A 113080-nucleotide genomic window follows, 5' to 3' on the forward strand; every position below is an offset into this window, starting at 1 on the left:
GAAACCCTAGAGCGAGTTCGTTGGCCGCCAGAAGCGCCGCCGCTCTCGTTCGATGAGCGGGTTATAAGCCCACCAATCCCACAACGTCAACAGCGGGGAACAAGAAAAATCAAAAAACAAACAACCAACTGAAATCAAACAACTTTCTTATTCAACATCCCGACACACTTCCCCAAAACATCCAACAAAGAACCAAAACCAAGACCCAAATCTTGTCCGGACGATAGAAACCCGCCGTGGGACGGGGCAATTCGGCCCGGCATCCCAGAACGGCCCGGTGCATAAGGCGAACATCGGGGAAAGATGGCGGTTTTCGCTTGACTTTGCGCCAAACAAAAAGGGCGCCGGCGGATATCCGCCGCGCCCCTCCCCTACCGGTAATCGGCCGGTGATCAGCTCTTCAGCTTGCCCATGATCTGTTCGAGGAAACCGAGCAGCAAAGCCGAGACCACGAAGGCAAGGTGCATAATGGTCAGCCACATCAGCTGGCCATCGGTATATTGCTGCACGTTGAGGAAGACCTGCAGCAGGTGGATCGACGAGATCGCGACGATCGACGAGGCGACCTTGATCTTCAGGCTGCCGGAATCGAGCTTGCCAAGGAAGGACACGTCATCCCCTGCCTCGTCGAAACGGCTGACGAAGTTTTCATAACCCGCGATCATCACCATAAGAATGAGGCTGGCGACCAGGGCCGCGTCGATCAAAGCAAGCATGGCGAGGATCATCTCCGCATCGTCGAAGACGAAGACGTTCATAGCCACCTTGGCAAACTTGTAGGCGAACGAGACGGCATAGACCGCAAGGGCCGCGACAAGGCCGAGATAGAAGACCACCAGGATCCAGCGGCTAGACAGGATGATGCGTTCGACCAGCAGTTCGAGGGACTTCATCGATCAGGCTCCAGGGATTCGAAATAGTGAACGCTGATTAACCAATACCCTTAAAGCCCGCAAGACCAGCTTCATCTCGCAAAAGGGCGGCGTTCGCAAACGCCGCCCCTCTGGAGAAGCTCCGTCCTCACGCCCTGCGGAACAGGCCTGCAATCAGCGACAGGACCAGAAGGGCCAGGAAGACGAAGAAGAGGATCTGCGCGATACCGGCGGATGCACCGGCAATACCACCGAAGCCAAGAAGGCCGGCGACAAGCGCGATCACGAGAAAGACAACAGCATAATAGAGCATTTTCGAACTCCTTCTTTGTACCGAAAGAGAAACGACGGTCTTTGGGAAAGGTTCCCGGAGCCTCGGAAGGACCGTCCGCTTTTGTGATAGGCCCTTGCCCTACGAAACGATGTCGCCGCGGCCTTTCGGCCGCGACGACATAAGCGGTAATCGAGTTGGTCAGCGACCATCACTCCTGCGCACAATTCTTTTCTCAAATCGATTCCGATCTAAGAGATCGTGTGCCTAGTGATGGCGCGCCCAATCATCGATCTGCCGCTCCGCCTCCTCCTTGGCGAGACCGTAATGCTGCTGGATCTTGCCCGAAAGCTCGACGCGGCGACCCTTGATGACATCGAGATCGTCATCCGTGAGCTTCCCCCACTGTGCCTGGGCCTTGCCCTTGTATTCAGTCCACTTGCCTTCGATAATATCCCAGTTCATGTCACTGTCCTTTCTGTTCATTGAACGCGATGGCGTTGACCTCTGGAAAACCTGTCAGCGTCGGAAAAGTTCCTGACGATGTTCAGTGCAGCCTTGCCGGGGCTTCTGCGCGATAGGTGTTTTCGGCGACGATCATGCCATCCGTGGGCGGGCTGACCTGCCGGACTTCGACCTCAAGGCCACTCTCACGGCTCATGCTCCAGCTGATCTCGACATCTTCCTCGATCCAGGCGGGATCGATCGCCGCGCAGCGCGCATGCACGATGCGCTTGCCGACACCCGCGCCGCCCAATGCGGTCGGCAATGCACTCTGACACTCTTCCATGGTTTCGAACGCCACCTGGGGCGCTGGCAATTCTTCACAGGAAAGGCTGCCATGGCTGCAGCCGACCAGAAGCATGATCGCGGCTATGTGTTCCATTCCACTCTCCATCCCTGTGTCAGGCCCCGTGTCGGGTTGGGCGGGAAACGGCATGGCGCGAAAAAAGTTCCGGAGTGCCCGCCGGAGTGCCCGGATGACGCGGTTGTCACATTGTCGGGAACAAAATCCACCACGGCCCGTTATTGGCGCATCGCTCGATAGCGAGCCGGACGTGAAAGGAAGCGTAGATGAGCACCATTCTCCTCGTGATTTTGATCCTGCTTCTGATCGGCGCCTTGCCGAACTGGGGATATAGCCGCGGCTGGGGTTATGGCCCGTCTGGCGGCCTGGGCCTGATCGTTGTCATCCTTCTCATTCTCGTCCTCATGGGACGCATTTGATCCCGAAACCCATTCCTGGAGCCGGAACCATGAAGAAGACTTTTATCGCTCTTGCCCTTATCGCCTCCACGGTCACGCTTAGCGCGTGCAGCCAGACCGAACGCGGCACGGCGATCGGCGCGGCCTCCGGCGCCATCATCGGCGGGGCTGTCACCGGCCGTGCCGGCGGCGCGCTTGCGGGTGCTGCCATCGGCGGCGCAGCGGGTTATCTGATCGCCCGCTCCGACCGTAACGGCTACTGCGTCTACCGCGACCGCCACGGTCGCCGCTACGAGGCCCGTTGCCGCTAAGCGGACCGCACACCCGAAACAAGAAACGGGCCTCATGGCCCGTTTCTTGACGTCTGGAACTGGGAAGAACGGATGTTTTCAGGAACCGCCCTTGGCCCGGCTCTCGGCCTCGTCAAGCTTTTCCAGAAGATCGAGCAGACGGCTCGGCACCGGCTCGGTCTCTATGACGTCGTAGAAGGATTTCAGCTTGCGGCCAATCGGACCGTTGGGGTCAAAGGCAGCCTTGGCGGGGGCGTTGCCGCTGCCGCGTCTCTTATCTTTACTGGGCTCGATCATGGTCTTGTTTCCATCGCCTGCCGCCCGCTATCTTCCTTTTGCCCAAGATTCCAAATAGCAAGTCAGACTTAGCATGCTACCAATAGGTTTCCGCATAATGAACTCTAGCGGAAACGGTTCCGATGCGGAACATATTCAGGGAGAACTAAATGTCACTTTCCACCCGTATTGCACCGCATCTCGCCTATCTGCGGCGGTTTTCCCGTGCCGTCACGGGTTCCCAGACATCCGGTGATGCCTATGTCGCCGCCATGCTGGAAGCGCTCGTCTCCGATATCTCGATCTACCCCGAGGATCGTAACGACCGGATTGCGCTTTTCCGGCTCTATTGCACGCTGTTCGAGAACCTCGATGTGACGCTGCCGGATAACACCTCGCCCTTCGGCTGGGAGCGGCAGGCAGCCGCCAACCTCGCCAACCTGCCGCCGGCAGCGCGCAAGGCTTTTCTGCTGGTCGCCGTCGAAGGCTTCGACATGAGTGAAGCAGCCGACATTCTCGACGTTTCGGAAGAACGCTTCGCCATCCTGCTCGACGAGGCATCGCGCGACATCTCCAGCCAGGTCGCGACCGACATCATGATCATCGAGGACGAGCCGCTGATCGCCATGGACATCGAGGACATGGTGAGAGGCCTCGGCCACAACGTGACCGGCATCGCACGCACCCATTCGGAAGCGGTCGAGCTCTATCACCGAACCTCGCCGCGCATGGTGCTGGCGGATATCCAGCTGGCCGACGGCTCGTCGGGCATCGATGCCGTCAACGACATCCTGAAGAACAGCACGATCCCGGTGATCTTCATCACCGCCTTCCCGGAAAGGCTTTTGACCGGCGAAAAGCCGGAACCAGCTTTCCTCGTCACGAAGCCGTTCAACCCGGACATGGTGAAGGCGCTGATCAGCCAGGCGCTGTTCTTCGATGAACAGGCGCGGCTCGCAAAGTCCGCATAACAAAAAGGCCCGCGAAAGCGGGCCTTTTCATTTCTGCTGTCAGCTTGCGCTTAGAGTGCGGCGACGACGATGACTTCGACCAGGTATTCCGGCGTGGCGAGCTTGGATTCGCCGGTCGCGCGGGCGGGCGTGTGGCCCTGCGGCGCCCAGGTATCCCAGACAGCGTTCATCTTCGGAAAATCGACCATGTCGGCAAGCCAGATCTGGGCGGACAGGATGCGGGTCTTGTCCGTACCGGCGAGCGCCAGCAGGCGGTCGACTTCGGCCAGGGCCTGCTTGGTCTGCTCGGTGACATCAGAACCGGCTTCGCCGACCTGGCCGGCCAGGTAGACGGTTCCGTTGTGCACGACAGCCTGGCTCATGCGCGGGCCGGTTTCAAAGCGTTTGATGTCCATGTCTCGTTCCTGTCACGTCTCGGAATTTTTCGGAAGCCGCCGGCGCGCAATGGCCAGCAGGCCCGCCGTCTATAGGGCTGTCAGCGAAAAGATGCCAGTGCCCGCGGCAAATTCCGAGGCTAGCTGAGCGCTTTCAGCCCGACGAGCGCTGCCGCGACGATCTGTTCGATCGACGCGTCGATATCGACGGTCACGACGCCCGGTTCTTGCGATGGATCTTCCAGCGTCGCGAGCTGGCTGTCGAGCAGGCTGGCGGGCATGAAGTGACCGCGGCGCGCCGCCATGCGGGCCATCAGCAGCGCGCGGCTGCCCTTGAGGAAGACGAAGGCGAGTGCACCGCCGGCGGCTTGCCGCAGGCGATCACGGTAGACCGCCTTGAGGGCGGAGCAGGAAACGACGACGCTCTTGCCGTCGTGCAGTGTGTCCGCCATCGCGCGGCCGATCGTGTCGAGCCAGGGCCAGCGATCGTCATCCGTGAGCGGGATGCCCTTGGACATCTTTTCGACATTGGCGGCGGGATGCAGGCTGTCGCCTTCGATGAAGGCGGCGGAAAGGGCTGCGGCAAGGCCCTCGGCGACCGAGGTCTTGCCGCAACCGGAAACGCCCATGATGACGATCGCGCGGGCGTTCGTCATCGCGTCACGTCCTCAGGCGACGCGCTTGCGCCGTTCGATGCGGGCGCGGATAGCGTCCACGTCGACGCGGGGCGTCGCGGCGAAGAGGGTTTTTGTGTAGCTGTGCTGCGGATCGTCAAAAACCTGGTCGCGGCTGCCATATTCCACCGCTTCACCGTAATACATCACCATCACGTCGTTCGCGATGTGGCGCACGACCGACAGATCGTGGCTGATGAAGACGTAGGTCAGGTGGAACTCGTCCTGCAGGTCGGCGAGCAGGTTCAGCACCTGGGCCTGGACCGAGAGGTCAAGGGCCGAAACCGGCTCGTCGAGAACCAGAAGCCGCGGGTTGAGCATCAGCGCGCGGGCGATCGCCACGCGCTGGCGCTGGCCGCCGGAGAACATGTGCGGGTAGCGCCCGTAATGTTTCTCCTCCAGCCCGACTTTCTTCAGGATGGCCATGGCGCGATCGCGCCGCTCGTCCGCCGGGATCTTGGTGTTGATGATCAGCGGTTCCGTCAGGATATCGCCGATCTTCTTGCGCGGATTGAGCGAACCATAGGGGTTCTGGAAGACAATCTGCACCTTGCTGCGCATTTCCGACGTCAGCGGCTCGCTGGCGATATCGACCTTGCGGCCATCGATCAGCATGTCGCCTTCGGTGATCGGATCGATCATCGTGACCATGCGGGCAAGGGTGGACTTGCCGCAGCCGCTTTCGCCGACGATGGCGAGCGTCTTGCCTTCCTCGACTTTGAAGCTCACGCCCTTGACGGCGTGAACTGTCTTGCCCGGTTTGAACATGCTGCCGGGGATCTGGTAGTCGCGCTTGAGATTGCGCGCTTCGAGAACTGGGGTCATCGCATGGCTCCCGCAAAAATCTCGGCATCGGTCAGCTTTTCCGTGATCGTCGGCAGGCGTCCGCCCACCGCATTTTCCGGAAGCGCCGACAGCAAGGCCTTGGTGTAAACGCTCTTCGGGTTTTCGAAGAGCGACAGCACATCGGCCGATTCAATCTGACGGCCCTTGTACTGCACGATCACGCGATCTGCCGTTTCGGCCACGACGCCCATGTCATGGGTGATGATGATGAGGCCCATGCCGTATTCGGCCTGGAGCTTCATCAGCAGGTCAAGGATCTGCTTCTGGATCGTCACGTCGAGAGCGGTGGTCGGCTCGTCGGCGATCAGCAGCTTCGGATTGCAGGCAAGGGCCGTCGCGATCATCACACGCTGGCACTGGCCGCCCGACAGCTGGTGCGGAAAATGGCCGAGGCGCTCTTCCGGGTTTGGAATACCGACCGACTGGAACAGTTCGATTGCCCGGTCACGGCGTGCCTTGCGGTTCAGATCCGTATGGATGCGCAGCACTTCCTCGATCTGGAAGCCGACCGTGAAGCAGGGATTGAGGCTGGCGACCGGCTCCTGGAAGATCATGGCAATGTCCTTGCCGATGATCTTGCGCCGTTCGCGGTCCGACATGGCCTGCATGTCGCGACCGTTGAAGGTGAGCACGTCGGCCGTCACCTTCGCCGTCCAGGGCAGAAGCCCCATCGCGGCGAGCATGGAGACCGACTTGCCCGAACCGGATTCGCCGACGATGGCGAGCACGTCGCCCTCGTCGACCTTGAGCGAAACGCCGTCCACGGCGCGGAAGGGACCGGTGGCCGTCTGGAATTCGACGGTGAGGTTTTTGATTTCGAGAAGCGACATCACGACCTCTTCAGCTTGGGATCGAGGGCGTCGCGCAGGCCGTCACCCATCAGGTTGATGGCCAGCACGGTGATGAGGATGGCAAGGCCCGGGAACGTCACGACCCACCAGGCGCGCTGGATGAATTCGCGCGCTTCGGCGAGCATCGTGCCCCATTCAGGCGTCGGCGGCTGGGCGCCCATGCCGAGGAAGCCGAGGGCTGCCGCGTCGAGGATCGCCGCCGAGAAGGCGAGCGTCGCCTGCACGATGAGCGGCGCCAGGCAATTCGGCAGGATCGTCAGGAACATCAGGCGGAGCGTACCCGCGCCGGCGACCTTCGAGCCGATGACATAGTCCTTGGTCTTTTCCGTCATCACGGCCGCGCGCGTCAGGCGCACGAAGTGCGGCTGGTTGACGAGCGAGATGGCGATCATGGCATTAAGCAGGCCCGGCCCCAGAACCGCCACCAGCACGAGGGCGAGCAGCAGCGAGGGGAACGCCAGGATGATATCCATGACGCGCATGATGACGGTATCGACCTTGCCGCGGAAATAACCGGCGACGAGACCGATCAGCACGCCCGAGACCACCGACAGCGTCACGACGACGAGGCCGATGAACAGCGAGAAGCGCGCGCCGTAGATGAGGCGCGAGAGGATATCGCGGCCGACGGCGTCGGTGCCGAGAATATGTGCCCACATGCCGCCTTCCTGGAAGACCGGCGGCAGAAGAAGGAGTTCGCGGTTCTGGACGCTCGGGCTGTGCGGCGCGACGATGGGCGCGAAGACCGCCACGAACAGGATCACCGCGAAGAACGCGAGGCCGATGACGGCGCCCTTGTTACGCGAGAAGTAGAACCAGAATTCGGAGAGGCCGGAGGGCGGCGTGCCGCCCGTCTTGACCTCGGTCGTATTTTGAACTGCACTCATGAGATCGCCTCCTAGTGCCGGATACGCGGATTGGCCCAGCCGTAAAGCAGGTCCACCACGAGGTTGACGATCATGATGACGGCAGCGATCAACATCAGGCCACCCTGCACCACGGCATAGTCGCGCTTGAAGACGCTATCGACCATCCACTTGCCGATGCCCGGCCAGGAGAAGATCGTCTCGGTAAGGATGGCGCCCGCCAAGAGCACGCCGACCTGCAGGCCGATCGTGGTGATGACGGGAATCATCGCATTGCGCAGCGCATGCACGCCGACGACCCGGAACGGCGAAAGCCCCTTGGCGCGGGCGGTGCGGACATAGTCCTCACCGAGCACTTCGAGCATGGCCGAACGGGTCTGGCGGGCGATGACCGCGAGCGGGATCGTCGCAAGCACGACGGTCGGCAGGATCAGGTAACTCACCGCCGATTTGAAGGCGCCGGGCTGCCCCGAAATCAGGCTGTCGATCAGCATGAAACCGGTGACCTGCGGGAAGAAGTACATCAGCGAGATGCGTCCCGAGACCGGTGTCCAGCCGAGATAGCCGGAAAACACGATGATGAGCAGCAGGCCCCACCAGAAGATCGGCATCGAATAGCCTATGAGCGCGACGCCCATCAGAGACTGGTCGAGCCAGGTCCCCCGTTTCACCGCGGCGAAGACGCCGGCCGGAATGCCGAGAAGGACCGCGACGATGATGGCGCAGAGCGAGAGTTCCAGCGTCGCCGGGAACAGGTTCATGAAATCATCAAGAACCGGCCGCTTGGTGACGATCGACGAGCCGAAGTCACCGGTCAGGAGACCACCGAGATAGTCGAAATACTGGATGTACATCGGCCGGTCGAGGCCGAGCTGGTTCATCAGCTCGGTATGTCGTTCCGGAGACATGACGCGTTCGCCCGACATCAGCATCACCGGATCGCCCGGCAGAAGTCGAATGAAGGAGAACGCGATCAGCGATACCCCGAGGAACGTGGGTATCAGGACGGAGAGCCGTCCGAAGATGAAGCGCAACATGGGAGCCAATCCCTTCTTTCTTTAGAAAAACCGGCGGCCCGAATGTCTTCGAGCCGCCGGCCATTACACGCTCTTTGCGGCGTGCCTTTTTTCGTAGCCGATATTACTCGGCGATGTCCACGCCTTCGAAGACGAAGTCACCAAGCGGAGACTGGACGAAGCCAGAAACCTTCTTGCTCATCGGAACGACGGCGAGCGAATGGTCGAGCGTGTTCCACGGCGCTTCGCGCTTGAAGATGACCTGGGCCTCTTCATAGAACTTCGTGCGCTGTGCAATGTCGGCGGTTTCCTTCGCCTTCGTCATCAGGTCGTCGAATTCCTTGTTGCACCACTGTGCACGGTTGTTGCCGCCGACAGCGTCGCAGCCGAGCAGGGTGTCAAGGAAGTTGTCCGGATCGCCGTTGTCACCGGTCCAGCCGAGGATGGCCGCGCCGTCGCGGTCCTTGGCAGACGAGAGCTTCAGGTATTCGGCCCATTCGTAGGAGACGATCTCGACTTCGACGCCGACCTTGGCAAGGTCAGCCTGCATCAGTTCTGCTGCACGGCGGGCGTTCAGCATGTACGGACGCGCGACGGGCATGGCCCAGATCTTCATCTTGAGACCCGATACACCGGCATCCTCAAGCATCTTCTTGGCGGCTTCCGGATCGAACTTGTCGTCCACGACGGCGTCGTTATACGACCACATGGTCGGCGGGATCGGGTTCTTGGCAACGGTTGCAGCACCCTGGAAGACCGCGTCGACGATGGCCTGGCGGTTGATCGCCATGTTGATGGCCTTGCGGACCTCGACCTTGTCGAAGGGGGCTACGAGCGTGTTGTAGGCGAGGTAGGCGACGTTGAGGCCGGCCTGCTCGGAGATGTGCAGGTTCGGATCGGCCTTCAGCTCGGCAACGTCGGCAGCGTTCGGATAGGACATCAGGTGGCATTCGCCGGCCTTCAGCTTCTGTGCGCGAACGGCAGCATCCGTGGTGATCGCGAAGACGAGATCGTCGATCTTCTGCTTGCCACCCCAGTAATCCGGGTTTGCCTTGTAGCGGATGGCGGCATCCGGCTGGTAGGCGACGAAGGTGAACGGACCTGTGCCGAGCGGCTGCTGGTTCATCAGCTCCATCTTGCCGTCAGCCTGCAGCTTGTCGGCATATTCCTTCGATACGATCGAGATGAAGGGCATGCCGAGGTTTGCGAGCAGCGGCGCTTCCGGGCGCTTCAGCGTGATCTTGACCGTCAGGTCATCGACCTTCTCGACCTTGTCGAGCACATCCGGCAGGCCCATGCCGGAGAAGTATTCCCAGGACGCGCCCGGTACGTACTTGTTCCACGGATTGTCAGCCTTGTACTGGCGCTCGAACGAGAAGATCACGTCGTCGGCGTTCAGCTCACGCGTCGGCGTGAAATACTCGGTCGTCTGGAACTTCACGCCCTTGCGGAGCTTGAAGGTGTATTCCTTGCCATCGGCAGAAATGTCCCAGCTTTCGGCCAGCGCAGGCTCGATTTCAGTCGTGCCGCGCTTGAATTCCACCAGCCGGTTATAAACAGTGTGCGCAGCCGCATCGAAGGTCTGGCCGCCCGTGTAGAGGCCGGGGTCAAAACCTTCCGGCGACGCTTCCGAGCAATATACGAAGGTCTTCGACCAGGCGGCAGACGCCATCAGCGAGGCAAGCGCCGTCGCAGCGATAAGAGTAGTCAGCTTTTTCATAGTGAGCTTCCCAGATTTGCTTTTTTGTTCTCTTGTTACGGGCTCGGGTGCATTTCCAGCCCCGGCTTGCGCGGATGGAACGACATTTGCCGCAGGATTGCAATAAGTCTGCGAACAAATTTGTCCATTCGGAAAAAACCATAGAACACTATTCTCCACAGCATTAGGAACCGTGAAAAAGCGATGCGAATCGACCGCGGAAACCCCTGTCAATCCCCACCTGCCCTGATAGCGACGCTCAGGCCGCCGTGTCATAAGCCGGCAACGAGGTAAGAGGGGCTGTCCTTCGTCGTCTCGCACCGTGGCGGCGGAGCGAGACGGCAAAAAGGAGGACAGCCCCTCTTTTTTATTTCCCCTTTCCTATCAGCGAGTTATCGCGCAATCGGCCGGAAAATGCCGAGCCGTCGCGAAATTGTCCCGCAAAACCCTTTGCCGCCAGAGATTGCGGCGCTAGATTGCATTACGTGGAATCTTGGGGGGTGGGAGGCCACGTGGCCGTACTGAACCGACATTATAGAAGATACGATTTTGAAGACGATCTGGAGAAGGCGCTCAATCGCGTCGATTTCTTTCGCATCTTCCATACGATGGCACTGCGCTACGGCTTCGAGCACTTCGGTGTGCTCCAGCTGATGAATGAGCACGAGACCAGCGCGCTTGCCACCCGCCTCGTGTTGCACGATCTTCCGGCCGGGCTTGCCGAAACCTATGACAAGCGCCACCGGCTCAACGATTCCGCTCTCTTCAGAAGCTTCTACAAATCGACGATTTCGACCGTCTGGCAAGCCTCCGACCATGCGCATAACGGCTCGTCCGCCGAGGGCGCCGACTTCATCGATCAGATCGGCTTCGACATGGCGCTCTCCATTCCGGTGCACTCCGTCGCCGGCACGCGTTATATCGTGCTGTTTCTGGGCGACGGGGGCGACATCGGCCGCACCGAGCATTTGGAGATCTGCTACGAGGCGAACTGCGCATTCGACTATTTCCACCGGCAGGTCCTCGCCAACAAGGCGGGCATGGGGCTAACGCCGCGCGAAACGGAAATCCTGCGCTGGATTTCCTACGGCAAGACGGCGAGCGAAATCGCCCTCATCGTCTCGGTCTCCGAGCACACCGTGAATTCGCATACCGCGACCATTCTCAAGAAACTCGACGTGGTGAACCGCACGCAGATGGTCGCCAAGGCGATCCGCGAGCAGATCATCCAATAGCGCGCTCAGGACCACCACACTGCATAGCGGCGCCATGGAACAATTCCTTGCGATAGCAAAGTTAGGGACTTGTTAATGAACGTGGCGTGGATGACAGTAAACGCGGCTTGTCCGGTCTCCGGCTGCCGCTTCGACGCAATCAGGTTCAGCTACCGCCATGCCAGCACAAGTGCATATCCTGCTCGTCGATGACGATCCTGCTGAAAACCTCATCCTCAGCGCCATGATGCGCAAGGTGACGAGCTATGCGATCAAGCTGCACTATGTGGAGACGGTAGAGGACGCGCTCGGCTTCATCCGTTCGTCCGACGCAGCACTGGATATGATCCTGATGGACAACCGGCTCCAGCCGCAGGCGGATTTCCGGGAAACCGTACCGGAACTGCGGCGCAACGGCTATATCGGCCCGGTCGGGGTGATCTCGTCTTCGATCAGCGACGCCTACTTCCAGAAGATCGACGACTACGGCGTCGATTTCCGCATCGACAAAGCCGAACTCGATCCGACGGCCGTCGAATTCATTCTGCAGGAATATGTGAAGCGGGACGTCAGCGCCGGGCAATAATAACCGGCGCTACGCGTTCTCAGGCCGCCGGCTGCTGGGTGATCGGCGCGATTTCCAGGCCGAGCAGGAAACTGATCTGCGGGCGCGCCTTGACGAGATCATCGATCGTATACTGCTGGAGCACTTCGAAGAAGGCGTTCAGCGCCTTGCGCAGCGCTGCATTGAGACCACAGCTGTCAACCAGCGGGCATTCGACCTCACCCGCCTCGAAACATTCCGCCATGGCGAAGGAATCTTCCGTCACCCGAACCACGTCGAACAGCGTGATTTCGCTGGCGTGTCGCGGCAGGCGCACGCCGCCGTTGCGGCCGCGCACCGTCTGGATGATACCGGCCCTGGTGAGCGGCTGGAGAATCTTGAACAGAAAAAGCTCCGAGACGCCATAAGCCCGGGCGATTTCCGGAATGCGGCTGAGCTTGTCACCGTTCGCCGCGCAGTACATCAACATGCGCACGGCATAGTTGGTTTGTTTCGTCAGGCGCATCGGGAACTCCGAATCCGGTTTTAAGTCCGAACACATATAGGACGGATCGCCGTTTAGAACAATTCCAAAAAGCGGAAAATCACATTCATGTTATGTCAGTGGTCGCATGGTTGACTGCGAGGGGCAAGCCGTTAAACACGACTTTAGCAGTCAGGAATAAACGCACTAGGAGGACCCCATGCAACTGCTCAAGACGTCCCTCGCCGCCCTTGCTCTCTCGACCGCTGGTCTGGCCCTTGCCGTACCGGCTCACGCAGACGGCGAAGTCAACATCTACTCCTATCGCCAGCCGGACCTGATCAAGCCGCTGCTCGAAGAATTCACCAAGGAAACCGGCATCACCACCAATGTGCTCTTCCTCGACAAGGGGCTCGTGGAACGCATCCAGGCGGAAGGCGCGAACTCGCCGGCCGACGTTATCCTGACGGTCGATATCGCGCGCCTCACCGAGGCCAAGGACGGTGGCGTCACGCAGCCGGTCCAGAACGACACCATCAACAAGGACATCCCGGCGCAGTACCGCGATCCGGATGGCAGCTGGTTCGGCCTTACCACGCGCTCGCGTGTCGTCTACGCCTCGAAGGACCGCGTCGCGCAGAACGAGATCACCTACGAGGAGCTTGCCGACCCCAAGTGGAAGGGCAAGATCTGCACCCGTGACGGCCAGCACTCCTACAATATCGGCCTCACCGCCTCGATGATCGCCCATCACGGCGAAGCCGAAGCGGAAAAGTGGCTGACGGGCCTGAAGAACAACCTCGCCAAGAAGCCAGACGGCGGCGACCGCGACCAGGCCAAGGCGATCCTCGCCGGCGAATGCGACCTGGCGCTCGGCAACTCCTATTATGTCGGTCTCATGCTGACCAACGAGAAGGAGCCGGAGCAGAAGGACTGGGCGGCTGCCATCAAGGTGCTCTTCCCGAATGCCGGCGACCGCGGCAGCCACGTCAACGTGTCCGGCATGGCGCTCGCCAAGAACGCGCCGAACAAGGACAATGCCGTGAAGCTCATGGAATTCCTGTCGGCCGGCAACGCACAGAAAATCTATGCCGAGCAGGTCTACGAATATCCGGTCCTGCCGGGTGCCGAGCCTTCGGAGATCGTCAAGTCCTTCGGCACGCTGAAGGCGGATGCCCTGCCGCTCGTCGACATCGCGGCTAACCGCAAGAAGGCCTCCGAACTCGTCGACAAGGTCGGCTACAACGACGGCCCGTCGCAGTAATACCAGCATCCCAAGGCAAACACGGAAACGGCGGCTCTCGGGCCGCCGTTTTCATTTACTGAAGGTCCGGATCCGACTGGCCGGAAATGATCCGGGCATAGTCGGTAATTTCCTTCTTGCGCTGCGGCGTGCCCGGATGGGTGGAAAGGATATTGGTATCCGACTTGTCGCCGAGCTTTTCCTCCAGCAGCGTGAAGAAGCGGGCGATTGCCGTCGGGTCGTAGCCGGCTTTCGCCATCAGTTCGACGGACCGGCGATCGGCTTCGGCTTCGGCACTGCGGGAATAGGAGAGTGCCAACAGGCCGCCGCCCTGCACCAGCACGTCCTCGACGGCCGAGCCGACATCGCCGGCGATCAGCATGATCAGGCCGGTCATGCCGGCGGCGCGGTAGAACTGCCGGAGACTATGCTCCAGCTCGACATGGCCGATCTCGTGCGCCAGCACGCCGATGACCATTTCCGTATCGCCCCCCGCCAGGGTGACGAGCTGGTCGGTGATGACGAGCGTGCCATCCGGCAACGCAAAAGCATTCGGCCCGATCAGCCCGCCGTCGCGGAAATTGAGACTGTAGGCGCCAGCACCACGCGGTGACTGCCCGGCGATGCGCGCGAAACCGTCGGCGATTTCCTTGCGACGACCATCGGACAGCTTGGTCGGCGAGAAGGTCGTCTGGTCGAGCGCTTCGAGCGTGCCCTTCGCCATGAGCTGCGGCACGATCGGCGGCGTCGTGGCGATCGCCACTTCGACGAGCGCCGGCACGCCCCAGCGATAGACCGCTCCGCCCAGCACGAAGGCCAGCAGCACGATCACGATGAGGCGCAGGCGGAACTGCTCCAGCCAGTGCACGATGCCGGCACCGCCCTTGCCCCGTGCCGCGAGGTAACGGTCGATGCCGTCATTGTCCCAGGTCTCGAAGATCGAGCCGTCCGGGAACGTTACCCGGCGGGGGATGGAACCGACGCGGCCGGAAATCTCCACCCAGGAGAGGCCCGCACCAGCGAGTGGCTTTTCGCCTCCCACCGGTACGACGGCAATCTCCCCGGCCCGCTCGATGAGGCGTGCCTCGACCGAGCGGCTTGAGCCGGCGGGGTGCCATTCCCCACCGGCGATTGCGGCATTGTCAGAAGCCAAAATCAAACCCTTCAAAGTCCATGAATTCCGAGCCGACGGCCGAACCCTGTGCCTCGATCCGATTGAACAGCTCGCCGACATCGCCCGTGAAGGTGACGCCGGTATGTTCCCAGGTATAGCGCGCCATGCGCACCGCTGCCCAGGGCCGCATGAGGCCGAAGGTAAGAAGCGTAACGATGACGTTGGAAATGGCGATCCAGGTGTAGCGGGTGCGCGACACGTCGCTCATCAGCTGGTGCTGGCCATCAAAGGTCGTGGCCGACCAGGTGACGTTGCGTACACCCGCCTTGTAGAACAGGCCGGCAATGCCGAAGGTGGCAAAAAGCACGATGTAGCCGAGAACCGCGCTGAAGATGAGCGGGATCTGCTGTTCAGGCGTCAGTGACCCGGGTGTCTCGATCATCGGCAGGATGAGCGAAAGGTTCATGAGGACGAGGAGGCCGATGATGCCGAGGCCGAGGAGCGCGATCAGGAATGACAGAAGCCAGGACTTGTAGAGCGCCCCTAGCTTGGGGTCGGTCTCGAAGGCCTTGCCGCCATAGCGCAGGTTTGAGCCGACATAACGGGCGATCCAACGGCTGGCGAGCGGCGTCAGGATGCCGATGGTGATGACGGCGAGCAGGCCACCCAGGATGAAGGCCTTGAACGCACCGCCCGCACCGCCGACGAAATCGAAACGCACATTGCGGTAGCTGGTGACGCGGGCGCTGAAGCGCAGGCCCTTGGCGACGAGCCACGGCAGCGCGATCAGCACGACAAGGGTCGGAAGCAGCACGAGGATCGGAACGAGTGCGGCGATCACGTTCAACACCACGAAGCCGCCGAGCACGATCAGGCGGCCGATGAGGATCTGCAGCCCTTTTGCGTGATATTCAAAAGACCGGCCGAGCAGCACGGTATTGCCGTAGAAATAACGGTTGCGGCGGACTTTTGCCCAGGCAGAATAGATGCCGAGCGTGATGATCGTCAAAAGCACATTGACGATCCAGATGCCGAAATATTCGGATGCCTTGCCGGTAAACGCAATCCGGTGGAAGCCGCCCGCCTGTCCTGCGGGCCGCGCCGATTCTGCAAATGACATAGTTTGCCCCTTCCAAATGCATAGAACACGAGGGGTAAACGGGCCGGGCTTCGCCCCTATTCTTCGCAAAGCACAAAAAAGGGGCAATGCAAAAAGGGCTCCCGATGGGAGCCCTTTCAATATTCAATCCAGAAGGATCACTTCATCGTCGGCATGACGAACTCGGCGCCGTCCTTGATGCCGGACGGCCAGCGGCTGGTGATCGTCTTGGTGCGCGTCCAGAACTTGATCGAGTCCGTGCCGTGCTGGTTGAGGTCGCCGAAGGACGAGGACTTCCAGCCACCGAAGGAGTGGTAGGCCAGCGGAACCGGGATCGGAACGTTGACGCCGACCATGCCGATGTTGATGCGGCTGGCGAAATCGCGGGCAGCGTCGCCGTCACGGGTGTAGATCGCGACGCCGTTGCCGTATTCGTGCTTCATCGGCAGGTCGAGGGCTTCTTCATAGTTCTTGGCGCGAACGACGGAGAGGACCGGGCCGAAGATTTCGGTCTTGTAGATTTCCATGTCCGGCGTGACGTTGTCGAACAGGCAGCCACCGACGAAGTAGCCGTCTTCATAACCCTGGAGCTTGAAGCCGCGGCCATCGACGACGAGATTGGCGCCTTCCTCGATGCCCTTGTCGATGAGGCTGAGGATGCGGGCCTGGGCTTCCTTGGTGACAACCGGGCCCATGTCGGCCTTGTCATCGGTATACGGACCGATGCGCAGGCTTTCGATCATCGGCGTCAGCTTTTCGATCAGGCGGTTGGCGGTTTCCTCGCCGACCGGAACGGCAACCGAGATCGCCATGCAGCGCTCGCCGGCCGAGCCGTAGCCCGCGCCCATCAGGGCGTTGGCGGCCTGGTCGAGATCGGCGTCGGGCATGATGATCATGTGGTTCTTCGCGCCACCGAAGCACTGGGCGCGCTTGCCGTTGGAAGCAGCCGTACCATAGACGTAGCGGGCGATCGGCGTGGAGCCGACGAAGGACACGGCAGCGATATCCGGATGCGCCAGAATGCCGTCGACCGCACCCTTGTCGCCGTTGACGACGTTGAGGATGCCGGCAGGAAGGCCTGCTTCGATCATCAGTTCGGCAAGACGGATCGGCAGGGACGGGTCGCGCTCGGAGGGCTTCAGGATGAAGGCGTTGCCGCAGGCGATGGCCGGTGCAAACATCCACATCGGGATCATGCCCGGGAAGTTGAACGGCGTGATACCCGCGCCGATGCCGACCGGCTGGCGGATCGAGTACATGTCGATGTTCGGGCCGGCGCCTTCGGTGAACTCGCTCTTCATGAGATGCGGGATACCGATGACGAATTCGCAGACTTCGAGGCCGCGGATGACGTCACCCTTGGAGTCTTCGACCGTCTTGCCGTGCTCGCGGGACACCAGGACGGCCAGTTCGTCCATGTTCTGGTTCAGAAGCTCGACGAACTTCATGAAGACGCGGGCGCGGCGCTGCGGGTTGGTGGCGGCCCACTTCGGCTGCGCGGAAAGCGCGCTGTCGATCGCGGCCTGCAGGTCGGCGTCGTTGGCAAGTGCAACCGTCGCCTGAACTTCGCCCGTCGCCGGGTTGAAGACGTTCGCGGTGCGGCCGCTGATGCCGGCGACCTTCTTGCCGTGGATGAAATGGCCGATCTCGTACATGGGGAGCTCCTCCGTTGTTATGAGGGGATCATCGCACTTCAATTTGCACAACTCAATCACCTCGGATAAGGAACCGTTGTGCAAAAATTAAAGTCGGAGGCGGAAATGAACTGGGATGACGCACGCATGTTCCTGGCCGTTGCCCGCACCGGCCAGATCCTCGCCGCCTCGCGCCGCCTCGGCGTCAACCATGCGACGCTGAGCCGTCGCGTAAGCGCTCTGGAAGAGGCCTTGAAGACGCGGCTTCTCATCCGCCGCACCAATGGCTGCGACCTCACGGCAGAGGGCGAGGTGTTTCTGCGTGCCGCCGAGCGCATGGAGACGGAGATGCTGGCGGCCCAGGCGAGCATCGGCCGCATCGACACGGCCGTCGCCGGCACCGTGCGCGTCGGCGCACCGGACGGTTTTGGCGTGTCCTTTCTTGCTCCCCGCCTCGGGCGGCTGACGGCGCGGCATCCGGAGCTGAAAATCCAGCTCGTGCCGGTGCCGCGGTCCTTCTCGCTGTCGCAGCGCGAGGCGGATATTGCGATCACCCTGGAACGGCCGGAACAGGGCCGCCTCGTCTCGTCCAAGCTGACCGACTACACGCTCGGCCTCTACGCTTCGCGCGATTATCTCAAGGAAAACGGCACGCCGGAAAGCGTCGAGGACCTCAAGGGCCATCGACGCGTCGGCTACGTGGAAGACCTGATCTTCACCGCCTCGCTCAATTTCACCGGCGAGATCATGCGCAGCTGGGATGCCGGTTTCGAAATTTCCAGCGCCACGGGCCAGACGGAGGCCGTGCGCTCCGGCGCCGGCATCGGCATCCTGCATGACTATATCGCCCGGCAATATGGCGAACTGGTGCGGCTTCTGCCGGCCACTTCGATCCGCCGCGCCTACTGGACGACCTGGCATGAAAGCGCACGCGACCTCGCCCGCGTGCGCACCGTAGCGGAATTCGTGCAGGAAATCGTGCGGCAGGAGCACGACATCTTTCTTTGAGCCTCAGTCGGCTTCGGTCAGCGACGTCGTTTCGGGCATCGGCACCAGCGCGCTTTTCACGCGTGTCCCCGCCTTGTCCCCGGACGTTTCAGCCGGCTTCTCGGTCACCGCGACCTTTACCTTCTCCTCCACAGTCTCGCCCGGTAGCGGGACGCGAACGGCATTGCGGATGACGGCCGGTTCTTCCCTGCGCTTTTCCTCCACGACGCGACGCTTGGGCGTGCGGCGCGGCTCCACCTCGACGCTGTCGTCAAGGATCACGGCCGGCTCGGCACGCGCCAGCACCGGCTGGCTTCGCATGGAGCCACTACCGCCGGCATAGCTCAGCATGTCGAACGTTTCGCGCGTCACCGGTTTCAGCCGCATGCCATCCATCAGCATGGCGAGGCGCTCCTGCGGCAGGGTCGGATGGCAGAAGCGCAGACGCACCTGCGCAGAATAGCTGCCTGCGCCGAGCCGGCCCATAGCACTCCCGCGCACTGGCGAAACACGCTTGGCGAACTGCCAAGCGTAGACACAGCTTCCAGCCTTGCCGAGCGGGCCGGTGGCATAGCCGTAGACGCCGTGCAGGTTCTGCCCGGGCGCCGCATTGATTGCCATCGCAACGCCCGGCAGCGCCTGCCGCATCTCGGCAAGAATTGCGCTGCGTGTCGGCGCCCGCAGGAAGACCATACCCTCCGAGGGCGTACCGACGCGCACGGTCAGCAGGTTTTCGCCGGCGGATGCCGTGGCGTTGGTGTAGACGATCTTCTGCTCGAAGAAATCGGCGCGCGACGTCTGGCGCACGCTTTCGATGCGACCCGCGATCGACGGCAGATAGGCCGCCGCAAAGTCCGGGGAGACCTCCGTGGAGAGCGGCGGCGCATCCGGCCGGATAGCACCGGTTTCGAGGAACGGGTCTGGTACGGCGGTGCAGCCGGCGATGAGAAACGGGATTGTGGCGACAAGCAGCCAGCGCATGGGGATCCTATCGGGTCGAAACGGCGGAGGAGACGGCAAGACCGCGCGCGGCCGCGGGATCGTAGAGGTGCATGTTCAGCCGGGTGAAGACGGCCTGTGCCTGGCTGCGGTTGCCGAGATGGTAATAGGCCCAGCCGCGCAACTGGCTGAGATCGGCCGGCTCGGCGACGAGGCTGGCGCGCGCGTTCAGGGCATCGAGCACACGCTGGTACTGCTTGTGATCGAAAGCCGAGCGCGCCCGCTGCCAGTAGATTTCGGCGCGCACTTCCCGCTCGCGCTTTTCCGACAGCGGATACATCGCGATCATCGCCTCCGCATCGTCCGTCAGGCGGCCGCGCAGCAGGGTGAGGGCTGCACCGTAAGCTGCATCCTGCTGGGTGCGGCTGTTGCCGAGCGCGGCCTCGAAGGCGTTGCGGGCGTCCGCGATGCGGTTCAGCTCAAGATGACACCAGCCCTTGATGAGCATGGCGTCGGCCGAGACAGCCCCGCGCGATTCCAGATTGGCGATATCCTTGATGCAGGCGCTGAAGCGCTTCGCCTTGAAATGCGCGAAATAGCCGTTGCCACCGCCAACGCTGCCTTTTGCCGATGTCGACACCACAACCGGCGTCTCGACGGCCACGCTGCGACGGGCCTTCGGCGGTGTCGCGATTTTGATCTCCGCCCAGATATCCGGATAGATGTCGCGATACTCCGCCTCCAGCGCCGCGTAATCGGTTTTCTCACCAAGGCGCATGAGGCTGAGCGCGAGGCCCTTGACGCGGACCGGCGTGCTTTCCCAATCCAGCGATTTCAGGAACCAGGCTTTCGATGCTTCGTACTGGCGGGAATTGTAGGCGTACCAGGCGAGGATTTCCGCGTGGTCGGCATTCGATGTCGCAAGGATGGCATTGCTGTAGGCCGTCACGGTTTTCACGTCCGCATCCGGCTGGTCCGGCTTGGAAAAGCGCAGCGACAGCGCGTTCATCAAGAATTCGGGATTGTCGGCAAACTCCGAGATATAGTCCTCCGCGATCGCATAGGCCTCGTCCTGCTTGTTCTGGGCGGCCAGCGAGAGATAGAGGCCCTTGGCATTCTCTTCGTCGCGACGATTTGCAAGTGCTGCCTTGAACCAGCGCTCGGAGTTTTGCGGGGCCTTCAGCTTCAGGTCGTACCAGCCGAGCAGCGACAGGTCTTCGAGGCGCTCGCCCTTGTCCGCCACCGCGCGCAGCTTGCCGACTTCTTCTTCGGCGACCGGCGTCTGGCGTTTTTCATCCGCATTGAAGTCCGCGACGTCCTTGCGCGTCAGGTCGAGTTCGACTGGCTGGAGACCGGCTTGCAGCATCGGCGACACGGCCAGCACGCCCATCGCCTTGCGCACGTCCTCGGAGGAAAAATCCCGCGTGGATTTTTGCAATGTGGTCAGGATCTGCTGGTCCGGCAGGCGTTTGTCACCCTCCCGGAAGAGCAGGCCACGATAGACCTTGGTAAGTGCATCCTTCGCACCGGTCTCGGCATAGGCGTCGAGCAGCATCCAGACGAGATCGATTTCCTGCTCGCTCGCCGGATCAAGTGCCTTGGCGGCCTCTATGACACCCATCCAATCCTTGCGGGCGGTGGCGGCCATCATCTCGACGCGTTGCTTGCGGCGGGCGAGCTTGCCGGAAAAATCCTCGCTCGGCAGCCACTCGGGGTTTTCAGAGCGGCGGCGGCCGATCTCCGCTTCGATGCCGATGAAGTCGTTCTTCTCGTAGAGCGTCCAGAGTGCGCTTTCGTCCATCTGCCGTGCTGCTGGCGAGTAGACATCGGCCGGCACGACGAAATCCGGATATTTCTGGCGCAGCCGGTTCGTCTCGGCTTCGAGCCGGTCCTGCTGCTGCTGTTCGGCATAATAGTAGAGCGCCGCCAGTTCGACGTCGCCGGGACCGGCCTTGGTATCGGCGGCCAGGACCAGCGGGGCAAGCGCCGTGGAGCCGGCAAGCAGGGTGGAAAGAAACAGCGTTCTCATTTATCGGACCTCACGCCCTTGCGCGGCACGACCAGCCCCAGCCAGGCGGCGAAGGCGCCGAGGCTGGCGAGCACGAGCAGCACGTAAATCTGGAAATTATCGGAGAACCAAGCGGCCGCGATCCGGCGCAGGTTGCCGGGGCTGCGGTCGGTCAGGCCGGCGACGTAACGCTCCGCCGCCGGCAGGCTGACAAGCGACAGGCCCGCGGTCTCGATCGTTGCCGTGCCGCCCTCCAGATCGCGCCAGACCGTGGGGTCGACGAGACGCTGCACGCCGGCGTCGAGGTCGCGTGGAGAATTTGCCTTGATCACCGTCCAGGTCGCATTGCCATCGGGTGCGTGCATCTGCGACAGCGTCACCAGGGACCCCTCGCCGTGGGGCGCGACGCGGGGGCCTTCGTCCCCCTGATAGTTCAGCCAGCGGCCAAAATTCGTCGACGCGGCGGAAAGCCAGCGCTGCGTACGTGCGCTGAAAGACAGGTCGTCCTCCTGCTGTGCGGTGGAATTGTGGAAGGCCTGGAGAAGGTCCGCCGTGTCGTCACCCGTGCCGCGAGCACCATCGGAAACCGAGGCGGTGACGACCGGGTCTGGTCTGAGGAGGTCAGCGACGGAGGCATTGATATCCGTGGCATTCGGGAAGGCCGCCTTGTCGGCAGAACCGAGGTCGGCAAAATCGTTCTGGGACGACACGACAAGCGCGTCACGGTCCGTGCCTTCGGAAGGCATGCCGATGGCGATCTTCGCGTTCAGCGGCGCACGGGCGGATAGCGCAAGGCGCGAGAGAAGGGTTAGACCCGCGCCGACGGACTGGTCGTCCGCACGGTCGATGACGAGGTCAAACGGCTTTCCGCCGCCATAGGGATAGGCCTTGCCCGCAAGGGCCGCCAGATCCGGCAGGCGGCCGAGGCGGGCGAGCGCCGGCACCTCGATTGCGGTCGTGTCGAGCAGGATGAAGCGCGGCTTGCCGTCGTCGCGCTCTTCCGGCCGGCAGCTCGCATCCGCCGCCATCGGCAGCTCTGCCAGAAGCTCGACACGGTTGACGCCCGGCCGGAAGGCACGCAGCGGCAGCTCGATGCGCTTGCCGTCGAACTGCTCGCCCTCGCGGTTGCGGAAGGGATAGCTTTTGACGACCCTGTCGTTGACGCGCACGAGGAGCTGCGCGGTCTGCTCCAGCCCCGGCGAGGTTGCAGCGTGGAGGCGAAGGTCGAGCGTCGCATATTCGGCGGGATAGAAGTCCGCCGGCATTTCCACGGCAAAATCCGTGCGCGACAGGCGACCGGAGAAGACACGGGTCTCATAGCCCGCCTCCCTCAGCGTGCGCCGCTCGCCGGCATCGACGGACAGCACGCCCCTGCCCTTCTCGAAGATACCGGTCTTCAGTCCATCGGCCATCGGTCCCTTCACGGCCGCAAGAACGGTCGCGTTGACGTCGCCGAGATTGGCCGCGCGCAGGATGACGGCTGCCCGATCGGCGGATGCGCCGGCCTGCACGGAAAGTCCGCGTGCGGCCGGTGCGAAGCCAAGCTTGGCGAGCGTCGCGCCACCGTTCCGGTCCATCGCCATGACGAGATCGATGCCTGGACCCGTGCCCGGCTTGTCGGCGACGGAGACCGTCACGTCATCACGATCGAGAAAGAGGATGAGGGATTGCAGCACCGGAGCGACCTCGTTCAGCGCTTCGGCACTCAGCGCACCGGGAACGACGACGCGGATATCCGTGCGGTGTTCTGCATTGCGCCGTACGGCGAGCAGGCTGTCAAAATCGGCGAAGGCCGACGACGCGCCTGATGCGAAGCCGCTCAGTGCCGGATCGAGCTTCGTCCAGAGCTCGTAAGTGGCATCCAGCGAGCAATCGACGCGATGGTGCTGCCGGGCGCGGACGCGCACGACATTGCGGCCGGCCTTGAGAAACTCGGATGCAACGGCGATCTTTTCCGTCAGCGTCCGGTTCGGCGAGGCGATGGCAAAACCGCCGAGGTCGCGGCCGTTTACCTCCACATCCATCATCGCGGTATCCGGCAGTACGGAGACGGCATTGATATAGGCGAGGTTCAGCGTGCCGCCGGCGGAAACCTGCGGGCCATCGAGCGCGAAGGTGAAGGTGGCGACGTCATCCTCGCCAGACAGCGTGAAGGCATCCGACGCCTGCTCGAAGGGCACGAGCATGCCCGCCACGCCTTCAGCCGGCTCGATCTTTTTTGTGGCCACGGGTTGCGGCAGCAGGCCGCCGCTGAGCGCGGTGCCCTCAAGCAGCGGCTTGACGGCGTCTGCCACAAGCCCTTCCGCCCGGCCGCTGCCGGCCAAAGCGATGAGGAGAGCGAGCGTCAGCGTTGTAAAAAAAGTGGGCTTAGCCATAGGCCTGGGTTCCTGTGAGGACCGGCGGCAGCTCCGTGGCGCGGCCGGGGATCTGCGCATTGTTTTCCTTCACCACGATGGGGGCGTCGGCGAAGGATTTGACGGCGTTTTCGCGCATGAGGCCGGCCGAATAGCGGAGCGCGCGGAGCGTCTCGCGGATGCTCCAGAGAGCGAAGCGCGAGGTGCCCCAGAAGAAGCTGTGGCGCACCTGGCGGCGCACCAGCCGCTCCTGCAGGACCGCCTGGTCCGAATACATGAGCTCGGCGATCGCCATGAAGGTTTCGGGCGTGCGTTCCTTGTAGGCAAAGCCGTAGACGGTGCCTTCGCCTGCACCGCGGCTGGAGCGGCAGATCACGTCGAAGGCGATGATCTGGCCGGCACGGCGCAACTGGATCGTCGCTTCGAGCGGGGTGTCGAGGTCGATCTCCGGCGCCTGCTCGACAAACTCCACCGAGATGCCGCCAGAGGACGCATCCTGGATGATGATGTTCTTGAGCTTGCCATCCACCTTCATCAGCGCGTGGCGCTTGACGGGAAGGCGCTGGTTGCGGCGCAACTCCCGCCGCTCGGCCACGACGCCGAGCGCTGCGCCGGCAAGGCCGAGATTGATGAGGTTCCAGCCGGCGACGATGGTCAGGAGTTCGGTGGCGACCGGTTCCGTCAGGAAGCGGTAACCGGAATAGAGAGCGGCGGCCAGCAGCACGAAGAAGATGATGAAATACGGCCGGGCGAGCGGCGACAGCATGCTGCGATCCAGCGTCTGGCCCTTGGCCGTGACGTTGAAGGTGGGCTTTCGCGGGTTGCGGATGACGCTGACGATCGAGCCGAACAGCAGCACCGACTGGACATATTCATAAAGCTCGGAGACCCAGGGCCAGCGCACGCGACCGTAGAGGTAGCTCTGCATGGCGAAGGAGCCGATGAGGTAGGTCACCGCATAGGAGGCGAATTCGAGGATGTTCGCCTGGTAGATTTCCAGCGAGAAGAAAATGTAGAGCAGCGGCGAAAAGACGAAGGCGAGCCGCGACAGCGGAAACAGCCAGAACAGGTTGATGCCGGCATAGCAGATACGCTGGGCCAAGGTCAGGCCCTTGGCCAGGAACGGCCGGTTCAGGATGAGGATCTGCAACATGCCCTGGCACCAGCGCGCGCGCTGGCCGATGAAGGAGACGAAGGTCTCCGGCTGGAGGCCGGCGATCAACGGCTTGTCGACATAAAGACTGTGCCAGCCCTTTGAATGCAGCGCCAAGGCCGTTTCGCAATCCTCGGTGATCGACTGGCCGGAGAAGCCGTTGGCCGCCGAGAGTGCCGCACGGCGCAGCACAGCCGCCGAACCGCAGAAGAACGACGCGTTCCATTTATCGAGCCCCCGCTGCAGGATCGAATAGAACATCTCGTTTTCCGACGGCATGCGCGCGAAGGTCTGAAGGTTCTTTTCCAGCGGATCCGGGTTCAGGAAATAGTGCGGCGTCTGGACGAGGAAGAGCTTCTTGTCCTTGGCGAAGAAGCCCACGGTCTCGCGCAGGAATTCGCGCACCGGCGCATGGTCGGCATCGAAGACGACGACCAGTTCGCCGCTCGAGACCTTCAGGCCCTCGTTGAGATTGCCGGCCTTGGCGTGGTCGTTCTGCTTGCGGGCGTGATAGTGCACGCCGAGCGAGGCGCAGAGCGCCTTCAGTTGCTCGTGGCGGCGGATCGCGGCGATCGAGATGCGCGGGTCCTTGTGGTTGCGCTTGGCCTCGGTGCCGCCGTCATCCAGCAGATAGACGTTCAGCTTGTCCTTCGGATAGTGCAGCGATTTGGCGGCGGCGAGCGTGCCGGCCAGCAGTTCCGGCTCCTCGTTGTAGGACGGGATGAAGACGTCGACCGTCGGCAGGTCCGCCGCATCGCCGAGGTCCGGCGCGTTGCGCTTCAACGGGTCGGCCAGCATGAAGAAACTGATCGCCAGCATGGCAAGGCAGTACATCTCCGCGAGATACAGGATCAGGCCGGGGATGAAGTTCAGCGGTTCATGGATGCTCGGCAGCGTTTCCGTCGTGCGCCAGAATGCGTAGCGCATGGCGAGGATGCCGGCAAAGGTGAAGGTGACGAGCCGGAGGGTGGTGTTCTTCGGGCGCGTCATCGCCAGGAACATCACGCCGAGCACGGCGAAACTGAGAACAAGCTGGGCCTGGAGGCTGAGTGGCAGCCAGAGAAGGAACAGCCCGAACATGCCGGCGGGAATCGCCAGCCATTTGACGCACGTCATGTGCATTTGAAGAACCCCATTTGCATCGCGGCAGCGCGTCATGCGGACCGGTCCCACACAGGAACAGGTGAGACCCTAGGGATTCATTGGTCAACGGATTGCTAATGCAGTGCCAAATCGGGACTGCCACCGCTGGCGTGGTAAAGGAAGGGTTTACAACGCTTTAGGGATGGACCGGCGCCTGCGCCTTCGCGACGATGAGAATGCCGAAAAGTGAAACGACCAGCCCCACCGCCATCGCCCAGGATAGCGGCTCGCCGAACATCAGCCAGGCCCAGATCATCGTCACCGGCGGGCTGAGATACAGGATCGCGGTCACCCGGGCGGGCGAGGATTTTCTGAGTGCGAGGTAATAGAGGCTCCAGGCCGCGAAGGTTGCGACGAAGACCAGCCAGAGAATACCGCCGATGAAGCCGGCGTCGAGCACGGGCAGCACGGTGCCTTCGTGCCAGGCCAGCACGGAAAAGATCGCAGCAGCCGAGAGGCACTGGATGCACAGGCTCTGATAGACCGGCATCGCATTGACCCTACTGCGCTTTTGCAACAGCGTCGCCAGCGCCAGCGCGAGTGTTCCGAGCACGGGAAGACCATAAGCCCACAGCGGCACGTCGCCCAGTTGCAGCGACCAGCCGGAGGCGATGAGCACGCCGGCAAGGCCGATGAAGGAGCCGATCCACTGCCGCACAGTCAAGGCCTGCCCCAGAATGGGCCAGGACAGGAACGCGACGGCGAGCGGCAGCATGTCCGTGATCAACGCCACGAGACCGGTCGGCACGCCGTAGGAGATCGCCAGCGCAAAACCCGAGAGGTAACCGGCCATGGCGAGCGCGCCGAGCAGCATCTGCAAGGCGATATCCGCCCCCCGGATCTTCGGCCCCATCATGAGCGCAAAGGGCAGCAGAACCAGTCCCGAGATGAGGCTGCGCCAGAGCAGGATGAGAAAGATCGGCGCGTGATCATGTGCGAATCGAACGCCAATGAAGCCGGCGCTCCACGTCACCACCAGCGCCGCTTCGAGGAGAACGAGGACGACAAGCGCCCAAAGCCGACTGGGCCGGCGAGCGGGCAGTGCCGCAAGATCCGTGGTTGTCATAGCCGGTCCACGATCGAGATCGCAAGCTTGCGCGCCGCCTTCAGCCGTCCATCATGGCCATCCAGCCCCGCCCGCGCCATCGCCCCTTCCAGCACGAAGGAAAGATGCTCCGCCGTCTCGTCGATCGCAGCCCCACCGCCCGGCTTCATTTCGCTCAGATACTGCCTGAAGAGTTGCTCGACCTCGTCCTTCTGCACCGCAACGGTCGCACGGCCGGCATCGCCGACGGGAAGCTCGGCCGCCGCGTTGAGAAGCCCGCAGCCGCGAAAACCCCAGCCATAGGCGAGTTCCGCATGGTCGACATAAGAATCGAAGACGGCCAGAAGCCGATCCCGCGGCGTTTCGGCGTTCGCGAGGCGCTCGCGGTAGAGCACGTGCCACTCTTCAAGGCGCGCATCGAGATAGGCCTTCACCAGATCCGACTTGGAGGCGAAGTTGTTGTAGAGGCTCATTTTCGCGACGCCCGCATGGGCCGTGATCGTGTCGATCCCCGTCGCCCCGACCCCATCGCGATAAAACAGTTCCGCAGCCGATTTCAGCAAGCGTTCCCGCGCCGGCACCCGTTCACCCATCACGCACCTCAATTAATTATGTAGACCGATCTACCTAATTTCCTGGTTTTGTCAAGAGATGCGTGTCAAGCGGCGCGCACGACTGAAGCGGAAGGCGGAAGAGTGCCGAGGCTTGGAGAGGTTCGACGGGGCCGTCCGGCGATATCGCCAACCGCAACGTGAGTCGGCTCAGTTTTTACCGATGGCATGTAATGGGAGGAGAATATCCCTCTCTCCCGATAAGTCCTTGTAGTACTTAGACTTATCGGGAGAGAGGAATGGTACGGTTGGGTGGTCTCGAACCACCGACCTCAGGAACCACAAACCTGCGCTCTAACCAACTGAGCTACAACCGCACACGGCGCGTCTGGCGCGCTTGATGCGTCACATACGGGCAGCCGCGCCATTTTTCAAGCGTTTTTTTACAAGGCCGCATATGAAAATGGCCGGACGATTGCCCGGCCATTCTATTACAGGGCCGAAGCCCGCGCTACGTGGCGCTTCAGACAGCCTTGAAGGACTTCATGGCCTTTTCAGCAGCCGACTTGCCCGGAGCCGAAACCTTTTCGGCAACCTTCTTGGAGGTTTCCTGCAGGGACTTGGCCTGTTCGACGGCGACTTCGGCCTGCTTGCGCAGGAAGGCGGTCTGCAGTTCGAAAAGTTCGGAAACCGACTTCACGCCGAGCAGGGCTTCCAGGTGCGAAAGCGAATTTTCGGCATTGGTGCGAAGCGCGTCGATGGCCTTGAGGCCGAGTTCGACGGAGCCGGCCTGCGCGCTCTCAAGCGTCGCTTCGACGGTCTTGGTCGCGTCTTCGGCGGCTTCCTTCATCTTGGAATAGGCTTCCTTGGACTGTGCGGCGCCCTTTTCGGCGAAATCGCGGAAGCTTTCGGAAAGCTTGCTCGGGTCGATGGAAGCGATGGAGAATACGTCGTCGATCTTCTTGGTAGCCATTATCTGCGCTCCTTGGTTTGGCCCTCTCTTGAGGCACCGTGTTCTTCGATGAACCCTCTATAGCCGATCTTATTTCGCATTGCAACAAAATTGTGCGCTGCACAATAAATCGTGGCGCCGTTAACCCTTTCGCCTGAAAGCCCGGGGCTCCCCGGCCTCGCCGCTGGACCCTCCGCCTATGCACGGCTATTAATAAAGCGTTAATCGAAAACCGGGGCGCCGGAGTCAGACACAGGCCTGAATATGTCCGCAAAGCAGTATCCCTTCATCGACGTCGCCGTCCACGAGCGGGTGCGCCTGCCGTTTTCCCGCGGCGAGGCCGTCGTGCTGTTTTCCAGGGACATGGCCCGGGTGCTCTGGTCGAACGGACGGGGTGCGACCCTGTTCGGCCAGGACAATATCTACGATTTCCTCGATATCGGCCCGGATCGCGCAGACGTCGCCTACCGTCAGCTCGCAGCGACGGCCCGGCAGGTGCAGGCGCCGGGCGAGCGACGCGGCTTCGTCATGCGCATCGGCAGCGGCTTTCGCAGCGTGCCGGTGAATGCTGTCGTCGAGGGTGTAACCATTCGCCCCGGCGAAGAGGCGATCCTGTTCAGCGCGCCCGTCGCCCTCGGCCGCCAGAGCCAGGAAGATGCCGCGGCCGCCATGCTCACCGGCTTCGACGACCCGGATACGCATATGGCCGTGCTCGATGGCGAAGGCACTGTTATCGCCGCGTCGGAGGGGTTTGACCGCATTGCCGTCAGCCCGGAGACGCGCCGCGCCCTCGTCGAGGCCGCCGGACGCAGCGCCGAGCACCTGGTCAAGCGCCCCATCGCCACCGGCCGCGGCCACCTGCCTGCCGCCATCGGCCGCATTTCCAGCGATCCTGCATTGCACCTGCTCTTCGCCGTCGAAACCATTCTCGGCCACCTTGATCCCGCTGAGGACGAGGCGGAGCCTGTTGCCACAGTCGAGGCTGTCGCAAAGGCGGAGCCGGTCGATGCCACCGTCTCCTCCCCGGAGAGTGAGCCGCAGGGTCTGGAAGAACAGACTGATCCGGTCGAACTCCTTTCCGACGACCCGATAACGGAACCTACCGAAGAGCCTGCGGCAGAGGAATCCGCCGCCGAGGCGCCTCCGGTCGATGCTACCGAGCCTCTCTCGGAGGAGGTTGCGGAGCCGATCCTGGGCGTGCAGCCGGAAAGCGAAGAGCCGACCGCAGAGACATCACAAGCGGTGCAGGAAGCCCCCATCGCAGAATCTGGGGAAGAGGCGAACACCGTCGTCGTGGAAGACCCTGCCGCGGCTGACAACGCCAACGAAGCTGTCGAGGCTGTCGAGGCTGTCGAGGCTGTCGAGGCTGTCGAGGCTGTCGAGGCTGTCGAGGCTGTCGAGGCTGTCGAGGCAAAATCCGGTTTTACCTTCAATCCGCAAGGCCGGCCCATCCGTTTTGTCTGGAAGATCGATGCCGAAGGCCGGTTCAGCGAGATTTCGGAAGAATTCGCCGCCGCTGTAGGTCCGAAGGCCGCGACCATCTCAGGCGAACGCTTCAATGATGTCGCCGCCCGCTTCGATCTCGACCCGGACGGCAAGATCGGCGACCTCCTGCGCCGCCGCGACACCTGGTCGGGCAAGACGATCCGTTGGCCCGTCGAGGGCACCAGTCTTGTCGTGCCGGTGGATCTCGCCGCCCTGCCGACCTATTCGCGCAATCGGGAATTTGACGGCTTCCGCGGTTTCGGCATCGTGCGCATCGCCGACGCGGTTGAGGATTCTCACGCGCGCGGGCTGACGCTAGAGCAGTCCGTCGCCTTCGCCGAGGCAGAGGTCGAAGAAACGCTCGCCGAAGAAGCCGGCACTCTGCTGGAAAGCGCTGCGGACGAACTGGGTGAAACGGCCGATGATGCGGTGATCACCGCAGACGATGTTTCCGCACTGCCGGACGAACCGGTTGTCGAAGCCGATGAAGGCCACCCGTCGGAAGGGGCAGCGGAGACGGAAAACGTCTCTCCGGCCGCTGATTTAGACGATACAGCGGCCGAGAGCGACGAACTGGACGCTTTTCGCGGCGAGCGCCCGGCGCTGCGCCTTGTCGAAACCCCGACCCGCCGCCAGTCGGACAAGGTCGTGCAGCTCGAAACCCGGCGCAATCGCGGCGGCCTTTTCGATGGCCTTTCGACCGGGGAACAAGCGGCATTTCGCGAAATCGCTCGCCAGCTTGGTGAGACCTTCGGCAAGCGCAAGGCGGAGGACCACCCACCCGGCGATATGCCGGAGACACCTGCCGACGACCAGACGGACGCTGTGACGGACAGCGCCGAAGAGCCAAGCCGGGACGCTGAAGAGCCGGTCGCCGCACTCACGTCTGGCGATTCCGAGACGGAAATGCCGGGCCTCGAAGTCGGTCCGCATGCCGACGACCTTCTGCCTGACGACCATGCTGTCGAGCGCACGGGATTTGCACCATCGCGCCGGCAGATGGACTATGGTCTCACCGCCGCCGTGGTCGATGTACTGCCGGTCGCGTTGCTCGTGCATGTCGGCGACCGGCTCATCCATGCCAATCCGGAGTTCCTCCGCCTGACGGGCTACAGGAATATCGAGGACCTCGAAGCCTCTGGCGGCCTCGACATCCTTCTGGCCGGCCCGGACGCAGAAGACGGCGACGGCATGATGGCGCTGCGCCACGCCGACGGCGAGAGCACGAGCGCGGTGCGCGCCCGCCTCCAGTCGATCCGCTGGGAGGATGGCACGGCGCTGATGCTGGCACTGACGCCGGCGCATGAAAAACCTGCCCTTTCCCTCGTCGAGACGACGCCTGTACCGGCTCAAAGCGACGAGCGCTCGGCCGATCAGGCGGCGGCCTCCGCGCTTCGCGTCGAGGTCAGCGAATTGCGCTCCATCCTCGAGACTGCAACGGACGGCGTCGTGGTCGTCGGCCACGACGGCGACATCCGTTCGATGAACCGCTCGGCGAGCGCCCTCTTCAACTATGACGAAGACGAGACGCGTGGCCGGCCGTTTGCCATGCTGTTTGCCCACGAGAGCCAGAAGGCGGTGCTCGATTATCTTGCCGGCCTCGCCGGCCACGGCGTTGCAAGCGTGCTGAATGACGGGCGTGAGGTCATCGGCCGCGAGGCCGCCGGCGGCTTCATCCCGCTCTTCATGACCATGGGCAGCCTCTCCTCCTCCTCCGGCTATTGCGCGGTCATCCGTGATATTACCCAGTGGAAGCGCACCGAAGAGGAATTGCGCAACGCCAAGCGGGCCGCCGAGACGGCAAACGCCCACAAGAGCGATTTTCTTGCGCGCGTCAGCCACGAAATCCGCACGCCGCTCAATGCCATCATCGGGTTTTCCGACATGATGGCGACGGAGCGCTTCGGGCCGATCGGCCATCCGCGCTACATCGAATATGCCAATGACATCGGCCGCTCCGGCCGCCATGTTCTCGATATCGTCAACGACCTGCTCGACATTTCCAAGATCGAGGCGGGCGAGATGGATCTGGAGTTCACAGCCGTCGGCCTGAACGAGACGATTGCGGAAGCCGTCTCGCTGGTCCAGCCGCAGGCGAACGGGCAGCGCGTCATCATCCGCACCTCGCTGTCGAACAACGTGCCGCAGATCGTTGCCGACCTGCGCTCGATCAAGCAGATCGCGCTCAATATCCTGTCGAATGCCATTCGCTTCACGCCGGCCGGCGGGCAGATCGTGGTGTCCACCGCCTATGAGGCAAACGGCAGCGTCGTGCTGCGCATCCGCGATACCGGCGTCGGCATGACGCGCAGCGAGCTGGATCAGGCGATGAAGCCCTTCCGGCAGGTTACGACGGGTTCGCGCAAGCGTGGCGACGGCACCGGCCTCGGCCTGCCGCTCACCAAGGCAATGGTCGATGCCAATCGGGCAAATTTCGCAATCAGCTCGACGCCAAACGAGGGCACGCTGGTGGAAGTGATTTTCCCCTCACCGCGCGTGTTGGCAGATTGAGCCGATTGGTCTAGAGCATTCTGGCCTTTCTCCGAAACGCGAGAATGCTTCACCTGTTCGTTTTAGCGCAATTCGCGGCACGCAAAACCGCTTCGCACTTTTGCTGAAATTGCTCTAAACCGGCTGAAACGCCTTACGGCGCTCCCGCCTTGCGTGGGAATGCCGCACCGCCGAGGTAGTGCCTTGCAGGTCCCGTCCGAAAGCGCGCCGGCGCGCGCCCAGCGCCGTTTTGGCGCAGCCCGCCATCCGCTCCTGTCTGCCGCCGCCGTGCTGGCGGCTGTCATCGTGCTGATGCCGGCAATCGCCATCGTCGTGATCGCGGCGACGGGAGGCACCGATACCTGGCCTCATCTCCTCAGCAACGTCATACCGCGCGCCACGCTGCGCACACTCATTCTACTGGCCGGCGTCGGCACGATCACGGCGATCGTCGGCGTCGTGACGGCCTGGCTGGTGGCGAGCTGCGACTTTCCAGGCCGCCGGCTGCTCTCCGGCCTGCTCGTGCTGCCACTCGCCATTCCCGCCTATCTCGGCGCCTATGCCTTTGCGGAATTCTTCTCCTTCACCGGGCCGGTGCAGACGGCCTACCGCGCGCTTTTCGGTTTCCAGACGAGCCGCGACTACTGGTTTCCGGAGGTGCGCACCACCGGCGGCGCCATGCTGGTCCTGTCCAGCGTGCTCTATCCCTATATCTACCTCGCCGCCCGCTCGATGTTCCTGATGCAGGGCCGGACGGCGGCGGATGTGGCGCGCACGCTGGGTGCCGGGCCGCTGAAAGTCTTCGCAAGAATCCAGATCCCCATGGCGCGGCCGGCGATCATGGTGGGATTGACGCTCGTCGCCATGGAAACGCTGAACGATATCGGCGCGGTCGAATATCTCGGCGTGCAGACGCTCACCTTCTCGATTTTCGATACCTGGCTCAACCGCGGCAGTCTGGCCGGCGCGGCGCAGATCGCCTGCGTCATGCTGCTTTTCGTCATCTGCCTGATGATGGTCGAGCGCGCCGCCCGCCGCCGGCAGCGTTTCACCAGCCAGAAGACGACGGCGGCGGTGCACGATTCCATACGCCTCAGACTTCACGGTTGGAAGAAATGGGCCGCAAGTGGCGCCTGCCTGCTGCCGCCCGTCATCGGCTTTGCCATTCCTGTCTTCGTGCTCGGCGGCTATGCGGTGCGCCGGCTGGACCAGTTCGCCTCGACGCGGCTGCTTTCCGCGCTCTGGCAAAGCCTGCTCGTCTCGGGCTCGACGGCCCTCGCCGCGGTGCTGCTCGCCTTCCTGCTTGCCTATGCCGCCCGCTCGACGCGCTCCCGGCTGATCGCTGCCGCCGGGCGCTTCGCATCCTTCGGCTACGGCGTTCCGGGCACGGTGCTGGCCATGGGGGTGCTCATTCCCCTCGCCACGTTCGACAATGCGTTCGATGGCTTTTTGCGCGCACATGTCGGCATCTCGACTGGCCTGCTGCTTTCCGGCACAGGCTTCGCCATCATCTATGCCTGCACGGTCCGTTTCCTGACGATGGCGGAGGGCACGATCGATGCGGGCTTCCACAAGCTCTCGCCCCATCTCGACATGGCCGCCCGCACCCTTGGGCGCACCAGCGGACAAACGCTCTGGAGCGTGCTGCTGCCGATGATGCGGCCGGCGACGCTGACGGCCGCTCTCCTCGTCTTCATCGAGACGATGAAGGAACTGTCGGCGACGATCATGCTGCGGCCGTTCAATTTCAATACGCTCGCCACCCTCGTCTACGAGGACGCTTCGCGGGCGAAAGTGGAGGATGCGGGCGTGCCCGCCATCATCATCGTGGCGGTCGGGCTCATTCCCGTCTTCCTCGTCTCGCGCTCCCTCGAGCGGAAAAACGGTTAAAAAAAGAGGGCGGCAAAAGCCGCCCCGATAGGTTAATGCTGCCCAACGAAAGCGAAGGTGAACGGCTTCATGCCATCGGGGTCGGGTGCGACCAGAACACCCTCCATCGGGCGCGCTCAAGTTGACACGACTTTGCGTCGTTCCGGCTTAACAAATCCTTACCCGACCGGTTTCGGCACAAACCTTTTGTTCACAACTTCGCGAGCCTGGTTAATGCAGTCGGTTAGGGAGACGTTAACGCCGGTGGCGTTCACGATTTCAGAGCCTCCAGATCGGCGAAGAAGTCCAGCGCCTCGGGATTGGCGAGCGCCTCCTTGTTCTTTACCGGTCGGCCGTGCACGACCTCGCGCACCGCAAGCTCGACGATCTTTCCGGATTTGGTACGGGGTATATCCGCGACCTGAATGATCTTTGCCGGCACATGACGCGGCGAGGCACCCGTGCGGATTTTGGTCTTGATCGTCTTTTCCAGCGCCGCGTCCAGCACCGTGCCGGGCGCGAGGCGCACGAAGAGCACGACGCGCACGTCGTCGTCCCAGTCCTGGCCGATGCAGAGGGCCTCGAGGACCTCGTCCAGTTGTTCGACCTGGTTGTAGATTTCCGCGGTGCCGATGCGCACGCCGCCGGGGTTCAGCGTTGCATCCGAGCGGCCATGGATGATGATGCCGTCATGGCTCGTCCATTCGGCGAAATCGCCATGGCACCAGGTATTGTCGAAGCGCTCGAAATAGGCGGCGCGATATTTTTCGCCCTCCGGGTCGTTCCAGAACATGACCGGCATGGAAGGGAAGGCCCTGGTGCAGACGAGTTCCCCCTTTTCGCCACGCACCGGGTGACCGTCCTCGTTCCAGACATCCATGGCCAGGCCGAGGCCAGGCCCCTGGATCTCGCCGCGCCAGACCGGCCGGAGCGGAATGCCAAGCACGAAGCAGGAGACGATGTCCGTGCCGCCGGAGATGGAAGCGAGCTGCACGTCCGGCTTGATGCCCTCGTAGACGAAGGTGAAGCCCTCAGGCGAAAGCGGCGAACCTGTCGAGGTGAGCAGGCGCAGGCTGGAGAGGTCGTGCGTCGTGTGCGGCGTGAAGCCGCCCTTGCGCACGGCGTCGATATATTTGGCCGACGTGCCGAAGACCGCGAACTTTTCGGCCTGCGCATAGTCGAACAGCACATTGCCGTCGGGATGGAACGGAGACCCATCGAACAGGCAGAGCGTGGCGCCGACCGCGAGACCGGAGACCAGCCAGTTCCACATCATCCAGCCGCAGGTCGTGAAATAGAACAGCCGGTCGCCCTCGACGAGCCCGCAATGCAGGCGATGCTCCTTCAGGTGCTGCAGCAGCGTGCCGCCGGCCGAATGCACGATGCATTTTGGCACGCCGGTCGTGCCGGAGGAGAACAGGATATAGAGCGGATGACGGAAAGGGAGCTGCGCGAAGGTCAGTGGCTTCGCCTCGTACGGCGCCGTCAACGCTTCGAGCGAGCGGCCATCGGCAAGCGACGCGGCAAGCGCTTCGGCATCGCCGGCATAATGCACCACGAGGACCGGCACGCCGAGCTTGCCGGCCACCGCCTGCACCTTGGCGGACACATCCTGGAGCTTGCCGGCATACCAGTAGGCATCGCACGTGATAAAGAGTTTGGGTTCGATCTGGCCGAAGCGATCAAGGACGCCCTGCTCGCCGAAATCGGGCGAACAGGAGGACCAGATAGCCCCCAGCGAGGCGGCAGCGAGCATGCAGGCAATCGTTTCCGGCATGTTCGGCATCATCGCGGCAACACGATCGCCCTCACCTATGCCGAGTGCTGCGAAGGCCTGCTGCAGCTTCGAGACGCGAGCGCTGAGCTCATCCCAGGACCAGCGATAGGAGACCTTGTCTTCACCGCGGAAGACGATCGCATCGCCAGAACCGGTTGTTTTCAGGAGGTTTTCTGCAAAATTCAGCTGACCCTCGGGGAAGAAGCGCGCTTCCAGCATGCCTTCACCGTTTTCGAGCGCCACGTTCCCCTTCGCGCCGATGACGCCACACTCGTCCCAGACGGCAGTCCAGAAGGCAGCGCGATCTTCCACCGACCAGGCGTGAAGATCATCAAAGGTTCTGAAGTCGCGTCCCGCGGCCTGGCCGGCGGTCTTCATGAATCGGGCCATCGGGCTTTTTGTCAGGATTTCGGCCGAAGGTTCCCACAGGGGCTTTTCTGACGTCATGCTGTCCTCCACTCCATCGCACTTCGTATAGCATGTTGCGCCGCAGTATAAAGCGGCGAACGCCGGTTCGCGCCGTTGCCGAACGCAATTCCGCCATGGCGCCATTTGATTTCTTGGCCCCAAGCGCCTATCCCCGTTCGCCTGTATAAATGTGACTGCTGCCGGCCAAGGACCTGCATCCGAATGATCCTTTCCCGTTTTTTCCAATCGCGGCATCTGGTGCTGGGTTTCCTTGCGATCGTGGCCCTCTTTGTGGCGGTACGCGTCGGTTTTCCGTTCCTCGTCCAGACGGATACGGTCCGCCGGGAAATCGGGGAAACGCTGGAGGCCTGGACGGGTGCTGACGTCAAGATCGGGCGTGAGGCGGAGTTTTCCTTCTGGCCCTATCCACGCGTGACGATCGGCAGCGTGCACATCGTCGATCCGCAGGCGCAAGCAGGCAACAGGGAGCTCGCCTCCATCGAGAGCCTTTCGGCAAGCTTCGACCTCTTCGGCGCGGTGCGCGGCAAGCCGCTCTTCAGCGATTTCGATCTTGTGCGGCCGACGATCCACATTGGCTGGAACGCCGACGGCACGTTCAACTGGCGCCACAGCGGATGGCTGATACAGGCGATCGATGCCACCGCCTCCGCGGCTGAGGGGCAGGCGACACCCGAGCTGCCCGCTGAACGCATCGGCGCGATCAACGTGGTCGACGGGACCATTGAAGTGAAGCGCGAGAACGGCGGCGCGCCGTTCCGGATCTCCGACATCAACGGCGATATCGGCTGGGCATCCCTCCGGCGGCCGCTCGACCTGACACTGTCCGGCATCGTCAATGGCGAGATGACGCGCTGGACCTTCTATTGCGACCAGCCGCTGGCGCTTCTCGCCGGGCGCAATGCCACGGTGCGCACAAATCTGTCCGCCGATCCGACAACATTGAATTTCGAAGGCCTCGCCAACCTTTCCAGGAACGCCTTCGTCTCCGGCAACCTGTTGCTCTCCACGCCATCGCTGGGTCACCTGCTGGCCTGGCAGGGCAAGGAGATCCCCTCGGTCGGCAATATGGGCCAGGTGACGGTGGAGGCGAAGGTGGCGACGGCCGGTTATTCGGCAAAGCTCGAACAGCTCAAGCTGACGCTCGCCAATGCACAAGCGACCGGCGTGCTGGACGTCAACATGCCGCCGGACGGCGTGCCGCAAATGGGCGGCACGCTCGCCTTCGATCACATCGACCTGCGTGCCTTCCTGACCGCCTTCGCACCAGGCGCCGAGCAGAGTACAGCAAACATCGATACCGCCTTCGTTCACCAATTCGGCATGGACCTCAGGCTATCGGCCAAGACGGCGGATTTTGCGCCCTTCTCCCTGCAGGACCTTGCAGCCGGCATGCGCATCGAGAACGGCCGCGCCTCCTTCGACGTCGGCGACAGCACGTTGCTGGGCGGGCGGGCGACCGGGCGGATCTCGCTTTCCGAACAGGGCTTCCGCGGCGGCGGCCGCTTGCAGATGTCGCTCAGCGACGTGGATATCGGCGCGATCGTCAGCACACTTGCCTTGCCGGGGCCGTTGCCGTCAGGACGCGGTTCTGCGGATTTCGAGCTTTCGACGGAGCGGCCGCTCTGGGCAACGACGCCGTCGGATGTGTCTGGCCAGTTCCGCCTGCGCATGGGGCCGGGGACGCTCACCCATTTCAACCGGCAGGCCTTCGAGGAACGCGCCGCGCAAAATGCCTTCTTCAACTTCTCCGAAGCAGCGGACGGATCGTTCGATTTCGTGCGGGCCGATGTGGAAGCCAAGCTCGACCGCGGTCTTGCGGAACTGACCAAAGCGGAAATCGAGGGCAACGAGAAGCTCTTGACGCTTTCGGGCATGATTCCCTACCGCAGCGGCAGCGTGGCGCTCGCCGGCTCGCTCGCCGATCGGCCACAGGCGGATGCGTCCGCCGTCGTCAATCCGTCGGTCAGCTTCTTCGTCGGCGGCTCCTGGCCGGAACCGGTGATCTCGCCGATTTCCATCCTGACGGGGCAGCAGCCCCGCCAGTAGTTCTCTGACAGATATCAGCGACCGGCGAAGGCCGCCTGCTCATCCCTGACGCGCTGCACCTCGCGCCGCTTCGTCATGATCGAAGCAATGATGACACCGATGGCGACGAAGCCGATGAGCAGCGTGCAGGCCGCGTTGATCTCCGGCGTCACGCCGAGGCGCACCTGGCTGTAGATCTTCATGGGCAGCGTCGTTGCACCGGGGCCGGAGGTGAAGCTCGAGATGACGAGGTCGTCGAGCGACAGCGTCAACGCCAGCATCCAGCCCGACAGCACGGCCGGCGCGATGATCGGCAGCGTCACCTCGAGGAAGGTTTTCACCGGGGTAGCGCCGAGATCCATCGCCGCCTCCTCGACCGAGCGATCGAAGGACAGCAGGCGCGACTGAACCACCACCGTCACAAAGCACATGCTGAAGGTGATATGCGCGAGCGTCACCGTCACGAAGCCACGATCGAAGCCGATGGCGACGAAGAGCAGCAACAGTGACAGGCCGGTGATGACTTCCGGCATGACGAGCGGCGCATAGACCATGCCGGAGAACAGCAGACGACCGCGAAAGCGCGTGTAGCGGGTGAGCGCCAGCGCCGCCATGGTGCCAAGGGCCGTCGCGATGGTGGCGGAGAGCAGCGCCACGCGCACCGTCACCCAGGCCGCATCCATGAGGCCCTGGTTGTTGAACAGCGAGACATACCACTTCGTCGAGAAACCGCCCCAGACCGTCACGAGCTTCGACTCGTTGAACGAGAAGACGACCAGCAGCACGATCGGCAGGTAGAGAAAGGCGAAACCGAGAACGACGGAAACGATGTTGAAACGGGACCAGCTGTTCATGGTTCTACCTCCCCTGCTCTTCGGCCTTGGCCTGCGCATTCTGGAAGAACACGATGGGCACGACCAGAATGAGAAGCAGGATGGTGGCGACGGCGGCCGAGACCGGCCAGTCGCGGTTTGCGTTGAATTCGTTCCACAGCGTCTTGCCGATCATCAGCGTCTGCGATCCACCGAGCAGGTCGGGGATGACGAACTCGCCGACGGCCGGGATGAAGACGAGCATGCAGCCCGCAACGACACCGGGAATGGAGAGCGGGAAGGTTATCTTCCAGAACGCCGAGATCTGCGGGCAGCCGAGATCCTGCGCGGCCTCGATCAGCGTGTTGTCCATCTTTTCCAGCGCGGAATAGAGCGGCAACACCATGAAGGGCAGGTAGGAATAGACGATGCCGATATAGATCGCCCAGTTGGTCCCGAGAATGATCAGCGGCTGGTCGATGACGCCGATGCTCAGCAGGAACTGGTTGAGCAGGCCTTCCGGTTTCAGGATCGCAATCCAGGCATAGACGCGGATCAGGAAGCTCGTCCAGAACGGCAGGATGACGAGCATGAGGAGCGTCGGGCGCAAGGTGCGCGGCGCCTGTGCCATGCCATAGGCGATGGGGTAGCCGATGAGCAGCGTTATGAGGGTCGAAACACCCGCGATCCACAGGCTCGACAGATAGGCGTTCATATAGAGCGCATCTTCGGTCAGCCAGACGTAGTTTGCGAAACTGAACTGCCCGATGTTCGCGAAGAAGCCGGAAAGACCGTCCGCCAGCGCGAAGACCGGCTCATAGGGCGGCTGGGCGATGGCGGTGGTCGAGAGAGAGATGCGGAAGACGATGAAGAAGGGAATGAGGAAGAAGAACAGCAGCCACGCATAGGGAAGGATAATGACAAGGCGGCTGAAGATGGCGGAGCCGAGCTTGTTCATCGGTCAATCCTTCAAGACGACGCCGGCGGTTTCGCCGAAGGAGACCCAGACCTTCTCGTCATAGGCGATCGGATCCTCGACCTCACGCTGGGCATTCAGCATGGAGGCCTTCACCACCTTGCCGCTGCCGAGCTTGACGTAGAAGACCGTCATGTCGCCGAGATAGCCGATGTCCCAGATCTCACCCTGGGCCGCGTTGACGGAAGCGTCGGTCGGGGCTGCCCGCGTGACCCTCATCTTTTCCGGCCGGATGGCGAAGCCTGCGGCACTGCCCGTCGTCGGACCGTTCGCCGTTGCGGTGCGAACGGTAAAGCCCTCGTTGACGGCAAGCTCGATCTTGCCGTTGCCGTTGGCCGAAACCTTGCCGTCGAGGATGTTCACGTCGCCGATGAAGTCCGCCACGAACCGGGAGTTCGGCGCCTCGTAGATTTCCGCCGGCGTCGCCACCTGAACGACCTTGCCGTGGCTCATCACCGCGATGCGGTCCGCCATGGTCATCGCCTCCTCCTGGTCGTGCGTCACGACGACGAAGGTGAGGCCGAGTTCCTGCTGCAGGTCCATCAGCTCGAACTGGGTTTCCTCGCGCAGCTTCTTGTCGAGTGCGCCGAGCGGTTCGTCGAGCAGCAGCACTTTCGGGCGCTTGGCGAGCGAGCGGGCCAGCGCCACGCGCTGGCGCTGGCCCCCGGAGAGCTGGTGCGGCTTGCGCTTGGCGAACTGTTCGAGTTTCACGAGCTTCAGCATCTGCGTGACGCGCTCGGCGATCTCGTTCTTCGGCATGCCGTCCTGACGCAGGCCGAAGCCGATATTGCTCTCCACCGTCATGTGCGGGAAGAGCGCATAGGACTGGAACATCATGTTGACCGGCCGCTTGTAGGGCGGGATGCCGGCAATGTCCTGGCCGTCGAGGATGATTTCGCCGGAGGTCGGCCGCTCGAAGCCGGCGAGCATGCGCAAAAGCGTGGACTTCCCGCAGCCGGAGGCACCGAGGAGCGCAAAGAACTCGCGGTGATAGATGTTGAGGGTGAGATCATCGACGGCAGTGAAATCGCCGAACTTCTTCGTGACATTGCGGAACGTGATGTATGGTTTTGCGTCCGGATCCGTCCACGGCGCGAAGGAACGACGGATATTGCCGAGAGATTTCATTGCCTGTCCCCATCTCTTTTATTGGCAGTCAAAATGAAATTGCCCGGAAGCATCTTCCGGGCAATTCATCCTAGACCGGTTATTGGCCGGTCACGATTTTGGTCCACGCCCGTGTGAACAGGCGCTGCGTTTTGGCGTCCAGCGTGGTGTTGGTGAAGAGTTTCGCCATTGTCGCTTCATCCGGATAGATCGTCGTGTCCTTGATGATCTCTTCCGGCATGACCGCCTGCGCGGCCTTGTTGCCATTGGCATAGTGGATGTAGGTCGATGCCTTGGCGATAACTTCCGGGCGCATCATGTAGTCGAGGAAGGCGTGGGCTTCCTCGACATGCGGTGCATCGGACGGGATCGCCATCTGGTCGAACCACATCTGCGTGCCTTCCTTCGGAATCACGTAACCGACTTCGACGCCGTTCTTGGCTTCTTCGGCACGGTCGCGGCCCTGGAAGATATCACCCGACCAGCCGACGGCGATGCAGATGTCGCCGTTCGCGAGGCCGTTGATGAACTCCGACGAATGGAACTTGCGCACGAAGGGGCGGATCTTCTGGAGCGCTTCCTCGGCCTTGGCGAGATCGGCCGGGTCATGGCTGTCCGGGTTGACTCCCAGATAGGCGAGCGTCACCGGAATGATGTCGGTGGGCGAATCGAGCAGGTTGATGCCGCAATCCTTGAGCTTTTCAGCGTTTGCCGGATCGAAGATCACGTTCCAGCTGTCGATCGTATCCGTGCCGAGGGCTTCCTTGATCTTGGCCTTGTTATAGCCGATGCCGATCGTGCCCCACATGTAGTTGATCGAGTATTCGTTGCCCGGGTCGAACGGCTGCATACGGGTTGCAACCATGTCCCACATGTTCTTGAGGTTCGGCAGCTTCGACTTGTCGAGCTTCTGGTAGACGCCGGCCGAAATCTGGCGCTGCAGGAACGTGTTGGTCGGCACGACGACATCGTAGCCCGTACCGCCGGCGAGAAGCTTCGTCTCAAGGATCTCGTTCGAATCATAGACGTCGTAGACGACCTTGATGCCGGTTTCCTTGGTGAAATCGTCAATAATCGAGGAGTCGATATAATCCGACCAGTTGTAGACGTTAACGACTTTTTCCTGCGCCAGCGCACCGCCGGCACCAAATAGTGCCACAGCAGCGGCAGTCGCTAAAAGAGTACGCCTTACCATTGATTTATCTCCCAGTTTTTTCGCGGGCCTATAAGTTCGTATGAAGAACAGTCGCCGATTATGGTTGTTTTTCGAGAGGCGACAAGCTGCATTCTACTCAAACAAAGGCTGAATTTTGATATCACATTGTTCCCATTCCTATCATATTTGAAGCCCTATCGGCGAAGGAAAGCAAGTAGAAATTTACTGGAAGTCGAAAAGGCTCAAGCCCGCGACCATTTCATCAAGCCCCACCGGCCGCGTGACGGGTGGTTCGGCGCGAGCAAGACAGCCCTGGCGCTCGCACAGCCGACAGGCCGTGCCGACCGCGACGGCACCGTCCCGCCGCACCGCTTCGGCATAGACCGTCTCCTCCGCATGAGCCGCGTCGCAGCCGAGAAGAAGTGCGGTACGGCGCACCCGCTCGGCAAAGGCGCCCTGCGGCCCTTCCAGCGTCCGCGACACCGTCAGGAAGGCGCCGCCGTCCGGCATCTCGACACGATCGACGAGGATCTGCCCCGGCTGGGAAAAGGCGGAATGCACGCCGAGCTTCGGACAGCCGCCGCCGAAGCGGGCCTGCGGAAACCCTTGCGCGCCTGCGCGGCGAAAACGATGGCCGGCATTGTCGATTTCCAACATGAAAAAGGGTACGCCCACCTTGCCGGGCCGCTGCAGCATGGTGAGCCGGTTCGCCGCCTGCTCATAGGAGACGCCGAAGCGCGACCGCAGCACGTCGACATCATAACGGGCACGCTGCGCCGCCGTATGAAAGGCCTCGTAGGGCATCATCAGAGCATGCGCGGCGTAGCGCGCCAGCTCGAAGCGGGCGATGCGCTTGGCCTCCGCCGTCGAGAAGGCGAGCAGGTTCAGCTCGGCGAAAATCTCGTCCTGCAGGGCGAGCTGCACGGTCTCCATGGCGATCTCGCGCATCTGGTCGAAGGGCGACAGGCGCTCGGACAGGAAGAGGCGCATCGAGTGCCGGTCGAAGCGGCGGCGCAGGTTCGGCATGGTGTGGACGGGAAGCAGGCGCACCACGACGCCGTGCTCCTTGCGCAGCCACCCCTTCAGCGCCGATGCGAGGTCGTCGCCCGGCGCAAGGGCTGCATGAAACCGCTCGGCCGCCTCGTCGATCGCGCCGAAATAGTTGGGGCGCCCCTCCAGCTTGTCACGCACCTCGTCCATCGGCAGCAACGTGCCGGACAGCGTCGTCGCATGGCCTTCGCGGGCAAGCAGGTCGGCGAGGTCGGTGAGGCGCGCGGCCTGCTCGCGATAGGCGCGGTAGAGTTTTAAAATGCCGCTCGCGACATTCGGCGCGGCATCGGCGATTTCCACCAGCTCATGATCACCCGGCAGCTCGCCAGCGAGCAGCGGGTCGGCAAAGACCTCGCGCAGCTGGCGGGCATTGCCGGCGCTTTCGCCCTGAAGCTCGTCGAGGTCCACCTTGTAGACGGAGGCAAGCCGCAGCAGCAGCTGCACCGTCAGCGGTCGCTGGTTGCGTTCGATGAGGTTCAGGTAGGACGGCGAGATCGACAGGCCCTCGGCCATGGCCGTCTGGGTCAGGCCGAGCGTGTTGCGGATGCGCCGGACTTTCGGGCCGGCAAAAATCTTGTTCTCCGCCATATGTCAAATCCTTTACACCGGCGAACCACCGAGAGAATTTACAAGATTTACTTTTTTACAGATCCTCCTTGTCAAAGACAAGACATCGTTACTCGATTATCGCCTTGATTTTCCGGTTTTCTCTCGCCGAATTGTGCGGTGCGATGTAAATACTGTCACATGAAATCGGGCGGAAAGAAACGGACACCCGATCCTGAGACACAGTACCGGAGGACATTATGACTGATTTTTACAATCTCGTTCCGAGCGCGCCAAAAGGCCGGTTCGATGGCATCGAGCGCCCCTATACGGCCGAGACGGTCGAAAAGCTGCGCGGCTCTGTCCAGATCCGGCACACGCTGGCCGAAAACGGCGCGAACCGGTTGTGGAAACTCATCCACGAGGAAGACTTCGTCAACGCGCTCGGCGCGCTCTCCGGCAACCAGGCCATGCAGATGGTTCGCGCCGGTCTGAAGGCGATCTACCTCTCCGGCTGGCAGGTTGCTGCCGACGCCAACACGGCGTCCGCCATGTATCCCGACCAGTCGCTCTATCCGGCCAATGCCGCACCGGAGCTTGCCAAGCGCATCAACCGCACGCTCCAGCGTGCCGACCAGATCGAAACGGCGGAAGGCAACGGCCTTTCGGTCGACACCTGGTTCGCGCCGATCGTTGCCGATGCGGAAGCCGGCTTCGGTGGCCCGCTCAACGCCTTCGAGATCATGAAGGCCTTCATCGAGGCAGGCGTTGCCGGTGTTCACTTCGAAGACCAGCTCGCATCGGAAAAGAAGTGCGGCCATCTCGGCGGCAAGGTTCTGATCCCGACCGCGGCGCATATCCGCAACCTTGATGCCGCGCGCCTTGCCGCCGACGTCATGGGCACCTCGACGCTGGTCGTCGCCCGCACCGATGCCGAGGCCGCAAAACTGCTCACCTCCGATATCGACGAGCGCGACCAGCCCTTCGTCGACAGGGACAAGGGCCGCACGGTCGAGGGTTTCTACCAGGTCAAGAACGGCATCGAGCCGTGCATTGCCCGCGCCATCGCCTATGCACCGCATTGCGACCTGATCTGGATGGAAACCGGCAAGCCCGACCTCGAACAGGCCCGCAAGTTCGCCGAAGCGGTGCACAAGGTCCATCCCGGCAAGCTGCTCGCCTACAATTGCTCGCCCTCGTTCAACTGGAAAAAGAACCTGGACGACGCGACGATCGCCAAGTTCCAGCGCGAGCTGGGCGCGATGGGCTACAAGTTCCAGTTCATCACGCTCGCCGGCTTCCACCAGCTGAATTTCGGCATGTTCGAACTAGCACGCGGCTACAAGGACCGTCAGATGGCGGCCTATTCGGAGCTGCAGGAGGCGGAATTCGCCGCCGAGGTCAACGGCTACACCGCGACCAAGCACCAGCGCGAAGTCGGCACCGGTTATTTCGATGCCGTCTCCATGGCCATCACCGGCGGCCAGTCCTCGACCACCGCCATGCATGAATCGACCGAGCACGAACAGTTCCGCCCGGCCGCCGAGTAACCCGACCCGTCAACCTTCAAGAACCCCGATTAAAAGAGGAGAAATGCCATGACAGTCCAGACCCGCGTCAAGGAACGAGCCGAAGAGCAGGCTTCCGCCATGACCTCCGACCAGCAGGCCATGATCCGCATGGTTGCCAACGACCTGCACCGCCTCAACCAGTCCGTCATGAAGGCGGTCGAGGCCGGTGTTTCGGTGGAGCTCGTCCGCTCCGCCCGCCACCATGGTGGCGAAGGCAACTGGGGCGACCTGCTGATCCCGGTCATCGTGACGCAGGGTCGCGGCTGACAAGGCATATCCAGTCAAAGAAAATCCCCGGCGTTCCCTGCGCCGGGGATTTTTCGTGTCCAAGCCCTCCGTGCGGTGAGCCGCAAGGAGGCGTGTCTTTCGGCGTTATACGGCAGCCGCCGCCGCTTCGTCGATCAGGGCTGCGACTTCGGCCGGATGCGAGGCAAGCGAGGCGTGGCTGGCCTGCAATGTGATAATCTTGCGCGGGTTCATCCGCTCGGCCATGCGCTTCTGGTTCTCGGGATTGATCATGCGGTCCTCGCTGGAAAGCTGGTACCAGACCGGCTTCTTTTTCCAGGCAGGATCCGTCACGGTGTCACCGAAAGTGTTGGCGATCGGCGCCTTTTGGGACGCCGCCATCACCAGGCTCTCATCTGCCGTCAAATCCTGGCAGAAGCTCTCGTGAAACTTGTCGTATTTGATCCAGAGGTAACCGTCGCTGTCCGGCGCGAGGTTGGCGATCGCGGCCGGTGGAAACACCTGGCTGATCGCGCCGGGGCTTTCGCCTGCATCGGGTGCGAAAGCCGCAATATAGACGAGGCCCACGACATTCGGCAGATCGCCGGCCTCGGTGATGACCGCGCCACCGTAGGAATGGCCGACCAGGAGAACAGGCCCCTCCTGCTGTTTGACCATCTTGCGCGTGCGCTCGGCATCGTCCTTGAGCGAGGTCAGCGGCATCTCGACCGCACGAACCTTGTCATATCCCTTGCGGGAAAGCTCGATGATCACCTTGCTCCAATGCGCTGCCCCGCCCCAGAATCCATGAACGAGAACGACCGTTGGTTTAGCACTCATTGCTGAGACCTCCTAAATTGCTGTCTCGATTGCATTTTTCTCCGAGACGCGCGGCATTCCACCGAGTGATCGTCGCACCATCCCAAGCCAATTTTATTGCACTCGGCGGAGGGGTTAGCAAATGTCATATTCGTGACTTGAAATAGGCCCGGCCGCGGTTGGCACAGGCAAATCCGACCAACACGAAGACCTCCTTCGATACTGGAGATTTCCTTTATGTGCGGCTCGGCCGCTTACCGGCGAAAAGATCGGCGTGGCTTTTCAAGAGCCGAAACAGCCGGTCGGAGACCGTACGGATATCGCGCCGATGCCTATCCTCATTGTTGGCGACGATCCATTGCTGGTGGCGCAGCTCCCGGATTTCCTCCCCGGCCCTTTCCAGGCCTGGATCCAGATCACCGACGAAACACGGTAGCACCGCCTGCCCTGCCCCGGCACGCACGAGATCGAGCAGCGAGCGCGGGCGGCTGACGAGCACGGCGATCGCGCCGCCCATGCGGTCATGCGGCCAGCGCAGATAGGCGGAGACCGCATCGTCTTCCGACACCGCGAGCCAGCGGCCGGCAAGGGTTTCGTCTGAATTCTTCCGCCGATAGGCCGCATAGGCCACATCGCCGGCGGGCCGACTGATCAGGCTCGGCTCCGTCGGCTCGACGGCCCGGATGCCGACATCCACCTCGCGGTGCGCGAGCGTCGCCCGGCGCTCGGAAACCGACAGGTCGAGGCGGAAGGGATCACGCTCGGTGCAGATCGCCGAGATGTTCTCGCAGATAAGCCAGGTCACCCAGGTGCCGGCCATCAGCCGCACGGTGCTCGCGCCCTGCCCCTCCTGCCGCCAGCTTTCCACGCCACGGGCGATGGACTCCATCGCTTGCAATTTCTCGAACAACGCCTGCCCTTCGCCTGTCAGCCGATAGCCGGTCTGGCTGCGCAAAAAGAGCGGCCGCCCCATCGCCTCTTCCAATTGCAGCACACGCCGGCCCACCGTCGCGGGGCTGAGGCCCGAAACCTGCGCGGCACCGGTCAGCCCGCCATGACGGGCAACCTCCAGGAAGATACGATAGGAATCCCAGGACATGTCTTTCATCAATGAAAAACATAGCCCGGTTTTTGCTGTTCGTGAATGCGAGTTTGAAGGGTAACTTCACCGCGTCCACCACGGCGCCAACGACGCCGTCAAACCCAGACAGCAGCCATGAAGCGCCCTCCCGGCGCCACGGTTTGCTGTTGCCTAATCAAAGGAGGACAGAGATGCAGGATATGTACGGCCTTGCCATCCTTTTCGAGCTTTCTCAAAAAGACGGCCGCCACAAACACGAATTCGATCATCTGCGCGAAACGCCGCCGCTGCGGACACGTTTCTTCCGGTTTCTGCGGGCTTTTCGCCTATCGAAAACAGTCAAGGGCCCGGAGTGACCGGGCCCTTGACAAGCATTCAGGGTCGCCGGCAGCCTATTTCAACGCTCTCGGCATTTCCCCGGCCTGGTAGAATGAGACGATCTGACCGTCGGGATCGCGAAAGTCGGCGAACCAGCCGCCCGGCGCCTCCGAGACTGGCGTGACGATTTCGACGCCGGCGGAAGCCAGCCGCTCGATCAGCGTGTCGATGCCGCCATCGGCCAGGCCGAAGACCACGTTGGGCGTGTTGCCGGGTTTCGGGTCGCCCTTGAAGACCATCAGGTCGACCTCCTGGCCGATCTTGGTCATGAGATAGGCGCTGCCGTCCTCCTCATCGTAGCGTTCGAACTGGATGCCGAGATGGTCGCGGTAGAATGCGCGTGTGCGCTCGATATCGGCGACGTTGAAGATGATCGTTACGCCGTTGAAGTTCAGGTTCATGGAATTCTCCTTCTGTTGCACAGGCTAGTTGCCGTCGCCGGGCAAAACGTGATCGCGCTTTGAAAAGAAAATCGGAATGCCGTCCGGATCGCGAATGGCAAAGGCACGCGACGCGTGGGGATGAAGCACCGATCTCAGGGAACGGCGCGCAGGACCATCTCCCGCCGCCGGCAGAAACTCCTCAAAAAGAGCAGCCTCCCCACCAAAGGCATCGAAGGCCTTGCGCAATCCGCTGAGACGCTGGCGAAACGCCACGTCGCTTAGGCCGATCAGGTGCGTGATTTCCGCCCGGTCGAGGCCAAGGTTCACCAGAAGTGCCACGACACGCTGTGCAGGCGGCAGCGACGACATGAACTCTTGAGAGAGCCGGGGCGGCGCATTCGGCACCACGTTCGGGGTGTCCCAGGCGGTTTCGCGCGCCCGCCTCCGCACCGCAGTTCGCGCGACGAAACGCGCATGGTTACGGATGGCACCCTTCGCCCAGGCCACGAAACCCGGATCCGTGATCCTCCGCCCGCCTGCGACCGCCTGTAACAGCACGTCCTGCACCAGATCATCTGCCTCGTGATCGACGCGGCTGTGCCGGCTCGCACAATGTCGCAGCGTGGCCAATATCGTGTTGTGCGTCATTTCAACCACCGGGCCGGCATAGCGCGGTTTTGCATGACCAAACCCGGCATCCGCTCAATCAATCGGCCGTTCGATCCGCAAGGTGAACGATGCTTCTTCTCCGCGCTCAGCCTTGAACCCCATATAGAGCTCAATGCGAAATTCGCCGTCGCGATGAAGGGTGTCGCCCCAATCCGGCCCGTCCGCCCAGCCATCATAGATGGGATCGCGCTCATTCGGGCTATAGACATTGAAGGCGCAGCACTTGCTGCTGGCCGAGAGCGAAACGGCCAATATATCATAGGATTGCGCCTGGAAGAGATAGTTTACGGTGTCCGCGGCCTTGATCCGGCCCGTCACCTCTACCGGCTGCCCCAACGGAACATCGATCCTCTCGATCGTTTCGATCGCGGTCGGATGAGCCTCTGGAAAGGCGACATATTTACCACGCCGTAGCACCTGCACTCCTCCCGGCTGTCTTGATCTGTCGCAACATCGAAGTCGCGGCAGGTCAGATTACGCATTTCGGGCGCGGCTGCCAGAGCTGCCGCGCCCGAAATACGATACGGTCTGTCAGGCCGCGCGATAGACCGCCGGCTCGTCCGCCTCCAGGCGGAACTGCTCGACCAGCATCATCAGCGTGTCGGCATCGCCTGCAAGCTTGCGGCTGGCGGCCGTCGTCAGGTCCACCATCGAGGCGTTCTGCTGGGTCATCTGGTCCATCTGGTTGACGGAGCCGTTGACCTCGGCGAGTGCTGCCGCCTGGTCGCGGCTGGCGGTTGCCATCATGTCGACATGCTGGCTGACGGTGACGATCTGCTGGCTGATCGAGGCGAGCACCGAGCCGGTCTCCTGCACGAGGTGCGAACCGGCTTTGACCTCTTTCGTCGACTTTTCGATAAGGCCCTTGATCTCGCGGGCGGCACTGGCCGAGCGCTGGGCAAGTTCACGGACCTCTTGCGCCACGACTGCAAAGCCCTTGCCTGCCTCGCCGGCGCGGGCAGCCTCGATGCCGGCATTGAGGGCGAGCAGGTTGGTCTGGAAGGCGATGTCGTCGATGACCTCGATAATCTGCTCGATCTGGCGTGAGGCCCCTTCGATACGGCCCATCGCGTCGATCGCATTGCTGACCACGGCGGCAGAACTGTCGGCGCTGCGCTTTGTCGTGCCGACGACGATGTTCGCCTCATGCGCCCGCTCGGCGGAGGAGCGCACCGTCGCGGTGATCTGCTCGACGGCGGCAGCGGTTTCCTCCAGCGACGAGGCCTGGGATTCCGTGCGCTTGGCAAGCGCATCGCCGGATTGCAGCATTTCCGCGCCGCTGCGCTGGATAGACAGCGCGTTGCCGCGGATCTGGCCGAGCGTGTCCTGCAGGCGCTCGAGCGAGACGTTGAAGTCCTGGCGAAGCTGTTCGAGACGGCCGGTGAAGGGCGTGTCGATCTGGCGCGACAGGTCGCCCTGCGCCAGACGGCCGAGGCCGGCGGCGAGTGCGTTGACGGCAAAGTCTATCTGCCGGTCGAAGGCCTGTTTTTCCGCGTCGTTGCGGGCACGGTCGGCTTCCGCCGCGGCGCGCTGCTGTTCGCTTTCGGCTTCCACGCGGATCTTCGACAGGGCATTTTCCTTGAAGACGCCGAGTGCACGGGCCATGTCGCCGATCTCGTCGCGACGACCTTCGCCGGAAATGCCGGTGTCGAGGAAACCATCCGCCAGGCGGCGCATGGCGCCGGTGATCTGGCCGATCGGCCCCTTCAGCGTCAGCACCAGCGCAATGCCGGCGAGGATGGCGATGGCGGCACCGCCGACGGTCGCGAGAACCGAGACCTGGTTGGCCTTTTCGCGTTCCGTGCCCGCGCTGACCTTCTGCTCTTCGGCGAACTGGCTCAACAGATTCCAGATCGTGTCGATCGACTGGCCGGCGGCTTCGAAATCAGCAACGCGCTCGGTGCTGATCTTGACGAGCGCGGCGCTGTCCGCCTCGATCCGCTCGAGAACCGGCTTCAGCGTTTCATCGACCTTGTCGAAGAAAGGCAGGCCGCTTGCACTGCCGCGCAGGCTGTTCATGTCGATGCGCAGGATGGAAATGTTGCCGAGCAGTTTGACGCGATTTTCCTGCGACGTCTGGCCGAGGAAGCGTGCGGCGGCAACTTCGATATCGTCGATGGAGGATACCAGTTTGCGCGTCGAGCCGAGCACCGCTTCGGACTTGATGATCGGCGCGTCGAGTTCGCTGAAGATGCGGGTAGCCTCACGCATCTTTGCGGAAGCGGCGCCCTGAAGCTGGATCGTCACCTGACGGAAGCGGTTCACCCGTCTTGCGATCTCCGGCACCGTGACACTCGCCGGATCCGACGACGAAAGGAAACCGGCGAGTTCGTCGATCGTGTTGCGGATGGTGATCGAGACGACCGTCTGGTTCTTCGGCAGGATCATCGCGATCGAGCGTTCTGTCTTGGAAATGAACGGGTAGCGTTCCTTGACGAGCTTCAGCTGGTCGTCGGGCGTCGCCCCGCGGCTGAATTCGGAGAGCAGATCGCCAAAAAACTTGCTGGCTGCGGTCAGGCGCTCGGCCTCGCGCAGCATGCTCTTTGCGGCGTTCTCGTTCTGCCGCACCTGGCGCTGGAGCTTCGTCGCCTCGTCGAGGATCTTCATCTGCTCGCTGGAAAGCGTGTTGAGGTTCTTGGTCATCGTGTCGTGCAGGGCAAGTTCGTTCACGTAGAGCGACCAGAGCCCCTCCATGCGCGCCTCGATGTCCTTGGTTTGCGCCTGGGCATCCATCAGCTTGGACCTGTCGGCATCGGGTGCCAGACCGTCCATCGTGTCCTGAAGGACAGCACTCTGTGCCGTCAGGCGCTCCTGCACGGTGTTTCGGCTTTCCTCACTGGTGTTCTGGAGGAAGCGGTTCATGCCGGCATAGACATCCTTGAAGCCGCTCAGCGACTGGAGAACGTTGTTGGAAATCTCCATGCGGCCCTGCAACAGACCGGAAGCATAGAGCCCGGTGAAGCCTACGGCGCAGATCGAGAGCACGAAGGGTAAAATGAAGACCAGAACCTTCGTCTGGATCTTGAAGCGGGCGAGAATCTTATCAATAAACATGGCGGAACATCCGTTGTCGGCGTGCTCCACCCCTGCCCTTTTGAGAGCCTCCCCAGGATTCGGACGCCGGATTACCGACTTTCATGCGGCAGCAATACCGCGCATCCGGGGGAGCAGTCATTGCCAGCCGCATGCATCCGTCACGGGACGCGACTTCCGGAACCCTATCCGGCGATAATCAGCGGCAATCTTTAAAATTCCATCACTTTTTAAACCGATTTATGACGGTTCAAAGCCTTAAAGGACAGCGATGGCAAGCCCCGCGACGAGCACGGCGGCAAGCGCACAATTGATGCCGATGGCGATGAGCCGGCGACGGCTTTGCTCGGCGGCTGCGATGGCAATGGCGCGGGCGGGACGGCGTTTTGCAGGCATGCGGCGATACTCCGTTACGAGATACTACGGGCAACCCGGATGATCCGGCCAGCCGGCCCACATCATGTTGTCCCCAAACGCTCGCCACGCGACAGAATGGGGACATGCCGACATTTTGAGAGCATCCGCCCCGAGGTCTTAATGGACGGTAAACAGCGGCCTGCAGACTTCGCGATCAGGCGTCCTGGCCTGCCGCATGGCCGGAGGCCCAGGCCCATTGGAAGTTATAGCCACCGAGCCAACCGGTCACGTCCACCGCCTCGCCGATGAAATAGAGACCCGGCACCGCCTTCGCCGCCATATTGCGGGAATCGAGCGCCGCCGTATCGACGCCGCCAAGCGTGACTTCCGCCGTGCGATAGCCCTCGGAGCCCGGTGGGCGCATACGCCAGTCGCGCAGCTTCTGGATGAGCGCCTCGATGCTGCGGCCCGACTGTTCGGCCAGCGAGCCATCGATGCCGAGATCAGTAACGAGAAGCTGGGCGAGCTTTTTCGGCATGTGCTCCGCAAGCACGGTCTGCACCGCCTGCCGGCCATTCTGGCGCCGGGCGGCAGCGATCACGGCGGTAAAATCCACATCGGGGCAGATGTGCAAGCCGATCTCTTCGCCTTCGCGCCAGTAGGAGGAGATTTGCAGGATGGCGGGGCCGCTCAAGCCCCGATGCGTAAAGAGCGCCGCTTCGCGGAACTCCGTCTTGCCGTGGCGGGCGATGACATCCACCGCGACGCCGGGGAGGCCTTCATGCGCAGCAAGCGTCGCGGGATCGAGCATTAGCGGCACGAGACCGGCGCGCGTCTCGACGAGCGGCAGGCTGAACTGCTCCGCGATGCGGTAGGCGAAGCCGGTTGCGCCCATCTTTGGGATCGACTTGCCACCGGTGGCGATGACCAGCGACGCGGCCTCCACGGTGCCGTTCTCCGTCACGATGCGGAAGGAGTGGCCGTCATGTTCGACGGCACTGATCGCCGTGGACAGGCGAAGCTCCGCACCGGCCGCCTTCATTTCCGCGAGCAGCATGGCGATGATGTCCTTCGCCGAATTGTCGCAAAACAGCTGGCCCAGCGTCTTCTCGTGCCAGGCAATGCGATGGCGTTCGACGAGATCGAGAAAATCGCGCGGCGTGTAGCGGGCAAGCGCCGACTTCGCGAAATGCGGGTTGGCGGAGAGGAAATTCTTCGGCCCGGCATGGATGTTGGTGAAGTTGCAACGACCGCCGCCGGAGATGCGGATTTTTTCGCCCGGCGCGCGCGCATGGTCGAGCAGGAGCACCCTGCGACCACGCTTGCCCGCCTCGATGGCGCACATCATGCCCGCTGCGCCTGCCCCGATGATAACGACGTCCCGCCGCTCTGCCACGTCTTCGATCCTTGTTCGCGTTCTCCTTTCGGCCAAAGGAGCGGAAAGTCAATCGGGCAAGAAAAACAGATTTTCCTGAAGAATTCGGCATTTCTACCCCCGGGGGGGAGCTAGTAAAGGGTTTAACTCCGGCTATGATGGCGCCATCGTCAACAACCCCGGTGTGTCATGCCGTCCAAAAAGAAAGTCGTTACCCCTACAATCGAGAAAGCCGTACGCTCTGGAAAAGTACCTCCCTCCATCAGCGTGCCACGTGGGGTAAAGACCTGGAAGGACGCCGCAGACTGGCTTCGGGCCCGCGGTATCGAGGATATCGAATGCATCACGCCGGACCTCGCAGGGGTGCCGCGCGGGAAGATGATGCCGTCGTCGAAGTTCACCTCGAACACCTCGCTGGCCTTGCCCTCCGCGCTCTACCGCCACACGATTTCCGGTGAATACCCGGAGGAAACCGGCAACTTCCGCTACGAGCCGCGCGACAGCGACCTGAAGCTGGTTCCGGATCTCTCCACACTCTCCGTCGTGCCGTGGGAGAGCGATCCGACCGCGCAGGTGATCTGCGACATCGTCGGCTCGACCGGCGAGAACGTGCCCTATACGCCGCGCAACGTTCTCAAGAACGTCGTCAGGATGTATAACGAGCGCGGCTGGAAACCGGTCGTCGCACCGGAAATCGAGTTCTATCTCGTCGCGATGAACGAAGATCCGGACTATCCGCTGCATCCCCCGAAGGGCCGTTCCGGTCGCTCCATCCAGGGTGGCCAGGGCTACTCCATCGCCGGCATCAACGAATTCGACGAACTGATCGACGACATCTATCACTTCTCCGAAAAGCAGGGTCTCGAGATCGACACCCTGATCCACGAGGATGGTCCGGCGCAGCTCGAAATCAATCTGCGCCATGGCGATCCGGTCGAGCTTGCCGACCAGGTGTTCATGTTCAAGCGCACGATCCGCGAGGCAGCGCTGAAACACGGCATCTATGCCACCTTCATGGCAAAGCCCATGCAGGGCCAGGCGGGATCGGCCATGCATATCCACCAGTCGGTCGTGGAGATCGACACCGGCAGGAACGTCTTCTCCAATCCCGATGGATCGGCGTCGAAGGAGTTCTTCCACTTCATCGGCGGCATGCAGACCTATGTGCCGAAGACGCTGGTAATGATGGCGCCCTATGTAAATTCCTATCGCCGCCTGATGCCAGAAATGTCGGCGCCGGTGAACAATGCCTGGGGCTACGACAACCGCACCACCGCCTTCCGTGTACCGGTGTCGGACGCCAATGCGCGGCGTATCGAAAACCGCCTGCCCGGCTCGGACGCCAATCCGTATCTGGCGCTTGCGGCCTCGCTCGGCTGCGGCCTGCTCGGCATAAGGAACCAGGTCGAGCCGAGTGCGCCGACGGAAGACACCGCCAACGAAGGGTCGATCGACCTGCCGCGCGGGCTTCTCGAAGCAGTGTCGCTGCTTGAATCGGATCCCGCCCTTGCCGAGGTGTTGAGCGCGGAGTTCATCGGGCTCTATGCCGGCGTCAAGCGCGGCGAGTTCGAGACCTTCATGCAGGTGATCAGCCCCTGGGAACGCGAGTTCCTGCTGCTCAACGTCTGAGTGGCCCGGCGGTCCGGGCCGCCTGAAAAGATCAGACCCCTTCGGGTCAAACCAGAGCGGCCGGCGCCCCGGAGCGCCGCCGCACCCTCCTGACCTATGAGTGTGTGCAATGCCCTGGCAAAGCCCGATTTCTCCCGGCATCTCCTGGTATGAGGCGACCGTCGGAGACCGTCCCGAATATGCCCCCCTCGACGGATCCGTCGAGGCCGACGTCGCCATTGTCGGCGGCGGCTTCACCGGCCTGCAGGCCGCCTACAATCTTGCTCAAAAAGGTGTTCGCGTCGTGCTCATCGAAGCACACCGCTTCGGCGACGGCGCCTCCGGCCGCAACGGCGGCCAACTCGGCACCGGCCAGCGCGCCGAGGCGGAAAGCCTCGAGGCGGAACTCGGCTTCGAGCGCGCCAAGGCGCTGTTCGACCTTGCCGAAAACGCCAAACAGCATATCCACGATTTTGCGAGCGCCCAGAACCTCGACATCGAATATATGCCGGGCCAGCTCAATGTGAGCCACAAGGCGAGCTACGAGAAGGAGTTTCGCGATCACATCGAGATCGCCGCGACCCGTTTCGGCTACAAGCATATGAGCTATATGGACCGGGCGGAGACGGAAGAACGCGTCGGTTCCAAGCGCTTCTTCTTCGGCCTGCGCGACACCGGCACCGGCCATATCCACCCCATGAAGCTTTTGGTCGGCATCGCCCGGGCAGCACAAGCGGCGGGTGCAAGCCTGCATGAAAAGACCCCTGCCCTCAAGATCGAGCGGACCGGCGGCAAGGCTGTCATCACCACCGCGAGAGGCACCATCCGCGCGGACAAGGCGCTGATCGCCTGCAATGCCTATATCGGCAATCTGGAGCCGAAGACGGCGGCGCATGTCATGCCGATCCGCTCCTTCATCGGCGCGACGCCGCCACTCGACAAATTTCCGTCGGTCATTCCCGGCGGCGAGGCGATCGCCGACACACGCTTCGTCGTGCGCTACTTCCGCAAGACCCGCGACGGGCGGCTGCTTTTTGGCGGGCGCGAAGCCTATACGTCCGACAATCCTGATGACATTACCCCCCCGATCCGCCGACAGATCGAAGAAGTCTATCCGCAGCTGAAGGGCATCGAGATCACCCATGCCTGGGGCGGCTCGGTCGGCATTACCATGCCGCGCAAGCCCTATGTGCGCGAGGTCATGCCGGGCATCACGACGATCGGCGGTTATTCCGGCCATGGCGTCATGCTGTCAAACTATTGTGGCAAGCTCTATGCTGAGGACGTGACCGGCGGCAGTGCTGAACTCGACCACCTGAAGGCCCTGAAAATCCCGGCCTTTCCCGGCGGCCCGCGGTTCCGCTCACCGCTTCTGTTCCTCGCCATGACGTGGTACGCGCTACGCGACAAGCTCTGATCGAGTCGGAAACACCGATTTTGTTGCGTTGCACGCTGGTGTTTTTAAATCGATTAGATTATAACATCCGTCAACAGAACGAGATCGAGATATCCGATGAGCAGCCAGATCATTCCCGTTGAGCCTTTCGACTATGTCGTGTTCGGCGGAACCGGAGATCTTGCGGAACGCAAGCTCCTTCCGGCCCTCTACCACCGGCAGCTCGCCGGCCAGCTCTCCGACCCGACGCGCATCATCGGCGCGTCGCGTACCGCCCTTACGGATGCGGAATACCGAAAGTTCGCCGTCGATGCGCTGAAGGAGCACCTGAAGCCGGGCGAATTCGACGACGCGCAGATCAAGACCTTCTGCGACCGGCTGTTCTACATCGCCGTCGACGCCAAGTCCGATCTGGGCTGGGACAAGCTGAAGGACCTGCTCGACGAGGGCAAGGACCGCGTGCGCGCCTTCTACCTCGCCGTGGCGCCGGGCATCTTCGGCGACATTTCGGAGAAAATCCGCGATCACAAGCTGATCACCAAGCACACCCGCATCGTCGTGGAAAAGCCGATCGGCCGGGACCTCGCGTCCGCCAACGAGCTCAACAACACGATCGGCAAGGTTTTCCGCGAAGAGCAGATCTTCCGCATCGACCACTACCTCGGCAAGGAGACGGTGCAGAACCTGATGGCGCTGCGCTTCGCCAATGCGCTCTACGAGCCGCTGTGGAACTCCGCGCATATCGACCATGTGCAGATCTCGGTGGCCGAATCCGTCGGCCTCGAAAGCCGCGCCGGCTACTACGACAAGGCCGGTGCGCTGCGCGACATGGTGCAGAACCACATTCTCCAGCTGCTCTGCCTCGTCGCAATGGAAGTGCCCTCCTCCATGGACGCCGAGGCCGTGCGCGACGAAAAGCTCAAGGTGCTGCGCGCCCTGAAGCCGATCGACCAGTACAATGTCGAACGCCTCACCGTGCGCGGCCAGTACCGCGCCGGCGCTTCCGCCGGTGGTCCGGTCAAGGGCTACCTCGAGGAGCTGGAAGGCGGCGTTTCCAACACGGAAACCTTTGTCGGCATCAAGGCCGAGATCGGCAACTGGCGTTGGGCGGGCGTGCCCTTCTACATCCGCACCGGCAAACGTCTTGCCGCACGCATGTCGGAAATCGTCATCACCTTCAAGCCGATCCCGCACTCGATCTTCGACCCCTCCGCAGGCCGCATCGAAGCCAACCAGTTGATCATCCGTCTCCAGCCGGACGAAGGCGTCAAGCAGTCGCTGATGATCAAGGACCCGGGTCCGGGCGGCATGCGGCTGCGCAACGTCTCGCTCGACATGAGCTTCGCCGAAGCTTTTGACGCGCGCAATGCGGACGCCTACGAGCGCCTGCTGCTTGACGTCGTGCGCAACAACCAGACGCTCTTCATGCGCCGCGACGAGGTCGAGGCCGCATGGCACTGGGTCGATCCGATCCTCAAGGCCTGGGAAGCGACCGGCCAGCAGGTCCAGGGCTACACCGCCGGCACCTGGGGCCCAAGCCAGGCCATCGCTCTCATCGAGCGCGACGGCCGCACCTGGCATGAGACGTAAGGAAGATCGATGAGCGCGAGACTGCATGAATTCAAGGACGGTGCGGCGCTGGCCGAAGGCTTGGCGGACCGGGTGTCCGCCGCGCTTGCGGACGCCATTCTAGCCCGTGGCAAGGCGACCATCGCGGTCTCCGGCGGCTCCACCCCGAAGGCTTTCTTCAAGGCGCTGTCGAGCCGCGACATCGACTGGGCAAAGGTGACGGTCACGCTCATCGACGAGCGTTTCGTGGCGGCGGACAATCCGCGCTCGAACCATCTGCTCGTTGCGGAAAACCTGCTTCAGGGCAAGGCGAAAGCGGCGAACTTCCTGCCGCTCTATCGGGACGCCGACAGCGCGGAAGAAGCCGCAACGATCGTGACGGCCGACGCCGCAGCGCTCGGAAACCCCTTTGACGTCGCCATTCTCGGCATGGGAACGGATGGTCACACGGCCTCGTTCTTCCCGGGCGGCAGCAAGCTTGCCGAGGCGATTTCGCCCGACACGCCGCGCGGCGTGATCACCATGGAGGCAGAAGGTGCCGGCGAGACCCGCCTCACCTTCACCTTCACCAGCCTTCAGGATGCACGCCTGCTGGTGCTGCATATCGAGGGCCAGGGCAAGAAGGACGTTCTGGCCGCCGCGGAAAGCGACGGCCCGGAGACCGACATGCCGATCCGTGCCGTTCTCCGGCGCGCGGCAACGCCGGTCGATATCTACTGGGCGCCATAGCGCGCTCAGCCGGCTGAAGCCGAACATGCCCGGCGCACGGCGCCAACGAACAGCGGACAGCGTCGCGTTCCCGCCCGCTTTGGTCCGCGCGAAAATGCAATCGAGAGAAGTCAGGATAGCTCCCATGTCCGCCGACAAACGCATCGAAGCCATTACAGCCCGCATCGTCGAACGCTCGAAGCCGCATCGCGGACCCTATCTCGACCGCGTGCGCGCGGCCGTGTCCAAGGGTGTGCACCGCGGCGTGCTCTCCTGCGGTAACCTCGCGCACGGCTTTGCCGTCTGTTCCCCCGCCGAGAAGGATGCGCTCGCCGGCGACCGCGTCCAGAACCTCGGCATCATCACCTCCTATAACGATATGCTCTCGGCCCACCAGCCGTTCGAGACCTATCCGAATCTCATCCGGCAGGCGGCCAGGGAAGCCGGCGGCGTGGCGCAGGTTGCCGGCGGCGTGCCGGCCATGTGCGACGGCGTCACGCAGGGCCAGCCGGGCATGGAACTGTCGCTGTTTTCGCGCGACCTGATCGCCATGGCGGCCGGCATCGGCCTGTCGCACAACATGTTCGATTCGGTCGTCTATCTCGGCGTCTGCGACAAGATCGTGCCGGGCCTGACCATCGCCGCGCTGACCTTTGGCCACCTGCCCGCCGTCTTCATTCCCGCCGGCCCGATGACCACGGGCCTGCCGAACGACGAGAAGGCGCGCGTGCGCCAGCTCTTCGCCGAGGGCAAGGCCGGCCGTGCGGAGTTGCTCGAAGCCGAGTCCAAATCCTATCACGGCCCCGGCACCTGCACCTTCTACGGCACCGCCAACTCCAACCAGATGCTGATGGAGATCATGGGTTTCCATATGCCCGGCGCCTCCTTCATCAATCCGGGCACGCCGCTGCGCGACGCCTTGACCAAGGAAGCCACCAAGCGCGCACTCGCCATCACCGCGCAAGGCAACGAGTTCACGCCAGCCGGCGAGATGATCGACGAACGCTCGATCGTCAACGGCGTCGTCGGCCTACACGCCACCGGTGGCTCGACGAACCACACGCTGCACCTCATCGCCATGGCGCGCGCGGCCGGCATCCTGCTGACCTGGAAGGACATTTCCGACCTTTCCGACACCGTGCCGCTGCTCGCCCGCGTCTACCCGAACGGCCTTGCCGACGTGAACCATTTCCATGCAGCCGGCGGCATGGGCTTCCTCATCCAGGAATTGCTGAAGCAGGGCATGCTGCACGACGACGTGCGCACCATCTTCGGCCGGGGCCTCAGCGCCTATGCGATCGATCCGAAGCTTGGCGATCGGGGTACGGTCGTGCGCGAACCGTCGCCGAAGGTCAGCCATGATCCGAAAGTGCTTGCCAATATAGAGATGCCTTTCCAGGCAAGCGGCGGGTTGAAGATGCTGACCGGCAATATCGGCAATGCTGTCATCAAAATCTCCGCCGTGAAGCCCGATCGCCACGTCATCGAGGCGCCAGCAAAAGTCTTCCACGACCAGCAGGAACTCAACGTTGCCTTCAAGGCTGGCGAACTGACGGGCGATTTCATCGCCGTGGTGCGCTTCCAGGGGCCGAAGGCGAACGGCATGCCGGAACTGCACAAGCTGACGACCGTGCTCGGCATCCTTCAGGACCGTGGCCAGCGCGTGGCACTGCTCACCGACGGCCGCATGTCCGGCGCGTCCGGCAAGGTTCCGGCAGCAATCCACATCACGCCGGAGGCGGTCGACAACGGCCCGATCGGCCGCATCCGCAACGGCGACATCATCCGGCTCGATGCCACGCATGGCACGATCGAGGTTCTGGTGAATGCCGCCGAGTTCGCCGCCCGCCCGCAGGCGACGGCCGATCTCTCCGGCAACGAATTCGGCATGGGCCGCGAGCTCTTCGCGCCGTTCCGCGCGATTGCGGGGCCGGCTGATCATGGGGCGAGCGTGTTGTTCGCATAAGGAAAGAGGGGCGTTTAGCCCCTCTTTTCATCTCAGCTATAGATATCCAGCGTCCGGCCCTGATGGTTGCGGTGCGTCGAGTAGACGAAGATGCGCTGCAGGTCCTTGTCGGACAGCATGCGCAGGAAGCGGGCTTCGACGACGTCGTTGGGATAGACGCGCTGCGTCAGGCAGCCGATCATCGGCAGGCGGGCGCTGACGATGTCGAGATAGAAGTTGCGCGGCAGCTGGAACTTTGTCGTCATGGTGATGACGGCGCCGCTTCTCGACAGCTTGATGATCAGGCCGCGGCGGGAGACGAGATTGACGAGACCGCCATTCTCGGTGAACTCGATGCGCGCCTCGTTGCAGGTGTCCTCCATCGGGAAACTCTTCTCCCGATCGTACATGAAGGACTCTTCCTTGCTCAGGTAATTGTTACGCGGTTCGGATCCCTGAATGCCCATCTGCCTGCTGTCCCCGGCGCTGTCTCTTTCTGGGAAAACCTAGGCGAGCAACGCTTAACAACAAGTTGAGCGGCAGGGCTAAATCCTGCCGCCCGCACATTTTGCATCAGGATGCGCGATAACTCTGGCCGGCGGCGTCGAAGAGATGCAGCTTCGCCTTGTCCGCCGTGAAGCGGACCTTGGCGCCACGCTTGACGTCGAGGATACCGGGGATCTTGGCGATGATCGGCTGGCCCTGCACGAGGCCCTCGATATAGAGCAGCGTCACCTCGCCAAGCGCCTCGACGATCGCCACCGTGCCCTCGAAAAGGAAGTCGTCGCCGGTCGAAATCCGCAGATCTTCCGGGCGCACGCCAAAACTCGCCGTCTTGCCGATTTCGGAGGCGCTCGTTGCGATATCGACGCCGGAGGTGCGCCCGCCCGTCAGCTCCAGCACGGTCGTGGCTCCAGCCGCGGTGATCTTCGCCGGAATGATGTTCATGGCTGGCGAGCCGATAAACTGTGCGACGAAGAGGTTTGCCGGGCGCTCATAGAGTTCGAGCGGTGGGCCGACCTGTTCGATATGGCCGGCCGACAGCACGACGATGCGGTCGGCGAGCGTCATCGCCTCCACCTGGTCATGCGTCACGTAGATCATCGTCGTATCGGCCATCTGCTCGTTGAGCCTGGCAATCTCGATGCGGGTCGCGACGCGCAGCGCGGCGTCGAGGTTCGACAGCGGCTCGTCAAACAGGAAGACCTTGGGATTGCGGCAGATGGCGCGGCCGATCGCCACGCGCTGGCGCTGGCCACCCGACAATGCCTTGGGCAGTCGGTCGAGATATTTGGTGAGCTGGAGGATATCCGCGGCCGAGCGCACCCGGCGGTCGATCTCCTCCTTGGTCTCACCCGCAATGCGCATGCCGAAGGCCATGTTGTCGTAGACGGTCATGTGCGGGTAGAGCGCGTAGGACTGGAACACCATGGCGATCCCGCGCTTGGAGGGCGGCACATCGTTGACGCGCTCGCCATCGATCATCATGTCGCCGCCGCTGATCTCCTCCAGACCGGCGATCATGCGCAGGAGAGTCGACTTCCCACAGCCGGACGGGCCGACGAAAACGATGAACTCACCTTGCTTGATATCGAGATCGATGCCGTGGATCACATCCACCGCGCCGTAGGATTTGCGGATATCCCTGAGCGTCAGTCCTGTCATGTTTACCTCCCCAAAGTCCGGTTATGCGAAGCGGGCGAAAAACCCGCTCCAGGCCGGAAGTTCTATGTTTTCCTCATGCATGATGCTGTCGAACCCGTGGCCCTCCAAAGCTTCCAGCGTGCCGGCCGGAAGATCGGCGAGACGCGCCACCGGGCTCATGTTGAAGGCGCAGAACACCTTTTCATTGCCGTGCGTGCGCACGAAGGACAGGATCGCGCCCTCCGCTGAATGGAACTGGATCTCGCCCTTGACGAGCGCCACGTGCTCCTTGCGGAACGCCAGGAAACGCCGGTAATGCGCCAGCACCGAGGCTTCGTCGCCGTCCTGCACGTTGACGGCGCGCTCCAGATGGGCGGGCGAAACCGGAAGCCACGGCTTACCAAGGCTGAAGCCGCCGGACTGCTGGCGGCCATCCCAGACCATCGGCGTGCGGCACCCGTCGCGGCCCTTGAAATCCGGCCAGAACTGGATGCCGTAGGGATCCTGAAGGTCTTCGTAGACGAGTTCAGCTTCCGGCAGGGCAAGTTCCTCGCCCTGATAGATGCAGACCGAGCCGCGCAGTGACATGAGCAAGCTGGCGAGCAGCTTGGCATGGGCCTCATGGTCGGTAACGGCGTTACCCCACCGGCTGATATGGCGCATCACGTCGTGGTTGGAAAAGGCCCAGCAGACCCAGCCCTCGGGTGCGGCCTTTTCCAGCGCGTGCTGCGTTTCGGCGACGAAGGCCGGCGTCAGCGGATCGGGCGCCAGGAATTCGAAGGCGTAGCACATGTGCATCTTGTCGCCGCCGGACGTGTATTCGCCGGCGATTTCGAGACCACGCTGGCTGTCGCCGACTTCGCCGACGGCGGCAATCGCCGGGAACTCCTCCATCACCGCGCGAAAGCGCTTGAGGAAGTCCAGGTTCTCCGGCTGGTTCTTGTCGTAGAGATGTTCCTGGTAGTTGTAGGGGTTCACGGCCGGTGCGGTCTGGGCATTGCGGCGCTCGGGGGCGAGCGACGGGTTGTCGCGCAGCTCCTTGTCGTGGAAGTAGAAGTTGATCGTGTCGAGGCGGAAACCATCGACGCCACGCTCCAGCCAGAAACGGGCGACCGACAGCAACGCATCCTGGACCTCCGGATTGTGCAGGTTGAGATCAGGCTGCGAGGTCAAAAAATTGTGCATGTAATATTGCAGGCGGGTCGGATCCCACTGCCAGGCGGAGCCGCCGAAGATCGACAACCAGTTGTTCGGCGGCGTGCCATCCGGCTTGGAATCCGCCCAGACGTACCAGTCCGCCCGCGGGTTCGTGCGCCGGGAGCGGCTTTCGACGAACCAGGGATGTTTGTCTGACGTGTGCGACAAGACGAGATCGATCATCACGCGGATGTTGAGGCGGTGTGCCTCGGCGATCAGCGCGTCGAAATCGGCCAGCACGCCGAAGATCGGATCGACGTCCTGGTAATCCGAGACGTCGTAGCCGAAATCCTTCATCGGCGAGGTGAAGAACGGCGAGATCCAGATCGCATCCGCCCCGAGGGACGCGACATGGGCGAGGCGTTCGGTGATGCCCCGCAGATCGCCGATCCCGTCGCCGTTGGTGTCCTGGAAGGAGCGCGGGTAGATCTGGTAGATCACCGCGCCGCGCCACCAGTCCTTGTCCGGCTGGAGAAGTGTGGAATCCAACGTCGTCATTCTCGATTTCCTGTCGTGAAGTTTATCAGCCGCCCTTGACCGACCCCGCCAGCAGGCCGCGCACGAGATAGCGCTGCAGGCTGAAGAAGACGAGGAGGGGAACGATGATGGTGATGAAGGCGGAGGCCGTGAGGATTTCCCAGTTGCCGCCGCGCGAGCCCAGCAGGTTCACGAGGCGCCCGGTCAGCACCAGTTCCTCATTGCCGGCACCAAGGAAAACCATGGCAACGAGCAGGTCGTTCCAGGTCCACAGGAACTGGAAGATGGCAAACGAGGCGAGTGCCGGGAAGGAGAGCGGCAGGATGATCTTCACGAAGATGTCGAAATCGCTGGCGCCATCCACGCGGGCCGATTCCATGATCTCGCGCGGCAGGCCGGCCATGTAGTTGCGCAGCAGGTAGACGGCGAGCGGCAGGCCGAAGCCCATATGGGCGAGCCAGATGCCGACATAGGTTTTTGCAGGCACGCCGAAGAACGCGCCGACACCGTTATAGAGCCGGAGCAGCGGGATCAGCGACATCTGCAGCGGCACGACGAGCAGGCCGACGATGACCGCAATCAGGATCGCCCGGCCGGGGAACGGCATCCAGGCGAGCGCATAGGCGCAGAAGGCCGCGACGAGGATCGGGATGATCGTGGCGGGGATCGCCACCGTCAGCGAATTGATGAAGGACGCGCCGATGCCTTCGGCATTCAGCACTTCGCGGTAGTTGTCGAGCGTGAAGCGCGGCGGAACCGAGGCCGTATAAAAGATGCGCTGGCCGCGCGTGCCTTCCATCTTCGTCGGCGAGACGATTTCGTAGCTGCCATCTTCGTTGACGGTCAAAGTCTGGCCGTCGCCGATATCGGCGGGCGCGCCAGCCGCGAAGGCCGTTGGCTGTAACGGACGGAAGCCGAAGGCGGAGATCTTGGCGTCGCCACCATCCAGCAGCTTGCCCGATATGACGAACTTGCCGTCACGCTCGACCTGCGCCTCCGGTGCGGCGGCGCGGCCGGTGAGGTTCTGCGACGAGGTGGAGAGCGCCGTCCACCAGCCGGAGACGGCGAGCTGGTCCTTGTCGCGCAGCGACGAGATCAGCAGGCCGGCGGTCGGCAGCGTCCAGAGCGCCACCAGGAGGAGAACGGAGAGGTGGACGACGAAGATGAGCGGTGAACGGGACGAAGCAATCATCTCAATGGCCCTCCATTTCCTTGGTGGCGTTGCGGATGTTCCAGATCATGATCGGAATGACGAGGATCATGATGACCACGGCGATGGCCGCACCGCGCCCGAAATCGCCGCCACCGCGGAACATCCAGTCGAACATCAGGTTCGCCAGAACCTGCGTCTGCCACTGGCCGTTCGTCATGGCGAGCACGATGTCGAAGACCTTGAGCACCAGGATGGTGATCGTCGTCCAGACGACGGCGATCGTGCCCCAGATCTGCGGCACCATGATCTTGAAGAAGATCTGGAAACCGTTGGCGCCATCGATGACCGCCGCCTCGATCGTCTCCTCCGGAATGCCGCGCAGTGCGGCCGAGAGGATCACCATGGCGAAACCGGTCTGGATCCAGATCAGGATGACCATGAGGAAGAAATTGTTCCAGAACGGAATGGTCATCCAGGCTTCCGGCGCACCGCCGAAGGCGACGACGATGGCGTTGAGGATGCCGATCTGTTCCGAACCCTCCGCGCGGTAATCATAGACGAACTTCCAAATGACGGCGGCGCCGACGAAGGAGATCGCCATCGGCATGAAGATCAGCGTCTTGGCGATGTTGCCCCACCAGATGCGATCGGTCAGTGCGGCGATGACCAGGCCGAAGAAGGTGGCGAGCGCCGGCACGACGAGCAGCCAGAGGAAATTGTTGAAGATCGACTGGCGGAATTCACCGTCGTTGATCATCCAGGCAAAGTTGCTGAAACCGACGAATTGCTGGCCGGTGCGGTCATGGAAGGCGAGCCGCACGGATTCGAAGACGGGGTAGACGAGATAGATCGTCAGAGCGAAAAGCGCAGGCGCCATGAACAGCCAGGGCCGGATCGCATTGGTGATGCGCAGGTTCTTCGATGCCTTGGCACCCGTCAGCCCCTTGGAAGGGAAAATTTTGTCGAGCAGCCAGTTCGTTCCGAAGAAATAGAAGACGCAGGCGAGAACGCCGCCGACCATCGTGAAGATGGCGAATAACAATTGCTGCATAGCAAGTTCCTCCCCAGGAATGCTTCCCCCGATGGACCTTCAGGGGTCAGTCGATCATTCACGCGGCGTTGCACCGCGTGGTCCGGCTGCACTTCGGCATGCTTGGGAAAACCGGCCGACTAATACCGACCGGTTCGCCAGATTTTACTTGATTGCGTCCCAGGACTTCTGGACACCGGCTGCGACATCGGCTGCGGACTTGCCGCCGACGAAGTCGATCATGCCGGTCCAGAATGCGCCCGCACCGATCTTGCCCGGCATCAGGTCCGAACCGTCGAAGCGGAACGTCGTCGAATTGAGCAGGATTTCGCCCTGCTTCTTCATCGGCGCGTTGGCATAGGCTTCCGGGTTGGCGCTCTTGTAGGGCGTCAGGAAGCTCGTCTGCGCCATCCAGACCTCATGCGCGATCGGCGTCTTGAGGAACTCGATGAAGGCACGGGCGGCCGGCGTGTCCTTGGTGATCATGGCGAGCGTGCCAGCACCGAGAACCGGGTTGCCGAGTTCCGGCTTGCTGGCATAGGGCGGCATGTAGAAGAAGTCCGCATCCTCGCCGACGACCGTGCCTTCCGGGAAGAAGGACGGGATGAACGACGCCTGGTGGTGCAGGTAGCACTTCGGCGGAGAGGCGAAGAGACCCTTCGGGCTGTCGCGGAAGTCTGTGGAGGCAACGGCTGCCGCCCCGCCATCGACGAACTTGTCGTTTTTGGCGAACCAGCCGAATTCATCGAGTGCGCCGGTCACGGCGGCATCGGTGAACGGGATCAGGTTGGTGACCCACTTGTCATAGGTTTCCGGTGTCGCCGTGCGCAGCATCAGGTCTTCGACCCAGTCGGTCGCCGGCCAGCCGGTGGCGCCGCCCGAACCGAGGCCGATGCACCAGGGCGTGCCGCCATCGGCGACGATCTGCTCGGTCAGCGCCTTCAGGTCTTCCATGGTCTTCGGCACTTCGTAACCGGCGTCTTCAAAGTTTTCCGGCACGTACCAGACGAGCGACTTCACGTCGATCTTGTAGGGGAAGGCGAAAAGCGCTGCGTTGCCGTCCTTGCCCTTGTAGGTCGAAAGATCGACCCAGGACTGGCCGGCGGCATAATTGTCGAGCAGCCATTTTTGAGTCTCGTCGCCGAGCGGCGAGAGATAACCCTTGGAGGCGAGGTCGGCGATCAGGCCGGGCTGTGGGAGGATGGCGACATCCGGCGGGCTGCCGGCCTGCGTGTCGATGACGATCTGCTGTTCGTAGTTTTCCGAGGAGGAATACTTGATTTCGACGCCCGTCGCCTCGGTGAAATAGGCGTAGACGATCTTGAAGAGCGCTTCGTCCTCACCGCGCCAGGGGCCGAAAATGGTCAGCGTCTGACCCTTGAGGTCATGGCCCTTCTTGAAATCTTCAAAACTCTGCCAGTTGAACTTGGAATCTTCGCCGGGCTTGAACTTCAGATCAGCCGCAGCAGCGCCACCCGCCATCAAAAGCGCGAGGGCAGCCGTCATCAAAAACGTCTTTTTCACCTGATTTGCCTCCCATAGCAAACCCGCCCCTCCCGGGGCAGGCATTCTCTAAAATACCCCAAAATTCAAAGCGCTTTGGATTTCCTTTCATCCCATTTCCCCCGCGCTCTCGTCAAGTCCCCCGAATCGATTCGGTGTGAATTTGCCGCTTATGACGCGGTGCAGCGTAGTTTTGCGGCGCAAAATGGGCAAATCCGCTTTTCCTCCATGATTTGCTGATGCTAGATGCCAAAACGCTTTGGACGAAAATAAAGCCAGACATTCAAAGCGCTTCGACTGTTTCAAGAAAGCTAAGCATGTGAATCTCAAGCAATTATCGCAGTTGCTGGGCCTGTCTCAGACAACCGTGAGCAGGGCGCTGAACGGTTATCCGGAAGTCAACGCGGAGACGCGCCAGCGTGTGCTCGATGCCGTCCGGGAGACCGGATACCGGCCGAACCGCGCCGCCCAGCGCCTTGCAACGGGCCGTGCCGGCTCGATCGGCCTCGTCATGCCGACGGCGGATGGCATCGAGTCAGACGTGCATTTCGGTGAATTCCTGGCTGGCCTCGGCGACGAGGCAGTCAAGCACGACTTCCATTTCGTCATCAATCCGAGCCATCCTGACGAAGAGGTGGCGACCTGCCGGCGGCTGGTCGCAAGCGGCAATGTGGATGCGCTCTTCCTCGCCTATATGCGCGAGAAGGATCCGCGCATCGCGATGATGAAGACGCTGAAGACACCCTTCGTCGTGCATGGCCGCTCGATCGGCGTGCCGAACGACTATCCGTTCCTCGACATCGACAATACCGGCGCCTTCTACGATGCCGCGCGCCTGCTCGTGCAACTCGGCCACCGGCATTTTGCGCTGCTCAACGGCCCGGACTATCTCGCCTTCTCGATCCGTCGCAAGAAAGGCACCGCGCGTGCGCTTGCCGAGCAGGGCCTCGTGCTGCGTGAGGAGTGCGTACAGCATTCGCAGATGACGGACGAACACGGCTTTCACGCCATGGAGCGCTTTCTCCGGCTCGAAACACCGCCAACGGCCGTGCTCTGTTCCAGTACGGTTCTGGCACTCGGGGCCGTGCGGGCAATCAACCAGGCAGGACTGAAGCTCGGCGTGGACATTTCGCTGATCGCCCATGACGACGTGCTGCCCATGCTGAAACCGGAGAACTTCATGGTACCGCTGACGACGACCCGCTCGTCGTTGCGCGCAGCCGGCCAGCGCATCGCCCGCCGCCTCATCGCCGACATTCTCCAGATCGAGACACTTCCCCAACAGGAACTCTGGAAGACAGATCTCATCGTTCGCGCCTCGACCGGGCCGGCGCCAATGGAGAGGTAGCAGCGCGACAGCGCTCTACCCTCCCCTCACGGGGAAGGTGGGAATGCGCCTCAGCGGCGCAACTCTTTTTTCTTCAGAACTTCGGCGGCGTTTTGCCAGCCTTGCGATAGGCGGCGATGAGGGTGTTGGCCATCAGCATGGCAATGGTCATCGGGCCGACACCACCGGGGACCGGGGTTATGACACCAGCCACCTTGGCGCACTCCTCGAAGGCGACGTCGCCCACCATGCGCGACTTGCCCTCGCCCTTTTCCGGTGCCGGAATGCGGTTGATGCCGACGTCGATGACGGTGGCGCCGGGCTTCACCCAGTCGGCCTTCACCATTTCCGGGCGACCGACAGCAGCGACCAGAATATCGGCATTGCGGCAGACGGCAGCGAGGTCCTTCGTGCGTGAATGCGCGGTCGTCACCGTCGCGTTGGCCGCGAGCAGCAGCGCGGACATCGGCTTGCCGAAGAGGTTGGAACGGCCGACCACCACGGCATTCAGGCCGGAAAGATCGTTGCCATATGTGCGGCGCACGAAAACCATGGCACCGGCCGGCGTGCAGGAAACGAGGCCGCCATCGAGATCGCCGGTCGCCAGCTTGCCGGCATTGACGACATGCAGGCCATCGACGTCCTTCTCAGGCTTGATCGACTGGATGATCGGATCGGAATTGAGATGTTTCGGCAGCGGCAGCTGGACGAGGATGCCGTGGATGTTTTCGTCGGCATTCAGAGTCTCGACGAGACGGGCGAGTTCGTCCTGTGTTGTCTCCTCCGGCAGCGTGTGCTGGATGGAGGTGAAGCCGCATTCCTTGGCCATGCGGCTCTTGGAGGAGACATAGGCGTGGCTGGCTGGGTCGTTGCCGACGATGACGACGGCGAGGCCGGGCTTGACGCCTGTATCCTTCTCCAGAGTGGCGGACGCGGACTTCACAGTGTCAATCACGGAAGCGGCAACCTGCTTCCCATCGATAATGGTGGTCACATTTCTCTCCCTGAATGACGTGCGCCCACTCTACCGGAGCGGCCGCGCGACGGAATGGCCTTTTAACGCCCTATGCTGTCCAAAACAGATAATTTCAAGCACCTCCCGCCGGAAACAACCTGCCCAATTTATTAACGCACGCTTTCCTGTCAGCCATGACAGGGCATTCCGGTGGCGTGAAGGAACCTCTCAAGGCGGCGAAAGAGTCCTTTTTTGAAGCACGGCGTGCAAATATTTTCGCGTCAAGGTAGGTGATCAACGCCCATGGCTGCGTTATAATTTCAATATATATCAATGACTTATACATCTGAAAACCAGCATGGTTAGCCAACCGTGAATGGGGTCGCCGACCTTTTAAAGAATTCCTTAAAAGCCCTTTCAGGGGGAATTGCTAAATCCGGTGACAGCAGCACAAGCATTGCGGGAGCAGCATGAAGCCCTTTCCCACTCTATTCATCGAATGCGCCGCCCGGCAGACCATGACGGTCGTTGGAGCTGGCCTTCCCACGCTTGCGGTCGCGGTACAAGGAATCCTGTTATGAACCTCGCATCGGGTAACATCGTGGCTTCGCAGCGTGACATTCTGGGCCTGCCGGTCTGCGAGCTGGACTGGGCCGATGCCTTCGCCTTTGCCGAAGAGGTCGCGACCATGCCCTTCGGCCAGACCGTCATCGCCTTCATCAACGCCAACAATGCCAACCTGATGATGCGCGACCCTGACTATCGCGCTGTACTCGAACGGCAGGTCGTCCTCCCGGACGGCCATGGCGTCGATATCGCCTCCATGGTGTTTCACGGTCGCAAATTTCCGGCGAACCTCAACGGCACGGACTTCGTGCCGGCATTGCTAACCTATATCACCCGCCCGATGCGCGTCGCCCTGATCGGTACCCGCAAGGCAACATTGATGCGGGCAGCGGAAAACTTCCGCCATCACGCGCCGTGGCACGAATTCATCCCGATTTCCGATGGCTACTTCGACCGCGAAAAGTCCGACGAAGTCATGGAGCAGGTGCGGGACGCCAAGGTGGACATCCTGTTGGTTGCCATGGGCAGTCCGGCGCAGGAGAAGTGGATCGACCGGCATGTCGGCCCCGGCCATGCGCGGCTGGTTCTCAGCGTTGGCGCGCTTTTTGATTTCGTTGCGGGTGATGTGCGGCGGGCACCTCTCGGTATTCGTCGCCTCCGGCTCGAATGGCTCTACCGGCTCCTTCAGGAACCGACCCGCCTGTGGCGGCGCTACATTCTCGGCAACCCGGTCTTCCTGTACCACGTCATGCGCTACAAGCTTTCTGGCATGGTGGTGAAGCGTCGCCGGGACGATACGGCAAAAGCCGGCCTGCTCTGAAGCAGCCGGCTTTCACGAGAATAGTCATGCATCATAAGAGCGGCTGGCTTCAGTGCCCACTGCTTTTTTCCGTCTGCTGGCCGGCCGGAACCTCACCCTTGAGGAGGGTCACGCCTTTCTTGGGCGCGGGATCCTGCACCGAAGCGGTCGTAATGTAGTCGATCTGCTCGACATAGACCTCGGCAATAACCTCGGCGCCAAAACGACGGTTCAGCCCTTCCTTCACGACGCCCCGGAAAGCATCGATATCGAAGCTTCCGGTATTCGCCACGTCGATCATCTTCTTGCCGACGAGCAGCGTGTAAAGCTCGTCGGTGATCATCTGCGGCACGGGCACGACCTGCTTTGCGGCAAGCACCTTGTTCGCCTTGTAGGCGAGCTTGGTCAGCAGGTAGCCATGGACGCCACCCTCACCGATCACCGGTACGGTCGTCGTATAGCCTGTCACGAATTCCATCGCCGCCTCGCGCTCGGCAGCTTCCGTATCCACCTTGGGCGCCGAGGCCATCTTCAGCGAGAAGTAGACCGAGGCAAGCGTGATGACGAGGATCCAGACGCCGGTGCCGATGAGCTTGATCATGTGCCGTAGCTCACGCGGAACTGTTCCTGCGAATAGGTGCCGTCAGCCTCGAGGTCCTGCACCGCATTCTTCAGGATGGTGACCACTTCGCGCACAGCGTCCAGATGGGCGGAAACGCGCTGCGCGTTGGTGGCGAGCTTTTCACGCACACGGCCTAGCTGGGGCGAGAAGCTGGCCGGAACCTCGTCGGGGCGCACGTCGCGCGTCAGCATGGAGAGTTCGTAGAGGCAGCGGCTCTTGTGGGCGTTCGAGGTCGGCAGATCGAACTCGGGATCGCTGCCGATATTGTCGTTCTCGTTGTCGATGATCGTCTCAAGCCGGCCAAGGACGGTGCGGATTCGGATTTCGTTGCTAGCCTGTTCCATTTTGTTGTTCTCCGCTTACGCTTTGGTGTCTTGTTCTTTGATGCCCGGCGTCAGGTCGGCGAAGACCTTGCGCTGCAGAGCATCAACCATGCCGGTGGCGACACGGTCGGTATTCTTGTCCTTTTCGGGGGAAGCGGCACCTATGCCGCTGCTCTTTGCAAGGCTCGCGGCAATGCCGATGCCGCCGCCCTTGGAAAGCGCTTCGCCGAGCTGGTCGGCCATCATGCCGCGCCACATCTCGCCGGCTGTGCCCTTGCCGTAAATCTCTTCGCTTTCAGCCGGCATCATGGACTTCACGAAATTCTGCAAAACCATGGTTTCGAACTTGCGCATATGTTCCGGCACGACCTTGCCGCCCACGGCGGAAACGCCGGCGGATGCGTGCGTGCTCGCCGAATCCCGGTTGAGAATGCCGACGGCGGCCTGGAAACCGGCACCCGCTTCGGCAAGGCTCGTCGCTTCGAAGGCGGCCTTGTTCGATTTCAGCTTGGCTTGCGCTTCCTGAACTAGCGTCGGATCGGCAGCGCGCACGACATCGAGCACCAGATCACTGGGGGGAGAAATTGCCACGTCTAGAGCCTTTCAGGTGAATCCTGCGCGCCGGACCCGTCCTCATGGCGGTTCGCCGGCTTCTGACCGTTTGGACATCCGGTTTACCCGCGCCACACAAGCGGCAGCTTCGGCAAACCTCGTCATCGTCCGGATGCGACTATCGCTGCTCAACCTTACGGGAGGCTGGTGGCAAATGACGAAGCCGTGACGAGGGCAGCAGTGAAATCCATTTTGACGCAAGCTTGATAAGGCCGCGGTAAATCGCCTTGTCTTACAGGGACTTGCAGAAAGCCCTATTCATCACCGCGCTTGTAGGCAATGTGCTGGTCGATGAGGTCGTAGATCGCATCGTCCGCAGCCTCGCGATCTTCGGCGCTGCGGGCTTCCTTCCTGTGCTCGTCCATGCGGTCGCCCTTGGTGCGTTCACGCACCACGCGCATCTCGTGCATCTGCTGCACGTTGGCCAGCATCTGGTCCTGTTGCTGGAGTTTGCTGTGCTGGCTGGAATAGTGCTTGGAAAAGCCTCTGTGTACCGGATTGAGCGAGTTGATCGCCTCCGCCACGGCTTCCATGGTCTGGGCCACCTCCTCACGCTGGCGGGTGGTGGTGGCGAGATCGATCTCCGCCATCTTTTCGAGATGACGCTGCACGTTGACGAGGCGCTTGAGCTTTTCGGAACGGCTCTGCGCCATCGTCACTCTCCCCTGAAGACCGGAACAAAGCCTGCCGCGAAAATCTCGAGCAGCGAGGAGAGGCCGAAATAGAGCAGGAACAGGCCACCCATGATGATGAAGGGCAGCGAGACGAAGTAGATCGGGATCTGCGGCGCCAGCTTGTTGACGAGGCCGACCGAGACGTTGAACACCAGACCGTAGAGAATGAAGGGGCTCGCCAGCCTGAGCATGATCATGAAGGTCTGGCTCAGCGTATCGGTGAGCGTGATCAGCGCGCTCTGAGGATTGAAGCCCGCCCCGAGCGGCATGACATTATAGGACTCGATCAGCGCCCTGAGAACGACGTGGTGGAAATCCAGCATGAAGAGCACCAGCAGGCCGGCAAAGGACAGCAGGTTCGTCAGCTGGTTTTCGGCGGTGTCTTCCAGGACATCCGGCGTCGGCGGCGCATTGAAGCCCATCATCATGGTCAGCACCGTGCCGGCAAATTGCAGGCCGAGCACGTAGTAGCGGGCGATGAGGCCGATGACCGCGCCGGTCAGCGTCTCGAAGACGATCAGCGTCAGGTAGCTGGCGATCGAGCCCGATGAAGTCCGCGGATAGATCGTGTCCCACAGGATCGGCAGTACGCCCATGGAGATCGCCACCGCCAGGAGAAGCCGGATCTGCATGGAGAGGCGTGCCGAGGAAAAGCCCGGCAGCAGCATGAAACACCCGCCGACACGGCAAAAGGCGGCGAACAGCGCCAGCACCGTGCCCTGCGGGTCCGTTATCATGAAATGGAGCCGAGGATCTTGATCTCGATGCCCTTGGCGAGCTCGACATGCGAGAGAACCGGCAATGTGGCAAACAGGCGTTCGACGATCATGCGCACATAAGAGCGGGATTCGGGCGACGTGACCAGTACAAACGGGGTGCCGCGGTCGAGAAACTCGCGGATAACTCGGGTCGCCTGCTCGGAAAACTCTTCGAGCTGGCGCGGATCGATGTCGAACTCGACGATTTCGCCCTTCGAATCGCGCTTCAGCGCCTGGTGGAAGACCATGTCCCATTTGTTGCCGAGGCGCAGCACCGGCAACACGCCATTGTCCGTGAGGTCGCCGCAGATCTGCTGCGCCATGCGGATGCGGACATGTTCGACGATCTGCTCGGTCTTGCGGACATGCGGCGCGAGTTCGGCAACCGCTTCCAGAATGAGATGCAGGTTGCGGATGGAGACGCGCTCGGCGAGCAGCAGCTTCAGCACGGCCTGCAGGCCGGAATAGGACATGTGCGACGAGCAGATCTCGTCGGCGAGCTTGCGGTATTCCGGATCGAGGCGCTCGATCAGCACCTTCACGTCCTTGTAGGACAGAAGCTGCGGCAGGTTGTTGCGGATGACTTCGGACAGGTGCGTCAGCACCACCGAAACGTTGTCGATCGGGTGGAAGCCTTCGCGGCGCAGGTCGTCGGCAAAGGTTTCGAGGATCGAGACGGCCGGCATGCCGAAAGCGGGTTCACGGATATCGTCGCCCGGCACGCTCGGCTTGCGGCCGCCGCCGGTCACGACGAGCACTTCGCCGACACGCACGATGTTCGATGCGATCGTCGTGCCGTGAATGCGGATCTGGTAGGACTTGTCCGGGATCGAGATGTCGTCGGACACCTTGATTTCTGGCACGACGAAGCCGTATTGCCCGGCGAACTTCTTGCGCATCTTGCCGACGCGGAAGGCGAGTTCCTGGTGAGCACCGAGCAGGCGCGTGGAAACCTGCTTGCCGAGCAGAAGCTCGATTTCGGCGGTCTTCAGTACCGACTTGACCGAATCCTTCTCCTGATCGCGCGTCTGCTGGACCTGCTGGGCCTCCTGATCGCGCTTGATGCGGTTTTCCGCCTCGATGCGGCGCGGGATGACCCAGGCGCCGAAGGCCATGAGACCGCCAAGCGACATGAAGGGAAAGAACGGCAGGCCCGGAATGAGCGCAAGGAGAATCATCAGGCCGGACGCAACGAAGAGTGCGCGCGGATAGCCGGAGAGCTGGTTGACGACGGCCTGGTCGGTGGAGCCCGCGGTGCCGCCGCGCGAGACGATAAGGCCGGCGGCAAGCGAAACGATGAGGGCGGGGATCTGCGAAACGAGACCGTCGCCGACGGACAGCTTGACGAAGACGTCAGCCGCCTCGCCCAGTTCCATGCCGTGGCGGAAATAGCCGATGATGATGCCGCCGAAAACGTTGATGGCGGTGATGAGCAGGCCGGCGATGGCGTCGCCGCGCACGAACTTCGACGCACCGTCCATGGAACCGAAGAAGGAGCTTTCCTCCTCCAGCTCGCGGCGGCGCAGCTGCGCCTGCTTCTCGTCGATGAGGCCGGCGGACAGGTCGGCGTCGATCGACATCTGCTTGCCGGGGATGGCATCGAGGGTGAAGCGCGCGCCGACTTCCGCGATACGCGTCGCACCCTTGGTGATGACGATGAAGTTCACCACGATGAGGATCATGAAGACGATAATACCGATGACGAAGTCACCGGACATGACGAGGCTGGCAAAACCGGCGATCACACCGCCCGCCGCATCATGCCCTTCATTGCCGTGCGAGAGGATGACGCGCGTCGTCGCGATGTTGAGCGCGAGGCGTATCATGGTCGCGATCAGCAACACGGTCGGGAAGGACGAGAATTCCAGCGGTCGCTGGATCCACAGCGAAACCATCAGGATCAGCACCGAAAAGGCGATGGAAAACGCCAGACCGATATCGATCATGAAGGGCGGGATCGGCAGGAAGAGGATCGACAGGATCGTCAGGATGCCGATGGCGAACGCGATATCGCGGCCATTCGGGCTGACCTTCGGAATATTGATTGCCGGTACTTGCGCCATTTAAATGCTTCCCGTCTCGTCATGAGAGGCTGCGGCGCGTCACACGCACCGCCCATTTCACCCCATGACCTACAGGCCGAAGCTTGCGCGAAGGTTGGGAAGAAGCATTGCGTCCGGCGCCGCGTAAAAGCGCTAGCGCTCTAGAAGCCGCTTTCTATGCGGGAAAAGACGAGATCGGTAAAAATGGAAATCTGGGCGCCGATAAAGGGGGCCGAGATGGCGATCGTCACGAAGATCGCGAGGATTTTCGGCACGAAGGTGAGGGTCATTTCCTGCACCTGGGTCAGTGCCTGCACAAAGGCAATGGCGACGCCCACGATCATGGCGGCAAGCACGGCCGGGCCGGAGGCCGCGATGACCGTCCAGATGGCTGCCTGCGCTATATCGAGGGCGTCTGCCTCATTCACGTCTTGGTATCGCTTTTTCCGTCGCTGATCTTCACGCCCGGCCCGATGACGAGCGTCTTGCCCGAATCAAGCTTCGCGACAATGCCGTCATTGTATAGTGTCACTTCCTTCACCACACCAGTGATCTTGCCGTCTTCGCTGGTCACGGTGCGGCCGATCACGGAGTTGGCTTCCTGCAGCGACGTGCGCTGGAGCAGGCTTTCCAGGTTCTTGTTCGTCTTGATGGTCTGTTCGACCTGCGAGAAGGTCGCAAGCTGCGCCATCTGCTGGGTCGCGTCCATCGGCTCGGTCGGATCCTGGTTCTTCATCTGCGCGACGAGCAGCTTCAGGAAGCTCTCGTAGTTCAGCGTCGCGGTCTTCTCGTCGGTGCCGGAATCGGCACCGGTGACGCCGGGCGTATAGGGGGTGTTGGCGCCCGATGCGGCGCCGACGGGCGTTACCATGGTGCAATCTCCCTGCGGATCTGTTCGATCGTGGCCGGCGCCATTTCGTGATTGTTGAGGATACGATCCTCGAGCGGGTAAAGCCCACGGATTGCCTTCAGCGCTTCGAAGACGCGGTCCTGGGTAACGAGCCCATCGACGCGCTTCAGCTCGGCCAGCACTTCCTCGTTCTTGAAGCAGGAGAGCAGCATGATGACCGACTTGCGGAACATGGCGATCGACTGTTCGGCGCCTTCCGGGTTGATCAATGCCATCTGCGCGATGAAGTAGAGCTGGCGAAGCGGCGTTGTCGCCTGTTCCGGCTGGAGAACGTGGTTCTCCAGGAGGAATGTGACGTCGTTCAGGAACTCGACCGCCACCTTGCGGTCGACCCTCAAAACGGCGCCGTTGACGAAAATGCGCTCACCGGACTTCAGCGATATACGCAGGGTACTTTTCATTTGATGCCATCCTTGATGATGGTGGTGATGTCGATGATGCCCTGGAAGTTCGAAGATTCGCGTTTGCGGATCTTTTCGATTTCCTTGAGAATCCAGATTGCGATCGAGATAAGATTGGCCCTCAGCTCGTCTTGGAGCTGGTTCTCCGGGTTTCCGAGGTCTTCGATGAAGCGGATCCAGACGCGGCGTGTGAAGTATATAGCCTCCACCGCCTCTTTGCCGTAGTTGCCGCCATCGGACGCCATTGCCGTCTTGAGGAGCGCGATCGAACGGTCGAGAACCTGTCGTTCCCGATCTTTCGAGACGGCGACGCCCTCCTCCATGATCTCGGCATATGAAAACTGGTACATTCAGACATCCTTCATGTGTGTCCGTACCCTCTGGTTCATCAGAGGTAATTCAGCAGGCTCAGGTTCTGGATCCTCGAGGTCAGCGTGTAGGCGAGCGAAAGCTGCGATTCGAGCGTGGTGACACGCGTGGCCGCCTCGTAGGTATCGATACCTTCCATGTCCTTGATGCTGTTGCTCAGAATGGTGATCTGGGCGCCAAGTGAGGTGTTGGCCTGCGCAACACGCGCTTCGGAGATGCCGAGCTTGCTGCGCTCGCCGTCAATGCCGGAAATCGCCCTGCCCATGTAATCGATCGACGAGTCGCTGACGACCTTGCGCGCGCCTTCGCTGATGTTGAGCGCCAGCAGTTCCTGCCCCAGCACGAGGCCGAGCGCCATGTAGCGCATGCCGTCCGCATTGGTGTTGGTCGAACTCTGCACGGTCTCCGATGTGCTGACGCGGCTTTCCATGTTCTCGCTGGAAGCGTTCGACCAGTCGTTCTGCCAATCCACGCTCGTGAAGCTCGCTTCGAGGGTGTCGATGAAGGACTGCATGTCCGCCGGATCGATGGTGGCGACGGCGTTGTCATCCTGATCGAAGCCGAAATGCGCGAGGAAGGCCGCGTCGAATTCAGTCTTGGCGTCGGAAACGGGCGATTCCTGGAAATAGTCGTTGAGCGGCATCACGTCGGAATTGATGCCGGCGAAGAGATATTCGCCGCTGAAGGAGGTGTTTGCAGCGGCCGTGAACGTCTGGAGGGCGCTGCCGAGGTTCTTCTGCGCCAGTTGCAGCTGATCGGCGGAGGTGATGCCGGAGAGCGCGATCAACACGCCCATGGCGTCGTTCGCCGCCGTCGACATCGTGCCCAGGGATTCCTGCGAGGCGGAGAGGCGCTGCGTGGTGAGCGCGTTCGTGCTTTTCAGCGATTCCATGCGCTGGAGATCGCGGTGCAGGTTGAGCGTGCGTGCGGTCTTGGCGCCGAGGACAGCACCGACGTCCGAATGACGCCCGGTAACGCTTTCCTCCTGGACTTTCAGCATCTCCTTCTGCGCCGTGGCCACGGTGAGCCGCATCGCATTCTGAAGGGACATGTTCGAAACGAAAGAAGCCTTCATAACTTAGCCCGCCGCTTGAAGAAGCGCCGCGATCATCTCATCGACCGCTGCTACGAGTTTCGCCGACGCTTTGTAGGACTGCTCGAGGTCGAGAAGCAGCGCGAGCTCCTCGTCGAGGCTGACGGCGGTCACATTGAGGAGGGCTTCCTGGGTGCGGCCGAGGAGCGCCGACTTGTCGTCGCCCGCCGTCGTCGCAGCACTGCGAAGCTGCTCCAGCCAGCCAACCGACGACGTGCCGAAGGCGAGGATGGTCGCCGACGTGTCGATCGCGGCCGCCGGATCGAAGGTCATCGGTGCCTCGAAGGCAGCGGCATACCCGTTCAGCAGCTCCGAAAAGCTCGCATTGTTGTCGACGTTATAGTTGGTGTTGATGCCGTCGCGGAGCAGCATCGGATTGCCGCCCTCGTTCGATATGACATCGGGGTTCACCCGGATGACGGTCGAGAGGCCCGGATCCGTCAGCGCCGGCAGGCCGTTGCTGATGAACAGACCTTCGTCTCCGGCCTCGGAGAACATCGTGATGACGCCGCGGGCGATTTCGTCGAGCTGCTTCTGGAAGGTCGGCGCTGCGTTGTCGCGAATCTGCAGGAGCGCGGCAATCGAGCCTTGAGCGCTTGTGTTGCCGCCGGTGCCCGCCTGGACGGCGACGCCGTCGATATAGATCTGGTTGCCCGTCACGGCCGCCGTATAGGTCGGCGTCGGTGCGAAGGTCACCGTGCGTGCAGCGGTTTCGAAGAGCACCGTTCCGTCGCTCGTGTAGAGCGCGAGATCGTTGTTCGCCCGCCGCATGGTGCTGACGCCGACGATCGACGAGATCTGGGTCAGCAGCTTGTCACGCTGGTCGAGCGCATCGTTGACGTCCGTACCGGCAGCGGTGCCCTGCTTGACCTGGTCGTTGTAGGTCTTGAATTCCCCGAGCAGGCGGTTGAGTTCCGTGACCGAAGTCGCGATGTCCGCATCCGCTTCGGCGCGCAGCTTCTGCAGCGCCTGCGAGGTGGTGTTCAACGCGTTCGCGACGTCGATTGCGTCCGCCACGACGGTCTCGGCGAGCGAGACTTCGTTCGGCTTGTCGGCAAACGTCTGGAGGTTGTCGCGCAGCTTGGCGAGATAGGTCGACGGGGCGAGTTCGTAATCCTCCCCGCCGAGCATGGTCTTCATCCGCGTCAGGCCGGAAAGCAGCGTATCCTGCCCGGAGGACTTGGAGATGCTGAGCAGGTTCTGCTTCAGCAACGCCTCGTTCTGGGCACGTTGCGTTTCGACCACCGACGCGCCGGTCGCCGCCGTGGCGAGGATCGCCGAGCGGCGGGCGTAGGCCGTGTCGCTTGCATTGGCAATGTTCTTCGACGCGACGGCGGATTGCAAGCCGACGTTGGAGAAACTGGACTGAGCAGTCTTCATTGCTGCTGAAAGCGACATCGTTGCTACCTAACTCTGGAATGCGCGCGGGTTTAAACCGCCTTATCTCTTGAGGTTGACGAGGACTTCCATGAGTTCCGAGCCGGTCTGGAAGACCTTCGAGTTCGCCGTGTAGTTACGCTGCGACTCGATCATGCTTGTCAGCTCTTCGGCAATGTCGACATTGGAGTCTTCCAGCGCGCCGGAGATGATGCTGCCGTAGCCGTTGGTGCCGGCATACCCCATGACGACGACGCCCGATTCGTTGCTCTGCGAATAGACGTTGCCCGGCAGTGGCTTCAGGTTGTCGGGGCTCTGTACCGAAGCCATGGCGATGCGATACTTCGGCGTCAGTTCGCCGTTGCTGTATTTCAGCGAGACGACGCCGTCGTCGCTGATTTCGTAGCCGGTTACCTTGCTGGCGCCGTTGCCGTCGATCTTGCCGTTGGACACGTCGAAGGCGGAGGCGAGCTGGCTCGAACCACCAATGCTGATGGCGAGTGCGTTGAGGTTTGCCCCGTCGATGACTTCCGCCGTCGTGGTGATCGTCGCCGGCGACGGCGTCAGAAGCTTGCCCTCCGAATCGAAGGTCATTGCAATGGGGGTGCCACCTGCCAACACCGAAGCGCCATCATAGGTCGCGTCGACCGACCAGGCATTGTCGCCGGTTTTCGTGTAGGTGAATTCGATAAGGCGCTTGTTGCCCTGGCTGTCATAGGCGACGAGCGAAGTCTTCTTCTCGTAGCCATCCGGCTCGTTGGACGGCAGGTTGACGTCGAGCGCACCAGCGGTCGAACCCTTGGCGTTCAGCGCACTGGACGACAGGTTGATCTGCTGCAAACCGTCGAAGCCGTTGACGACGATCGTCGGGTCCTCGGTCGAGGAATATTCGTAGCCCATCAGCGTGTAGCCGGCGGAATTCTGCAGCGAGCCGTCATCCATCATGGTGAAGGCGCCGGCGCGGGTCATGTATTCCTGGCCGTCCGTGCCTTCGACAATGAAGAAGCCCTTGCCGTTGATGGCAAGATCCGTCGATGAGGTCGTGTAGGTGAAGGTGCCCTGCGCCGAGATGGAATAACGCACATCCGTGGTTACGCCGCCAGAATTGTAGGCGCCGCCCGTCGAAGGCAGAATCAGGGAGGAGAACTGGGTCGAGGCCTTCTTGTAGCCCGTCGTATTCGCGTTGGCGATGTTGTCGGCAACGGTGCTCAGGCGATTCGCCTGTGCGTTCATGCCGGAAACACCCGTTCTCATCGTGCCGTAAAGACTCATCTCATATCCCCGTTCGTCTCGTACTTCGACCCTATGGGACGGGCCTTGCGTGAAGCTGGCTGCCGGGGTCCGCATTCCCCGCCAGCCGGCAATCCTGATCTCAGTTCTGCCAGTCGATGCAGTAGCCAAGGAAACGCTTGGAATCGATCGGATCGAAACCGAGCTTCTTGCGCAGTTTCTTGCGCAGCTTGCTGATGTGGCTTTCAACGACGTTTTCCTCGACGTCCTCGTCGAAGATCCCGTAGATCGCATTGAAAATCTGGGTCTTGGAAAGCCGGCGGCCGCGATTGGCGACCAAGTATTCCAGGATGCGGCGCTCGCGGCGCGGCAGCGGGAAGACGTCGTCGTTGATTTCCGGATCGCGACCATCCGAGAAGACACGGATCGGGCCGATTTCGGTGAAATTGGTGAGCGCCTTCAGACGACGCCGGATGGCCGCCGCACGGGCCAGAATTTCCCGGGGATGCACCGGCTTGCGCACGACGTCATCGACGCCGCTGTCAAACAGCGCGAGGGTGTTTTCGAGAGAATGTGTATCGCTGACCGCGATCACCGGGGCCTGGGAGCGATCCCGGATGGCCCGGGGCAGCTCCATACCGAGCTGGCCCTGACCGATCAGGAACGCCTCGACCGCATCGATGTCCGAATCGGCAGCGGTGTTGACCCACTCGCCGAATTCACGGGGATCGAACCCAGTCGAGGGCACGCCCTCGCGACCAAATAGAGAAGTATAGCCGTCTTTTACGAGCTCGCGCTCATCAACCACTACGATCATTCGTCCGCCTCCGAATCAGTGTGGTGTTTCGTTCGGGCAGTGGTACGAATCGGGCGATTCACGGGCAACTAGAGGAAGTGACTGGGGGAATTTAACAATTGATTAAGATTTGCGTGCCGATTTGATCTACATATAGTAGGACTAATCGCCTCTTGCCACAATTTTATGGTGGAAAAGTTAACAAAGGTTAACGACCTGCCTTGCTGCTCCAAATCATGGCGCATTCTTGCCACATTGCGGCACAGATCATTGAGGGAGAAAATTCAACCTTTAGTCGAATTATTGACAGAACTGTTTCGCGTTCTGAGTCCAGCTTCCGTAGCCGGTTGCAACCAAATTGGCGATCACGCGGCAGACATACCGCTTTTGCGCTGGATCGTTGTTCGGCCCGGCATGATACCGTGCAACAGCCATCGTCCAGGTTTCGTGCCGGGCATGAAGACGCGCCAGGAACGCCGCCGCATACTCGACGTTCTTGCGTGGGTCGAACATCTCCGCCGGCGATGCGAACTGGTCGCCGTGGAAGTGGTGGTTGATCTGCATGCATCCAAGATCGATCAGCTTGGCACCGCGGGCACGCGCGGCCTCGAAGGCCTGCAGGGCATCCTGTCGGTCCTGGCCGAAGAAGGCCTTGCCTTCGATGTTCATGGCATAGGGCTGCAACGAGCCCTTGCGGCCGGTCTCGGTGAGGCCGACCGAATAGAGGATCCCGGCAGGAATATCGTATTTTGCCGCGGCAGCGAGAATTTCCCGCTCGCAGCTACCGATGGCGGCTTTCGCGTCAGAGGTAGACGCCGCCAGAACGCAGAGACTGGCTGCCAGCGAGGCCAGCAGCGTTGTCCGACGTGGTGCCTTCATGGGATGCTTCCTCGCGTGCGAAATTGCGTGCTGCCTGCCCCTCGCCACTCTGGCGGCCATTGCCACCCTCGCGGGCCTGCGGCTGGCTGGAGAACTGCGGCTGCTGTTGCTGGCTCTGCCCGTCGCCCTGCTGCGTGCCCGAGTTTCTGTCGGCCGGGGTAAACTGGACGCTGACCTGATCGACGGCGAAACCCTGGTCGCGCAGCGCCTTGACCATGGCATCCTGGTCGTCGCTGAGCTGGCGGTAGGCCTCGACCGTCTGCACCTGCAGCGAGACGGTCAGTTCGTCGCCATGCAGCCTCAGCGTCGCCGTGACGAGGCCGAGTTCGATCGGGTGCATCTGGATCTTCAGCGTGTTGACGACCTTGCCGGTCATGGCCTCATGCGGTTGGAGGAGGCTGCCGGTCGAACTGAGCGCCGCCGCCCAGGACGGGTCCTGCGTGAGCGCCGTCGTCACGGCGGCCGAGTTACCCGTCGAGGCAAGGCCGATATACCGCCGTGCATCAACCACCGTCACCGTCTCGCCCTTCGCGCCTGTCGGATTGGCATCACGAACGGCCGTGCGTTCACCATCGGCGGAAATGCTCATGTCGACGTCGCGGCCCTTGCCGTCGGCCCGGATAAGCCGAAAGAGCTGATCGGCATCCGATTCAGACTTGGCTGCAGCCATCTCGACGGCAGCAGCGTCGGCATGCGTTCCATCCGCCAATGCCGAGGAGACGTCGGCGTGGGCATCGATCCGGCCCTTCACCTCGCCATCCGGCTGCTCGTCGCCATTCTGCCCACCTGCCGCAATCGCAGCCGCGGCCGCCTGGCCATTGGTCACAACCTGCGCGGCGGCATTCGGAGCGGTTAGAAGCGCCAGCAGATTGCCGACATCCACCGTGCTGCCGGTATCCGGTACGGCGCTGGCTTCGGCATCCGCGGCGTTGTCGGATTTGAGGTCAGCGGACTCGGACTTGATCCTGCCTTGTGTTTCGGCACGCGGTTTCTCACCCGGCTTATCCGCAAGGTCACGGAATGCGAGGGGCTTCTCGTCAAGGACCCTGTCTGTTTTCGCGATTGGGTCGGCATCAGGGCTCGCGGCAGCCTGCGCGGCGGTCTTCGTGCCGCTGTCTGCATCCGCTTTCCCACCGATAGCTTTCCCACCGGTTTCGGCCGCAGCCTTTTCACCGGGTACAGCATCGCCGGGCACGGCATCACCACGCACGGTCTCACCGGGCGCGGCCTTTAAGCCGGCCAGCTCATCGGACGTGGCAGCGGCCTTATCGGCAGCCTTTTCGGCGCCAGCCCTGCGCAGCACTTCAGCAATAGCGGGCAGGCTCGAATTCGACGTCCTGATCCGCGTGTCGCCGGTCTGCTCGGCCGATATGGAGCGCGCCGCAGCGCCACTGGCGGGGACCGAGAGGTTTGCGCCCTTGCGGCCGCCCTCGCCTCCACGTCCGGCAATGTTTGCCACGGTGCTGGCGAAATCGCCATTTTTGGGAGCGGTCTCCGCGGTCTTCGCGTGTCCTGCCTTGTTCTTTGCCGACGTCAGATGCGGCGCGGCGCCCAAAATTCCGTTCGCGGTGTTGCTCAACTGCCTTCTCCTTTCAAGAGCGCGTCAATCTCGTCGAGTTTGGACCGGCCACTCGATACGAATGTATCGAACGCCGGATCAATGCCCGCTTCTGCCGTCTGCTCTTTCTTCTTCTTGTCCGGCTCGGCAGCGGTGGCGACCGGGATCTCCTCCGCGCCTGCCTGCGGATCCATGGACCGTTCCGCCGTTTCCGCCTCATTCAGGCCAGCATAGGACGCGTCTTCGGGCTGTTCCGGCACGGCGACAGCCTCCGTCTCAGCCAGCAACGCCTGTGGTGCGCGCAGGACCTCTTCGGCCACCGCCTTGGCCGCAGCCTTCAAGGCGCGGTCCTTTTCGGAAAGCTTGTCATCCGGAATGGCGATGATGGATTCCATCGCAGACGAGACATCGCCGGAAGGAACCGAGGCCAAACCGGAATAGAGATCGGCCAGCACCCTCGGCACGTTTTCCCCGTCCTCGGACAGCATCTGGGCGCGTTCGGCGGCAAGCGAGGCGAGTTTGTTCTTGCCCGAGATCGCGGCGAGCCGCGCCATGCGCAGATAGACTTCCCGCTGCCGCGGCACATCCATGAAGGACAGGACCTCCAGAATATCCTCTTCCTTGAGCGCCTCGAAATGATCGACGGCGAGCTTGACGAAGAGGTCGGCGAACTGGCTGGCATAGGGCGAGCGCAGGTAGCGCCGCGCGTAGCGGTTGGCATAGACCATGCTCTTGTCGATCCAGCCGGCCTCGCTCGTCACATAGACGGAGCGGCGCAGCGCCGCCTCTTCGACGATCGTGCCGGGTGCGACAAGCCGCGCCCAGTCGAAATAGGTCAGCGCCAGGGCGGGATCCTTGCGGATGACCGAGTTGGCGGAAACGAGCGCCAGGTAGGGCCCGACCCGCGCGCGCTTGTATTCCGGAAAGATTTCGGCCAGCGAGTTCACACTCTGGCTGCCGCGACCGCCGAGATAACTGCGCAGGGCATCGGTGATGCGGGAATCGAAATGGCCGCCGACATCCCTTTTTATGAGGAGTTCCAGCGTCTCCGGATTGCCGCCGCTCATGGCATAGATGAGCGCTGCATCCACATTGCGCGGGTCATCGAAAATCGCGGCGTCCGCCGTACGAAACCGCTCGTCGATGGTCGACAGCAGAAAGCGCTGCATCTCCATTGCGGAATGGTCGCCGAGCGCCACCGTGTCCTGCACATATTGCAGCGAACGGATCATCTTGTAGGGCGCGAGATCGTCGAGATTCTCCGCGCAGGCGGGTACGACGGCAGAAGCGATGCCGCAAAGGACCGTACCCATCATAAGCAGGCGCCGCAACAGACCCATGGCGTCAGCCACCTTCCGTCTGAATGAGGATTTCGATACGGCGGTTGGCGTCCGCCATCGGATCGTCCTGCACCTTGAGGCGCCGATCAGCAAAGCCTGTCACCTGGCTCACGCGCTTCTCTTCAAGGCCGCCGCGCACCAGCATGTAATAGGCGCTCTGCGCACGGTCCATCGAGAGCCGCCAGTTGTCGTTCTTGCCACCCGCGAATGGACGGGCGTCCGTATGACCACGGATCGCGATGGCGCCCGGACGGCTTCCTAGGATCTTGCCGATCTTCTCCATCGCCAGCACCATGTCGCGCTGGGGGACGGCCGAACCGATGTTGAACATGGGCGTATCGAGCTGATCGGTAAGGCTGACGAGCAGACCGCCTTCGGCCGGCGTGACCGTCAGGCCTTCCGCGAGCTTGCCGAGCGTGCCGATCTCCTTGTTGATCTGCTTTTTCAGCTCGTCCGCTTCCTTGCCCTCCTTGGCTTTGGCGTCTTCGGTCGCAGCCTGTTCCGCCTCGACCTTTGCGGCTTCGGCCTTTTCCGCCTCGTCCTTGGCAAGCGCCTCCTGAACGGTCTTGCCTTCGCTGCCGGCGCTCGTCGCCTGCGAGATATCGACCTGCTGCGTCCAGAAGTCGGGGTCGAACGGATCGCGATAGGCTTCGCCGCCGCTAGCGCCGGTGGACGGGCCGGAATTGGCCGCACCGCCCTCACCCTTGGCGCTCACATTCGCCTGCTGGCCGACTTCCTGTGCGATTTCGGAAAGCACGGAATAGGGGTTCTCGAAGAAATTGGCTTCGGAATACTGGGTTTCCTCGCCGGCGGTGGTCTTCTCGTCCTTGCCGCTTTCCGCGCCGTTGCCGCTCGCCTGCTGCTGGCCCTGTTCCTTGGACTTGTCCTGCGTCGCCTCGCCTTCGGCACTGTTGGCCGGCTTCTTCACCGATTTGTCGGCCGGCTTGTCGTCGGTCAGCTTGATCGGGTTGAAATAGGAAGCGACGGAAGCCTGCGTCTTCTCGTTGGCGGCATTGACGAGCCACATCACGAGGAAGAACGCCATCATGGCCGTCATGAAGTCGGCATAGGCGATCTTCCAGGCGGCCGAATGATGGTCACCCTCATGTTCGGCATGTCGCTTGACGATGATGATCTCGTTCTTGCCGTGGTGATGATTTTCGCCGTCGCTCATGCCAGCACCTTGCGTACGGTGTCAGCCCAGGCCGCCATCCGCGTTACCAGGACGGTTTCGCTAAACTCCACCGTCAGATCGACATCCTGCATTTCGACATGCTTGAAGACCGGCATGGTATCCTCGAAATGCGATTTCAACTGTTCGAAGAGGTTTGCCGGCCCCTTCACCGTAACCGTAATACCTTCACCACCCGCAAGACCTTCCGTGATCATGCGCGCGAGATCGGCAACCGCACCCTTGGTAAGCACAAGGCTCATGATCGGCGCCAGGACCTGCGCGGCCTGGGCTGCGACAAGATCGGCGACCTCGGCGGTCAGTCCGGAGAACCTTTCGGCCAGTGCGTCCGCGTAATCCTGTTCGTATCGCGCCTTGAGCCCGTCAAGCTCGGCCTGATGCGCATTCTTCAAGGCGGTCATGTCCGCCTCGTGTTTTGCGCCAAGCTCCGCTTCGGCTTCCGCCTGGCCTTCGGCAAATGCCTCGGCACGCTCCGCCGCTACATCGACTTGCGGCTCTGCGAACGGCATCGCGAAAGGTTCGGCCTTGGCGCCGCCGTCATTCTGCGTGAACGACGGAGATGAGAAGGTCGGCGTCTTCGCGCGCGGCGGTGCGCCGAAATCCTTGAGGTAGCGGGCGAGTTGCACGCTCATGCCGTGCCCTCCAGCCCTGCCACGTGCCGGGTGAACGCAAACAGGATCCGACGGGAACCCCGCGGACCGTTTCGACGCTCGCACTCGTAAACACTGGAAGCTGACAACACCGCTGACCTGTCTCCTCGACATCGAGCCTTCCGGAAGGCGAAAGGCACACAATCTTCCTGATCGTGCCATTGAGCCTAGGGGTTCAAACTTGTGCGAGGATGAAGATGAAAGGTGTTGGGCCGCGCCAGGGCAAATCGCGCGGCCCAACCGCCCGCCTCGGCCGATGACCACGGCCGGGCGGAAGCGAGATCTCCATGCCCTTACTGACGGAAGAGCTGGAGGATGTTTTCTGCGCTCGAATTGGCGATCGAGAGCGACTGGATGCCCAGTTGCTGCTGGGTCTGCAGCGCCTTCAACCGCGTCGATTCCTCGTTCATATCGGCATCGACGAGACGCCCGATGCCCTTGTCGATCACATCGCCAAGCGAGGCGACGAAGCTCTCCTGCATATCGATGCGCCTCGTGATGGCGCCGAGCGTGGAGGCGGCGTTCGTCAGGTCCTTGAGGACGAAATCCGTGACGCTGATCATGCCGTCGATTTCTTCGTAGCTCGTATCGGTCTTGAGTTGGACGACGCCATCGGCTTCGGGATCGTCCATGTCGATGATGGAGTACGGACCAAAGGCCGGCGGATCCGGCATGACGTCGGCAAGGTCGATAGGCTTGGTGAGGTAACCCTGCTCCGGCGTCTCGATGTCGATCAGCACAGAGTTCGCTGTATCGAAGTCGAGCGTGGTGACCTTGACGTTGCCGTCAGCGCTGCGCACGAAGGAGGCGACGACGGATTTTATGCCGAGTGCATCGTCGCCCGTATTGTAAAGCCAGTTCTCGCCGGAGAACGAGGCCGACTGGGCAGCCGAGATGAGCTGGTTCTTCAGCTCCTTGATTTCGTCGTTGATCTTGGTCTTGTCGACGCCCGGCTCGCGCGCGGCGACAAGCTTCGCCTTGATCTCGCTCATCACTTCGATGACGCTTTCCAAGGCGGTATAGGCGGTATCGACCTTCGCGGCACCGAGGCCGAGCGCATCTGCGACGGTGGAGATGGCGCGGTTGTCTGAGCGCATGGTGGTCGCGATCGACCAGTAGGCGGCGTTGTCGGCGGCGGTTTCGACGCGCATGCCGGAGGAGACGCGCGCCTGCGTCGTCTGGAGGCTGCTATCGATCGAACGGAGTGTCTGCAACGCGGCCATAGCGGCGGAGTTGGTCAAGATGCTGGTCATTGGCATTTGCCCTGAATAAGTGATTGTCGGGGACATGCCGGAGTAAAGGCGGGGGACCGGTAACGATGGGAGGCTTCATGCAACCGACGCCGCTCGTTTGCCCTGGGCGTCAGTCCATCGTTCTTAATGATTGGTTAACGGCCAATGGTTAACAAATGGTTAACGCCGTTAAGGATTTGGAAAGGAAAATGAAAAAAGCGTAAACGGACGATGGCCAGATTTTACGGATTTCAACCTTTCCGCGCCAAAAACACGACGAGCCCTGCCTGCAAGTGGCACGATACCGTGCGATTTTGGCAACCGAGCGTTCCGTTTCAGGGCAGGCCGAATTTGCAATTGCAAGGATGTGTTGCATCTCATTAACTCATTATTAGAAGTTCCTGCTTAGAACTTTGCTTAGTTGTAAGAATTCTACCCGTGTAGGGCTTGCAACCACTGGCGTGGGGATCGGAGCCGCCTTCTGGCTCTGTAAGCATGATGCCCTTCCGATACGCTGGCTCGTTCGAGTCATGTTCCATGAAAACAAGTTATCGTCCGCAAGGACACCCGAATTGCGAAGTCAATGAGGGGTCCGGGGGGACGTCCAACGCTGCAGCAAGCGCAGGACATGCTGAGTATGCCGTAGAGGCGCCGAACAGGCCTTCTGCGCTGCGACTCGCAGGGCAATGACGTTTGTGGTCAGCCAACCATCAAGGGCGCGTTCATGACTTCAATCGTCACATCTCTTTCTATCAACCAGATCCGGTCGCTCTCGTCGACCGCGATTGCAAACCTCACCACAACCGACGTCGCAGCTCTCACGAGCACGCAGATCAAGGCGCTGAACTCGACGCAGATCTCGGCTTTCGAGACCGAAGACCTCGCGGCCTTCTCCTCGACCCAGATCAGCGCCGTCACGGCGGCCGCCATCACCGGTCTCACCCTTTCGCAGATGGATGCGCTGGGCTCCAGCAACATCGCCGGTCTCACCTCTTCGCAGATGAACGCGCTCAGCACGGCGCAGATCAGCCAGCTGAATTCCGATCAGGTCGATGCTCTGTCGAGCTCGCAGATCGCAGCCCTCAGCGCTGCCGCGCTCGGCACGATGACCTCGGACGAAATCGGGACCTTCACCTCGGATGAAGTCGCCGCCATCTCTACCAAGGTTCTGGCAAGCCTCTCCACCGCCGCCATCGCAAACTTCAACAGCGACCAGATCGGCGCCCTCAGCGCCAAGCAGGTTGCTTCGCTGACCAACGCCCAGGTCGCCGTTCTGACCTCCGAACAGGTAGACGGCCTGACGAGCAGCCAGGTTGGCGCTCTCACCGCCAAGCAGATCACGGCGCTCACGACCGATGCCATCGCATCGCTCGACAGCGACCAGATCGGCGCCCTGAACGCCAAGCAGATCGCTGCCTTCTCGACCGCCCAGGTCGCCATCCTCGACTCCGACCAGGTTGCCGCTCTGAGCAGCACCCAGATCGCAGCGCTGAGCGCCGAAGCACTCGGCACGATGACCTCGGAAGAGATCGCAACCTTCTCCTCGGATGAAATTGCAGCCATCTCCACCAAGGTTCTTTCGAGCCTCTCGACGGCGACCATCGCAAACCTCGACAGCGACAAGATTGCCGCCCTGACCTCCAAGCAGGTTGCTGCTCTCACCAACGCCCAGATCGGCGTGCTCTCCTCCGACCAGATCGACGGCCTGTCCTCCGGCAACGTCGCCGCCCTGACCGCCAAGCAGATCACGGCGCTGACGACCGAGGCGCTGACATCGTTCGACAGCGACCAGATCGCTGCTCTGACGGCCAAGCAGGTCGCAGCTCTCTCCTCTGCCCAGGTCGACGTCCTGACGTCCGACCAGATCGAAGCCTTCGACAGCGTCCAGATCGCGGCCCTCAGCGCCGCAGCACTCGGCACGATGTCCTCCGACGAGATCGCAACCTTCACGTCTGACGAAGTCGCCGCGATCTCCACCAAGGTTCTGTCGAGCCTGTCCACCGCTACGATCGCAAACTTCGACAGCGCACAGATCGGTGCCCTGAACAGCAAGCAGCTCGCAGCGCTCACCAACGCCCAGATCGGTGTTCTCACGTCCGATCAGCTCGATGGTCTGTCCTCCACCAACATTACTGCCCTGACCGCCAAGCAGATCACGGCGCTCACGACCGATGCCGTCGCATCGCTCGAAAGCGACCAGGTTGCTGCCCTGACGGCCAAGCAGGTTGCCGCAATGACGACCGGCCAGGTCGACGCCCTGACCTCGGATCAGGTCCAGGCCCTGACCAGCACGCAGATCGCGGCCCTCGGTGCCGTGGCGCTCGACACGATGTCCTCCGACGAGATCGCGACCTTCTCGTCTGACGAAGTCGCCGCCATCTCCACCAAGGTCCTGTCGAGCCTCTCCACCGACACGATCGCCAACTTCGACAGCGACAAGATCGCAGCCCTGACCTCCAAGCAGGTTGCTGCCCTCACCAACGCCCAGATCGGTGTTCTGACCTCCGATCAGCTCGACGGCCTGTCGTCCGACAACATCGTTGCCCTGACCGCCAAGCAGATCACGGCGCTCACGACCGATGCTGTCGCATCGCTCGAAAGCGACCAGGTTGCCGCCCTGACGGCCAAGCAGGTCGCTGCCCTCTCCTCTGCCCAGGTCGACGCCCTGACCTCCGACCAGGTCCAGGCTCTGAGCAGCACGCAGATCGCAGCCCTCAGTGCCGCAGCACTGAACACGATGTCCTCCGACGAGATCGCGACCTTCACGTCCGATGAAGTCGCAGCCATCTCCACCAAGGTTCTGTCTGCTCTCTCGACCGATGCCATCGCCAACCTCGACAGCGACAAGATTGCCGCTCTCAGCAGCAAGCAGGTCGCAGCCCTGACCGCAGCCCAGGTCGGCGTCCTGACGTCCGATCAGGTCGATGGTCTGACCAGCGCCAACATCGTCGCCCTGACGGCCAAGCAGATCGAAGCGCTCACGACCGATGCCATCTCATCGCTCGACAGTGTCCAGATCGCCGCCCTCACGGCAAAGCAGGTCGCATCCTTCACTTCTGCCCAGATCGACTCGCTGACTTCCGACCAGGTCGAAGCCCTCGACAGCGTACAGATCGCCGCCCTCAGCGCCTCGGCACTCGGCACGATGACCTCCGAAGAACTGGGTAAGTTCACCTCGGATGAAATCGCCGCCATCAGCACCAAGGTCCTGGCTGCCCTGTCCACCGCGGCAATCGGGAACTTCGCAAGCGATCAGATCGCAGCCCTGAGCTCTGCCCAGGTAGCCGCGCTCACCACCGCACAGGTCGCAACCCTGACCTCCGATCAGCTCGACGGCCTCAGCTCCGACCAGGTCAAGGCCCTCACGGCCACCCAGGTCGCAGTTCTGACCACCGATGCGATCGCATCGCTGGAAAGTGACCAGGTCGCAGCCCTGACCTCCAAGCAGGTTGCCGCCCTGACCACCGCACAGGTCGCAACCCTGACTTCGGACCAGGTCGACGCCCTGACGAGCACGCAGATCGCAGCCCTCAGCGCCGCAGCGCTCGGCACGATGAGCTCTGACGAGATCGGTACCTTCTCGTCCGACGAAGTCGCCGCCATCAGCGCCAAGGTTCTGGCCGGCCTGTCGACCGACATCGTGTCCTTCCTCAGCAGCGACCAGATCGGCGCCCTGAACACCGCTCAGCTTGCCTCACTGACAACGGCACAGATCGGCGTTCTCTCCTCCGACCAGGTTGACGGTCTGTCGAGCGACAACATCGTCGCCCTGACGGCCAAGCAGATCGAAGCGCTCACGACCGACGCAATCTCGTCGCTCGACAGCGATCAGATCGCAGCCCTGACGAGCACCCAGATCTCGGCGCTCAGCACGGTTCAGATCGCGACCCTGACATCCGATCAGATCACGGCTCTGACGAGCACGCAGATCGCAGCCCTCAGCTCCGCCGCACTCGATGCGATGGACTCCGACGAGATCGCGACCTTCACGTCGGACGAGATCGCCGCGATCAACGTCAAGGCACTTCCGGGCCTCTCCACCGACGACATCGGTGCCCTGAGCTCGGAACAGGCTCGGGCCTTTACCTCCACTCAGATCGGTGCCCTGAACAGCTCGCAGGTCGAAGCGATCATCGCAGCCTACAACGACGTCTGATCCAGACGGTCGATCCCGAAAACAGGCGGCGCGGTTCACACCGCGCCGCTTTTTCTTTTTGGAACCGGCGCGCGAAAAACGATCAGCCCGACGCAAGACAACTCCGATAGCAAGGCAAACGAGCTCCTTTTCGAGTCGTTCAACAGCCCGGCCAGCAGGCCTCTTGCCGCAGGATGTCCATGACTGTCAGCACCCCCATCGTTCCTGATCCGAACGCGCCGCTCCTCAACCTGCTCGGACGCGCCCGCAACCAGCAGCTCTCGCTTGCCGAGCTGTTCCAGACTGCGGAAGCGCTTGCAGCTGGCGGCGCCACCCTGCCGGCGATCGAGCTCTACAAGACCTGGATCGCCTTCAACGACACCAATCCGCTGCTGCACCTCGCCTACTTCAACTTCGCGGTTTCGCTTTCGAAGGCAGGGGATACGGCAGCCACGATCCACGCCTTGCGCGCAGCGATCCGGATCAGCCCGCAATTCGGCCAGGCCCATATCAATCTCGGGCGGACGCTGGAGGATTGCGGCCTGACGGGACAGGCCGTCCAGCAATGGCGCACCTTTGCGGACGCGACAGCGGACGTAACACCCGACAAGATCAACAACCGCCTGCTGAGCCTCCAGCATATCGGCCGCGTTCTGGAAGCCACCGGCAAGCTCGAAGAGGCGGAAGCCGCCCTCTGGCAGGCGATGGAGCTGCAACCCACGCGCACCGAGGCCGCCCAGCACTGGATTTCGCTCCGCATGCGCCAGTGCAAGTGGCCGGTCGTCGCACCGTCCACCCATATCACGTCGCGCCAGTTCATGGACGCGATGTCGTCCATGACGATCGCCTGCTACACGGACGATCCCCTTTTCCACATGGCCAAGGCCCACCGCTATTGCCAGGCGACCGTCGGCCGACCTGCCGATTTCAAGGGCTTCGTGCGCAAGCCGGTGCGCCACAAGAGCGGAACCGGCCAGCGCCTGCGCGTCGGGTACGTTTCCTCGGACCTGCGCCAGCATGCCGTCGGCTTTGCGCTGAGTGAGCTGCTCGAACTGCACGACAAGTCCAATGTCGAGATCTTCGCCTACTATTGCGGCGAGCCGGTTCTCATCGACCAGACGCAGGCGCGAATCAAGCTGGCGGTCGACCATTGGTGCGACATCACCAAGTTGAGCGATGTCGACGCGGCCCGCCAGATCGTCGCCGACGAGATCGACGTGCTGATCGACGTCAACGGTTACACCAAGCACGCCCGCACGAAAATTTTCGCTTATCGCCCGGCCCCGGTCATCGTGAACTTCTGCGGTTATCCCGGAACGATGGCGAGCCCGTATCACCAGTACATGATCGCCGACGAACAGATCGTGCCGCCGGAAAACGAGCTGTATTATACCGAGAAGGTGCTTCGCATTCCCTGCAACCAGCCGGTGGACCGCAAGCGCACCGTCAATCCGCGTCCGACCCGGGCGTCGGTCGGCCTGCCGGAAGACGCCTTCGTCTTTGCAAGCTTCAACGGCATGCAGAAGATCACCGCCAACTGCTTTGCCCGCTGGATGGCCATCCTCACCGCGACGCCAGGCAGCGTGCTGTGGCTGCTGGTTGGCGATGACAGCGTCAACGAGCGTGTCAAGCAGATGGCCGAACAGGCCGGCGTCGCGCCGGAGCGACTGATCTTCGCGGGAAAAACCCAGAACCCGGATCACCTCGCCCGCATCGGCCTTGCCGACCTGTTCCTCGACACGTTCCCCTACGGCGCACATTCCACCGCCGCCGATGCCATCACGCAGGGCCTGCCGGTGCTGACTGTCGCCGGCAAGAGCTTTGCGTCGCGCTTCTGCGCCAGCATCGTCGTGGCGGCGGGCATTCCCGAACTCGTCTGCAAGAGCCCGGACGATTATGTCCGCCAGGCCGTCGTTTTCGCGAAGGACCCGGCCCGTCTTGCCGCGGTCAAGGAAACCCTCCAGCAACAACGAGAAACCTGCGCACTGCGCGACATGCCCGCACTCGCCCGCCGGCTCGAAGAGTTGTTCTGGCAGATGCAGGGCGAGGCAGAACGCGGCGAGACGCCCGTTCCGGATCTGCGCAACCTCGACCTCTACTACGAAGTGGGCGCCGAGCTTGCAGCCGCGAATATCGATTTCGAAGACGACCAGGCCTACCGGCAGCGCTACCGCGCGCAGCTTTCCACCCTGAACGACTTCGCACCGCTTTCACCCGATGCCCGCCTCTGGACCTCCGCTGGATAACCAACCGGCAGACGACAGCCTTGCAGCGATCGACAATTCTGAATGACGAGGACAGCATGACCCCAGTTATCCTGGTGACCTTTGCCGGACGGCAGAAACGGATGGAAATCCTGACCCAGTACGTCCGGCGGGCGTTGGGCCTCGGGATCATCGACGAGTGGCACGTCTGGGATTTTACCCGCGCGGACGAGGATCAGGCCTGGGTAGCGCGGGAGTTCGGCCCCGCCCGCTACATGGGCTCGAAGGTACCGTATCAGACGGCCGGTACCGTCACGCCCCAAGCGTCCTTCCGCTCGAGCGCACGAATCAAGCATGACCTGCACATCGCGATCGTTCCGAACGATCGGCCTCAGGAGTGCTACGAAATCGTGGTCGGCGGCTGGAAAAACACCCATTCCGCCCTGCGCAAGATCACCCGCGACCAACTCCAGAATTTCGACCGGGACAACCAGGCCAACCTCTGGACCAAGCCGACGCCGGGCGCCCTCTCCCCGGGACAGCCCAATGAGGTCGTGCTGATGATCGATTCGGCCGGTGTGCCGACGCTGCGAATCAACGATGCGACGATCGGTACGTGGCCGGAGCTGAACATCAGCGGCGGCGCTTCGGTTCTCATTCGCGGCGGCTGGGGCGCCGATCTGGAACTTTGCAACGTCAACGCCCGGACCCGGCGCTACATCGGCAATCCGCGGGAGCAGCTGCCCTACTTCCAGGCCTACGAATATTACGCGACACGGATCGACGCCTTCTCCGACGCAGTGTTCCTGAAGTGCGATGATGACATCGTCTATCTCGACATCGACAAGCTGGACGGCTTCATCCAGTTCCGCCGCGCCAACCCGCACTACTTCGTCGTGTCGGCAAACGTCGTGAACAATGGCGTCTGCGCCTACTTCCAGCAGCAGGCAGGCTCCATTCCGGCAAGCGTCGGCGATTTCGAACGCCCACCGGGCGGTTTTGGCGGCACCCTCTGGGAGAGCGCGGAACGCGCGACCCAGTTGCACGCCTTCTTCCTCGGCACCGGCGGCGCGGCCCTTCCCCTCCCCGAACCCGTTGTCGACTGGACCGAACGGCAGTCGATCAACTTCATCGCCTGGCTCGGGCGCGACCTGCGTCACATGGCGCTGCCGCAGGGCGACGACGAGCACGCCCTCACCATCGGCGTACCGACTTTCCTGGACCGGCCGTCCGCGATCTATTCCGATTTCATGGTCAGCCATCTGAGCTTTGGCCCGCAGGAGCGCGGCTGGGATCCGACGGCGCTGATCGAGGGCTACGAGGTTTTGATGCGCGACCGGCTGTTTCCGGCGGATGCACCACGGCTGCGGGCTGCAGGCTGACGCGACAGGTTCAATTCAGGACAGATTGGCATGGGTGTGAAAGAGAAAATCCTCATCGTGGGCGCCGGGCTTTCCGGCGCCGTCATCGGCCGCGAGCTCGCGCAGGAGGGCTACAAGGTCGAGATCATCGATTCGCGCAGCCACATTGCCGGCAACTGCCATACGGAGCGGGACGAAGCGACCGGCGTGATGGTGCACATCTACGGCCCGCACATCTTCCATACCGATGACACCGAGGTCTGGGACTATGTGAACGGCTTTACGACCTTCATGCCCTACAAGAACCGCGTGAAGACGACGAGCGGCGGCCAGGTCTATTCGCTGCCAGTCAACCTGCACACGATCAACCAGTTCTTTGGCAAGACCTTCCGGCCGGACGAGGCCCGCACCTTCCTCGAAGAGCAGGCGGACAGGACGATCACGGATCCGCAGACCTTCGAGGAGCAGGCGCTGCGCTTCGTCGGGAACGACCTCTATGAGGCCTTCTTCAAGGGCTATACCCAGAAGCAATGGGGCTGCTCGCCGACAGCACTTCCGGCATCGATCCTCAAGCGTCTGCCGGTGCGCTTCAACTACGACGACAACTACTTCTTCCACAAATACCAGGGCATGCCGGAAAACGGCTATACGGACATGATCGAGCGCATCCTCGATCATCCCAACATCAAGGTCACGCTGGACACCGTGTTCAACCGGGACGACGCGGAGGGCTTCGCCCACGTCTTCTATTCCGGACCGCTCGACGGCTATTTCGACTACGAGCTTGGCCGGCTCGGCTATCGCACGCTCGATTTCGAGCGCTTCACCCATGACGGCGACTACCAGGGCTGTGCGGTGATGAACTATGGCGACGTCTCGGTGCCCTATACCCGGATTACCGAGCACAAGCATTTCTCGCCGTGGGAAGAACATGCCGGTTCCGTCTGCTACCGCGAGTTCTCGCGCGCCTGCGAGCCGCAGGACATTCCCTACTACCCGATCCGGCTGGTCGAGGAGAAGGCGCAGCTCACCGAGTATGTCGCCCGAGCCGAAGAGGAAAGCGGCGTCACCTTCGTCGGGCGACTGGGCACATACCGCTATCTCGACATGGACGTGACCATCCGCGAGGCGCTCGATACGGCCAGGCTCTATCTCGCCCGGAAGGCAGAGAATGCTGCAATGTCGACTTTCCTGCACGCGCCGCTTTAAGGCGCCTGCCCACAAACGACGAAGGCCCCGGCAAAACCGGGGCCTCCTGAATAATGCGAAGCGTTTAGGCCTCTTCTTCCGATTAACGGAAGAGCGTGAGGATGCCTTCGGCCGAGGAGTTGGCGATCGACAGGGCCTGGATACCGAGCTGCTGCTGGGTCTGCAGGGCCTTGAGGCGGGTCGATTCTTCGTTCATGTCGGCGTCGACGAGGCGACCGATGCCGCTGTCGATGGCGTCGATGAGCTTGGAAGCGAAGTCTTCCTGCAGGTCGATGCGCATGGAGATCGAGCCGAGCTGCGAAGCAGCCTTGGTCATCAGCTGGATCGCAGCTTCCGTCAGGTTGAGGGCTTCGCCCATCTCGGCGTCGGTGAAGTCGGAGATGTCGAGCGTCACGACCGTGTCGGTGATGGTGTAGGCGTTGGCGGTCGGGTCGATGTCGTCACCAGACGTGCCGAGGATACCGCCGGCGCTCTGGAGGTGATCAGCCGTGTCGACCGTGCCGAACAGGACGTTCTGGCCATCGGCAGACAATTCGTCCAGCGTGTAGACCGTGGTGTTGACCTTGACCGTGCCGCCAGCGTCGCGAACGAAGCCCGAAACGATCGTCTTGTCGGCAACGACGTCAGCAGCGGTGCTGTCGAAGACGAGCCAGTTCTGGCCGTTGAAGGCTGCGCCGGAGGCGATGGAAACCAGCTGCTGCTGGAGCTGCGTGATTTCTTCCTGAACCTTGGCCTTGTCGACGCCCTGTTCGGTCGCCGCAGTCACCTTCTTCTTCATTTCCTTCACGACGTCGATGGCGGCTTCCATACCGGCATAGGCGGTGTCTACCTTGGCGGCGCCGAGGCCGAGGGCGTCCTGAACGGCGGAAAGCGCCATGTTATCGGAGCGCATGGTGGTAGCGATCGACCAATAAGCGGCGTTGTCGGCGGCTTCACCGACGCGCATGCCGGACGATACGCGGCCCTGCGTGGTTTCCATGGCGCTGCCGATAGAGCGCAGGGTATTGAGCGCGGACATTGCCGCGACGTTGGTCAGAATGCTGGTCATGTTAAAAGTGCCCCTTGAATGGCTGACTGAGGAAGGGCATTCCGGATATTACCGGGGAACGGTGGTCAGCATCATGCCTGCTAACCGGTTAAGTTTTTTGGTTAACCCACCGTTTCGATGTCCCCAGAAAACCGCAATAAAGTTAAGGAATTCTTTCTCGCCGAATAAAAATAAAAAAAGGCCGCACCCGTCGCCGGGTGCGGCCTTTCTTTTGGGGTCTGGCGCGGGTCAGCCTCCGCGCGTTTTCCCGTCCGTTTATTAACGGAAGAGCGAGAGGATGTTCTGCGAGTTGGAGTTCGCGATCGACAGCGACTGGATGGCAAGCTGCTGCTGGGTCTGCAGAGCCTTCAGGCGGGTCGATTCCTCGTTCATGTCGGCATCGACCAGGCGGCCGATACCCTTGTCGAGGGCCGAAGTCAGCTTCGAAGCGAAGTCTTCCTGCAGGCCGATGCGCATGGAGAGCGAGCCGAGGTTCGAACCAGCCTTGGTGAGGTTGGTCAGAGCGGTTTCGATCGTGTCGAGGTGGCCTGCAACTTCAGCGTCCGTCGTGGCGTCGGTCAGCTCGATAGCGAGCGTGTCAGCCAGGTAGCCCGTGCTGTCGTCGACTTCGCCGGTGCTCGAGTCATAGGCGCCGAACAGGGCATTTGCAGCCGAGTCGTAGGTTGCCGTCGTGACCTTGACCGTGCCGTCGTCGCCGCGCACGAAGCCGGTGACAACCGTGGTTTCGGCGGAGCCGCCGGCCAGCCAGTTTTCGCCGTTGAACGTGGCGGAAGCGCCGATGCTCTTCAGCTGGTCCTGGAGCTGGGTGATTTCTTCCTGGACCTTGACCTTGTCAACGCCCTGCTCGGTCGCGGTGACGAGCTTCTGCTTCAGCGTCTTGACGACGTCGATGGCAGCTTCGACACCACCGTAGGCAACGTCAACCTTGGCAGCGCCGAGGCCGAGAGCGTCCTGAACAGCGGAAAGGGCTGCATTGTCGGAACGCATGGTGGTCGCGATCGACCAGTAGGCAGCGTTGTCCTTGGCCGCGCCAACGCGCTGGCCGGACGAAATGCGGCCCTGCGTCGTTTCCATGTCGTTGTTGATCGTGCGCAGCGTCTGGAGAGCTGACATGGCAGAGGTGTTGGTGAGAATGCTCGACATTCTAGTTGTCCCTTTGAACTAAATACTGATGGGGGACATACCGGACTGAAAGACTTACCGGTTACGGCGGTTCGGCGTCATGCCAACTCGGTTTCTCCAGAGACCTGAAGGGATACCAAACCCGTCGTGTGACCCCAAACCTCGCAGCCAATCCTTGCCAACTTCTTAAATCGGGCAAGGGGGCGCAAACCACTGGGAAACAGGGTGAACGACGGGTAAATCTGTATGGTTAAGAGGGTCTAACTGAAGGATCGCACGAGGCTGCCGACGAGCAGATTCCAGCCATCGATGAGCACGAAGAACAGGATCTTGAAGGGCAGCGAAATCGAGGTCGGTGGCAGCATCATCATGCCCATGGCCATGGTGATGGTAGCAACGATCATGTCGATGACGAGGAAGGGCAGAACAACCAGGAAGCCGATTTCGAAGCCGCGGCGGATTTCCGAAATCATGAAAGCCGGGATGACGACGCGCAGGTCCGCGACATTGTCTTGCACGACCGTCTGGCCGCGCTCCTCGGCAAGCGAGATGAAGAGCTCGATGTCCTTGTCGCGGGTATTGGCCACCATGAATTCGCGGAACGGCTCGGCAATGCGCTTGGCGGCTTCCGTTTCATCGATCTGGTTGGCGATCAGCGGCTCGACGCCATTTTGCCAGGCACGGTCGAAGGTCGGCGCCATGACGTAGAAGGTCATGAACAGCGCGAGCGACACGAGAATCATGTTGGACGGCGTGGTGGCAAGCCCCATGCCGGAGCGCAGGATCGAGAACGCAATGACGAAGCGCGGAAAGCTCGTCACCATGATGAGGATGCCGGGCGCGACAGAAAGGATCGTCAGAAGCCCGAAGGTGCGGATGATCCAGGAGGCGGCCGAACCGTCAATTTGCCCGTTGAGAAGCCCGTCCGGCAGCTGCAACTGCTGCTGGGCGTAGGCCATACCGGTCATCGCCATCATGGCAACGAAGGTCAGAAGGGCACGAATCATTCGATCACAAAGGTCCGGAACATGACGTTGGTTACGCGCCCTTCCGACCTGAGGTCAACCCGCTCCTGCAGGTCTTCCCTGAGATATTGGAAACCGCGCGGTCCCTGAACCTGCTGGAGGGAGACCGTGCGCATGTAGGCCAGGATATCCTGGTGGATTTCTTCGGCGAGTGCGACGTCCGGCGCGCCCTTGAACATGAGTGCGACTTCGAGACGGACGCGGTTGTCGGACGGGTAGGCAAGGTTGCTGGTAATCGGATCGAGCAGCACGATGCCGTTTGCCTCGGTGGAGATGTGGGGCACTTCCTGCCCCGTCTCGCCTTCCGCAGCGCCGCCCTCGGGTTCGGCCTTCGCCACCTCCTCCGTCGGCTTTTCGGCGGGAGGTGGTGCAAGCACGTTGCCGACGAGCCAGCCGCCGCCACCGGCAAGCAGCGTCAGCACGGCGATGGCCGCGATGGTGATGACCAGTGTCGGCTTCTTCTTCTCCGGGACGTCGCCCTGTTCTTGTTCCGCCATGTGCTTCTTCCCGGGTTGTTGGGCTTATCCGCGTCAGAGCGGCGAGAACAGGTCGATGGCCTGCTGGCCCCACGGCGGCTGCTGCACTTCGGTCAGGCGGCCGCGGCCGCCGTAGGAGATGCGAGCTTCCGCGATGCGCTCGTAGGCGATCATGTTGTCGGCGTCGACATCCTGCGGCCGCACGATGCCGGCGACGTTGAGGATGCGCAACTCATGGTTGACGCGCACTTCCTGCGAGCCGCTGATCAGAAGGTTGCCGTTCTCGATGACGCCGGTGACGACGGCGGCGACGAGCAGGTTCAGCCGTTCGGACCGTTCCGTCGAGCCGTCACCCTTGGTGCTGGTCGACGAGCCGTAGGTCAGGTCGCCCTTCCCCTCGACATCGGGGAGATCGCCGCTGGCGCCGATGCCAATATTCATGCCGCTCTTGTTGGTGCGCGAGCGGTCGGTCTTGTTGTCGAAGGTCGCGCGGTCGTTGACGCGGATGTTGACGGTCAGGATGTCACCCACCTTGAAGGCACGCGAATCCTTGAAGAGCGCCGACTGCTGGTCGCTCCAGATCGAATAACCGGCGGCGGCCGTGCGCGGCTGCTTCGGATAGGCCGCCAATTGGGGCGTCTCGGCATAGTTGAGGCCGCTGCCGATAGGACTCATCGACGGCGCCTTGCCGATCTCGTTCAAAGCCTGGCTGGAGCAGCTCGTCAAAGCCAGCACGACGGCCAGGGCAGAGGCGGTCTTCTTCATGACGGATCCTTTGGCGTGTTCGCATTGCCGGCAATGGCGATGATGCGGGTGAGGAGGGCCGCCTTGTCGGCCGGCATCTCACCGAGAATGGTGCTCGACTGGCGCGGCGGCAGCTTCATCACGATCGCCGAAGCGATCTCCGGATTGATCTCGGCGAGCTGTGCGGCGGCGGCATCCGGTTTCATCTTCCGGTAGATTTCGACCAGACCGCCCTCGGCCATCTTCAGGAAATCGTTGCGGCGCTTGAGCCAGTCCTCGTATTCGGCCCGCCGGGTTTCCAGCACCTTGATGCGTTCGTCGACACCCTTCTGGAGAGTTTCGAGTTCCTGCTTCTGGATGAGGTAGCGCTGGTCGCGCGCGGCATCCGCGATGTTGGTACAGAAGGCGCGGATTTCGTCGGCACTCGCGCTGGTGGTGGAGATGACGGGGCGCTCTTCGGCAAATGCGCCGGGAATGGCCATCAGGACAAAGCAGGCGACCGGCAAGGCAAGCTTGCGGGCCAGGGTCCTTGCGGCGACGGAAAGCGTGGGTTCGGTCTTCATTGCAGCACCAGTTCTGCCTGGAGGGCGCCTGCGGTCTTGATGCTCTGCAGGATCGAGATGATGCCGTCAGGTTTGACGCCGATGCTGTTCAGCCCGGAGACGAGCGAGCGCAGGCTGGAACCGTCGAGCAGGGCGACCTGGCCGCCATCCTGCTGGACGAGGATGTCGGTGTTCGGCTCGACCGCAGTCACGCCGCGGGAAAAGGGTTCGGGCTGGACGACTTGCGGCATCTCGTTGACCTGCACGGTAAGCGTGCCGTAGCTGACGGCAACCGGCGAAATCCGCACGTCCTGGCCGATGACGATCGTTCCCGTCCGCTCGTTGATGACAACACGCGCCGGCACATCCGTTTCAACGACAAGGTTTTCGATATCCGCCATCAGGCGGGCAAGGTCAGCCATCTTCGGCTTGGCGACGTGGACGGTCTGCGAATCGCGCGATTCGGCGATCGGCGAGCCGTATTGGGCTGCCGCATACCGATTGATCGCATCCGCCATACCGACTGCTGTCGAGAAGTCCGGATTGCGAAGCTGCAGAACGAGGTCGGACGAATCCTTGAAGCGCGAGGGCAGTTCGCGCTCGATGATTGCACCATTCGGCACGCGGCCGGCGGTCGTCACGCCCTGCTGGACGGACGCGGCGTCACCCGAGGCGTTGATGCCGGTGACGACGATCGAGCCTTGCGCAACCGCGTAAATCTGGCCGTCGGCGCCGGTCAGCGACGTCATGACGAGCGTGCCGCCGCGCAGCGACGTCGAATCACCGAGCGAACCGACGGTCACGTCGATACGGCTGCCGGGGCTGGAGAAGGGCGGCAGATTGGCGGTGACGAGCACGGCCGCGATGTTCTTGGCGCGGGTCTGCGTGCCGACCATGGAGATGCCGAGGTTCTGCAACATCGCCCGCATGGATTGTTCGGTAAACGGCGACGAACGCATGCTGTCGCCCGTGCCCTGGAGGCCGACCACGAGGCCATAGCCGATAAGCTGGTTTTCGCGCCCAGATTGAAGCGAGGCGATGTCCTTGATACGGGCGGCCGACAGTGCCGGACCGACCGCAAGGGCGAGGCAGGTAACCACGGCGAGTGTGCGGAGGAAGAGGGAACGCATCATTTCGCCACCACATGCACGGTTCCATCGCCCATGACCGTGCCGGAAACGATCACGCCGGAATCCTTGTTACGGACCTTGATGAGCTCACCGACCGCCGCATCCTGCAGCGGCGTGCCGGAGGCGCGCAGAATCAGCAAACCGTTGTCGAAGACGAGCTGGACGGTGGTGCCGCGGGAAACCGCGAAAGGCTCGCGCAGCGCCGAGGTTAGGATGACCCGCCCCGGCAGCAGCGTGCGCTTCGAAATCAAGCCGCTGACGGCATTGATGTTTTCGGCATAACCCTTGACGAGGTTCGGGTTGGTGACCTCGACCTCCTCAAGCTGTCCCGCCTGGATCTCCTCGCCGGGATAGATGATGCGCTTCGGCACGACGGCTGTGCGCATGTCCGCAAGCGCGGCATCGGCCACGAGTAGGCCGAGGAGCGCGAGCAAGGCTGCACGGCCGTGGGCCGAGGCGGTCTTTCCTCTGCGAAGAGCTGCTGTCAGGCGAAACATCATGTTCCCCGTATGTCCGTTACTATCTCAGGTTCTTGCTGACCACGGCCGCCATTTCGTCCGCTGCCTGGATGATCTTCGAGTTCATCTCATAGGCACGCTGCGCCGAGATGAGATCGGTGATTTCCTTGACCGGATCGACGTTGGAGGCTTCGAGGTAATTCTGCTGGATGTAGGCGAAGCCCGCTTCATCCGGAGCGCCGACATTGGCCGTGCCGGAGGCTGCGGTTTCGCGGAACAGGTTTTCGCCGAGCGGCTCGAGGCCGGCTTCGTTGACGAAGTTCGCCAGCGTGATCTGGCCGAGGTCCTGCTGATCGCCGCCAACCGTCGCGAAGACCTGACCGGACTTGCTGACGGTCACTTCCGTCGCATCCTGCGGCACGGTGATGCCAGGCACGACCGTATAGCCGTCGAGGGTGACGAGCTGGCCGTCGGCATTGGTGTTGAAGGCGCCGGCGCGGGTATAGAGCGTGGAGCCGTCCGCCGCCTCGATCTGGAACCAGCCGCGGCCGACCAGTGCGAGATCGAAGGAGTTGCCCGTGCTCGTCAGGCCGCCCTGGAGGTGCAGGTTGCGAATGGCGGCGGTCTTCACACCAAGACCGATGATCGCGCCTTCCGGCACGACGGACTGGTTGGCGCGGTTCGGCACGCCTGCGGCGCGCTCCGTCTGGTAGAGCAGGTCGGAAAACTCGGCGCGGGCGCGCTTGAAGCCGGTCGTGTTGATGTTCGCGATGTTGTTCGCGATGACTTCAAGGTTGGTCTGCTGGGCGTTCATGCCGGTGGCGGCGATGGCAAGGGCTTTCATGTCCGGTCCTCAGATCTGCATTCTGGCTATTTCGAGATAGGCGGTGACGACCTTGTCGCGGATGGCGATGGCGGTCTGCAGCGTCTGCTCGGCGTTCATGACGGCGTCGACCACTTCGCGGGTCGTCGCCTTGCCCTGGATGGCTTCGAAGGACTTGGTTTCGCTCAGTCTGAGCGAATTGGTCGCTTCCGTCGCCATGTCGCCCATCACCTGGGCGAAGCTCATGCCCGTACCGGTGCCCTGCGAAGCGGCAGAGGATACGGTGCTGGACGTATCGTTGGTGACGCTCGAAAGGGCGCCGGTGGAGAAGAGCGAATTGACGCCCTTGATGCTCTCGATCATTGCGATGCCCTCAGGAGGTCGATGGTCGCGCTGATGAGGTCGCGTGACTGCTTGATGCTCTGCAGGTTGGCTTCATAGGAGCGGTTGGCTTCCCGCATGTCGGCCATTTCGATCAGCATGTTGACGTTCGGCATCTTGACGACGCCCTGTTCGTTTGCCGCCGGGTTGCCGGGGTCGTATTCGGTCGAGAACTCGCCCTCGTCGACGCCGAGACGCTCGACCTGAACCAGCGAGGCGCCGGTCGCCCGGTCAAGCTCGGAGGCGAAGGTCACGGTCTTGCGGCGGAACGGGTCAGCACCAGGCGTGTCGCCGGTGGAACGGGCGTTTGCCAAGTTTTCCGAAACGATGCGAATACGGGTAGATTGCGCCTCAAGTCCCGAGGCCGCGACTTTCATTGAAGCTACGAGCGGATCCATTTTTTACCTTCTGACTGTCATCAGCATCATGCGATGAAAGGCCTTTACGAGGCCGGCATTCAACTCGAAATCACGCTTGACCTGGCCCTCTTTCATGAGTTCCTCGGCAATGCCGACAGTGTTGCCGGACTCCTGCACGCCGATCTCTTCGGTGGGTTTGGTTTCGATCACGCGGCTTGCCATTTCGCTTTCGGTGAAATGGCCTGGCTGCGTTGCCGCCATGCGGATGCCCGTGGTTTCGAGCACCGCCTGAAAGGGGGAAACATCCTTTGCCTTGAACCCGGGGGTGTTGGCGTTGGCGATGTTGCCTGCAACCACACTCTGGCGGACTGAGAGCCAATCGGCTTGCTTCGATGCCAGTTCAAACAGTTGTATCGGTTGCATGACAAGCTCCATCCTTGTTCGAGATGAACCTACGGAGCCAATCTTGCGTGGGACTTGCTCCCGTGGCGGGGTGTGCGCAAGTCCCTGAATTCCCGGTAAAATAAAGTGCTCAAGCGACCTTTTCGATCGCGAGCGGACGGCCGGTCGCGACATGACGGACCGGCCGAATCGGAGATGAACTGAGGCCGGTTTGCCTCAGTTGCGTTTGACGATCTCGCCGTTCGAGGTGACGATGACCCAGGCACCGTCGCGCTGTTCGAGGGTCGCCAGGCGACTGTTGTCCGGCAGGATCGAGCCGACGCGCACGATATACATGCCGCGAGCGTCTTCGATCAGCGCCCGGCCGTTCGCCACATGCATGAGACGGAAACCGGAATTTGCCGGCAGCGGCTGGTCAAGGCCCGTGTCCACCGGCGCACCCAGCGTCTTTTCCGTGCTGCCGCCAGCCGTGGTGGCGGTCGCGACCGGGTCGACGCTTTCGAGCGGCGGGGTGTCGTCGTTGTCGATCATGGCGGCAGGCGAAACGCTCATCACCTCCCTGGCCGCCGTCTCCGGCAGGTCTCGGGTCTTGCCCTCCCACAGCGCCGGCACGGAGAACTTCCCCGGGTTGAGGAAGACATACCAGGGGAAGAACGCGGCCCCGGCCGCAAGCAGCACGCCTGCGCCGGCAAGCACCTTGTCACCGGTCGTGTAGCGCCCGCTTTCCGACCGCTTGATCGGCTGAACCCTCTCGTCCGCGTCGAAATCCGTCACTGTCATCCCCTTCCTCGTGCCGGTGCACCGCCCTGCCCGGCTGCATTCTTCAGCGCCGTGGCAAGATCGGAGAACGAATCGGCCGCGGGCCGTTCACCCGGCGTCTGTTTCAGAACCTCATAGATGATCGGCACCTGCTTGATCGCCATGTCGAGATCGGGATCGCCGCCCGGGCGATAGCCGCCGATGAGGCGCAGGTCCCGCGTTTCCTCGAAGCGATGGATCAGCGCCTTCAGGCGCGAGACCAGCTTTTCCTGGTCCGGCGTCCAGGCCTTGCGGGCGAGACGCGAGATCGAAGCGAGCGGATTGATCGGCGGGTAACGCCCCTCTTCCGCAAGGCTGCGCTCCATCACGATGTGCCCATCCAGAATGCCGCGCGTCGAGTCGGCGATCGGGTCGTTGTGGTTGTCGCCGTCGACGAGGATCGAGATGATCGCGGTGATCGAGCCGGATCCTTCCGCGCCGGGACCGGCACGTTCGAGCAGGCGGGGCAGCTCGGTGAAGACCGAGGCCGGATAGCCGCGCGCGATCGGCGGCTCGCCGGAGGCAGTCGCCACCTCGCGGATCGCATGGGCAAAACGCGTCACGCTGTCGATGATGAGCAGCACGTTGTCACCCTGGTCGCGGTAATGCTCTGCGATGGTGACGGCGGTCAGCGGCGCCATCTTGCGCAGCATCGGGCTTTCGTCGCTGGTCGCGACGACCGCGACGGATTTGGAAAGGTTGTCGCCGAGCGTATCCTCGATGAATTCGCGCACTTCACGGCCGCGTTCGCCGACAAGCGCGATGACGACCTTGTCGAAGGCATCGGCGCGCGCCAGCATCGACAGCAGCGTCGATTTGCCGACGCCCGAGCCGGCGAAGACGCCGAGGCGTTGGCCAAGGCAGAGCGGCGCGAAGATATCGATAGCCCGAACGCCCGTGCTGAAACCCTTTTCGACGCGCTTGCGCGTCATCGACGGCGGCGCGGAATTGTGGATGGAGCGGCGATCGTCCCCCTGCACGAGCGGGCCGAGCCCGTCGATCGGCTCGCCAAGCGCATTGATCGTGCGACCGCACCAGGAGGCTGTCGGCGCGACACGGAAGGCGCCCTTGCGGATGACCGTGTCATGGATGCTGATCGGCTCACCTGGCTCGATCGGGCAGACGACGACCGAATCCGGCTCGACACGCACCACCTCGCCGAGATGGATGCCGGTGGGGCTGCGATGCGCCACGAATTCGCCAAGCCGCACATGGCGCGACAGGCCGCTCACCGTGTAGTTTCCGGCGGCGATCGTCTGGACATGGCCGCCGTGCACGACGGAGAATTCCGGCGAGGAATAGCGCTTCACAAGGCCGGCGAGCGCATTGAGCATGCGGCCGCCTTCGGGTCTGTTGGGTGTCCTGTTGTCTGTCGCCGCCATGATCGTTTACCGGCTTCCACCCAGGGTACGCACCGCCTCGTTCATCGATTCCTCGCTGTCACGCAACAGCGAGGCGATGCTTTCGAACGCGCGGGTGACCTGGATGAGTTGCGTCATCTCGCCGATGGCGTTGACGTTGGATTCCTCGACATAGCCCTGCACCACGCCGGCATCGAGGCGGTCGACCACCGGTTCCGGCGGAATGGTGGTGATAAGACCGCTATTGCCGGCTCGCGTGAAACCACCGGACAGATCCGCCGAGAAGAGGCCGAGTGCTGCGACCGGCTGGCCGTTCTGGTTGAGCTGGCCATCGGCGCTGAGCGCGATCGGCCCATTGGCGCCATCAAGCTGGATCGGCCCGCCGCCGGCATCGAGCACGGCATAGCCGTTGAGCGTCACCAGTTCGCCTGCTTCGGTCAGCGTGAAGCGACCGTCGCGGGTGAGTGTCGGGCCAGACGGCGTCTCCACCTGGAACCAGGCATCACCCTTGATGGCGAAGTCCAGTGTGCCGCCGGTCTCGGTCATGCCGCCAGCGCGCGTCGAGATGTATTCGTTGCCTTGCGAAACAAAGGCGACGTCAGCGACCTTCTGGTCGCTGACCACCTGGTTGAATTTCACTTCCGTGGCGCGAAAGCCGACGGTCGTCGAGTTCGCGACGTTGTCGGCGAGAGTCGTCAGGCGGCGGTCGAGCGCAAGCTGGGACGAAAGCGATACATAGAGCCCGGTCTGCATATCAGCGACCTCCGAGTTTCAGATTGTTTATAGAAAGGAGCAGGTCAGTCGAAATGCCCGTGAGGCTCGACGGCTGGAAGGCCGTCAGCGGGTCGTAGCTGCCGGACGGATTTTCCAGTTCCCACATCGCGGTGAAGCGCTCCAGGAACTTTCCGACCTTCAACGGGTCCTTGAAGTCCTCGAGATCGAGCACGTCTTCATAGTAGGCCGCCTGGCGGTCGATATCGGTCGCGGCGAATTCCGCCGGAAGCTGGAAGGCCGTGCGCACGACCTGCGCCAGCGCGTCGTCGGCGATGATCGAATAGCCCGATGTGACGGTGGATGCCATGCGCTCGAAATAGAGCGCGAGCCGAACGCCGGTATTGTCCTCGCCGGCGCTGAGCTCCAGCGTCTGGCGGGTGTATTTGTCGACCATGCCCTTCTGGGCGCGCTCGAAGGTGGTGGCGAATTCACCGTATTTGGCGAAATTGAGCGATTCCGCCAGGGCTTTGTAGCGCGTATCGGTGAGTTGATTGGCGAAGGCGTCCTTGTCGTCGACACCTTCCGTCAGCACCTTGCGCATGAAGGCCTTGGCATAGGCCATGTCCTCCAGGCCGTGCGCCTTCATGACGTAGTTATAGAGCCGGCTGTCGGCGAAGAAGTCATCGACCGATTTCACGCCGCCGATCTTCGACAGGTAATATTCCGTCTCTCGCTTGACGTCCGGCTGCTCCGACACGCGGTTCAGCGAGGTCTGGAGGTCGGCGGTAATCAGCTTGTAGCTTGTATAGGTGGTCGTCACGATTGGCCGCCGATCAAGGTGCAAGAGGGCACGATTGCCCGTTTTGAGCCATGATCCTGCGGGTTTTTGCTTGCGCGAACCTGATCCACGAACCAGCCGCCAGGTACAGCCTCACGCAAGGCTGGAGCCGTACTTCCAGAACGGTCAGAATTGTGTCGGGACACCAGCGCTCATGAACATCATCATCGGTCTTATCGTTACCTTCGGCTGCGTCCTCGGCGGCTATATGGCCATGGGCGGGCACCTGGAGGTGCTGAACCAACCCTTCGAACTCCTCATCATCGGCGGCGCCGGGATCGGCGGCTTCATTGTCGCCAACACGATGAAGGTGATCAAGGAGACCGGAAAGGCGCTCGTCGAGGCCTTCAAGCACAAGGTTCCCAAGGAGCGCCACTATCTCGATACGCTCGGCGTGCTCTACAGCCTGATGCGGGACCTGCGCACGAAGTCGCGCAACGAAATCGAAGCGCATATCGACAACCCGGCCGAATCCACGATCTTCCAGTCCGCCCCGACGGTTCTCGCCAACCATGAACTGACCGCGTTCATCTGCGACTACGTCCGCCTCATCATCATCGGCAATGCCCGCTCCCACGAGATCGAGGCGCTGATGGACGAGGAAATCCAGACGATCACGCGCGACAAGATGAAGCCCTACCACGCACTCAGCACGATGGGCGACGCCTTCCCGGCGATCGGCATCGTCGCGGCAGTTCTCGGCGTCATCAAGGCCATGGGCGCCATCAACGAAAGCCCCGAAGTGCTCGGTGGCAAGATCGCAGCCGCCCTCGTCGGCACGCTGCTCGGCGTGTTCCTGTCCTACTCGATCGTCACCCCGATCATCACCAACATCAAGGTGGTGCGCGAGAAGCAGAACCGCCTCTACATCATCGTGAAGCAGACGCTGCTCGCCTACATGAACGGCTCCGTGCCGCAGGTGGCGCTGGAATACGGCCGCAAGACCATCTCCTCCTATGAACGCCCGTCGATCGACGCGGTGGAGCAGGAAATGATGAACCCGGGCGGCGGATCGAAGGCGGCCTAAGAGATGAGAGACGCGACCGTGACTGCACCACCCGCCATGGATCCGATCGTTCTCGCCCGCCTCACCGGCCGGCTCGGCGACCAGGCAACGATCTCCAAGCTCTGCGCCACCCTCGGCGACGTCTTTGCCGAATTCCTGCCGGACATGCTGGAAAGCGAGCTCGGCTTCGAGGTCGCCGTTTCCTATGCGGGTTTCGAGACGGGTAAATACGGCCCGCTGATATCGGGCCTCGGCGGCGCCATGGCCTGCTGTGATGCGTCGCTGCGCAACTGGTGCGATCGCTTCACCCTGATCTGCGACAGCCCGATGGTCATCACGCTCGTCGAGAACATGCTCGGCGCCGTCAGCGATTCGATCGAGGATCCGGAGGCGCGTCCGCTCTCCAAGATCGAGCTCGATCTCGCCGCCATGATGTTCGATCGAATTTCCAGCGTTTTGAAAACCGCCGTAACCGGCGCGAACAGCTTTGAGCCCTTCCTTGGCCCATCGCACAACGCCGAGACGCGCAAGCCTGCGGAAGACGGTTCGGACGACGCCTTCGTCGCCATGGTCAACATGTCCGTCGGCATCGGGCCCGTGCTGTCGACCTTCCACGTCATCATTCCGCAGAACGTTCTCCTGAAATCGACCGTCACCGCACCCAGACCTGCCAACGCGCCGAAAACCCGCGTCGAATGGAGCGAAGAGCTTAGCGAGCA

General features: G+C 62.2%; 106 protein-coding genes and 1 tRNA gene (1 of these 107 cut by a window edge). 26 read left to right on the forward strand and 81 right to left on the reverse strand.

Features of this window, described 5'->3' with window-relative positions; translation table 11 throughout:
• Nucleotides 1-392: 392 nt before the first annotated feature.
• The 4 genes from ACT6VE_RS22100 to ACT6VE_RS22115 form a co-directional block, all read right to left on the reverse strand.
• The gene (locus tag ACT6VE_RS22100) at nt 393-893 is read right to left on the reverse strand and encodes a TIGR00645 family protein (protein WP_444800585.1); all 501 of its coding nucleotides are present in this window, start codon (nt 891-893) and stop codon (nt 393-395) included.
• Between the two features lie 127 nt (nt 894-1020).
• Entirely contained in the window at nt 1021-1185 is a 165-nt protein-coding gene (locus tag ACT6VE_RS22105; protein ID WP_023514833.1) for a DUF1328 domain-containing protein, read from the reverse strand.
• A gap of 225 nt (nt 1186-1410) precedes the next feature.
• Entirely contained in the window at nt 1411-1608 is a 198-nt protein-coding gene (locus tag ACT6VE_RS22110; protein WP_444800586.1) for a CsbD family protein, read from the reverse strand.
• 82 nt (nt 1609-1690) lie between these two features.
• Nucleotides 1691-2029, reverse strand: coding sequence for a hypothetical protein (locus ACT6VE_RS22115; RefSeq protein WP_444800587.1), 339 nt, complete (start codon nt 2027-2029; stop codon nt 1691-1693).
• A gap of 188 nt (nt 2030-2217) precedes the next feature.
• Between ACT6VE_RS22115 and ACT6VE_RS22120 the strand changes: the two genes are divergently transcribed.
• Together ACT6VE_RS22120 and ACT6VE_RS22125 are read left to right on the forward strand one after the other, a co-directional pair.
• On the forward strand, nt 2218-2370 hold the full coding sequence (locus tag ACT6VE_RS22120) for a DUF3309 family protein (protein WP_160857441.1): 153 nt from the start codon (nt 2218-2220) through the stop codon (nt 2368-2370).
• A gap of 29 nt (nt 2371-2399) precedes the next feature.
• On the forward strand, nt 2400-2660 hold the full coding sequence (locus ACT6VE_RS22125; protein WP_444800588.1) for a YMGG-like glycine zipper-containing protein: 261 nt from the start codon (nt 2400-2402) through the stop codon (nt 2658-2660).
• 78 nt (nt 2661-2738) lie between these two features.
• Here ACT6VE_RS22125 and ACT6VE_RS22130 read toward each other — a convergent pair whose 3' ends face one another.
• On the reverse strand, nt 2739-2936 hold the full coding sequence (locus tag ACT6VE_RS22130; RefSeq protein ID WP_160857443.1) for a NepR family anti-sigma factor: 198 nt from the start codon (nt 2934-2936) through the stop codon (nt 2739-2741).
• 149 nt (nt 2937-3085) lie between these two features.
• Here ACT6VE_RS22130 and ACT6VE_RS22135 point away from each other — a divergent pair, with 149 nt between their 5' ends.
• Nucleotides 3086-3886: a response regulator gene (locus tag ACT6VE_RS22135; protein ID WP_444800589.1), complete on the forward strand. Its 801-nt coding sequence runs from the start codon at nt 3086-3088 to the stop codon at nt 3884-3886.
• A gap of 50 nt (nt 3887-3936) precedes the next feature.
• Here ACT6VE_RS22135 and ACT6VE_RS22140 read toward each other — a convergent pair whose 3' ends face one another.
• From ACT6VE_RS22140 to ACT6VE_RS22170, 7 genes are all read right to left on the reverse strand, one after another.
• The gene (locus ACT6VE_RS22140; RefSeq protein ID WP_160857445.1) at nt 3937-4281 is read right to left on the reverse strand and encodes a RidA family protein; all 345 of its coding nucleotides are present in this window, start codon (nt 4279-4281) and stop codon (nt 3937-3939) included.
• Between the two features lie 119 nt (nt 4282-4400).
• Nucleotides 4401-4916, reverse strand: a complete 516-nt coding sequence (locus ACT6VE_RS22145; protein WP_444800590.1) for a gluconokinase — start codon at nt 4914-4916, stop codon at nt 4401-4403.
• A 12-nt stretch (nt 4917-4928) separates the two neighbouring features.
• On the reverse strand, nt 4929-5759 hold the full coding sequence (locus tag ACT6VE_RS22150) for a dipeptide ABC transporter ATP-binding protein (protein WP_444800591.1): 831 nt from the start codon (nt 5757-5759) through the stop codon (nt 4929-4931).
• On the reverse strand, nt 5756-6610 hold the full coding sequence (locus tag ACT6VE_RS22155; protein ID WP_444800592.1) for an ABC transporter ATP-binding protein: 855 nt from the start codon (nt 6608-6610) through the stop codon (nt 5756-5758). The genes ACT6VE_RS22150 and ACT6VE_RS22155 overlap by 4 nt, the downstream gene beginning before the upstream one ends.
• Nucleotides 6610-7518 carry an ABC transporter permease subunit gene (locus tag ACT6VE_RS22160; protein WP_444800593.1) on the reverse strand — a complete coding sequence of 303 codons (909 nt, stop codon included), beginning with the start codon at nt 7516-7518 and terminating at the stop codon, nt 6610-6612. The genes ACT6VE_RS22155 and ACT6VE_RS22160 overlap by 1 nt, the downstream gene beginning before the upstream one ends.
• 11 nt (nt 7519-7529) lie before the next feature.
• Nucleotides 7530-8534: an ABC transporter permease subunit gene (locus ACT6VE_RS22165; RefSeq protein WP_444800594.1), complete on the reverse strand. Its 1005-nt coding sequence runs from the start codon at nt 8532-8534 to the stop codon at nt 7530-7532.
• A 103-nt stretch (nt 8535-8637) separates the two neighbouring features.
• Entirely contained in the window at nt 8638-10233 is a 1596-nt protein-coding gene (locus tag ACT6VE_RS22170) for an ABC transporter substrate-binding protein (protein ID WP_444800595.1), read from the reverse strand.
• A 491-nt stretch (nt 10234-10724) separates the two neighbouring features.
• On the opposite strand from ACT6VE_RS22170, the gene ACT6VE_RS22175 reads away from it, so the two are divergent.
• Nucleotides 10725-11447, forward strand: a complete 723-nt coding sequence (locus ACT6VE_RS22175) for a helix-turn-helix transcriptional regulator (RefSeq protein ID WP_444800596.1) — start codon at nt 10725-10727, stop codon at nt 11445-11447.
• 157 nt (nt 11448-11604) lie between these two features.
• Nucleotides 11605-12012, forward strand: coding sequence for a response regulator (locus ACT6VE_RS22180; RefSeq protein WP_444800597.1), 408 nt, complete (start codon nt 11605-11607; stop codon nt 12010-12012).
• Nucleotides 12013-12031: 19 nt separating this feature from the next.
• Here ACT6VE_RS22180 and rirA read toward each other — a convergent pair whose 3' ends face one another.
• Nucleotides 12032-12496 carry an iron-responsive transcriptional regulator RirA gene (gene rirA, locus ACT6VE_RS22185; RefSeq protein WP_444800598.1) on the reverse strand — a complete coding sequence of 155 codons (465 nt, stop codon included), beginning with the start codon at nt 12494-12496 and terminating at the stop codon, nt 12032-12034.
• 178 nt (nt 12497-12674) lie between these two features.
• Here rirA and ACT6VE_RS22190 point away from each other — a divergent pair, with 178 nt between their 5' ends.
• The gene (locus ACT6VE_RS22190; RefSeq protein WP_444800599.1) at nt 12675-13718 is read left to right on the forward strand and encodes a Fe(3+) ABC transporter substrate-binding protein; all 1044 of its coding nucleotides are present in this window, start codon (nt 12675-12677) and stop codon (nt 13716-13718) included.
• Between the two features lie 55 nt (nt 13719-13773).
• Here the strand turns inward: ACT6VE_RS22190 and ACT6VE_RS22195 are convergent, their stop codons facing one another.
• The 3 genes from ACT6VE_RS22195 to ACT6VE_RS22205 form a co-directional block, all read right to left on the reverse strand.
• Nucleotides 13774-14850 carry a M48 family metallopeptidase gene (locus tag ACT6VE_RS22195; RefSeq protein ID WP_444800600.1) on the reverse strand — a complete coding sequence of 359 codons (1077 nt, stop codon included), beginning with the start codon at nt 14848-14850 and terminating at the stop codon, nt 13774-13776.
• Nucleotides 14840-15931 (reverse strand): YjgN family protein, encoded by a 1092-nt coding sequence (locus tag ACT6VE_RS22200; RefSeq protein WP_444800601.1) that lies wholly within the window; start codon nt 15929-15931, stop codon nt 14840-14842. The genes ACT6VE_RS22195 and ACT6VE_RS22200 overlap by 11 nt, the downstream gene beginning before the upstream one ends.
• Before the next feature lie 137 nt (nt 15932-16068).
• Entirely contained in the window at nt 16069-17565 is a 1497-nt protein-coding gene (locus ACT6VE_RS22205) for a CoA-acylating methylmalonate-semialdehyde dehydrogenase (RefSeq protein ID WP_444800602.1), read from the reverse strand.
• 105 nt (nt 17566-17670) lie between these two features.
• On the opposite strand from ACT6VE_RS22205, the gene ACT6VE_RS22210 reads away from it, so the two are divergent.
• On the forward strand, nt 17671-18552 hold the full coding sequence (locus ACT6VE_RS22210; RefSeq protein ID WP_444800603.1) for a LysR family transcriptional regulator: 882 nt from the start codon (nt 17671-17673) through the stop codon (nt 18550-18552).
• Nucleotides 18553-18555: 3 nt separating this feature from the next.
• Here ACT6VE_RS22210 and bcsN read toward each other — a convergent pair whose 3' ends face one another.
• From bcsN to ACT6VE_RS22250, 8 genes are all read right to left on the reverse strand, one after another.
• Nucleotides 18556-19512, reverse strand: coding sequence for a cellulose biosynthesis protein BcsN (gene bcsN / locus ACT6VE_RS22215; RefSeq protein WP_444800604.1), 957 nt, complete (start codon nt 19510-19512; stop codon nt 18556-18558).
• Nucleotides 19513-19519: 7 nt separating this feature from the next.
• The gene (locus tag ACT6VE_RS22220; RefSeq protein WP_444800605.1) at nt 19520-21499 is read right to left on the reverse strand and encodes a hypothetical protein; all 1980 of its coding nucleotides are present in this window, start codon (nt 21497-21499) and stop codon (nt 19520-19522) included.
• Complete coding sequence (locus tag ACT6VE_RS22225) at nt 21496-23853, reverse strand: cellulose biosynthesis cyclic di-GMP-binding regulatory protein BcsB (RefSeq protein WP_444800606.1); 2358 nt, start codon at nt 23851-23853, stop codon at nt 21496-21498. The genes ACT6VE_RS22220 and ACT6VE_RS22225 overlap by 4 nt, the downstream gene beginning before the upstream one ends.
• Entirely contained in the window at nt 23846-26101 is a 2256-nt protein-coding gene (gene bcsA / locus ACT6VE_RS22230) for a UDP-forming cellulose synthase catalytic subunit (protein ID WP_444800607.1), read from the reverse strand. The genes ACT6VE_RS22225 and bcsA overlap by 8 nt, the downstream gene beginning before the upstream one ends.
• A 163-nt stretch (nt 26102-26264) precedes the next feature.
• On the reverse strand, nt 26265-27194 hold the full coding sequence (locus ACT6VE_RS22235) for a DMT family transporter (RefSeq protein ID WP_444800608.1): 930 nt from the start codon (nt 27192-27194) through the stop codon (nt 26265-26267).
• Nucleotides 27191-27766, reverse strand: coding sequence for a TetR/AcrR family transcriptional regulator (locus ACT6VE_RS22240; protein WP_444800609.1), 576 nt, complete (start codon nt 27764-27766; stop codon nt 27191-27193). Before ACT6VE_RS22240 ends, ACT6VE_RS22235 begins: the two co-directional genes overlap by 4 nt.
• Nucleotides 27767-28024: 258 nt before the next feature.
• Nucleotides 28025-28101, reverse strand: a tRNA-His gene (locus ACT6VE_RS22245).
• 146 nt (nt 28102-28247) lie between these two features.
• On the reverse strand, nt 28248-28697 hold the full coding sequence (locus ACT6VE_RS22250) for a phasin (RefSeq protein WP_444800610.1): 450 nt from the start codon (nt 28695-28697) through the stop codon (nt 28248-28250).
• A gap of 243 nt (nt 28698-28940) precedes the next feature.
• Here ACT6VE_RS22250 and ACT6VE_RS22255 point away from each other — a divergent pair, with 243 nt between their 5' ends.
• Both ACT6VE_RS22255 and ACT6VE_RS22260 read left to right on the forward strand, forming a co-directional pair.
• Nucleotides 28941-32672 (forward strand): ATP-binding protein, encoded by a 3732-nt coding sequence (locus tag ACT6VE_RS22255; RefSeq protein WP_444800611.1) that lies wholly within the window; start codon nt 28941-28943, stop codon nt 32670-32672.
• A 291-nt stretch (nt 32673-32963) separates the two neighbouring features.
• Nucleotides 32964-34541, forward strand: coding sequence for an ABC transporter permease (locus ACT6VE_RS22260; protein WP_444800712.1), 1578 nt, complete (start codon nt 32964-32966; stop codon nt 34539-34541).
• A 250-nt stretch (nt 34542-34791) separates the two neighbouring features.
• Here the strand turns inward: ACT6VE_RS22260 and ACT6VE_RS22265 are convergent, their stop codons facing one another.
• The gene (locus ACT6VE_RS22265) at nt 34792-36744 is read right to left on the reverse strand and encodes an acetoacetate--CoA ligase (RefSeq protein ID WP_444800612.1); all 1953 of its coding nucleotides are present in this window, start codon (nt 36742-36744) and stop codon (nt 34792-34794) included.
• 183 nt (nt 36745-36927) lie between these two features.
• On the opposite strand from ACT6VE_RS22265, the gene ACT6VE_RS22270 reads away from it, so the two are divergent.
• Nucleotides 36928-38772: an AsmA family protein gene (locus ACT6VE_RS22270; RefSeq protein ID WP_444800613.1), complete on the forward strand. Its 1845-nt coding sequence runs from the start codon at nt 36928-36930 to the stop codon at nt 38770-38772.
• Nucleotides 38773-38786: 14 nt separating this feature from the next.
• Here ACT6VE_RS22270 and ACT6VE_RS22275 read toward each other — a convergent pair whose 3' ends face one another.
• From ACT6VE_RS22275 to ACT6VE_RS22295, 5 genes are all read right to left on the reverse strand, one after another.
• Complete coding sequence (locus ACT6VE_RS22275) at nt 38787-39605, reverse strand: ABC transporter permease (protein ID WP_444800614.1); 819 nt, start codon at nt 39603-39605, stop codon at nt 38787-38789.
• 4 nt (nt 39606-39609) lie between these two features.
• Nucleotides 39610-40521, reverse strand: coding sequence for an ABC transporter permease subunit (locus tag ACT6VE_RS22280; protein ID WP_444800615.1), 912 nt, complete (start codon nt 40519-40521; stop codon nt 39610-39612).
• A 3-nt stretch (nt 40522-40524) separates the two neighbouring features.
• The gene (locus tag ACT6VE_RS22285; protein ID WP_444800616.1) at nt 40525-41667 is read right to left on the reverse strand and encodes an ABC transporter ATP-binding protein; all 1143 of its coding nucleotides are present in this window, start codon (nt 41665-41667) and stop codon (nt 40525-40527) included.
• A gap of 79 nt (nt 41668-41746) precedes the next feature.
• Nucleotides 41747-42856, reverse strand: coding sequence for a polyamine ABC transporter substrate-binding protein (locus tag ACT6VE_RS22290; protein ID WP_444800713.1), 1110 nt, complete (start codon nt 42854-42856; stop codon nt 41747-41749).
• 168 nt (nt 42857-43024) lie between these two features.
• Nucleotides 43025-44440 (reverse strand): helix-turn-helix domain-containing protein, encoded by a 1416-nt coding sequence (locus ACT6VE_RS22295; protein WP_444800617.1) that lies wholly within the window; start codon nt 44438-44440, stop codon nt 43025-43027.
• A gap of 218 nt (nt 44441-44658) precedes the next feature.
• Between ACT6VE_RS22295 and aceA the strand changes: the two genes are divergently transcribed.
• Both aceA and ACT6VE_RS22305 read left to right on the forward strand, forming a co-directional pair.
• Nucleotides 44659-45948, forward strand: a complete 1290-nt coding sequence (gene aceA, locus ACT6VE_RS22300) for an isocitrate lyase (RefSeq protein WP_257949903.1) — start codon at nt 44659-44661, stop codon at nt 45946-45948.
• 48 nt (nt 45949-45996) lie between these two features.
• Entirely contained in the window at nt 45997-46236 is a 240-nt protein-coding gene (locus tag ACT6VE_RS22305) for an SMc00767 family acetate metabolism repressor (RefSeq protein WP_069059911.1), read from the forward strand.
• Nucleotides 46237-46341: 105 nt separating this feature from the next.
• On the opposite strand, the gene ACT6VE_RS22310 is transcribed toward ACT6VE_RS22305, so the two are convergent.
• Complete coding sequence (locus tag ACT6VE_RS22310) at nt 46342-47034, reverse strand: alpha/beta hydrolase (RefSeq protein WP_444800618.1); 693 nt, start codon at nt 47032-47034, stop codon at nt 46342-46344.
• 214 nt (nt 47035-47248) lie between these two features.
• Nucleotides 47249-48121 (reverse strand): LysR family transcriptional regulator, encoded by an 873-nt coding sequence (locus tag ACT6VE_RS22315; RefSeq protein WP_444800619.1) that lies wholly within the window; start codon nt 48119-48121, stop codon nt 47249-47251.
• Nucleotides 48122-48123: 2 nt separating this feature from the next.
• On the opposite strand from ACT6VE_RS22315, the gene ACT6VE_RS22320 reads away from it, so the two are divergent.
• Complete coding sequence (locus ACT6VE_RS22320; RefSeq protein WP_444800620.1) at nt 48124-48450, forward strand: hypothetical protein; 327 nt, start codon at nt 48124-48126, stop codon at nt 48448-48450.
• A gap of 36 nt (nt 48451-48486) precedes the next feature.
• On the opposite strand, the gene ACT6VE_RS22325 is transcribed toward ACT6VE_RS22320, so the two are convergent.
• The 6 genes from ACT6VE_RS22325 to ACT6VE_RS22350 form a co-directional block, all read right to left on the reverse strand.
• Nucleotides 48487-48873: a VOC family protein gene (locus ACT6VE_RS22325; RefSeq protein WP_069059914.1), complete on the reverse strand. Its 387-nt coding sequence runs from the start codon at nt 48871-48873 to the stop codon at nt 48487-48489.
• 24 nt (nt 48874-48897) lie between these two features.
• A complete protein-coding gene (locus ACT6VE_RS22330) occupies nt 48898-49503 on the reverse strand; it encodes an RNA polymerase sigma factor (RefSeq protein WP_444800621.1) in 606 nt (201 codons plus the stop codon).
• Nucleotides 49504-49557: 54 nt separating this feature from the next.
• Nucleotides 49558-49941 carry a hypothetical protein gene (locus ACT6VE_RS22335; protein WP_444800622.1) on the reverse strand — a complete coding sequence of 128 codons (384 nt, stop codon included), beginning with the start codon at nt 49939-49941 and terminating at the stop codon, nt 49558-49560.
• A 114-nt stretch (nt 49942-50055) separates the two neighbouring features.
• Complete coding sequence (locus ACT6VE_RS22340) at nt 50056-52578, reverse strand: methyl-accepting chemotaxis protein (RefSeq protein WP_444800623.1); 2523 nt, start codon at nt 52576-52578, stop codon at nt 50056-50058.
• Nucleotides 52579-52815: 237 nt separating this feature from the next.
• Nucleotides 52816-52953: a hypothetical protein gene (locus ACT6VE_RS22345; RefSeq protein ID WP_444800624.1), complete on the reverse strand. Its 138-nt coding sequence runs from the start codon at nt 52951-52953 to the stop codon at nt 52816-52818.
• 175 nt (nt 52954-53128) lie between these two features.
• Nucleotides 53129-54310 carry an NAD(P)/FAD-dependent oxidoreductase gene (locus tag ACT6VE_RS22350; protein WP_444800625.1) on the reverse strand — a complete coding sequence of 394 codons (1182 nt, stop codon included), beginning with the start codon at nt 54308-54310 and terminating at the stop codon, nt 53129-53131.
• Between the two features lie 168 nt (nt 54311-54478).
• Between ACT6VE_RS22350 and ACT6VE_RS22355 the strand changes: the two genes are divergently transcribed.
• From ACT6VE_RS22355 to edd, 5 genes are all read left to right on the forward strand, one after another.
• Nucleotides 54479-55918 carry a glutamine synthetase family protein gene (locus ACT6VE_RS22355; RefSeq protein WP_444800626.1) on the forward strand — a complete coding sequence of 480 codons (1440 nt, stop codon included), beginning with the start codon at nt 54479-54481 and terminating at the stop codon, nt 55916-55918.
• Between the two features lie 109 nt (nt 55919-56027).
• Nucleotides 56028-57314 carry an NAD(P)/FAD-dependent oxidoreductase gene (locus tag ACT6VE_RS22360; protein ID WP_444800627.1) on the forward strand — a complete coding sequence of 429 codons (1287 nt, stop codon included), beginning with the start codon at nt 56028-56030 and terminating at the stop codon, nt 57312-57314.
• A 96-nt stretch (nt 57315-57410) separates the two neighbouring features.
• Nucleotides 57411-58883 carry a glucose-6-phosphate dehydrogenase gene (zwf, locus tag ACT6VE_RS22365; RefSeq protein ID WP_444800628.1) on the forward strand — a complete coding sequence of 491 codons (1473 nt, stop codon included), beginning with the start codon at nt 57411-57413 and terminating at the stop codon, nt 58881-58883.
• A 9-nt stretch (nt 58884-58892) separates the two neighbouring features.
• Nucleotides 58893-59591: a 6-phosphogluconolactonase gene (pgl, locus tag ACT6VE_RS22370; protein ID WP_444800629.1), complete on the forward strand. Its 699-nt coding sequence runs from the start codon at nt 58893-58895 to the stop codon at nt 59589-59591.
• 124 nt (nt 59592-59715) lie between these two features.
• Entirely contained in the window at nt 59716-61536 is a 1821-nt protein-coding gene (gene edd / locus ACT6VE_RS22375) for a phosphogluconate dehydratase (RefSeq protein WP_444800630.1), read from the forward strand.
• Nucleotides 61537-61568: 32 nt separating this feature from the next.
• Here the strand turns inward: edd and ACT6VE_RS22380 are convergent, their stop codons facing one another.
• From ACT6VE_RS22380 to ACT6VE_RS22405, 6 genes are all read right to left on the reverse strand, one after another.
• Nucleotides 61569-61982 (reverse strand): hypothetical protein, encoded by a 414-nt coding sequence (locus tag ACT6VE_RS22380; RefSeq protein WP_444800631.1) that lies wholly within the window; start codon nt 61980-61982, stop codon nt 61569-61571.
• Between the two features lie 106 nt (nt 61983-62088).
• The gene (locus ACT6VE_RS22385; protein WP_444800632.1) at nt 62089-63180 is read right to left on the reverse strand and encodes an ABC transporter ATP-binding protein; all 1092 of its coding nucleotides are present in this window, start codon (nt 63178-63180) and stop codon (nt 62089-62091) included.
• 21 nt (nt 63181-63201) lie between these two features.
• Complete coding sequence (gene bglA / locus ACT6VE_RS22390) at nt 63202-64854, reverse strand: beta-galactosidase BglA (protein WP_444800633.1); 1653 nt, start codon at nt 64852-64854, stop codon at nt 63202-63204.
• A gap of 25 nt (nt 64855-64879) precedes the next feature.
• Nucleotides 64880-66025: a carbohydrate ABC transporter permease gene (locus ACT6VE_RS22395; protein ID WP_444800634.1), complete on the reverse strand. Its 1146-nt coding sequence runs from the start codon at nt 66023-66025 to the stop codon at nt 64880-64882.
• 1 nt (nt 66026) lies between these two features.
• A complete protein-coding gene (locus ACT6VE_RS22400; RefSeq protein ID WP_444800635.1) occupies nt 66027-67037 on the reverse strand; it encodes a carbohydrate ABC transporter permease in 1011 nt (336 codons plus the stop codon).
• A gap of 144 nt (nt 67038-67181) precedes the next feature.
• The gene (locus tag ACT6VE_RS22405) at nt 67182-68522 is read right to left on the reverse strand and encodes an ABC transporter substrate-binding protein (protein WP_444800714.1); all 1341 of its coding nucleotides are present in this window, start codon (nt 68520-68522) and stop codon (nt 67182-67184) included.
• A gap of 316 nt (nt 68523-68838) precedes the next feature.
• Here ACT6VE_RS22405 and ACT6VE_RS22410 point away from each other — a divergent pair, with 316 nt between their 5' ends.
• Nucleotides 68839-69867, forward strand: a complete 1029-nt coding sequence (locus tag ACT6VE_RS22410) for a substrate-binding domain-containing protein (RefSeq protein ID WP_444800636.1) — start codon at nt 68839-68841, stop codon at nt 69865-69867.
• Nucleotides 69868-69940: 73 nt separating this feature from the next.
• On the opposite strand, the gene folD is transcribed toward ACT6VE_RS22410, so the two are convergent.
• Nucleotides 69941-70840, reverse strand: coding sequence for a bifunctional methylenetetrahydrofolate dehydrogenase/methenyltetrahydrofolate cyclohydrolase FolD (folD, locus tag ACT6VE_RS22415; RefSeq protein WP_444800637.1), 900 nt, complete (start codon nt 70838-70840; stop codon nt 69941-69943).
• Between the two features lie 538 nt (nt 70841-71378).
• On the opposite strand from folD, the gene ACT6VE_RS22420 reads away from it, so the two are divergent.
• On the forward strand, nt 71379-72188 hold the full coding sequence (locus ACT6VE_RS22420) for a WecB/TagA/CpsF family glycosyltransferase (RefSeq protein ID WP_444800638.1): 810 nt from the start codon (nt 71379-71381) through the stop codon (nt 72186-72188).
• Between the two features lie 49 nt (nt 72189-72237).
• On the opposite strand, the gene ACT6VE_RS22425 is transcribed toward ACT6VE_RS22420, so the two are convergent.
• From ACT6VE_RS22425 to ACT6VE_RS22520, 20 genes are all read right to left on the reverse strand, one after another.
• A complete protein-coding gene (locus tag ACT6VE_RS22425; protein WP_444800639.1) occupies nt 72238-72768 on the reverse strand; it encodes a hypothetical protein in 531 nt (176 codons plus the stop codon).
• Complete coding sequence (locus tag ACT6VE_RS22430; RefSeq protein WP_444800640.1) at nt 72765-73133, reverse strand: hypothetical protein; 369 nt, start codon at nt 73131-73133, stop codon at nt 72765-72767. Before ACT6VE_RS22430 ends, ACT6VE_RS22425 begins: the two co-directional genes overlap by 4 nt.
• A gap of 15 nt (nt 73134-73148) precedes the next feature.
• A complete protein-coding gene (locus tag ACT6VE_RS22435) occupies nt 73149-73703 on the reverse strand; it encodes a rod-binding protein (protein ID WP_444800641.1) in 555 nt (184 codons plus the stop codon).
• A 275-nt stretch (nt 73704-73978) separates the two neighbouring features.
• Nucleotides 73979-74377: a hypothetical protein gene (locus ACT6VE_RS22440; RefSeq protein ID WP_444800642.1), complete on the reverse strand. Its 399-nt coding sequence runs from the start codon at nt 74375-74377 to the stop codon at nt 73979-73981.
• Nucleotides 74378-74379: 2 nt separating this feature from the next.
• Nucleotides 74380-75135: a flagellar biosynthetic protein FliR gene (fliR, locus tag ACT6VE_RS22445; protein ID WP_444800643.1), complete on the reverse strand. Its 756-nt coding sequence runs from the start codon at nt 75133-75135 to the stop codon at nt 74380-74382.
• Nucleotides 75132-77219, reverse strand: a complete 2088-nt coding sequence (flhA, locus tag ACT6VE_RS22450; protein WP_444800644.1) for a flagellar biosynthesis protein FlhA — start codon at nt 77217-77219, stop codon at nt 75132-75134. Before flhA ends, fliR begins: the two co-directional genes overlap by 4 nt.
• A 140-nt stretch (nt 77220-77359) precedes the next feature.
• Nucleotides 77360-77626 (reverse strand): flagellar biosynthesis protein FliQ, encoded by a 267-nt coding sequence (gene fliQ / locus ACT6VE_RS22455; RefSeq protein ID WP_069059937.1) that lies wholly within the window; start codon nt 77624-77626, stop codon nt 77360-77362.
• On the reverse strand, nt 77623-78069 hold the full coding sequence (flgD, locus tag ACT6VE_RS22460; RefSeq protein WP_444800645.1) for a flagellar hook assembly protein FlgD: 447 nt from the start codon (nt 78067-78069) through the stop codon (nt 77623-77625). Before flgD ends, fliQ begins: the two co-directional genes overlap by 4 nt.
• The gene (gene flbT, locus ACT6VE_RS22465; RefSeq protein WP_444800646.1) at nt 78063-78509 is read right to left on the reverse strand and encodes a flagellar biosynthesis repressor FlbT; all 447 of its coding nucleotides are present in this window, start codon (nt 78507-78509) and stop codon (nt 78063-78065) included. The genes flgD and flbT overlap by 7 nt, the downstream gene beginning before the upstream one ends.
• Nucleotides 78506-78859 (reverse strand): flagellar biosynthesis regulator FlaF, encoded by a 354-nt coding sequence (flaF, locus tag ACT6VE_RS22470; RefSeq protein ID WP_444800647.1) that lies wholly within the window; start codon nt 78857-78859, stop codon nt 78506-78508. Before flaF ends, flbT begins: the two co-directional genes overlap by 4 nt.
• A 38-nt stretch (nt 78860-78897) precedes the next feature.
• Nucleotides 78898-79953: a flagellar hook-associated family protein gene (locus ACT6VE_RS22475; RefSeq protein ID WP_444800648.1), complete on the reverse strand. Its 1056-nt coding sequence runs from the start codon at nt 79951-79953 to the stop codon at nt 78898-78900.
• Between the two features lie 3 nt (nt 79954-79956).
• On the reverse strand, nt 79957-81369 hold the full coding sequence (gene flgK / locus ACT6VE_RS22480) for a flagellar hook-associated protein FlgK (RefSeq protein ID WP_444800649.1): 1413 nt from the start codon (nt 81367-81369) through the stop codon (nt 79957-79959).
• 42 nt (nt 81370-81411) lie between these two features.
• The gene (locus ACT6VE_RS22485; protein ID WP_444800650.1) at nt 81412-82620 is read right to left on the reverse strand and encodes a flagellar hook protein FlgE; all 1209 of its coding nucleotides are present in this window, start codon (nt 82618-82620) and stop codon (nt 81412-81414) included.
• A 100-nt stretch (nt 82621-82720) separates the two neighbouring features.
• Nucleotides 82721-83395 carry a transcriptional activator Rem gene (rem, locus tag ACT6VE_RS22490; RefSeq protein WP_069059944.1) on the reverse strand — a complete coding sequence of 225 codons (675 nt, stop codon included), beginning with the start codon at nt 83393-83395 and terminating at the stop codon, nt 82721-82723.
• 279 nt (nt 83396-83674) lie between these two features.
• Nucleotides 83675-84253, reverse strand: coding sequence for a transglycosylase SLT domain-containing protein (locus ACT6VE_RS22495; protein ID WP_444800651.1), 579 nt, complete (start codon nt 84251-84253; stop codon nt 83675-83677).
• Nucleotides 84177-85832 carry a flagellar hook-length control protein FliK gene (fliK, locus tag ACT6VE_RS22500; RefSeq protein WP_444800652.1) on the reverse strand — a complete coding sequence of 552 codons (1656 nt, stop codon included), beginning with the start codon at nt 85830-85832 and terminating at the stop codon, nt 84177-84179. Before fliK ends, ACT6VE_RS22495 begins: the two co-directional genes overlap by 77 nt.
• The gene (gene motC, locus ACT6VE_RS22505) at nt 85829-87145 is read right to left on the reverse strand and encodes a chemotaxis protein MotC (RefSeq protein WP_444800715.1); all 1317 of its coding nucleotides are present in this window, start codon (nt 87143-87145) and stop codon (nt 85829-85831) included. Before motC ends, fliK begins: the two co-directional genes overlap by 4 nt.
• A gap of 10 nt (nt 87146-87155) precedes the next feature.
• The gene (locus ACT6VE_RS22510) at nt 87156-88325 is read right to left on the reverse strand and encodes a flagellar motor protein MotB (protein WP_444800653.1); all 1170 of its coding nucleotides are present in this window, start codon (nt 88323-88325) and stop codon (nt 87156-87158) included.
• Nucleotides 88322-88975 (reverse strand): hypothetical protein, encoded by a 654-nt coding sequence (locus ACT6VE_RS22515; protein ID WP_444800654.1) that lies wholly within the window; start codon nt 88973-88975, stop codon nt 88322-88324. The genes ACT6VE_RS22510 and ACT6VE_RS22515 overlap by 4 nt, the downstream gene beginning before the upstream one ends.
• A 311-nt stretch (nt 88976-89286) precedes the next feature.
• A complete protein-coding gene (locus ACT6VE_RS22520; protein ID WP_444800655.1) occupies nt 89287-90246 on the reverse strand; it encodes a flagellin N-terminal helical domain-containing protein in 960 nt (319 codons plus the stop codon).
• Between the two features lie 703 nt (nt 90247-90949).
• On the opposite strand from ACT6VE_RS22520, the gene ACT6VE_RS22525 reads away from it, so the two are divergent.
• The 4 genes from ACT6VE_RS22525 (at nt 90950) to glf (ending at nt 99134) form a co-directional block, all read left to right on the forward strand.
• Nucleotides 90950-94381 (forward strand): beta strand repeat-containing protein, encoded by a 3432-nt coding sequence (locus tag ACT6VE_RS22525; RefSeq protein ID WP_444800656.1) that lies wholly within the window; start codon nt 90950-90952, stop codon nt 94379-94381.
• A gap of 179 nt (nt 94382-94560) precedes the next feature.
• Nucleotides 94561-96606: an O-linked N-acetylglucosamine transferase, SPINDLY family protein gene (locus ACT6VE_RS22530; protein ID WP_444800657.1), complete on the forward strand. Its 2046-nt coding sequence runs from the start codon at nt 94561-94563 to the stop codon at nt 96604-96606.
• A 56-nt stretch (nt 96607-96662) separates the two neighbouring features.
• Nucleotides 96663-97946, forward strand: coding sequence for a hypothetical protein (locus ACT6VE_RS22535; RefSeq protein ID WP_444800658.1), 1284 nt, complete (start codon nt 96663-96665; stop codon nt 97944-97946).
• A gap of 30 nt (nt 97947-97976) precedes the next feature.
• A complete protein-coding gene (glf, locus tag ACT6VE_RS22540) occupies nt 97977-99134 on the forward strand; it encodes a UDP-galactopyranose mutase (protein WP_444800659.1) in 1158 nt (385 codons plus the stop codon).
• 82 nt (nt 99135-99216) lie between these two features.
• Here the strand turns inward: glf and ACT6VE_RS22545 are convergent, their stop codons facing one another.
• The 16 genes from ACT6VE_RS22545 to ACT6VE_RS22620 form a co-directional block, all read right to left on the reverse strand.
• Nucleotides 99217-100182 carry a flagellin N-terminal helical domain-containing protein gene (locus ACT6VE_RS22545; RefSeq protein ID WP_444800660.1) on the reverse strand — a complete coding sequence of 322 codons (966 nt, stop codon included), beginning with the start codon at nt 100180-100182 and terminating at the stop codon, nt 99217-99219.
• Between the two features lie 258 nt (nt 100183-100440).
• The gene (locus ACT6VE_RS22550; RefSeq protein ID WP_444800661.1) at nt 100441-101325 is read right to left on the reverse strand and encodes a flagellin N-terminal helical domain-containing protein; all 885 of its coding nucleotides are present in this window, start codon (nt 101323-101325) and stop codon (nt 100441-100443) included.
• 239 nt (nt 101326-101564) lie between these two features.
• On the reverse strand, nt 101565-102311 hold the full coding sequence (fliP, locus tag ACT6VE_RS22555; protein WP_444800662.1) for a flagellar type III secretion system pore protein FliP: 747 nt from the start codon (nt 102309-102311) through the stop codon (nt 101565-101567).
• Nucleotides 102308-102826: a flagellar basal body-associated FliL family protein gene (locus tag ACT6VE_RS22560; RefSeq protein WP_444800663.1), complete on the reverse strand. Its 519-nt coding sequence runs from the start codon at nt 102824-102826 to the stop codon at nt 102308-102310. The genes fliP and ACT6VE_RS22560 overlap by 4 nt, the downstream gene beginning before the upstream one ends.
• Before the next feature lie 33 nt (nt 102827-102859).
• Nucleotides 102860-103570, reverse strand: a complete 711-nt coding sequence (gene flgH / locus ACT6VE_RS22565; RefSeq protein ID WP_444800664.1) for a flagellar basal body L-ring protein FlgH — start codon at nt 103568-103570, stop codon at nt 102860-102862.
• Nucleotides 103567-104112, reverse strand: coding sequence for a MotE family protein (locus tag ACT6VE_RS22570; RefSeq protein ID WP_444800665.1), 546 nt, complete (start codon nt 104110-104112; stop codon nt 103567-103569). The genes flgH and ACT6VE_RS22570 overlap by 4 nt, the downstream gene beginning before the upstream one ends.
• Nucleotides 104109-105224, reverse strand: coding sequence for a flagellar basal body P-ring protein FlgI (locus tag ACT6VE_RS22575; protein ID WP_444800666.1), 1116 nt, complete (start codon nt 105222-105224; stop codon nt 104109-104111). The genes ACT6VE_RS22570 and ACT6VE_RS22575 overlap by 4 nt, the downstream gene beginning before the upstream one ends.
• Nucleotides 105221-105721 (reverse strand): flagellar basal body P-ring formation chaperone FlgA, encoded by a 501-nt coding sequence (gene flgA / locus ACT6VE_RS22580; protein ID WP_444800667.1) that lies wholly within the window; start codon nt 105719-105721, stop codon nt 105221-105223. The genes ACT6VE_RS22575 and flgA overlap by 4 nt, the downstream gene beginning before the upstream one ends.
• Before the next feature lie 19 nt (nt 105722-105740).
• Nucleotides 105741-106523 (reverse strand): flagellar basal-body rod protein FlgG, encoded by a 783-nt coding sequence (gene flgG, locus ACT6VE_RS22585; protein ID WP_444800668.1) that lies wholly within the window; start codon nt 106521-106523, stop codon nt 105741-105743.
• 9 nt (nt 106524-106532) lie between these two features.
• The gene (locus ACT6VE_RS22590; protein ID WP_444800669.1) at nt 106533-106865 is read right to left on the reverse strand and encodes a flagellar hook-basal body complex protein FliE; all 333 of its coding nucleotides are present in this window, start codon (nt 106863-106865) and stop codon (nt 106533-106535) included.
• Nucleotides 106862-107281: a flagellar basal body rod protein FlgC gene (gene flgC, locus ACT6VE_RS22595; protein WP_069059965.1), complete on the reverse strand. Its 420-nt coding sequence runs from the start codon at nt 107279-107281 to the stop codon at nt 106862-106864. The genes ACT6VE_RS22590 and flgC overlap by 4 nt, the downstream gene beginning before the upstream one ends.
• Before the next feature lie 3 nt (nt 107282-107284).
• Complete coding sequence (gene flgB, locus ACT6VE_RS22600) at nt 107285-107665, reverse strand: flagellar basal body rod protein FlgB (RefSeq protein ID WP_444800716.1); 381 nt, start codon at nt 107663-107665, stop codon at nt 107285-107287.
• Nucleotides 107666-107860: 195 nt separating this feature from the next.
• The gene (locus ACT6VE_RS22605; RefSeq protein ID WP_444800670.1) at nt 107861-108424 is read right to left on the reverse strand and encodes a flagellar protein; all 564 of its coding nucleotides are present in this window, start codon (nt 108422-108424) and stop codon (nt 107861-107863) included.
• Nucleotides 108421-109824, reverse strand: coding sequence for a flagellar protein export ATPase FliI (fliI, locus tag ACT6VE_RS22610; RefSeq protein ID WP_444800671.1), 1404 nt, complete (start codon nt 109822-109824; stop codon nt 108421-108423). The genes ACT6VE_RS22605 and fliI overlap by 4 nt, the downstream gene beginning before the upstream one ends.
• 6 nt (nt 109825-109830) lie before the next feature.
• Nucleotides 109831-110556, reverse strand: a complete 726-nt coding sequence (gene flgF, locus ACT6VE_RS22615) for a flagellar basal-body rod protein FlgF (RefSeq protein WP_444800672.1) — start codon at nt 110554-110556, stop codon at nt 109831-109833.
• Nucleotide 110557: 1 nt separating this feature from the next.
• Complete coding sequence (locus tag ACT6VE_RS22620; protein WP_444800673.1) at nt 110558-111337, reverse strand: DUF1217 domain-containing protein; 780 nt, start codon at nt 111335-111337, stop codon at nt 110558-110560.
• A gap of 172 nt (nt 111338-111509) precedes the next feature.
• Between ACT6VE_RS22620 and motA the strand changes: the two genes are divergently transcribed.
• Together motA and ACT6VE_RS22630 are read left to right on the forward strand one after the other, a co-directional pair.
• Nucleotides 111510-112382, forward strand: coding sequence for a flagellar motor stator protein MotA (motA, locus tag ACT6VE_RS22625; RefSeq protein WP_444800674.1), 873 nt, complete (start codon nt 111510-111512; stop codon nt 112380-112382).
• A gap of 3 nt (nt 112383-112385) precedes the next feature.
• A protein-coding gene (locus tag ACT6VE_RS22630; RefSeq protein WP_444800675.1) for a FliM/FliN family flagellar motor switch protein crosses the window boundary here: on the forward strand, nt 112386-113080 show its 5' portion. Its footprint extends 250 nt past the window's final position; the window shows 695 of its 945 coding nt (coding positions 1-695); its start codon is at nt 112386-112388; its stop codon lies beyond the right edge, outside the window.

The organism is Shinella sp. (assembly GCF_052438155.1).
Classification (GTDB): domain Bacteria; phylum Pseudomonadota; class Alphaproteobacteria; order Rhizobiales; family Rhizobiaceae; genus Shinella.

What these genes read in the sequence shown, in the direction of transcription:
- ACT6VE_RS22100 (WP_444800585.1), bottom strand. Translation starts at nt 893, where the DNA reads ATGAAGTCCCTCGAACTGCTGGTCGAACGCATCATCCTGTCTAGCCGC.
- ACT6VE_RS22105 (WP_023514833.1), bottom strand. Translation starts at nt 1,185, where the DNA reads ATGCTCTATTATGCTGTTGTCTTTCTCGTGATCGCGCTTGTCGCCGGC.
- ACT6VE_RS22110 (WP_444800586.1), bottom strand. Translation starts at nt 1,608, where the DNA reads ATGAACTGGGATATTATCGAAGGCAAGTGGACTGAATACAAGGGCAAG.
- ACT6VE_RS22115 (WP_444800587.1), bottom strand. Translation starts at nt 2,029, where the DNA reads ATGGAACACATAGCCGCGATCATGCTTCTGGTCGGCTGCAGCCATGGC.
- ACT6VE_RS22120 (WP_160857441.1), top strand. Translation starts at nt 2,218, where the DNA reads ATGAGCACCATTCTCCTCGTGATTTTGATCCTGCTTCTGATCGGCGCC.
- ACT6VE_RS22125 (WP_444800588.1), top strand. Translation starts at nt 2,400, where the DNA reads ATGAAGAAGACTTTTATCGCTCTTGCCCTTATCGCCTCCACGGTCACG.
- ACT6VE_RS22130 (WP_160857443.1), bottom strand. Translation starts at nt 2,936, where the DNA reads ATGATCGAGCCCAGTAAAGATAAGAGACGCGGCAGCGGCAACGCCCCC.
- ACT6VE_RS22135 (WP_444800589.1), top strand. Translation starts at nt 3,086, where the DNA reads ATGTCACTTTCCACCCGTATTGCACCGCATCTCGCCTATCTGCGGCGG.
- ACT6VE_RS22140 (WP_160857445.1), bottom strand. Translation starts at nt 4,281, where the DNA reads ATGGACATCAAACGCTTTGAAACCGGCCCGCGCATGAGCCAGGCTGTC.
- ACT6VE_RS22145 (WP_444800590.1), bottom strand. Translation starts at nt 4,916, where the DNA reads ATGACGAACGCCCGCGCGATCGTCATCATGGGCGTTTCCGGTTGCGGC.
- ACT6VE_RS22150 (WP_444800591.1), bottom strand. Translation starts at nt 5,759, where the DNA reads ATGACCCCAGTTCTCGAAGCGCGCAATCTCAAGCGCGACTACCAGATC.
- ACT6VE_RS22155 (WP_444800592.1), bottom strand. Translation starts at nt 6,610, where the DNA reads ATGTCGCTTCTCGAAATCAAAAACCTCACCGTCGAATTCCAGACGGCC.
- ACT6VE_RS22160 (WP_444800593.1), bottom strand. Translation starts at nt 7,518, where the DNA reads ATGAGTGCAGTTCAAAATACGACCGAGGTCAAGACGGGCGGCACGCCG.
- ACT6VE_RS22165 (WP_444800594.1), bottom strand. Translation starts at nt 8,534, where the DNA reads ATGTTGCGCTTCATCTTCGGACGGCTCTCCGTCCTGATACCCACGTTC.
- ACT6VE_RS22170 (WP_444800595.1), bottom strand. Translation starts at nt 10,233, where the DNA reads ATGAAAAAGCTGACTACTCTTATCGCTGCGACGGCGCTTGCCTCGCTG.
- ACT6VE_RS22180 (WP_444800597.1), top strand. Translation starts at nt 11,605, where the DNA reads ATGCCAGCACAAGTGCATATCCTGCTCGTCGATGACGATCCTGCTGAA.
- rirA (WP_444800598.1), bottom strand. Translation starts at nt 12,496, where the DNA reads ATGCGCCTGACGAAACAAACCAACTATGCCGTGCGCATGTTGATGTAC.
- ACT6VE_RS22190 (WP_444800599.1), top strand. Translation starts at nt 12,675, where the DNA reads ATGCAACTGCTCAAGACGTCCCTCGCCGCCCTTGCTCTCTCGACCGCT.
- ACT6VE_RS22200 (WP_444800601.1), bottom strand. Translation starts at nt 15,931, where the DNA reads ATGTCATTTGCAGAATCGGCGCGGCCCGCAGGACAGGCGGGCGGCTTC.
- ACT6VE_RS22205 (WP_444800602.1), bottom strand. Translation starts at nt 17,565, where the DNA reads ATGTACGAGATCGGCCATTTCATCCACGGCAAGAAGGTCGCCGGCATC.
- ACT6VE_RS22210 (WP_444800603.1), top strand. Translation starts at nt 17,671, where the DNA reads ATGAACTGGGATGACGCACGCATGTTCCTGGCCGTTGCCCGCACCGGC.
- bcsN (WP_444800604.1), bottom strand. Translation starts at nt 19,512, where the DNA reads ATGCGCTGGCTGCTTGTCGCCACAATCCCGTTTCTCATCGCCGGCTGC.
- ACT6VE_RS22220 (WP_444800605.1), bottom strand. Translation starts at nt 21,499, where the DNA reads ATGAGAACGCTGTTTCTTTCCACCCTGCTTGCCGGCTCCACGGCGCTT.
- ACT6VE_RS22225 (WP_444800606.1), bottom strand. Translation starts at nt 23,853, where the DNA reads ATGGCTAAGCCCACTTTTTTTACAACGCTGACGCTCGCTCTCCTCATC.
- bcsA (WP_444800607.1), bottom strand. Translation starts at nt 26,101, where the DNA reads ATGACGTGCGTCAAATGGCTGGCGATTCCCGCCGGCATGTTCGGGCTG.
- ACT6VE_RS22235 (WP_444800608.1), bottom strand. Translation starts at nt 27,194, where the DNA reads ATGACAACCACGGATCTTGCGGCACTGCCCGCTCGCCGGCCCAGTCGG.
- ACT6VE_RS22240 (WP_444800609.1), bottom strand. Translation starts at nt 27,766, where the DNA reads ATGGGTGAACGGGTGCCGGCGCGGGAACGCTTGCTGAAATCGGCTGCG.
- ACT6VE_RS22250 (WP_444800610.1), bottom strand. Translation starts at nt 28,697, where the DNA reads ATGGCTACCAAGAAGATCGACGACGTATTCTCCATCGCTTCCATCGAC.
- ACT6VE_RS22255 (WP_444800611.1), top strand. Translation starts at nt 28,941, where the DNA reads ATGTCCGCAAAGCAGTATCCCTTCATCGACGTCGCCGTCCACGAGCGG.
- ACT6VE_RS22260 (WP_444800712.1), top strand. Translation starts at nt 32,964, where the DNA reads ATGCCGGCAATCGCCATCGTCGTGATCGCGGCGACGGGAGGCACCGAT.
- ACT6VE_RS22265 (WP_444800612.1), bottom strand. Translation starts at nt 36,744, where the DNA reads ATGACGTCAGAAAAGCCCCTGTGGGAACCTTCGGCCGAAATCCTGACA.
- ACT6VE_RS22270 (WP_444800613.1), top strand. Translation starts at nt 36,928, where the DNA reads ATGATCCTTTCCCGTTTTTTCCAATCGCGGCATCTGGTGCTGGGTTTC.
- ACT6VE_RS22275 (WP_444800614.1), bottom strand. Translation starts at nt 39,605, where the DNA reads ATGAACAGCTGGTCCCGTTTCAACATCGTTTCCGTCGTTCTCGGTTTC.
- ACT6VE_RS22280 (WP_444800615.1), bottom strand. Translation starts at nt 40,521, where the DNA reads ATGAACAAGCTCGGCTCCGCCATCTTCAGCCGCCTTGTCATTATCCTT.
- ACT6VE_RS22285 (WP_444800616.1), bottom strand. Translation starts at nt 41,667, where the DNA reads ATGAAATCTCTCGGCAATATCCGTCGTTCCTTCGCGCCGTGGACGGAT.
- ACT6VE_RS22295 (WP_444800617.1), bottom strand. Translation starts at nt 44,440, where the DNA reads ATGGCGGAGAACAAGATTTTTGCCGGCCCGAAAGTCCGGCGCATCCGC.
- aceA (WP_257949903.1), top strand. Translation starts at nt 44,659, where the DNA reads ATGACTGATTTTTACAATCTCGTTCCGAGCGCGCCAAAAGGCCGGTTC.
- ACT6VE_RS22305 (WP_069059911.1), top strand. Translation starts at nt 45,997, where the DNA reads ATGACAGTCCAGACCCGCGTCAAGGAACGAGCCGAAGAGCAGGCTTCC.
- ACT6VE_RS22310 (WP_444800618.1), bottom strand. Translation starts at nt 47,034, where the DNA reads ATGAGTGCTAAACCAACGGTCGTTCTCGTTCATGGATTCTGGGGCGGG.
- ACT6VE_RS22315 (WP_444800619.1), bottom strand. Translation starts at nt 48,121, where the DNA reads ATGAAAGACATGTCCTGGGATTCCTATCGTATCTTCCTGGAGGTTGCC.
- ACT6VE_RS22320 (WP_444800620.1), top strand. Translation starts at nt 48,124, where the DNA reads ATGAAAAACATAGCCCGGTTTTTGCTGTTCGTGAATGCGAGTTTGAAG.
- ACT6VE_RS22325 (WP_069059914.1), bottom strand. Translation starts at nt 48,873, where the DNA reads ATGAACCTGAACTTCAACGGCGTAACGATCATCTTCAACGTCGCCGAT.
- ACT6VE_RS22330 (WP_444800621.1), bottom strand. Translation starts at nt 49,503, where the DNA reads ATGACGCACAACACGATATTGGCCACGCTGCGACATTGTGCGAGCCGG.
- ACT6VE_RS22340 (WP_444800623.1), bottom strand. Translation starts at nt 52,578, where the DNA reads ATGTTTATTGATAAGATTCTCGCCCGCTTCAAGATCCAGACGAAGGTT.
- ACT6VE_RS22345 (WP_444800624.1), bottom strand. Translation starts at nt 52,953, where the DNA reads ATGCCTGCAAAACGCCGTCCCGCCCGCGCCATTGCCATCGCAGCCGCC.
- ACT6VE_RS22355 (WP_444800626.1), top strand. Translation starts at nt 54,479, where the DNA reads ATGCCGTCCAAAAAGAAAGTCGTTACCCCTACAATCGAGAAAGCCGTA.
- ACT6VE_RS22360 (WP_444800627.1), top strand. Translation starts at nt 56,028, where the DNA reads ATGCCCTGGCAAAGCCCGATTTCTCCCGGCATCTCCTGGTATGAGGCG.
- zwf (WP_444800628.1), top strand. Translation starts at nt 57,411, where the DNA reads ATGAGCAGCCAGATCATTCCCGTTGAGCCTTTCGACTATGTCGTGTTC.
- pgl (WP_444800629.1), top strand. Translation starts at nt 58,893, where the DNA reads ATGAGCGCGAGACTGCATGAATTCAAGGACGGTGCGGCGCTGGCCGAA.
- edd (WP_444800630.1), top strand. Translation starts at nt 59,716, where the DNA reads ATGTCCGCCGACAAACGCATCGAAGCCATTACAGCCCGCATCGTCGAA.
- ACT6VE_RS22380 (WP_444800631.1), bottom strand. Translation starts at nt 61,982, where the DNA reads ATGGGCATTCAGGGATCCGAACCGCGTAACAATTACCTGAGCAAGGAA.
- ACT6VE_RS22385 (WP_444800632.1), bottom strand. Translation starts at nt 63,180, where the DNA reads ATGACAGGACTGACGCTCAGGGATATCCGCAAATCCTACGGCGCGGTG.
- bglA (WP_444800633.1), bottom strand. Translation starts at nt 64,854, where the DNA reads ATGACGACGTTGGATTCCACACTTCTCCAGCCGGACAAGGACTGGTGG.
- ACT6VE_RS22395 (WP_444800634.1), bottom strand. Translation starts at nt 66,025, where the DNA reads ATGATTGCTTCGTCCCGTTCACCGCTCATCTTCGTCGTCCACCTCTCC.
- ACT6VE_RS22400 (WP_444800635.1), bottom strand. Translation starts at nt 67,037, where the DNA reads ATGCAGCAATTGTTATTCGCCATCTTCACGATGGTCGGCGGCGTTCTC.
- ACT6VE_RS22405 (WP_444800714.1), bottom strand. Translation starts at nt 68,522, where the DNA reads ATGACGGCTGCCCTCGCGCTTTTGATGGCGGGTGGCGCTGCTGCGGCT.
- ACT6VE_RS22420 (WP_444800638.1), top strand. Translation starts at nt 71,379, where the DNA reads ATGAACCTCGCATCGGGTAACATCGTGGCTTCGCAGCGTGACATTCTG.
- ACT6VE_RS22425 (WP_444800639.1), bottom strand. Translation starts at nt 72,768, where the DNA reads ATGATCAAGCTCATCGGCACCGGCGTCTGGATCCTCGTCATCACGCTT.
- ACT6VE_RS22430 (WP_444800640.1), bottom strand. Translation starts at nt 73,133, where the DNA reads ATGGAACAGGCTAGCAACGAAATCCGAATCCGCACCGTCCTTGGCCGG.
- ACT6VE_RS22440 (WP_444800642.1), bottom strand. Translation starts at nt 74,377, where the DNA reads ATGGCGCAGAGCCGTTCCGAAAAGCTCAAGCGCCTCGTCAACGTGCAG.
- fliR (WP_444800643.1), bottom strand. Translation starts at nt 75,135, where the DNA reads ATGATAACGGACCCGCAGGGCACGGTGCTGGCGCTGTTCGCCGCCTTT.
- flhA (WP_444800644.1), bottom strand. Translation starts at nt 77,219, where the DNA reads ATGGCGCAAGTACCGGCAATCAATATTCCGAAGGTCAGCCCGAATGGC.
- flgD (WP_444800645.1), bottom strand. Translation starts at nt 78,069, where the DNA reads ATGGTAACGCCCGTCGGCGCCGCATCGGGCGCCAACACCCCCTATACG.
- flbT (WP_444800646.1), bottom strand. Translation starts at nt 78,509, where the DNA reads ATGAAAAGTACCCTGCGTATATCGCTGAAGTCCGGTGAGCGCATTTTC.
- flaF (WP_444800647.1), bottom strand. Translation starts at nt 78,859, where the DNA reads ATGTACCAGTTTTCATATGCCGAGATCATGGAGGAGGGCGTCGCCGTC.
- ACT6VE_RS22475 (WP_444800648.1), bottom strand. Translation starts at nt 79,953, where the DNA reads ATGAAGGCTTCTTTCGTTTCGAACATGTCCCTTCAGAATGCGATGCGG.
- flgK (WP_444800649.1), bottom strand. Translation starts at nt 81,369, where the DNA reads ATGTCGCTTTCAGCAGCAATGAAGACTGCTCAGTCCAGTTTCTCCAAC.
- ACT6VE_RS22485 (WP_444800650.1), bottom strand. Translation starts at nt 82,620, where the DNA reads ATGAGTCTTTACGGCACGATGAGAACGGGTGTTTCCGGCATGAACGCA.
- rem (WP_069059944.1), bottom strand. Translation starts at nt 83,395, where the DNA reads ATGATCGTAGTGGTTGATGAGCGCGAGCTCGTAAAAGACGGCTATACT.
- ACT6VE_RS22495 (WP_444800651.1), bottom strand. Translation starts at nt 84,253, where the DNA reads ATGAAGGCACCACGTCGGACAACGCTGCTGGCCTCGCTGGCAGCCAGT.
- ACT6VE_RS22510 (WP_444800653.1), bottom strand. Translation starts at nt 88,325, where the DNA reads ATGAGCGACGGCGAAAATCATCACCACGGCAAGAACGAGATCATCATC.
- ACT6VE_RS22515 (WP_444800654.1), bottom strand. Translation starts at nt 88,975, where the DNA reads ATGAGCGTGCAACTCGCCCGCTACCTCAAGGATTTCGGCGCACCGCCG.
- ACT6VE_RS22520 (WP_444800655.1), bottom strand. Translation starts at nt 90,246, where the DNA reads ATGACCAGCATCTTGACCAACTCCGCCGCTATGGCCGCGTTGCAGACA.
- ACT6VE_RS22525 (WP_444800656.1), top strand. Translation starts at nt 90,950, where the DNA reads ATGACTTCAATCGTCACATCTCTTTCTATCAACCAGATCCGGTCGCTC.
- ACT6VE_RS22530 (WP_444800657.1), top strand. Translation starts at nt 94,561, where the DNA reads ATGACTGTCAGCACCCCCATCGTTCCTGATCCGAACGCGCCGCTCCTC.
- ACT6VE_RS22535 (WP_444800658.1), top strand. Translation starts at nt 96,663, where the DNA reads ATGACCCCAGTTATCCTGGTGACCTTTGCCGGACGGCAGAAACGGATG.
- glf (WP_444800659.1), top strand. Translation starts at nt 97,977, where the DNA reads ATGGGTGTGAAAGAGAAAATCCTCATCGTGGGCGCCGGGCTTTCCGGC.
- ACT6VE_RS22545 (WP_444800660.1), bottom strand. Translation starts at nt 100,182, where the DNA reads ATGACCAGCATTCTGACCAACGTCGCGGCAATGTCCGCGCTCAATACC.
- ACT6VE_RS22550 (WP_444800661.1), bottom strand. Translation starts at nt 101,325, where the DNA reads ATGTCGAGCATTCTCACCAACACCTCTGCCATGTCAGCTCTCCAGACG.
- fliP (WP_444800662.1), bottom strand. Translation starts at nt 102,311, where the DNA reads ATGATTCGTGCCCTTCTGACCTTCGTTGCCATGATGGCGATGACCGGT.
- ACT6VE_RS22560 (WP_444800663.1), bottom strand. Translation starts at nt 102,826, where the DNA reads ATGGCGGAACAAGAACAGGGCGACGTCCCGGAGAAGAAGAAGCCGACA.
- flgH (WP_444800664.1), bottom strand. Translation starts at nt 103,570, where the DNA reads ATGAAGAAGACCGCCTCTGCCCTGGCCGTCGTGCTGGCTTTGACGAGC.
- ACT6VE_RS22570 (WP_444800665.1), bottom strand. Translation starts at nt 104,112, where the DNA reads ATGAAGACCGAACCCACGCTTTCCGTCGCCGCAAGGACCCTGGCCCGC.
- ACT6VE_RS22575 (WP_444800666.1), bottom strand. Translation starts at nt 105,224, where the DNA reads ATGATGCGTTCCCTCTTCCTCCGCACACTCGCCGTGGTTACCTGCCTC.
- flgA (WP_444800667.1), bottom strand. Translation starts at nt 105,721, where the DNA reads ATGATGTTTCGCCTGACAGCAGCTCTTCGCAGAGGAAAGACCGCCTCG.
- flgG (WP_444800668.1), bottom strand. Translation starts at nt 106,523, where the DNA reads ATGAAAGCCCTTGCCATCGCCGCCACCGGCATGAACGCCCAGCAGACC.
- ACT6VE_RS22590 (WP_444800669.1), bottom strand. Translation starts at nt 106,865, where the DNA reads ATGATCGAGAGCATCAAGGGCGTCAATTCGCTCTTCTCCACCGGCGCC.
- flgC (WP_069059965.1), bottom strand. Translation starts at nt 107,281, where the DNA reads ATGGATCCGCTCGTAGCTTCAATGAAAGTCGCGGCCTCGGGACTTGAG.
- flgB (WP_444800716.1), bottom strand. Translation starts at nt 107,665, where the DNA reads ATGCAACCGATACAACTGTTTGAACTGGCATCGAAGCAAGCCGATTGG.
- ACT6VE_RS22605 (WP_444800670.1), bottom strand. Translation starts at nt 108,424, where the DNA reads ATGACAGTGACGGATTTCGACGCGGACGAGAGGGTTCAGCCGATCAAG.
- fliI (WP_444800671.1), bottom strand. Translation starts at nt 109,824, where the DNA reads ATGGCGGCGACAGACAACAGGACACCCAACAGACCCGAAGGCGGCCGC.
- flgF (WP_444800672.1), bottom strand. Translation starts at nt 110,556, where the DNA reads ATGCAGACCGGGCTCTATGTATCGCTTTCGTCCCAGCTTGCGCTCGAC.
- motA (WP_444800674.1), top strand. Translation starts at nt 111,510, where the DNA reads ATGAACATCATCATCGGTCTTATCGTTACCTTCGGCTGCGTCCTCGGC.